The sequence below is a fragment of the Polaromonas sp. AER18D-145 genome, assembly GCF_002379095.1.
In the GTDB taxonomy this organism is placed as follows: domain Bacteria; phylum Pseudomonadota; class Gammaproteobacteria; order Burkholderiales; family Burkholderiaceae_C; genus Polaromonas.
Window position 1 is genome coordinate 1 of the sequence record NZ_NBZV01000009.1, and the last position, 112,967, is coordinate 112,967.

At 62.8% G+C, this 112,967-nt stretch carries 103 protein-coding genes (1 of these 103 running past the window's edge); 47 read left to right on the plus strand and 56 right to left on the minus strand.

The features are described 5' to 3' along the window. The first annotated feature begins 61 nt into the window (after positions 1–61). The 3 genes from B7G52_RS06800 to rsmA all read left to right on the plus strand — a co-directional run bounded on the left by B7G52_RS06800 (position 62) and on the right by rsmA (position 4,914). Positions 62–2,539: an LPS-assembly protein LptD gene (locus B7G52_RS06800; protein WP_096696870.1), complete on the plus strand. Its 2,478-nt coding sequence runs from the start codon at positions 62–64 to the stop codon at positions 2,537–2,539. Then, entirely contained in the window at positions 2,532–3,926 is a 1,395-nt protein-coding gene (locus B7G52_RS06805; protein WP_096696871.1) for a peptidylprolyl isomerase, read from the plus strand. Before B7G52_RS06800 ends, B7G52_RS06805 begins: the two co-directional genes overlap by 8 nt. 160 nt (positions 3,927–4,086) lie before the next feature. Further along, complete coding sequence (gene rsmA, locus B7G52_RS06810; protein WP_096696872.1) at positions 4,087–4,914, plus strand: 16S rRNA (adenine(1518)-N(6)/adenine(1519)-N(6))-dimethyltransferase RsmA; 828 nt, start codon at positions 4,087–4,089, stop codon at positions 4,912–4,914. Positions 4,915–5,250: 336 nt separating this feature from the next. On the opposite strand, the gene B7G52_RS06815 is transcribed toward rsmA, so the two are convergent. The 9 genes from B7G52_RS06815 to B7G52_RS06855 all read right to left on the minus strand — a co-directional run bounded on the left by B7G52_RS06815 (position 5,251) and on the right by B7G52_RS06855 (position 15,691). After that, positions 5,251–5,652, minus strand: coding sequence for a barstar family protein (locus B7G52_RS06815; RefSeq protein WP_096696873.1), 402 nt, complete (start codon positions 5,650–5,652; stop codon positions 5,251–5,253). Positions 5,653–5,706: 54 nt separating this feature from the next. After that, positions 5,707–6,114, minus strand: coding sequence for a ribonuclease domain-containing protein (locus tag B7G52_RS06820; protein WP_096696874.1), 408 nt, complete (start codon positions 6,112–6,114; stop codon positions 5,707–5,709). 186 nt (positions 6,115–6,300) lie between these two features. Then, positions 6,301–8,613, minus strand: a complete 2,313-nt coding sequence (locus B7G52_RS06825) for an NADP-dependent malic enzyme (RefSeq protein WP_096696875.1) — start codon at positions 8,611–8,613, stop codon at positions 6,301–6,303. A gap of 201 nt (positions 8,614–8,814) precedes the next feature. Further along, positions 8,815–9,159: a DUF2061 domain-containing protein gene (locus tag B7G52_RS06830; protein ID WP_096696876.1), complete on the minus strand. Its 345-nt coding sequence runs from the start codon at positions 9,157–9,159 to the stop codon at positions 8,815–8,817. Between the two features lie 615 nt (positions 9,160–9,774). Beyond that, positions 9,775–11,061: an FAD-dependent oxidoreductase gene (locus B7G52_RS06835; protein ID WP_096696877.1), complete on the minus strand. Its 1,287-nt coding sequence runs from the start codon at positions 11,059–11,061 to the stop codon at positions 9,775–9,777. After that, positions 11,058–12,239, minus strand: a complete 1,182-nt coding sequence (locus B7G52_RS06840; RefSeq protein WP_096696878.1) for an acyl-CoA dehydrogenase family protein — start codon at positions 12,237–12,239, stop codon at positions 11,058–11,060. The genes B7G52_RS06835 and B7G52_RS06840 overlap by 4 nt, the downstream gene beginning before the upstream one ends. Positions 12,240–12,285: 46 nt before the next feature. Continuing rightward, a complete protein-coding gene (locus tag B7G52_RS06845) occupies positions 12,286–12,852 on the minus strand; it encodes an OsmC family protein (protein ID WP_096696879.1) in 567 nt (188 codons plus the stop codon). A 71-nt stretch (positions 12,853–12,923) separates the two neighbouring features. After that, positions 12,924–13,826: a sulfurtransferase gene (locus B7G52_RS06850; RefSeq protein WP_170954698.1), complete on the minus strand. Its 903-nt coding sequence runs from the start codon at positions 13,824–13,826 to the stop codon at positions 12,924–12,926. 194 nt (positions 13,827–14,020) lie between these two features. Continuing rightward, complete coding sequence (locus tag B7G52_RS06855; RefSeq protein WP_096696881.1) at positions 14,021–15,691, minus strand: sigma-54-dependent Fis family transcriptional regulator; 1,671 nt, start codon at positions 15,689–15,691, stop codon at positions 14,021–14,023. 91 nt (positions 15,692–15,782) lie between these two features. Between B7G52_RS06855 and B7G52_RS06860 the strand changes: the two genes are divergently transcribed. Both B7G52_RS06860 and B7G52_RS06865 read left to right on the plus strand, forming a co-directional pair. Further along, on the plus strand, positions 15,783–16,106 hold the full coding sequence (locus B7G52_RS06860) for a hypothetical protein (protein WP_096696882.1): 324 nt from the start codon (positions 15,783–15,785) through the stop codon (positions 16,104–16,106). A 4-nt stretch (positions 16,107–16,110) separates the two neighbouring features. Further along, positions 16,111–16,713 (plus strand): zeta toxin family protein, encoded by a 603-nt coding sequence (locus tag B7G52_RS06865; RefSeq protein ID WP_096696883.1) that lies wholly within the window; start codon positions 16,111–16,113, stop codon positions 16,711–16,713. Between the two features lie 15 nt (positions 16,714–16,728). Here the strand turns inward: B7G52_RS06865 and B7G52_RS06870 are convergent, their stop codons facing one another. Further along, entirely contained in the window at positions 16,729–18,114 is a 1,386-nt protein-coding gene (locus B7G52_RS06870; protein ID WP_096696884.1) for an aminopeptidase P N-terminal domain-containing protein, read from the minus strand. A 16-nt stretch (positions 18,115–18,130) separates the two neighbouring features. After that, on the minus strand, positions 18,131–18,823 hold the full coding sequence (gene murU / locus B7G52_RS06875; protein WP_096696885.1) for an N-acetylmuramate alpha-1-phosphate uridylyltransferase MurU: 693 nt from the start codon (positions 18,821–18,823) through the stop codon (positions 18,131–18,133). A 221-nt stretch (positions 18,824–19,044) separates the two neighbouring features. Here murU and tkt point away from each other — a divergent pair, with 221 nt between their 5' ends. Both tkt and gap read left to right on the plus strand, forming a co-directional pair. Further along, on the plus strand, positions 19,045–21,096 hold the full coding sequence (tkt, locus tag B7G52_RS06880; protein WP_096696886.1) for a transketolase: 2,052 nt from the start codon (positions 19,045–19,047) through the stop codon (positions 21,094–21,096). A 63-nt stretch (positions 21,097–21,159) separates the two neighbouring features. Further along, positions 21,160–22,158, plus strand: a complete 999-nt coding sequence (gap, locus tag B7G52_RS06885; protein ID WP_096696887.1) for a type I glyceraldehyde-3-phosphate dehydrogenase — start codon at positions 21,160–21,162, stop codon at positions 22,156–22,158. A gap of 63 nt (positions 22,159–22,221) precedes the next feature. Here gap and B7G52_RS06890 read toward each other — a convergent pair whose 3' ends face one another. Further along, positions 22,222–23,289 carry a pirin family protein gene (locus tag B7G52_RS06890; protein ID WP_096696888.1) on the minus strand — a complete coding sequence of 356 codons (1,068 nt, stop codon included), beginning with the start codon at positions 23,287–23,289 and terminating at the stop codon, positions 22,222–22,224. Between B7G52_RS06890 and B7G52_RS23240 the strand changes: the two genes are divergently transcribed. Together B7G52_RS23240 and B7G52_RS06895 are read left to right on the plus strand one after the other, a co-directional pair. Continuing rightward, positions 23,288–23,578, plus strand: coding sequence for a hypothetical protein (locus tag B7G52_RS23240; protein ID WP_141397395.1), 291 nt, complete (start codon positions 23,288–23,290; stop codon positions 23,576–23,578). The two genes, B7G52_RS06890 and B7G52_RS23240, sit on opposite strands and share 2 nt — an antisense overlap. After that, the gene (locus tag B7G52_RS06895) at positions 23,575–23,910 is read left to right on the plus strand and encodes a collagen-like protein (RefSeq protein WP_096696889.1); all 336 of its coding nucleotides are present in this window, start codon (positions 23,575–23,577) and stop codon (positions 23,908–23,910) included. Before B7G52_RS23240 ends, B7G52_RS06895 begins: the two co-directional genes overlap by 4 nt. A gap of 163 nt (positions 23,911–24,073) precedes the next feature. Here the strand turns inward: B7G52_RS06895 and B7G52_RS06900 are convergent, their stop codons facing one another. The 7 genes from B7G52_RS06900 to B7G52_RS06930 form a co-directional block, all read right to left on the minus strand. After that, positions 24,074–24,835 (minus strand): ABC transporter permease, encoded by a 762-nt coding sequence (locus B7G52_RS06900; protein ID WP_096696890.1) that lies wholly within the window; start codon positions 24,833–24,835, stop codon positions 24,074–24,076. Beyond that, positions 24,832–25,782: an ABC transporter ATP-binding protein gene (locus B7G52_RS06905; RefSeq protein ID WP_096696891.1), complete on the minus strand. Its 951-nt coding sequence runs from the start codon at positions 25,780–25,782 to the stop codon at positions 24,832–24,834. The genes B7G52_RS06900 and B7G52_RS06905 overlap by 4 nt, the downstream gene beginning before the upstream one ends. Positions 25,783–25,875: 93 nt before the next feature. Beyond that, complete coding sequence (locus B7G52_RS06910) at positions 25,876–26,289, minus strand: GFA family protein (protein WP_371328998.1); 414 nt, start codon at positions 26,287–26,289, stop codon at positions 25,876–25,878. Positions 26,290–26,400: 111 nt separating this feature from the next. Then, on the minus strand, positions 26,401–26,910 hold the full coding sequence (locus tag B7G52_RS06915; protein ID WP_096696892.1) for a DUF1579 domain-containing protein: 510 nt from the start codon (positions 26,908–26,910) through the stop codon (positions 26,401–26,403). Between the two features lie 13 nt (positions 26,911–26,923). Beyond that, positions 26,924–27,349 (minus strand): VOC family protein, encoded by a 426-nt coding sequence (locus B7G52_RS06920; protein WP_096696893.1) that lies wholly within the window; start codon positions 27,347–27,349, stop codon positions 26,924–26,926. Positions 27,350–27,428: 79 nt separating this feature from the next. Further along, positions 27,429–27,776, minus strand: a complete 348-nt coding sequence (locus B7G52_RS06925; RefSeq protein ID WP_096696894.1) for a GFA family protein — start codon at positions 27,774–27,776, stop codon at positions 27,429–27,431. Between the two features lie 3 nt (positions 27,777–27,779). After that, a complete protein-coding gene (locus tag B7G52_RS06930; protein WP_096696895.1) occupies positions 27,780–28,253 on the minus strand; it encodes a VOC family protein in 474 nt (157 codons plus the stop codon). A 134-nt stretch (positions 28,254–28,387) separates the two neighbouring features. Between B7G52_RS06930 and B7G52_RS06935 the strand changes: the two genes are divergently transcribed. Both B7G52_RS06935 and B7G52_RS06940 read left to right on the plus strand, forming a co-directional pair. Next, entirely contained in the window at positions 28,388–29,050 is a 663-nt protein-coding gene (locus B7G52_RS06935) for a TetR/AcrR family transcriptional regulator (protein ID WP_096696896.1), read from the plus strand. 72 nt (positions 29,051–29,122) lie between these two features. Then, positions 29,123–29,821, plus strand: coding sequence for an aspartate/glutamate racemase family protein (locus tag B7G52_RS06940; protein ID WP_096696963.1), 699 nt, complete (start codon positions 29,123–29,125; stop codon positions 29,819–29,821). A 103-nt stretch (positions 29,822–29,924) separates the two neighbouring features. Here the strand turns inward: B7G52_RS06940 and B7G52_RS06945 are convergent, their stop codons facing one another. After that, positions 29,925–30,494 (minus strand): DUF1439 domain-containing protein, encoded by a 570-nt coding sequence (locus B7G52_RS06945; protein ID WP_096696897.1) that lies wholly within the window; start codon positions 30,492–30,494, stop codon positions 29,925–29,927. Between the two features lie 213 nt (positions 30,495–30,707). On the opposite strand from B7G52_RS06945, the gene B7G52_RS06950 reads away from it, so the two are divergent. Next, positions 30,708–31,085 (plus strand): hypothetical protein, encoded by a 378-nt coding sequence (locus B7G52_RS06950; RefSeq protein ID WP_141397396.1) that lies wholly within the window; start codon positions 30,708–30,710, stop codon positions 31,083–31,085. Positions 31,086–31,092: 7 nt separating this feature from the next. Here the strand turns inward: B7G52_RS06950 and B7G52_RS06955 are convergent, their stop codons facing one another. Beyond that, complete coding sequence (locus B7G52_RS06955) at positions 31,093–31,872, minus strand: N-acetylmuramidase domain-containing protein (RefSeq protein WP_170954699.1); 780 nt, start codon at positions 31,870–31,872, stop codon at positions 31,093–31,095. A 348-nt stretch (positions 31,873–32,220) separates the two neighbouring features. On the opposite strand from B7G52_RS06955, the gene B7G52_RS06960 reads away from it, so the two are divergent. Both B7G52_RS06960 and B7G52_RS06965 read left to right on the plus strand, forming a co-directional pair. Beyond that, entirely contained in the window at positions 32,221–32,934 is a 714-nt protein-coding gene (locus B7G52_RS06960; protein WP_096696900.1) for a B3/4 domain-containing protein, read from the plus strand. A 179-nt stretch (positions 32,935–33,113) separates the two neighbouring features. Then, complete coding sequence (locus tag B7G52_RS06965) at positions 33,114–33,611, plus strand: hypothetical protein (RefSeq protein ID WP_096696901.1); 498 nt, start codon at positions 33,114–33,116, stop codon at positions 33,609–33,611. A gap of 315 nt (positions 33,612–33,926) precedes the next feature. Here B7G52_RS06965 and B7G52_RS06970 read toward each other — a convergent pair whose 3' ends face one another. From B7G52_RS06970 to B7G52_RS06980, 3 genes are all read right to left on the minus strand, one after another. Beyond that, the gene (locus B7G52_RS06970) at positions 33,927–34,178 is read right to left on the minus strand and encodes a hypothetical protein (RefSeq protein WP_096671011.1); all 252 of its coding nucleotides are present in this window, start codon (positions 34,176–34,178) and stop codon (positions 33,927–33,929) included. Between the two features lie 253 nt (positions 34,179–34,431). Further along, entirely contained in the window at positions 34,432–35,673 is a 1,242-nt protein-coding gene (locus B7G52_RS06975) for a Fic family protein (RefSeq protein WP_096696964.1), read from the minus strand. 57 nt (positions 35,674–35,730) lie between these two features. Next, positions 35,731–36,492, minus strand: a complete 762-nt coding sequence (locus tag B7G52_RS06980) for a tRNA-uridine aminocarboxypropyltransferase (RefSeq protein WP_096696902.1) — start codon at positions 36,490–36,492, stop codon at positions 35,731–35,733. Between the two features lie 178 nt (positions 36,493–36,670). Here B7G52_RS06980 and B7G52_RS06985 point away from each other — a divergent pair, with 178 nt between their 5' ends. Continuing rightward, the gene (locus B7G52_RS06985) at positions 36,671–37,723 is read left to right on the plus strand and encodes a nucleotidyltransferase domain-containing protein (protein ID WP_096696903.1); all 1,053 of its coding nucleotides are present in this window, start codon (positions 36,671–36,673) and stop codon (positions 37,721–37,723) included. Positions 37,724–37,736: 13 nt separating this feature from the next. Here the strand turns inward: B7G52_RS06985 and B7G52_RS06990 are convergent, their stop codons facing one another. Continuing rightward, on the minus strand, positions 37,737–38,114 hold the full coding sequence (locus tag B7G52_RS06990; protein WP_096696904.1) for a VOC family protein: 378 nt from the start codon (positions 38,112–38,114) through the stop codon (positions 37,737–37,739). A 111-nt stretch (positions 38,115–38,225) separates the two neighbouring features. After that, positions 38,226–38,834, minus strand: coding sequence for a class I SAM-dependent methyltransferase (locus B7G52_RS06995; protein WP_096696905.1), 609 nt, complete (start codon positions 38,832–38,834; stop codon positions 38,226–38,228). 530 nt (positions 38,835–39,364) lie between these two features. Between B7G52_RS06995 and B7G52_RS24415 the strand changes: the two genes are divergently transcribed. Continuing rightward, positions 39,365–39,466: a YegP family protein gene (locus tag B7G52_RS24415; protein WP_371328999.1), complete on the plus strand. Its 102-nt coding sequence runs from the start codon at positions 39,365–39,367 to the stop codon at positions 39,464–39,466. Between the two features lie 272 nt (positions 39,467–39,738). Here the strand turns inward: B7G52_RS24415 and B7G52_RS23245 are convergent, their stop codons facing one another. From B7G52_RS23245 to B7G52_RS07010, 3 genes are all read right to left on the minus strand, one after another. After that, positions 39,739–41,214 (minus strand): hypothetical protein, encoded by a 1,476-nt coding sequence (locus tag B7G52_RS23245; protein WP_141397397.1) that lies wholly within the window; start codon positions 41,212–41,214, stop codon positions 39,739–39,741. Continuing rightward, positions 41,211–44,681, minus strand: a complete 3,471-nt coding sequence (locus B7G52_RS07005; RefSeq protein ID WP_096696907.1) for a serine/threonine-protein kinase — start codon at positions 44,679–44,681, stop codon at positions 41,211–41,213. The genes B7G52_RS23245 and B7G52_RS07005 overlap by 4 nt, the downstream gene beginning before the upstream one ends. 85 nt (positions 44,682–44,766) lie before the next feature. Continuing rightward, positions 44,767–46,590: a DEAD/DEAH box helicase gene (locus B7G52_RS07010; RefSeq protein ID WP_170954700.1), complete on the minus strand. Its 1,824-nt coding sequence runs from the start codon at positions 46,588–46,590 to the stop codon at positions 44,767–44,769. Between the two features lie 206 nt (positions 46,591–46,796). Here B7G52_RS07010 and B7G52_RS07015 point away from each other — a divergent pair, with 206 nt between their 5' ends. Continuing rightward, positions 46,797–47,417: a flavin reductase family protein gene (locus B7G52_RS07015; RefSeq protein ID WP_096696909.1), complete on the plus strand. Its 621-nt coding sequence runs from the start codon at positions 46,797–46,799 to the stop codon at positions 47,415–47,417. A 171-nt stretch (positions 47,418–47,588) separates the two neighbouring features. Here the strand turns inward: B7G52_RS07015 and B7G52_RS07020 are convergent, their stop codons facing one another. Then, positions 47,589–48,539, minus strand: a complete 951-nt coding sequence (locus B7G52_RS07020; protein WP_096696910.1) for a tripartite tricarboxylate transporter substrate binding protein — start codon at positions 48,537–48,539, stop codon at positions 47,589–47,591. Between the two features lie 205 nt (positions 48,540–48,744). On the opposite strand from B7G52_RS07020, the gene B7G52_RS07025 reads away from it, so the two are divergent. Continuing rightward, a complete protein-coding gene (locus tag B7G52_RS07025) occupies positions 48,745–50,520 on the plus strand; it encodes an IlvD/Edd family dehydratase (RefSeq protein WP_096696911.1) in 1,776 nt (591 codons plus the stop codon). A 54-nt stretch (positions 50,521–50,574) separates the two neighbouring features. Here the strand turns inward: B7G52_RS07025 and B7G52_RS07030 are convergent, their stop codons facing one another. Next, on the minus strand, positions 50,575–51,573 hold the full coding sequence (locus B7G52_RS07030; protein ID WP_096696912.1) for a 3-hydroxyacyl-CoA dehydrogenase family protein: 999 nt from the start codon (positions 51,571–51,573) through the stop codon (positions 50,575–50,577). 90 nt (positions 51,574–51,663) lie between these two features. Continuing rightward, positions 51,664–52,437: an SDR family oxidoreductase gene (locus tag B7G52_RS07035; RefSeq protein WP_096696913.1), complete on the minus strand. Its 774-nt coding sequence runs from the start codon at positions 52,435–52,437 to the stop codon at positions 51,664–51,666. Positions 52,438–52,718: 281 nt separating this feature from the next. Here B7G52_RS07035 and B7G52_RS07040 point away from each other — a divergent pair, with 281 nt between their 5' ends. Together B7G52_RS07040 and B7G52_RS07045 are read left to right on the plus strand one after the other, a co-directional pair. Then, positions 52,719–53,717 (plus strand): tripartite tricarboxylate transporter substrate binding protein, encoded by a 999-nt coding sequence (locus B7G52_RS07040; protein WP_240523352.1) that lies wholly within the window; start codon positions 52,719–52,721, stop codon positions 53,715–53,717. A 42-nt stretch (positions 53,718–53,759) separates the two neighbouring features. Beyond that, positions 53,760–54,524: a class II aldolase/adducin family protein gene (locus B7G52_RS07045; RefSeq protein WP_096696915.1), complete on the plus strand. Its 765-nt coding sequence runs from the start codon at positions 53,760–53,762 to the stop codon at positions 54,522–54,524. A gap of 164 nt (positions 54,525–54,688) precedes the next feature. Here B7G52_RS07045 and B7G52_RS07050 read toward each other — a convergent pair whose 3' ends face one another. From B7G52_RS07050 to B7G52_RS07085, 8 genes are all read right to left on the minus strand, one after another. Continuing rightward, on the minus strand, positions 54,689–55,492 hold the full coding sequence (locus B7G52_RS07050; protein WP_096696916.1) for a transglutaminase family protein: 804 nt from the start codon (positions 55,490–55,492) through the stop codon (positions 54,689–54,691). A gap of 6 nt (positions 55,493–55,498) precedes the next feature. Next, positions 55,499–56,782: an MFS transporter gene (locus B7G52_RS07055; protein WP_170954701.1), complete on the minus strand. Its 1,284-nt coding sequence runs from the start codon at positions 56,780–56,782 to the stop codon at positions 55,499–55,501. A gap of 116 nt (positions 56,783–56,898) precedes the next feature. Then, positions 56,899–57,318, minus strand: coding sequence for a response regulator (locus tag B7G52_RS07060; RefSeq protein WP_096696917.1), 420 nt, complete (start codon positions 57,316–57,318; stop codon positions 56,899–56,901). A 188-nt stretch (positions 57,319–57,506) separates the two neighbouring features. Next, positions 57,507–58,829 (minus strand): TRAP transporter large permease subunit, encoded by a 1,323-nt coding sequence (locus B7G52_RS07065; RefSeq protein ID WP_096696918.1) that lies wholly within the window; start codon positions 58,827–58,829, stop codon positions 57,507–57,509. Between the two features lie 73 nt (positions 58,830–58,902). Beyond that, entirely contained in the window at positions 58,903–59,433 is a 531-nt protein-coding gene (locus tag B7G52_RS07070; protein WP_240523353.1) for a TRAP transporter small permease, read from the minus strand. Between the two features lie 66 nt (positions 59,434–59,499). Beyond that, positions 59,500–60,477, minus strand: a complete 978-nt coding sequence (gene dctP, locus B7G52_RS07075; RefSeq protein WP_096696919.1) for a TRAP transporter substrate-binding protein DctP — start codon at positions 60,475–60,477, stop codon at positions 59,500–59,502. Positions 60,478–60,706: 229 nt separating this feature from the next. Continuing rightward, on the minus strand, positions 60,707–62,362 hold the full coding sequence (locus B7G52_RS07080; protein ID WP_096696920.1) for an indolepyruvate oxidoreductase subunit beta family protein: 1,656 nt from the start codon (positions 62,360–62,362) through the stop codon (positions 60,707–60,709). Beyond that, positions 62,359–64,545 (minus strand): indolepyruvate ferredoxin oxidoreductase subunit alpha, encoded by a 2,187-nt coding sequence (locus B7G52_RS07085; protein WP_096696921.1) that lies wholly within the window; start codon positions 64,543–64,545, stop codon positions 62,359–62,361. The genes B7G52_RS07080 and B7G52_RS07085 overlap by 4 nt, the downstream gene beginning before the upstream one ends. Positions 64,546–64,746: 201 nt before the next feature. Here B7G52_RS07085 and B7G52_RS07090 point away from each other — a divergent pair, with 201 nt between their 5' ends. Further along, a complete protein-coding gene (locus B7G52_RS07090) occupies positions 64,747–65,679 on the plus strand; it encodes a LysR family transcriptional regulator (RefSeq protein ID WP_096696922.1) in 933 nt (310 codons plus the stop codon). Between the two features lie 92 nt (positions 65,680–65,771). On the opposite strand, the gene B7G52_RS07095 is transcribed toward B7G52_RS07090, so the two are convergent. From B7G52_RS07095 to B7G52_RS07105, 3 genes are read right to left on the minus strand one after another with little or no spacing between them, the layout of a single operon-like run. After that, positions 65,772–66,461, minus strand: a complete 690-nt coding sequence (locus B7G52_RS07095; protein WP_096696923.1) for a hypothetical protein — start codon at positions 66,459–66,461, stop codon at positions 65,772–65,774. Continuing rightward, positions 66,455–67,321: a biotin--[acetyl-CoA-carboxylase] ligase gene (locus B7G52_RS07100; RefSeq protein WP_096696924.1), complete on the minus strand. Its 867-nt coding sequence runs from the start codon at positions 67,319–67,321 to the stop codon at positions 66,455–66,457. Before B7G52_RS07100 ends, B7G52_RS07095 begins: the two co-directional genes overlap by 7 nt. A 12-nt stretch (positions 67,322–67,333) precedes the next feature. Then, the gene (locus B7G52_RS07105) at positions 67,334–68,056 is read right to left on the minus strand and encodes an SET domain-containing protein (protein WP_096696967.1); all 723 of its coding nucleotides are present in this window, start codon (positions 68,054–68,056) and stop codon (positions 67,334–67,336) included. A 74-nt stretch (positions 68,057–68,130) separates the two neighbouring features. Here B7G52_RS07105 and B7G52_RS07110 point away from each other — a divergent pair, with 74 nt between their 5' ends. Next, positions 68,131–68,649: a TlpA disulfide reductase family protein gene (locus B7G52_RS07110; protein WP_096696925.1), complete on the plus strand. Its 519-nt coding sequence runs from the start codon at positions 68,131–68,133 to the stop codon at positions 68,647–68,649. Continuing rightward, positions 68,646–71,600, plus strand: a complete 2,955-nt coding sequence (locus tag B7G52_RS07115) for a DNA topoisomerase III (protein ID WP_096696926.1) — start codon at positions 68,646–68,648, stop codon at positions 71,598–71,600. Before B7G52_RS07110 ends, B7G52_RS07115 begins: the two co-directional genes overlap by 4 nt. A gap of 72 nt (positions 71,601–71,672) precedes the next feature. Here the strand turns inward: B7G52_RS07115 and B7G52_RS07120 are convergent, their stop codons facing one another. After that, complete coding sequence (locus tag B7G52_RS07120) at positions 71,673–72,665, minus strand: ABC transporter substrate-binding protein (protein ID WP_170954702.1); 993 nt, start codon at positions 72,663–72,665, stop codon at positions 71,673–71,675. 78 nt (positions 72,666–72,743) lie between these two features. On the opposite strand from B7G52_RS07120, the gene B7G52_RS07125 reads away from it, so the two are divergent. The 7 genes from B7G52_RS07125 (at position 72,744) to B7G52_RS07155 (ending at position 79,531) form a co-directional block, all read left to right on the plus strand. Continuing rightward, entirely contained in the window at positions 72,744–73,400 is a 657-nt protein-coding gene (locus tag B7G52_RS07125; protein WP_096696927.1) for a TetR family transcriptional regulator, read from the plus strand. 46 nt (positions 73,401–73,446) lie between these two features. Continuing rightward, a complete protein-coding gene (locus tag B7G52_RS07130; protein ID WP_096696928.1) occupies positions 73,447–74,814 on the plus strand; it encodes an L-serine ammonia-lyase in 1,368 nt (455 codons plus the stop codon). A gap of 123 nt (positions 74,815–74,937) precedes the next feature. After that, positions 74,938–75,750: an ABC transporter permease gene (locus tag B7G52_RS07135; RefSeq protein WP_096696969.1), complete on the plus strand. Its 813-nt coding sequence runs from the start codon at positions 74,938–74,940 to the stop codon at positions 75,748–75,750. After that, entirely contained in the window at positions 75,747–76,811 is a 1,065-nt protein-coding gene (locus tag B7G52_RS07140) for an NAD(P)-dependent oxidoreductase (protein ID WP_096696929.1), read from the plus strand. The genes B7G52_RS07135 and B7G52_RS07140 overlap by 4 nt, the downstream gene beginning before the upstream one ends. Next, positions 76,798–77,643, plus strand: a complete 846-nt coding sequence (locus tag B7G52_RS07145) for a GNAT family N-acetyltransferase (RefSeq protein ID WP_096696930.1) — start codon at positions 76,798–76,800, stop codon at positions 77,641–77,643. The genes B7G52_RS07140 and B7G52_RS07145 overlap by 14 nt, the downstream gene beginning before the upstream one ends. A gap of 29 nt (positions 77,644–77,672) precedes the next feature. Further along, positions 77,673–78,740 (plus strand): dihydrodipicolinate synthase family protein, encoded by a 1,068-nt coding sequence (locus tag B7G52_RS07150; RefSeq protein WP_096696931.1) that lies wholly within the window; start codon positions 77,673–77,675, stop codon positions 78,738–78,740. Further along, on the plus strand, positions 78,737–79,531 hold the full coding sequence (locus B7G52_RS07155; RefSeq protein WP_096696932.1) for an ABC transporter ATP-binding protein: 795 nt from the start codon (positions 78,737–78,739) through the stop codon (positions 79,529–79,531). The genes B7G52_RS07150 and B7G52_RS07155 overlap by 4 nt, the downstream gene beginning before the upstream one ends. A 139-nt stretch (positions 79,532–79,670) precedes the next feature. Here B7G52_RS07155 and B7G52_RS07160 read toward each other — a convergent pair whose 3' ends face one another. The 4 genes from B7G52_RS07160 to B7G52_RS07175 form a co-directional block, all read right to left on the minus strand. Next, entirely contained in the window at positions 79,671–80,504 is an 834-nt protein-coding gene (locus B7G52_RS07160) for a gamma-glutamyl-gamma-aminobutyrate hydrolase family protein (protein ID WP_240523354.1), read from the minus strand. A gap of 62 nt (positions 80,505–80,566) precedes the next feature. Beyond that, positions 80,567–82,003, minus strand: a complete 1,437-nt coding sequence (locus B7G52_RS07165; RefSeq protein ID WP_170954703.1) for a sensor histidine kinase — start codon at positions 82,001–82,003, stop codon at positions 80,567–80,569. A 139-nt stretch (positions 82,004–82,142) separates the two neighbouring features. After that, on the minus strand, positions 82,143–82,817 hold the full coding sequence (locus B7G52_RS07170) for a response regulator transcription factor (RefSeq protein WP_096666079.1): 675 nt from the start codon (positions 82,815–82,817) through the stop codon (positions 82,143–82,145). Between the two features lie 214 nt (positions 82,818–83,031). After that, positions 83,032–83,532 carry a MarR family winged helix-turn-helix transcriptional regulator gene (locus B7G52_RS07175; RefSeq protein ID WP_096696934.1) on the minus strand — a complete coding sequence of 167 codons (501 nt, stop codon included), beginning with the start codon at positions 83,530–83,532 and terminating at the stop codon, positions 83,032–83,034. 166 nt (positions 83,533–83,698) lie between these two features. On the opposite strand from B7G52_RS07175, the gene recA reads away from it, so the two are divergent. Together recA and recX are read left to right on the plus strand one after the other, a co-directional pair. Continuing rightward, positions 83,699–84,814 (plus strand): recombinase RecA, encoded by a 1,116-nt coding sequence (gene recA, locus B7G52_RS07180; RefSeq protein WP_096696935.1) that lies wholly within the window; start codon positions 83,699–83,701, stop codon positions 84,812–84,814. Positions 84,815–84,921: 107 nt separating this feature from the next. Then, positions 84,922–85,395, plus strand: coding sequence for a recombination regulator RecX (gene recX / locus B7G52_RS07185; RefSeq protein ID WP_096696936.1), 474 nt, complete (start codon positions 84,922–84,924; stop codon positions 85,393–85,395). Between the two features lie 85 nt (positions 85,396–85,480). Here recX and argC read toward each other — a convergent pair whose 3' ends face one another. Continuing rightward, positions 85,481–86,404 carry an N-acetyl-gamma-glutamyl-phosphate reductase gene (argC, locus tag B7G52_RS07190; protein ID WP_096696937.1) on the minus strand — a complete coding sequence of 308 codons (924 nt, stop codon included), beginning with the start codon at positions 86,402–86,404 and terminating at the stop codon, positions 85,481–85,483. A 196-nt stretch (positions 86,405–86,600) separates the two neighbouring features. Between argC and sucC the strand changes: the two genes are divergently transcribed. From sucC to B7G52_RS07245, 11 genes are all read left to right on the plus strand, one after another. Next, positions 86,601–87,761: an ADP-forming succinate--CoA ligase subunit beta gene (sucC, locus tag B7G52_RS07195; RefSeq protein WP_096696938.1), complete on the plus strand. Its 1,161-nt coding sequence runs from the start codon at positions 86,601–86,603 to the stop codon at positions 87,759–87,761. 15 nt (positions 87,762–87,776) lie between these two features. Further along, positions 87,777–88,670, plus strand: coding sequence for a succinate--CoA ligase subunit alpha (gene sucD, locus B7G52_RS07200; protein WP_096666096.1), 894 nt, complete (start codon positions 87,777–87,779; stop codon positions 88,668–88,670). Positions 88,671–88,757: 87 nt separating this feature from the next. After that, positions 88,758–89,459, plus strand: a complete 702-nt coding sequence (locus tag B7G52_RS07205; RefSeq protein WP_096696939.1) for a TerC family protein — start codon at positions 88,758–88,760, stop codon at positions 89,457–89,459. A 400-nt stretch (positions 89,460–89,859) separates the two neighbouring features. After that, complete coding sequence (locus B7G52_RS07210; RefSeq protein ID WP_240523355.1) at positions 89,860–92,565, plus strand: CHASE2 domain-containing serine/threonine-protein kinase; 2,706 nt, start codon at positions 89,860–89,862, stop codon at positions 92,563–92,565. Between the two features lie 10 nt (positions 92,566–92,575). Next, the gene (locus B7G52_RS07215) at positions 92,576–93,361 is read left to right on the plus strand and encodes a Stp1/IreP family PP2C-type Ser/Thr phosphatase (RefSeq protein ID WP_096696940.1); all 786 of its coding nucleotides are present in this window, start codon (positions 92,576–92,578) and stop codon (positions 93,359–93,361) included. Between the two features lie 41 nt (positions 93,362–93,402). Further along, on the plus strand, positions 93,403–94,065 hold the full coding sequence (locus tag B7G52_RS07220; protein WP_096696941.1) for an FHA domain-containing protein: 663 nt from the start codon (positions 93,403–93,405) through the stop codon (positions 94,063–94,065). Positions 94,066–94,128: 63 nt separating this feature from the next. Then, positions 94,129–96,378: a CHASE2 domain-containing protein gene (locus B7G52_RS07225; protein WP_096696942.1), complete on the plus strand. Its 2,250-nt coding sequence runs from the start codon at positions 94,129–94,131 to the stop codon at positions 96,376–96,378. 34 nt (positions 96,379–96,412) lie between these two features. Further along, positions 96,413–97,204: an MBL fold metallo-hydrolase gene (locus B7G52_RS07230; RefSeq protein WP_096696943.1), complete on the plus strand. Its 792-nt coding sequence runs from the start codon at positions 96,413–96,415 to the stop codon at positions 97,202–97,204. Next, on the plus strand, positions 97,201–99,606 hold the full coding sequence (locus tag B7G52_RS07235; RefSeq protein ID WP_096696944.1) for a GspE/PulE family protein: 2,406 nt from the start codon (positions 97,201–97,203) through the stop codon (positions 99,604–99,606). Before B7G52_RS07230 ends, B7G52_RS07235 begins: the two co-directional genes overlap by 4 nt. A gap of 148 nt (positions 99,607–99,754) precedes the next feature. Further along, a complete protein-coding gene (locus B7G52_RS07240; RefSeq protein ID WP_096696945.1) occupies positions 99,755–100,255 on the plus strand; it encodes a pilin in 501 nt (166 codons plus the stop codon). 77 nt (positions 100,256–100,332) lie between these two features. Next, positions 100,333–102,021 carry a PglL family O-oligosaccharyltransferase gene (locus tag B7G52_RS07245; protein WP_141397398.1) on the plus strand — a complete coding sequence of 563 codons (1,689 nt, stop codon included), beginning with the start codon at positions 100,333–100,335 and terminating at the stop codon, positions 102,019–102,021. Here the strand turns inward: B7G52_RS07245 and B7G52_RS07250 are convergent. Genes B7G52_RS07250 through B7G52_RS07260 form a run of 3 tightly spaced genes read right to left on the minus strand, consistent with a single transcriptional unit; the run spans position 101,994 to position 105,225 of the window. Beyond that, positions 101,994–103,226, minus strand: coding sequence for a hypothetical protein (locus tag B7G52_RS07250; RefSeq protein ID WP_205853034.1), 1,233 nt, complete (start codon positions 103,224–103,226; stop codon positions 101,994–101,996). The genes B7G52_RS07245 and B7G52_RS07250 overlap by 28 nt on opposite strands. Then, entirely contained in the window at positions 103,223–104,110 is an 888-nt protein-coding gene (locus B7G52_RS07255) for a glycosyltransferase (protein WP_240523356.1), read from the minus strand. The genes B7G52_RS07250 and B7G52_RS07255 overlap by 4 nt, the downstream gene beginning before the upstream one ends. Positions 104,111–104,139: 29 nt before the next feature. Next, positions 104,140–105,225, minus strand: coding sequence for a glycosyltransferase (locus B7G52_RS07260; protein WP_096696948.1), 1,086 nt, complete (start codon positions 105,223–105,225; stop codon positions 104,140–104,142). On the opposite strand from B7G52_RS07260, the gene B7G52_RS07265 reads away from it, so the two are divergent. After that, a complete protein-coding gene (locus tag B7G52_RS07265) occupies positions 105,193–105,903 on the plus strand; it encodes a bifunctional 2-polyprenyl-6-hydroxyphenol methylase/3-demethylubiquinol 3-O-methyltransferase UbiG (protein WP_096696949.1) in 711 nt (236 codons plus the stop codon). The genes B7G52_RS07260 and B7G52_RS07265 overlap by 33 nt on opposite strands. Before the next feature lie 11 nt (positions 105,904–105,914). Here B7G52_RS07265 and B7G52_RS07270 read toward each other — a convergent pair whose 3' ends face one another. From B7G52_RS07270 to galE, 3 genes are read right to left on the minus strand one after another with little or no spacing between them, the layout of a single operon-like run. After that, entirely contained in the window at positions 105,915–107,252 is a 1,338-nt protein-coding gene (locus B7G52_RS07270) for a sugar transferase (RefSeq protein WP_096696950.1), read from the minus strand. After that, positions 107,206–108,348, minus strand: coding sequence for a glycosyltransferase family 4 protein (locus B7G52_RS07275; RefSeq protein ID WP_240523357.1), 1,143 nt, complete (start codon positions 108,346–108,348; stop codon positions 107,206–107,208). The genes B7G52_RS07270 and B7G52_RS07275 overlap by 47 nt, the downstream gene beginning before the upstream one ends. After that, a complete protein-coding gene (gene galE, locus B7G52_RS07280; RefSeq protein ID WP_096696952.1) occupies positions 108,349–109,368 on the minus strand; it encodes a UDP-glucose 4-epimerase GalE in 1,020 nt (339 codons plus the stop codon). Positions 109,369–109,593: 225 nt separating this feature from the next. On the opposite strand from galE, the gene B7G52_RS07285 reads away from it, so the two are divergent. Then, positions 109,594–111,090, plus strand: coding sequence for a PglL family O-oligosaccharyltransferase (locus B7G52_RS07285; RefSeq protein ID WP_096696953.1), 1,497 nt, complete (start codon positions 109,594–109,596; stop codon positions 111,088–111,090). 177 nt (positions 111,091–111,267) lie between these two features. Here B7G52_RS07285 and moaC read toward each other — a convergent pair whose 3' ends face one another. Beyond that, positions 111,268–111,756, minus strand: a complete 489-nt coding sequence (moaC, locus tag B7G52_RS07290; RefSeq protein WP_096696954.1) for a cyclic pyranopterin monophosphate synthase MoaC — start codon at positions 111,754–111,756, stop codon at positions 111,268–111,270. Positions 111,757–111,797: 41 nt separating this feature from the next. Here moaC and tfpZ point away from each other — a divergent pair, with 41 nt between their 5' ends. Together tfpZ and B7G52_RS07300 are read left to right on the plus strand one after the other, a co-directional pair. Then, the gene (tfpZ, locus tag B7G52_RS07295) at positions 111,798–112,577 is read left to right on the plus strand and encodes a TfpX/TfpZ family type IV pilin accessory protein (RefSeq protein ID WP_096696955.1); all 780 of its coding nucleotides are present in this window, start codon (positions 111,798–111,800) and stop codon (positions 112,575–112,577) included. A gap of 52 nt (positions 112,578–112,629) precedes the next feature. Next, positions 112,630–112,967, plus strand: the start of a protein-coding gene (locus tag B7G52_RS07300) for a M48 family metalloprotease (protein WP_096696956.1). The gene runs 1,201 nt beyond the window's last position; only the first 338 of its 1,539 coding nucleotides appear in the window; it begins with the start codon at positions 112,630–112,632; its stop codon lies off the right edge, out of view.

A 112,967-nucleotide genomic window follows, 5' to 3' on the forward strand; every position in this document is an offset into this window, starting at 1 on the left:
GGTCGGGTGGGCATAGGATAATCGGGCCAGCTTTCACAAACGGGTTTATCTCATACTTCCGATGCATCGCGCATCCCGCTCGCGTTTTATTCATTCTCCGGTCGCCCATGCCGTCTTCAGCCTTGTGTCCTGCACCATGCTGGGCTTGGGGCATGGCGGACCGGCTTACGCCCAAAGCCCTGCGACTTCCGGGCAGGCGCAGGAACTGCCGGGTGTAAAAACCAGTGATGGCGCACCGGTGCTGCTCAGGAGCTCGTCCATGCTGGCCGAGCAGCCGCCGGGCGGCCCGGGCATCGAACTACCGACCTTTGTTTTTGGCAACCGCGTGTCGGGCCGCCCGGATCTCGAAACCGTGGTTGACGGGGAGGCTGAGCTACGCCGCGGCGGCTCCGCGATACGCGCCGACCGGATCGAGTACGACCAGCCGACCGATGTCGTCAAGGCCCGGGGTAATGTGCGCGTCAACAGCTCGGGCAACCTGTACAACGGGCCGGAGCTGGAAATCAAGCTCGACACCTTCGAGGGCTTTTTCCTGACGCCGGACTACCGGTTTTTGCAGAACGACGGTTATGGCGCAGCCGACCGCATCGACTTTCTGGACGACAAGCGCCTGGTGGCGCACAACGCCACCTTCACCACCTGCCAGCGCGGTGAGGGTCCGAGCTGGATGCCGGCGTGGATTGTCAACGCGACCACACTCAAGCTCGACAGGGAAGCGGATGTCGGCGAGGCTTCGGGCGGTGTCCTGCGCTTCATGAATGTGCCGATTCTGGCGGCGCCCACCTTCAGCTTTCCGCTCAGCGACAAGCGCAAGTCGGGCGTGTTGCCGCCAACACTGGCGATCGACAGTCTCAGTGGCACGGCCGTGACCGTACCCTATTATTTTGATATTGCGCCGAATCGCGATGCCACCTTCTCGCCGACCTTGATGAGCAAACGCGGCGTGGACCTGGCTGGTGAGTTTCGTTATCTGGAGCGCGGCTACAAGGGTGAATTGCGCGCCAGCTTGCTGGCGAATGACCAATTGCGCAACGCAAACCGGTGGTCTTACAACTACCTGCATAGTGGTAGCTACAGCACCGGACTGAAGTCCGTGGGCAGTGTGGGCTACAACCTCAATTTGAACCGGGTCAGTGACAACAACTACTGGCGTGATTTTCCGGGAACAGGCATTGGTGGGGCCAGTGCCTTGTTAACGCAGCGGCTGCTGACCAATGATGCCAACTTGAACTGGGGCAAGGGATATTTTTCGGCCACGCTGCGCGCCCTCAAATACCAGACGCTGCAGGATGTGAATTCACCTATCGTGCCGCCGTATGACCGCATGCCTCAACTGACCGCCGCCTACAACCGCGTCAATGTGCCTGTGGGCGGGCTGGCGGGGCTTGATTATTCAATCAGCACAGACTTCACGCGTTTCGAATCGGACCGGCGGTTGACCGGGCAGCCCAATGCCAGCCGTGCATTTGCACTTGCACAGATCAGCCGGCCCTGGATCCGGCCGGAGGGATACATCACGCCCAAGCTGATGCTCAATACCACCTCTTACCAGTTTGATGGTCCGCTGGCCAATGGTTCACGCACAGCCTCCCGGACGGTGCCTACCTTCAGTTTGGACAGCGGCCTTACGTTTGAGCGCGAGTCCAGTTATTTCGGGCAGGCCTACACCCAGACGCTGGAGCCGCGTGCGTTTTATGTGAACACACCCTATCGTGACCAGCGTTTTCTGCCCAACTACGACTCGGGTGCCAACGACTTCAATTTCGCGACGGTGTTCACTGAAAATGCGTTTGTTGGCAACGACCGCATCTCGGATTCCAACCTGCTGACGCTGGGCCTGACCTCGCGCCTGCTGGACCCAGACACCGGTGCCGAGGCCTTGCGTGTGGGCGTGGCCCAGCGCCTGCGATTCAAGGACCAGCTTGTCACCTTGCCCGGTGGCGTACCAGTGACGGATCGCTTCAGCGACCTGTTGTTCGGTGGCTCTGTGAACTTGACAAAAGCCTGGTCGCTGGACAGCACGGTCCAGTACAACCCGAAGACCAGTATTTCCCAGCGTTCGACGGTGGGTGCCCGCTACAACCCGGGCAATTACCGCGTGATCAGTGCGGCCTACCGTCGCCAGCGCAATGTCAGTGAGCAGTTCGATGTAGGCTGGCAATGGCCGATCAATGATCTGTGGGGCGACAAGGGCAAGGACCTGGGTGCCGGGCGCGGCCAGGGTGCCGGCCGTTGGTACAGCGTCGGCCGCCTGAACTACAGCGTGCCCGACAAAAAATTTGTGGACATGGTGCTGGGCATTGAATACGACGGCTGCTGCTGGATCGGCCGCGTTGTGCTGGAGCGGACGCAGCTTGGTACCGCTCTGGCGGCTTCTTCATCCAAGGCCAACAACACGCGTATCCTGTTCCAGCTGGAGTTCGTCGGTTTCTCGCGCATTGGTGCCAATCCCCTGAAAACCCTCAAAGCCAACATCCCGCGTTACCAGTACCTGCGAGAGCAGGGCACGACACCCAGCCGCTTTACCAACTATGACTAAATCCAGTTTTCTCCCCCGTCCTGGCTTTTGCGGCGCCGCCGCGCTGGCGCTGGTGTTTGGCTTGCCTGCCTTTTCCGCGCAGGCCCAGGCCTTGCGGCCGCCCGGCCAGTTGCGGGTGCCGGGTCTGGGAACCCTGGGTACGGGAGCGGGTGTGCAACGGCAGGCCGACTACATCGTGGCCGTGGTCAACTCCGAGCCCATTACCAACAACGAGGTGCGCGCGCGCATGCTGCGCACCGAGCAGCAGATGGCGCAGCAAGGCACGCCGCTGCCGCCCAAAAACGAGCTGGCACGGCTGCTGCTCGAACGCATCATCGTGGAGCGCACACAACTGCAGCTGGCCAAGGAGCTGGGGGTGCAGGTCAGCGACGCCATGGTGGACGAGGCGGTGCTCAATGTTGCCCGGCAAAACCAGGTGTCCGTCGAGGAGCTGCGCCAGCGCGTGACCGCCCAGGGGCTGGTTTTTGCCCAGTTCCGCGCCGACCTTCGCAATGAAATCCTGCTGACCCGGATCCGGGAGCGCGAACTCGAGTCCCAGGCCAAGGTCAGTGACCAGGAAGTGGAGCAGTTCATTCGCGAGCAGGCCACCGGGGCTGACCCCGCCGCGCAGGAGATCAACCTCGCGCAGATCCTGGTGACCGTTCCCGAAAACGCCACCCCGGCCCAGGTCGCCAGTCTGCAGGCCAGGGCACAGCTGGCGGCAGAGCGTGCGCGCAGCGGGACGGACTTCACCGCGCTGGTGAGCGAGTTTTCCACTGCGCCGGGGCGCAGCGCCGACGGTCAGATGGGCTTGCGTCCTGCCGATCGCTACCCGGAGCTTTTTGTCGACACCACGAAAAATGTACCGGTTGGGGGTATCGCCGGCCCGGTGCGCAGCGGTGCCGGTTTTCACGTACTCAAGGTGCTGGAGCGAAAACGCGCCGGCATGCCGGCAACCACGGTGGTGGAAACCCGCGCCCGTCATATCCTGCTGCGCCCCACGGCCCAGCTTGGCGAGGCGGCCGCCCTCGCGCGGCTGGCCGATTTCCGGAAACGCATTGCTGCCGGACAGGGCGACTTTGCCGCGCTGGCCCGCGAGCACAGCCAGGACGCCTCGGCCAAGGACGGCGGTGACCTCGGCTGGGCCGGCCCCGGCCAGTTTGTGCCCGAGTTCGAGGAGCACATGAACAGCCTCGCGCCCGGCCAGGTCGGGGATCCCGTCGTGTCGCGTTTCGGCGTTCACCTGATCCAGGTGCTGGAGCGGCGCAACACCAAGCTGTCCCCGCGCGAGCAGCGTGAAATTGTGCGTGCCTCGCTGCGTGAGAAAAAGTTCGAAGAGGCCTACAGTGCCTGGGCGCAGGAAGTGCGTGGCCGCGCCTATGTGGAATACCGGGACCCGCCGCAGTAGATGTTGCCCCCACGGTCGCTCACTGCGTGTAGCTCCCTGCCCCCCGAGGGGGCCGCTGCGCCTGCGGCCCGGCGAAGCCGGTTCCGCGGCCCCTGCTTGACGGGACCGTTCATGCGCTCGTCGGTTCGCTTGCCGCGCTGACCTATTGCTTCGGCCCTCTGTGAAACACATCCCCCGCAAACGATTCGGCCAGCATTTCCTGACCGACCGCGCCATCATCGACGACATCGTGCAGGCGATTGCCCCCCGGCCTGGCCAGGCCATGGTGGAAATCGGCCCCGGTCTGGCGGCCCTGACCCAACCACTGGCCGAACGCCTCGGCCACTTGACGGTGATCGAGCTGGACCGCGATCTGGCCCGGCAACTGCGCGCGCATCCACAACTGACGGTGGTTGAATCCGATGTGCTCAGGGTGGATTTCACGCAGCTGGCCCGGCAGGTGCAGACCGACGCCTCTTCCCGGGGCGGCGCCGCAACCGAGGCGGCAGGGGAAGAAACCGGCAAGCTCAGGGTGGTGGGCAACCTGCCTTACAACATTTCTACGCCCATCCTGTTCCACCTGCTCGACGCGGTGGAGGTCATTGAAGACCAGCATTTCATGCTGCAAAAAGAAGTGATCGACCGCATGGTGGCCCGCCCCGCGACCAGCGACTACGGCCGGCTCAGCGTGATGCTGCAGTGGCGTTATGCGATGGAGAACGTGCTGTTTGTGCCACCGCAGAGTTTTGACCCACCGCCGCGGGTGGACAGCGCGGTGGTCCGCATGGTGCCCCGGGCTGCGCCGGAGAAGGTGGAGATCAAGCTGCTGAGCGAGGTGGTGCGTGTGGCGTTCAGCCAGCGCCGCAAGCTGTTGCGCCACTCCCTGGGCCAATGGCTGGAGCAGCGGCCGCACAGCCCGCCTTTCAATGTGCAGCGCCGCGCCGAGGAAGTGCCGGTGGCCGAATATGTGGCGCTGGCGCAGGCGCTGGAAAGCGGGCCGGGCGTCTGAGCCGCTGGTCGGCCGCCATCGTTGCTTCTGAATTGATAGCGGCTTGGGCCCATCCGGCGGGCGCTGCCTACCGTTTTTTCCTCATTCCGGTGGTGATCGACGAGGCGACGGTTCGCCATGAAAAAAGCCCGTCGAACAACGGGCTTTTTCTGCAGCTTGTTTGCAAGCGTCAGGCTGCGGCCAACCAGTATCCCGCGTTGAACGGGCTGCTCATGCGCAGCGCCAGCGGCGACACGTCGAGCAGTTTGTCGGTTGGCATCGGCTCTTCGCCGTCTGCGCTGTTTGCTTGCTGGGCCTCATTCGCCCGATCCCCTTGGCCAATGTCTGGGGAGCGGGCTACAGAAAAGAATAGAAACATCTGAACGGGATTTTTCGATCCGCCCAGTAGTCCGCAGCATCCCTGAAGATGTCCAGCAGCTGTTCGCGTGCTTCCTTGTCGAATTTTGCATTCGCAGGGATCTGTTCCAGCAGGACGATAAAGCCGGGCTGCGGGCCGGACTTGTGAACCAGATCCGTCATGCAGTCGTACAGCGCGTCAAAGTTTTTGCCAAAATGCGCCGGGAAGGTGTACTGTGCCGCGATCATGTCCAGCACGTCCTGCTTGCTCTGGGCGTTGCCCAGGTTGGCATAGAGGAAGTGGTGGCCAAGCTGGGTGGCGGCATCCTGCAAGTCCTGCACGCGGAAGGCGCGTATGGACTGCACGATATTGGGTCTAACAGTACGAAGTGGTGTTTCCATCTCCGCGTCTCTTTCTTAAGTCAATAATTCAAAGTTGACGATCACTGTTGAACCTTATTGAGCGATTCTGCGAAAACTCGCGTAGTGATCATCGGTGTAATAACAAGCATCGGGCGTGGTGGGTACAAAACCACCACAAACGATGCGCCGGGCGCCCCGACTGCGCTCCCCTGGGGTTCTGACGGTGTATTCACGGTAGTAACCGCGATTTTTGGCGGGAAGTATTCTTTCCCGATTGCCAAACACCGAACCGTCCTTGTCGTACCTGAACGGGCCCCCTTGGTAAATCAACCGGACCATGTGGCGTCCCTGCTCCGGCAGGGACGCAACTGAAATCGGGCTGACTTCGGCCGCGGGGACTGGCCCTTTGGCCTCTATGCCGGACGGGCTGAACCCCGTGCTCAAAGCAGCCAGAACGACTGCTGCGGCTAGCCGCCAACCGGCCCCACTTTTTCGCAACATGGAAAATTCGTCTTTCTTGAACCAGAGCCAATCGCCAATCGTTGAGCAGTTGCCGGGTTAACCCTTAAATTTCAAGAGGTAGAGTTTGACGCATCCCGCAGAAAAACGCAAGGGCCTGCCCGAAATTCAGGCAGTCAGCTCCCCACTCGGGACAATGATAAGTTAGTGCTAGCTGTCTAAAAAAGCCTATCGGGATGCGTTGGCATCTGCCACGGTCAAGGCTGTCATGTTGACAATCCGGCGCACTGTGGTGCTGGCGGTCAGGATGTGCATGGGTTTGGCGGCACCCAGCAGTACCGGGCCGATGGCGATGTTGCCACCCGCTGCCGTCTTGAGCAGGTTGTAGGCAATGTTGGCCGCATCGATGTTGGGCAGGACCAGCAAATTGGCCTCGCCGGACAGTGTGCTGTTGGGCATGACCGCTGTGCGCGCCGCAGGGTCCAGTGCCACATCGCCGTGCATTTCACCGTCGACTTCCAGCCACGGGGCTTCGTCGCGCAGCAATTGCAAGGTGTGGCGCATTTTCAGGGCGCTCGGAAGATTGGATGAGCCAAAGTTCGAGTGTGACAGCAGCGCAGCCTTGGGCTTGATGCCAAAACGCATCATTTCCTCTGCCGCCAGAGTCGTGATCTCGGCCAACTGCTCGGCCGTGGGGTCGTAGTTCACGTGGGTGTCGACCAGAAACACCTGGCGGTCCGGCAGCATCAGGCCGTTCATGCAGGCGTAGGTACAGACGCCCGGGCGCTTGCCGATCACCTGGTCCAGGTAGTTCAGATGGTGAGCGGTGGTGCCCCAGGTGCCGCAGATCAGGCCGTCCACATCACCTTTGTGAAGCAGCATGCCGGCGATCAGCGTCAGGCGGCGGCGCATCTCAATCTTGGCCATTTGCACGGTCACGCCCTGGCGCTCCATGAGGCGATGGTAGGTTTGCCAGAAGTCGCGGTAACGGTGATCCTGCTCGACGTTGACGATGTCGTAGTCCAGCTCTTCCTTGAGCCGCAGCCCGAATTTCTCGATGCGCTGGGCGATGATCGCCGGCCTGCCGATCAGCGTGGGTCGTGCCAGGCCTTCGTCGACGACGATCTGGCAGGCGCGCAGTACACGTTCTTCTTCACCTTCGGCGTAAGCCACGCGTTTCTTGACGGCTTTTTTGGCAGCCGCAAAAATCGGCTTCATGGTCGTGCCCGAGGCGTAGACAAAGCTCTGGAGTTTCTCGCGGTAAGCGTCCATGTCGGTGATGGGACGCAGCGCCACACCGCTGTCGGCGGCCGCCTGCGCCACGGCTGGCGCGATCTTCATCATCAGGCGCGGGTCAAACGGCTTAGGAATCAGGTATTCCGGCCCGAACGCCAACTGCTCGCCAGTGTAGGCGGCTGCCACCACCTCGCTTTGCTCAGCCTGCGCCAGCTCGGCAATGGCATGCACCGCGGCAATTTCCATCTCGACCGTGATGGTGGAAGCGCCTGCGTCCAGCGCACCGCGGAAGATGTAGGGGAAACACAGGACGTTGTTGACCTGGTTCGGGTAGTCGGTGCGGCCGGTGGCCATGATGGCGTCATCGCGTACCGACTTGACGTCTTCAGGCGTGATTTCGGGATTGGGGTTGGCCAGCGCAAAGATGATGGGCCGGGCGGCCATCTTCATGACCATGTCTTTCTTCAGCACGCCGCCCGCCGACAGGCCCAGAAAGATGTCTGCACCTTCAATGATTTCGCCCAGGGTTCGCGCCGTGGTCTTCTGCGCAAACTGGATCTTGTCTTCGTCCATCAGCTCGGTGCGTCCTTCGTAGACCACACCGGCCAGGTCCGTCACAAAAATGTTGCTGCGCGGAATACCCAGCTTGAGCAGCAGTCCCAGACAGGCCAGCGCCGCGGCACCCGCGCCCGAGGTCACCAGCTTGACCTGCGTCGGGAGCTTGCCGACCACCTTCAGGGCGTTCAGGATGGCGGCGCCGACCGTGATGGCCGTGCCATGCTGGTCATCGTGAAATACCGGGATTTTCATGCGCTTGCGCAGCTCGCGCTCGATGTAAAAACAGTCCGGCGCCTTGATGTCCTCGAGGTTGATGGCGCCGAAGGTGGGCTCCAAAGAGGCGATGATGTCGACCAGCTTCGCCGGGTCCTTCTCGTCGATCTCGATGTCGAAGACGTCAATGCCGGCGAACTTCTTGAACAGCACGCCCTTGCCTTCCATGACCGGCTTGGAGGCCAGCGGACCGATGTCGCCGAGGCCCAGCACGGCTGTGCCGTTGGTCACCACCGCCACCAGGTTGCCGCGGCTGGTGTATTTGAAGGCCGCATTCGGGTCCTTGACGATTTCCTCGCAGGGGGCTGCGACGCCGGGCGAGTAGGCCAGCGCCAGATCGCGCTGGTTGACCAGCTGCTTGGTGGCCGCGATTGCGATCTTGCCGGGGGTCGGAAACTCGTGGTATTCCAGTGCGGCACGGCGCAGCTCGTCGCGTTTTTCCTGGCTGTCTGGGGTGGCTGGCACGGCGGGCATGAGTTTGTCTCCTGAGCGGCGGCCCTGGCAGGGCCGTCAATTTTTTGTAAGGTCTGCGATTGTAGGGCGTTCAAGGGGAAAACCCTAGTACGTGGATCTACGCAAAACGGTGCAGCGCTTTTGACTTTTTCACATAGATCACGGGGCACTTCATCGGGGGCAGCGCCTGTTGCCGGCTGTTGCCCGTTGCATGACGGGCGATCACCGATGTAAGCCGCTTTTTGCGGCAATACCCGCCGCGACCGCTGGCGTCCGGGTAGCGCAGTTGGTATGCAGGTCAGACCCGCGCCGATAAAGCGGATGTCGCGGGTTCAGGCGTTGGCGCCCACCGCTGCCGGTCGTGCGGCGGCCCCAGCGTTGCCAGGCCTTTTCGTGGAAGAAAAAGGCAATCGCCTGAATCGCTGGCTCGAGCAGGCTCAGCGTGAGGGACAGCAGCAGGTTGCCGGTCACGGCATAGGCCACCCCCGCTGCAACCGTGACGTGAACCACGTAGTAGCTGGCGGTCTTTTTCAGTGTGGGCAAATTGGCACGTACAAGCTTGGCCATGTTCAGACTCCTTGGGGCTGAGGCGGGGGAAGCGCCAGTTTTTCATTCCTGACCTTTCAATAGCTAAAAATTATTGAAGATGTGCCAACTATATAAATTAACTATTTAATTGGCCAATTGAAATTGGCTACCGTATGGATAGAAGTTGTCGCCAGCGTGGTTTTTGCATGTTCGGCCACGTTGTTTTCTGCGCATGGTCTTGTGAAAACCCTTGTGCAACTGGCGATTCGGCGGTGCTGGTGCAAACCTTGCGCGAAACGGCTGACCAGCGCCCCGGCATTGTTTCTGTGAGTGTTAGCCGCGAGCGGGTGGCTGCCAGCACGGCTTTCCGGTTGCCTTGCCCAAGGGCCTGATGGCCCTGGCTGGTGAGGCGCCGGTGGAAGCCACGACGCTTTCCGGCAAGCCGCTTCCGGTCTGGTTGCGGGTTGATGCGGCCTCGGGTGGGTTCACCGCAGCGGGGAAGCCTTCGCGCGCGTTGCCGTAGCAGCTTCGTATCGGCCTGGGGTCGCTCTCCGTGGTGTTGACGGTGTCCGAAACGGCTGTTGCGCCAACGGCGCTGCGCAATGCCGCGGCACAGACCCGGTAGCAGGGCGGCTAGCCGGCCTTGATAAATTCTCAAAGCGTAAACGGCAGGGACGTTGTTTTCACCCGCAGCGGCACGCGCACCGGATGGTAGGACGTGACAGCCTGGCCCAGAATGCCGGCCGCCAGCGTTTGCGCCTGCCGGCCGATGGGCTCGATAAAACGGCTGACCTGTCCGTTGACGGAAATGCAATCGCCCAGGGCGTGAATGCCTTCCACGCTGGTGGCCAGCGAGTCCGGCTGGACATCAATGCCCTGGTTCCACGCCAGGCCGGCGCTGCGCGCCAGCCGGCTCGGTGTCTGCAGTCCGGCGGCCACGACGATGTGGTCGACCATGAAGGTCTGGCCAGATTGCGTGCTGAGCTGTTTGTCCCCCTGGCCTGACGCTGCCAGCGACGTCACCCCGCTGACCTGCACCCCGCCGACAAACCGCAGCGGCAGGTCGCGCCAGGCCGCCAGCAGTTGCTGCGATTGTGCTTCCGACAGGCAGGTCGCGAGCGGCCGCGTCTGCACATCAAGCAAGGTGACCTGGTGGCCCGCCAGCGCCAGGTCGTTGGCGAGTTCGGAGCCAATCAGGCCGGCGCCCACGATGGCGATGCGCTGGACGGAGTGACCGAGGGCCTCGCGGAATCTGGCGTAGGCCTGCAAATGGTTGATGCGCCAGCACAGGGCGGCAGGCAGTTGCGGCAGGGAGCGCGCCTGGGCCCCATGCGCCAGCACCAGGTGCCGGTAGCGCAGCGTGCCGCGGGTGGTGCGCAGCTGGCGGCTGCCCGGCGTGATGCTGACGGCCTGCGTGTGGGCCAGCAAGCGCACACCGAGGCGTTGCGCCGCCTGGTCGCCGCTTTCGCGCGCCAGTTTGTCGACGGCCATGCCGCGCGCGATGGCCACCGACAGCATGGGTTTGTCGTAGAGGTCGCCACTGCAGGTGGTCACCAGGGTGATGGGCATGTCGGCGTCGCGTTCGCGCAGGGCTTGCGCCATCTGCCAGCCGGCGCGCCCTGCCCCGACGATGACTGTGCCCGCGTTGTGCCGCGCGGTTGCGGGTTGCGGCAGACGGGTGGCCGGGCTGGCGGCCCGCCGCTGCGGTTGCTCGGCCACCACATGGGGTTCAAAGTCGGCCTTGCCCACACCGCACAGCGGGCAGGCCCAGTCGTCGGGGATGTCGGCAAAACGCGTGCCCGGCGCCAGCCCGCTGTCGGCATCACCCTTGGCTTCGTCATAAATCAGTCCGCAGGCCTTGCAGATAAAAAGTGCCCAGGGCAAGCCGGACGCATCGGTGGTGACGGCTTCGGCAGGCCGTGCTTGCGGCGGCAGGATCATGCCGGCTGCTCCTCGGCGCTCAGCCGTGCGATTTCCTTGCGCAGGTGCTTGATGGCCGGCGTGACGATGGCGACAAAATGCGACTCGCGCACGCGCCGCTGAACTTCGGACGACATCAGGTAGCCGCGCGCCCCCTGGTGCATCAGCGCCGACTGGGCGGCGCGCAGGCACAGCTCGGCGCCGTGGGCGCGGGCATCGAGCACGTCGATGAAAAATTCGGCTGATGGTTCAAACGGCGTTTCGGCGAGTTGCATCACGCGCCGGGTCAGCGCATCCAGTTCGGCCTGCAGGGTGTCGGGCCGGTCTTCCAGGAACTGGTTGACATGGCCGAGTTGCGGCTCCACGGCCCACATCGAGTCAATCGCACCCTGGGTGATGCCCACCGCCATGCCACACTGCAGCATCACAAAAGCCGCGCGGATGCGCGCAATGTAGGGCTTGGCCGGATCGGCCATGATCTCGTTCGCGCCAATGAAATGGTCCTTCAGGCGCACGCCGTAGGTGCCGGTGCCTTCCATGGCCGAAAAGCTCGGGCACTCGCGCAGCTCCACGCTGGGGGCGTCGCAGCGCAGCAGGAACATCACCTCCCGCGACGCGGCGGCGGCGCCTCCTGTTGCAGCGGTCGGCGCGTCCCCTGCGATCACCGCGGCAATCGCGCCGAAGTAGTGGTCCGGCCCCAGGTTGCTGACCCAGGGCAAGGTGCCGTTGACGAGGTAGCCGCCATCGACGGGGGTGGCCTTGAGCAGCAGGCTTTCGATCTGCGCGTAACTTTTCATCGGGTTGGACAGCGCCGTGCCACCCAGGCCGGCACCGCTGGCGTGCCGCAGCAACAGGTCGCCCAGCAGGGCCGGGTTGCCCGACTGCTGCATATACAGGCCGCACACGGCCTGGCACCACATCATGAAGCCGGTGGCGCCGCAGACGCGCGAGACGTCGGCCATGGCCTGGATCGCCAGCGCGTAACTGCCCGCGCCGGCGGGCGCGTCCAGGTGCGCACTCATCGCGCCCAGCTTCGCCAGTTCCTGCAGCACAGCCCGCGGGTAGTGGCCCTGCCGGTCGATCGCTTCCACCTGCTGCTGCAGCGGCCCCTGCGCCACCGCGCGCACGGCGGCCAGCAGGGCGTCGGTCGCCGGCGGCGGCACGCAGGTCAGTTCACGGGGCAGATCAGCGGGATTCATGAGCAAGTCCTTGCGGTGGTGGAGCGGTCGTGCAGGTTGATTCCGATCAGTCGGCCAGGGCAATTTCGAAGGGGATGGGGTTGCGCATGCTGTTGGCCACCGGCGAATAGAAGTTCGCATGCTGGACAATTTCGTCGAGCATCTCCCGCGGCGCATCGCCCTCGATCACGATCTTCACGCGGATCGCCTGGAAGCCCATGTCGGGCGCTTCCTTGGTGGCGCCGCCGGCACCCCAGGCCGCCGGGTTGCCGATGTCGCCTTCCATGAAGACCTCCAGCCTGGACAGTTTGACCTTCTTCCAGGTCGCCACGGCGGTGATGCCGACGGCCAGGCAGCCGCCCAGGCCCGACAGCACGATTTCGCCGGGTGCCGGCGCGGTGTTCTCGCCGAACAGGTGCAGGGGCTCGTCCACCACCACCGGCGTGTGCTCGCCCACGTAGCTGAGCGAGCGGTACATGCCCTGCATCACGGTGTGGACCTTGTTGGTGCCGCGCGAGGCCGGGTTGGCACGCCCCTTGGCGGCAAAGGCAGCCAGGCCCTCGCTGTCGATGGGTTGGAGGTAAGCCTTCATGGTGTTCGGTGCGGCGGGGGCGATGGCAGTGTCCACGGACATAGGGAAGTCTCCTGATCAGGTTGTCAACAAAAGAAGGGAAAGCGAAAGAGGGGAAAGTGGCAGGGCCTCGTTCAGGCGGCCAGGGCCAGCGACGGTGGTTTGGCCTTCATCACCGGCGCGTCGGTTTCAATCGGCAGCGAGTCGTCGCGCGACCACTCGTTCCACGAACCGAAGTACATGCGCACGTCGCTGAAGCCGGCCTGCTTGAGCGCCAGGAAGGTGTTCGACGCGCGGGCGCCCTTGAAGCAATACAGGTAAACCGTGTCGTCTGTGCCGATGCCAGCGGTGGCGCATTCGGCCTGCACTTCCAGTGGCGACTTGAACACCGGGCCCTGCGCCGAGGGCTTCATGAAGCGGTACCACTCGATCCACTTGGCGCCCGGCAGGCGGCCCTTGCGCGGCGCGAAGTCCTTGCCATAAGGCGACGAGCTTTCGCCGGTCCATTCGTCGATGTCGCGCACGTCCAGCAGCGCGATATCGGTGTACAGCGCTGCGGCCACATCCTCCTTGGTCAGCATCACGTCGGTCATCGCGAGGTCGGACGGGAAGGTGGCGGGTGTGGGCGTTGCCGCCTCGGTGCTGACCGGCAGGCCCTGCGCTTTCCAGGCCGAGAAACCACCGTTGAGCACCTTGACCTTGGGGTAACCCAGCCAGGTCAGCAGGTAGTAGCCGCGGCAGGACTGGCCGTAGCCGCTGTTCAGCGCATCCTCGTAAAACACGGCGGTTTCGGCGCCCGACAGGCCGACCAGCCCGAAGTGTTCGGCAAAGGTGGACTTGAGCGCGGTCAGGCCTTCGGCCGTGGACGTGGCCAGGAAAGTGAAGATCTCGCGCATGTTGACGGCGCCGGGCAAATGGCCGGCGGCATAGGTGTCGGCGTCCCGCGTGTCGATGATGACCACGGGCTCGGCCGCCATCATGGTGGACAGTTGTTCGGGAGAAACGAGAACGCTGGTCGTCGAAGAAGGGGTCGTCATGGCAATCTCCAGAGGAAGTCACGGCACATGCCGTCCCTCCCCTCATTGCAACCCGCGTGCCATCTCGTTCCGTTTTGAAGATCAATGATAAAAAAGGCTGTCAGCCCTTATCCAGTGGGCGCAGACAGCTATTAATTCAGTAGCAAACAAGCGTTCCCCCGGAAACCCCGGCGCCTGCCCGGCCGACACAATGTCTACACATTGTCGACATTGTGCAGACCCAGTTTGCGCAACCGGTAGCTGAACTGCCGCACCGTCAGCCCCAGCGCCTGGGCGGCGCGTGACTGGTTGCCACCATGCTCGCGCAAGGCCTGCTGCAGCTGCGCCGCCGGGTGCGATTGCGCGGCCAGGTAGTCACGGACCACGGGCGCCGAAGCCGCAGCCGCAGCTTGCTGTGGGGCCACCGGCTGGCCTGGCGTTCGGCCGTCCTGCTCGTGCGGCAAAAACCGCGCTAGCTCTTCGACGGAGACCATGGCGCTGTCGGTCAGCAGCACCAGGCGCTCGATCACATTGCCCAGTTCTCGGATGTTGCCGGGCCAGGGGTGTTGTTCGAGACGGGCCAGCGCCGCCGCGGACAGGCTCACATTGCGCTGGTTGGCCTGGTTGATGCGGCTTAAAAAATGGACGGCCAGCGCGCGGATGTCCTGCCGGCGTTCGCGCAGCGAGGGCAGGCGGATCGGGATCACGTTGAGCCGGTAAAACAGGTCGCGCCGGAAGCTGCCGCGCTGCACCTCCTGCGCCAGGTCGCGGTTGGTCGCGGCCACCACGCGCACCGTCACCTTGATCTCGCGTTTGCCGCCCAGCCGCACGATGGTGCCTTCCTGCAGCGTGCGCAGCAGCTTGGTCTGCAGGGCCAGCGGCATCTCGCCGATCTCGTCGAGAAAAATCGTGCCGCGGTCGGCCTGCTCGAACCAGCCGGCGCGGGCGTTTTGCGCGCCGGTGAAGGCGCCGCGCTCATAACCGAACAGCTCGGACTCGAACAGCGTGTCGGGAATCGCCGCGCAGTTGACCTTGATGAAGGGCTGGTCGCGCCGCTGGCTGGACAGATGCACCGCGCGCGCAAACAGCTCCTTGCCGGTGCCCGACTCACCGAGCAGCAGCACGCTGGCCGTGGCCTCGGAGACGCGTTCCAGCTCGCCAAGCGCCTGCAGCAGCGCCGGCGAGGTGCCGATGATGCCGTAGCGCGCGGCAGCCGTTTCCAGCGCGCGGGTGAGCAACTGGTTTTTGGCCTGCAGCGCCCGCGTTTTCTCGGCCACCAGTGCCTGCAGCTGCAGCAGCTGGCCGGCCAGCGTGGCCAGGATCTTCAGCACGGCCACATCGTCCGCCAGTTGCCGGTCGCGGCTGCGGATGCGGTGGCAGGCCAGCACGCCGATGACCTCTCGGTTGACCTCGATCGGCAGCGCAATGAAGGCGACGGTGTCGGGCGGCAGCTGCGCCCGTGCGACGGAGCGCGCCAGGAACTGCGGCTCGGCGTCGATATCCTGCACGATGATGGGCTGCGCCGTGGCCAGCACGCGGCCGGTGATGCCTTCGCCCGGGCCGTAACGCCCGCGCGCCATTTCGGTTTTTGTCAGGCCGTAGGCATAACGGATGGCCGAGGCCGGTGCGGGTGCACCGGCGGGGCGGTCTGCCGGCTTGCGGTCCGCCAGCCCCTGCAGGGCAATGTCGCCCACGAAATCGGCCAGCACGATGCGGCCGCGGTTCAGGCCCAGCAACTCCGACATCAGGTGCAGCATCTCGCGCATCACCACTTCGGGCGCCAGGCTTTTGCCAACCAGTCGCATGACCTCGCTCATGAGCAGCAGCTCCTGGGCACGCCACTGCGGGTCGGCGGCGGGTTTGGCGGGGAAGGTGGACTGGGCCATGTTCCCGACAAGCAATAACCCAGCCATCCTCCACGCCGCCTGTTGCAACTTTATCCTGAATGGCGCAAAATGCGCCATAAAGGAGTTAATCATGGCCACACCCAGCAACTTTGCCTCTGTCAAACTTCCCACGGCCCTGGTCGAGCAGGCGCGCGAGGCAGCGCAGCCCCTACGGCGCTCGGCCGCGGGTCAGATCGAATACTGGGCCACTTTAGGCCGCGTGGTCGAGCATTCGGGCTTGACGGTTCAAGAGGCGCGCGCAGCGATTGAGGGCTATGAAGCCGCAGCGCGCCAGGCACAACAAACGCGCACCGTGGCAGACCTGACCAGCCGCTTGCTGGCGGCAGAAGTAAGCGGCTCGCTGGCACAACGGGTACGGGAAGTGGTGGAAGAAAACCGCAAACTCGCCAGCTAGCTGCATGCCGGTTTTCCATCTGCTGGCGGGTCCCAATGGCGCGGGCAAGTCCACCCTTTACCGCGCCTTGGTGCGCGATGGCATCTTCAGCGCCGACTTGGCATTTATTAACGCTGATCTTTTTGAGCGTGAGCACCTGCAACACATCATCGATCCTGTGCGGCGTTCACAAGCCGCCAGAGACTGGGCCGACGCGCAACGCGCGATCAAACTTGCCGGTGACGAGTCATTCGTCAGCGAAACGGTTTTTTCCCATGAGTCCAAGCTGGCCCTGATTGACGAGGCGCTTGCGCAAGGCTACGTGGTGGCTTTGTATGTCGTGGCACTGGACGACCCCCAGCGCCTGCTGGCGCGGGTGCAAGGCCGTGTGCAGGAAGGCGGGCATTTTGTGCCACCTGACAAAATACTCGCGCGCTATCCCCGCACCTTGAGTCATCTGTCCCACGCAGTCAGCCTGGCGACGGTGGCGTATCTCTATGAAGGGCGGGATCTGGAGGACGGCGGACCATACATGGTCGCGATGTGCGAGGGAGCCAAGGTGACCATCTTCGCCGATCAGCTGCCGCGCTGGGCCCAAACGGTGTTGGGCGTTGCGGAGGTCGGCTGATGCCTGGCAGCGGGCCTACCCCCGCATCAACGCTTCAATCTCATCGGCCTCCACCGGCACACCACGCGTCAGCAGTTCGCAGCCTTTGGCCGTGACCAGCGCATCGTCCTCGATGCGGATGCCGATGTTCCAGAACTCCTTGGGCACACCCTTGGCGGGCCGCACGTAAATGCCGGGCTCGACGGTGGTCACCATGCCGGGGCGCAGGATGCGCGAGGGCTTGCGCATCACGGTCTGGCCCAGCGCGTCTTTTTCTTCGCGCGGCTTGCTGCCCGGTTCGGTGTAGTCGCCGCAGTCGTGCACGTCCATGCCCATCCAGTGGCCGGTGCGGTGCATGTAGAACTGGCGGTAGGCGCCCGAGGCCAGCACGTCGTCGACCTTGCCGTGTTTGGCCTTGGACAGCAGGCCGGTGTCGAGCATGCCCTGGGCCAGCACACGCGTGGCCGCGTCGTGCGGGTCCGTGAAACGCTTGCCGGGTTTGGTCACCTTCACCGCGGCGTATTGCGCTTCCAGAACGATTTCGTACAGCACGCGCTGGGCCGGCGTGAACTTGCCGCCGGCCGGAAAGGTGCGGGTGATGTCGCTGGCATAGCCGTCGAGCTCGCAGCCCGCGTCGATCAGGCACAGCTCGCCCGGCTTGAGCTCGGCGTTGCCCGCCCTGTAATGCAGCACGCAGGCATTGGCGCCGGCAGCGACGATGCTGGTGTAGGCCGGAAACTGCGAGCCGTGGCGGCGGAACTCGTGCAGCAACTCGGCTTCAAGGTGGTACTCGCGCAGCCCGCCCGGGATGCCCTGGCGCAGCATGGCCGCCGAAGTCTGCATCGCGCGCACATGGGCGCCGGCCGAGATGGCGCCGGCACGCCGCAGGATGGCCACCTCGTGCGCATCCTTGGTCAGGCGCATCTCGTCGAGCAGCTTGCACAGGTCATGCTGGCTTTGCGGGCATTCGGCGCCGAAGCGGATGCGCGCGCGCACCTTGGCCAGCCAGCCGTCGACCTGGGTTTCCAGGCCCTTGTGCGTGGCAAATGGAAACCACACGGCCTGCTGGTTGGTCAGCAACCCGGGCATCTTGTCTTCGAGGGTGTCGACACTGAAAGCAGCATTCACGCCGAGTGCGGCCGGGGCGGCCTTGGGGCCGAGCCGGATGCCGTCCCAGATCTCACGCTCCATGTCCTTGGGCTGGCAAAACAGCGTGCTGTGGCCGTTAGCCTCGATGGCCAGCCAGGCGCCCGGCTCGTCAAAACCGGTCAGGTAATAAAAGTAGCTGTCGTGCCGGTAAGGAAAGCCGCTGTCGCGGTTGCGCGCCACTTCGGGGGCGGTGGGCAGCAGGGCGATGCCGCCACCGGCCGCCTTGAGGGCGCGTGCCACGGCGGCGCGGCGTTTTTCGTAGATGGTGGTCATGGGTAAAAGCGTTTTCCTAACGGGGGATGTTCAGTTCGGCCAGGCGTTCGGGGGTTCCCACGTCGGTCCATGCGCCTGAATATAGCGCCGCGGTGACATCGCCGCTTTGCATGGCCTGGCGGAGCAGCGGCGCCAGTGCGGCTTTCTGGCCGGCCGGCGTGTCGCTAAACAGGGCCGGGCGGTACAGGCCCACGGTGCTGTAGGTGAACTGTTGATCGGCACGCGTCAGCGCCAGGCCGTCGGCAGCGATGCCAAAGTCGCCCCTGGGGTTGTGCGGCGGGTTGGGCACCAGGTAAATGTGCGCCAGCGCGCTGGAGGCGGCAAAACGCTGCGCGTCGGCCGCCGGAAAATCAAAGCCCGGCATGAACACGTCACCGGCCACCAGCCAGAAGAGCGCGTCCTGCAGCAGCGGCAGGGCGGTGGCGATGCCGCCCGCGGTTTCCAGCGCACCGCCAAAACGTGCACCTTCGTGCGAGTAACGGATGCGCAGGCCGAAGGCGCTGCCGTCGCCCAGCGCCGCGGGAAACTGCTCCTCCAGCCAGGCGGTGTTGATCACCACGTCCGTGACACCCGCACGCGCCAGGCGCTCCAGGTGCCACACAATCAGTGGCTTGCCCTGCACGTGCAGCAGCGGTTTGGGGTGGTGGTCGGTCAGCGGACGCATGCGTTCGCCGCGACCGGCGGCCAAAATCAGGGCTTGGGTGCTCATGTGGCCTGAATTATGACGGCTTATAAGGAAAAACAGCCCTCTTCCCATGCGCATCGGGCGCTATCAGCTACCAAATCCATAGCATTCGAGGCTGGCGGCGTGCCGTCAAACCGCGCGGAGTGGCATCCCGTAAAATCAGGGGTTTTCCCGAGTGCCCGGTTTTGCCGGTGGCCGAGCCGGCACCGGGCGCTGCGACCTTCACACACCCTGGACTTCAAGCAATGGCTGACACCCCCACATCCCTCATGGCCAACTCCATCCGCGCTCTGGCCATGGATGCCGTGCAGCAGGCCAACTCCGGCCACCCCGGCGCGCCCATGGGCATGGCCGACATGGCGGTCGCACTCTGGGGCCGCCATCTGAAGCACAGCCCGCACAACCCGCACTGGTTCGACCGCGACCGTTTTGTGCTGTCCAACGGCCACGGCTCGATGCTGATTTATGCGCTGCTGCACCTGACCGGCTACGACCTGCCGATCAAGGAACTGAAAAACTTCCGCCAGCTGCACAGCAAGACGCCGGGCCATCCCGAGTTCGGCTACACCCCCGGCATTGAAACCACCACCGGCCCGCTGGGCCAGGGCCTGAGCAACGCCGTCGGCATGGCGCTGGCCGAGAAGCTGATGGCGGCGGAATTCAACCAGGCCGACCACAGCATCGTCGACCACCACACCTATGTCTTCATGGGCGACGGCTGCCTGATGGAAGGCATCAGCCACGAGGCCTGCGCCCTGGCCGGCGCCTGGAAACTCAACAAACTGATCGCGCTGTACGACGACAACGGCATCTCCATCGACGGCCAGGTCACGCCCTGGTTTGTCGACAACACCCCGCTGCGTTTTGCCGCCTACGGCTGGAACGTGATCGGCCCGATCGACGGGCACGACGTGGAGGCCGTCACGCGCGCCCTCACCGACGCCAAGAACAGCGCCGACAAACCCACGCTGATCGTCTGCAAGACCCATATCGGCAAGGGCTCCCCGAACCGCGCCAACACCGCCAAGGCCCACGGCGAGCCGTTGGGCGCGGAAGAAATCAAGCTCACGCGCGAGGCGCTGGGCTGGACGCACGCCCCGTTCGAGCTGCCCAAGGAGGCCTACGACGCCTGGGACGCCAAGGCCAAAGGCCTGGCGCTGGAAGCCGCCTGGGACGCGAAATTCACCGCCTATAAGGTGGCGCACCCCGAGCTGGCGGCCGAATTCACGCGCCGCATGAAGGGCGAGCTGCCGCGCGCCTTCGCGCAGATCGCGGTGGACACCGTGGTTGGTGCCCACACCAAGGCCGAGACCGTGGCGTCGCGCAAGGCCTCCCAGCTCGCGCTGGAAGCCTTCACCGCCGGCCTGCCGGAAATGCTGGGCGGCTCGGCCGACCTGACCGGCTCCAACCTGACCAACACCAAGAGCACGCCGGCCCTGCGTTTTGACCTGGCCGGCGACGTCGTCATGACCGACGCAGCCGACGGCGGCAAGGTCATCGGCCGCCACATCAACTACGGCGTGCGCGAGTTCGGCATGGCCGCCATCATGAACGGCATCGCGCTGCATGGCGGCTACATCCCTTACGGCGGTACCTTCCTGACCTTCAGCGACTACAGCCGCAACGCCATCCGCATGGCCGCGCTGATGAAAATCCGCGTGGTGCACGTGTTCACGCACGACTCCATCGGCCTCGGTGAAGACGGCCCGACCCACCAGTCGATCGAACACGCCGCCAGCCTGCGCCTGATCCCCAACCTCGACGTCTGGCGTCCGGGCGACACGGCCGAAACCGCCGTTGCCTGGGCCGTGGCGCTGCAGAACAAGGCCAAGCCGACCGCCCTGCTGCTGAGCCGCCAGAACCTGCCCTATGCACCGAAAGACGACCTCGGGCAAATCAGCAAGGGGGCGTATGTGCTCTCCGAGCCCACCGAAGTCGGGCTGAACAAAAAAGCCCAGGCCGTGATCATTGCCACCGGCTCCGAAGTGCAACTGGCGCTGAAGGCACAGGAGCTGCTGGCCACTTACAAAATCGCCGTGCGTGTGGTCTCCATGCCCAGCACCACCACGTTTGACAAGCAAAAAGCCGCCTACAAGTCGGAAGTGCTGCCCGAAGGCATTCCGCGCATCGCGGTCGAGATGGGCGTCACCGACGGCTGGTGGAAATACGGCTGCGCCGCAGTGGTCGGCATCGACAGCTACGGCGAGTCGGCCCCGGCCCCGGTGCTGTTCAAACACTTCGGCTTCACGCCCGAGAACGTGGCCGACACCGTGCGCAAGGTATTGTCGAAAAAATAAGCATCGTGGCGGCCCGAGGGCCGCACGGAGACCCCGGTTTTTAACTTCCAGGAGCAAAAGCAGATGACCATCAAACTAGGTATCAACGGCTTCGGCCGCATCGGGCGCAACGTGTTGCGTGCCGCCGTGCAGAACTTCAGCGACATCGAGATCGTCGGCATCAACGACCTGCTCGAGCCGGACTACCTCAAGTACATGCTGCAGTACGACTCGGTGCATGGCCGCTTCAAGGGCGAGGTCTCGGTCGAAGGCAACACCCTGATCGTCAACGGCAAGAAGATCCGCCTGACGCAGGAGCGCGACCCCGCCAACCTGAAGTGGAACGAAATCGGCGCCGACATCGTGCTCGAGGCCACCGGCCTGTTCCTCGACAAGGCCTCGGGTGAAAAACACCTGGCTGCCGGCGCCAAAAAAGTCATCTTCTCGGCCCCGTCCAAAGACGACACGCCGATGTTTGTCTACGGCGTCAACGACAAGACCTACGCCGGCCAGGCCATCATCAGCAACGCCAGCTGCACCACCAACTGCCTGGCCCCCGTGGCCAAGGTGCTCAACGACAAGTGGGGCATCAAGCGCGGCCTGATGACCACCGTGCATGCAGCGACCGCCACCCAGAAAACCGTGGACGGCCCGAGCAACAAAGACTGGCGCGGCGGCCGCGGCATCCTGGAAAACATCATTCCCTCGAGCACCGGCGCAGCCAAGGCCGTCGGCGTGGTGATTCCCGAGCTGAACAAAAAGCTCACCGGCATGTCTTTCCGTGTGCCGACCTCCGACGTGTCGGTGGTGGACCTGACCTGCGAGCTGAACAAGGAAGCCACGCTGAAAGAAATCTGTGCCGAGATGAAGGCGCAAAGCGAAGGCGCGCTCAAGGGCATCCTCGGTTACACCGAAGACAAGGTGGTCGCCACCGACTTCCGCGGCGAGACCTGCACCAGCGTGTTTGACGCCGACGCCAGCATCGCGCTGGACAGCACCTTCGTCAAGATCGTCGCCTGGTACGACAACGAATGGGGCTACTCCAACAAGTGCCTGGAGATGGTGCGCGTGGTCGCGAAATAATTCGCCGCCAGCAGCAATAAAAAAACGCGCCTTGGGGCGCGTTTTTTTGTTTGCGGTATCACTTCAAGCGCCAGTGATCTCCGGCGTCCCTGACGGCCTTTCTTCACGTCCATCCGGGTGCTTCGCAAACCGCAGTGGGTCGCGCCCATGCACGGGCGCGTCGTCGGCAAACGGCCAGCCGCCGAATTGTGTGCGCTGGTAGTCCGCCAGGGTCTGGGCGATTTCGGCCTGGGTGTTCATCACGAACGGGCCGTACTGCACCACCGGCTCGGCAATCGGTTTACCCTGCAGCAGCAAAAACTCGGCCTCGTCGCTGCCGCTGTTGCGCAGTTCCACCGCCGCATCGGCGCGCAGCTCGATGGCCGCATGCGCGGTGACGGTTTGGCCGGCGATGGTGACGGCGCTGCCCTTGAAAAAATACAGCTGGCGCCGTGTGCCTTCGCCCGCGGCGGCGGGCAGCGTCCAGCGCGCGCCGGGGGCCATGCGCAGCGTCCAGATCGCCACGTCGGCGTCGTCCTGGGCGGCCCACGAGTCGGGTGGCGGAGCCAGCGGCGCAGCGGCATCAGCGAGCTGCCCCGCAATCACCGCCACCTCGGTGCGGCGGCCTTCCGCGTCGGTGGCGCTCAGGCGCGGAATGTCCTGCGACCAGAACATGGTGAAGTGCGGCTTGGCCATCTTGCTCTGCCGGGGCAGGTTCAGCCAGATCTGGAACAGCTCCAGCGGGTTGGCTGCGGTGGCGTCAAGCAGGGGAAACATTTCCGAATGCACAATGCCCTGCCCGGCCGTCAGCCACTGCACATCGCCGCGGCCGAAACGCGCGGTGGCACCCAGCGAGTCCGAATGGTCAATCAGCCCCTTGCGGACGATGGTGACGGTCTCAAAGCCGCGGTGCGGGTGGGCCGGAAAGCCCGGCACCGTGGCGCCGTGGTACATGCTCCAGTCGTCCTTGCGCGAAAAGTCTTGGCCGATGGCCCGGCCCGCCAGCGAGACCGCCGGCCCCATTTCGGCGTTGGCCTTGGGGTAGGCGTCGTCGTGGTAGGCGCAGAACAAAAACGGGTCCATCGTCTCCCACGGAAAACCGAGAGGCTTGATCTGAACAATGGGAGGGGGCGTATGGGAAGAAGAGGACATGGCGTTGCTTTCAGGAGTCAACTCAGAGCTTACCGGCATCTGTTTTCCCGTGCCGGAGCCGCTTCGCGTGCACCCACGCGAACTGGGGATTCCGGCCACACCGGCCAATTGGGGACACGCCATTGTGGGTTCGTCCTACAGGGCATGGCCCGCACCGCAGGTAGATTTACTGTTCGTCCTGTGCATCTACCCAGAAATTATTTTAGGCAGTTCAAGGCCGAGGCAGGAAAAACTGCCTGCGCACAATTTCGCGCGCATTTTTCGCTCAAATTCCGAAAGACTCCCATGAAATATTCCATTCTGCTGGCCGCCCTGGTCGCTACCCTTGGCCTGACCGCTTGTGACCGCACGGTGGTCACGCCTCCTCCTGCCGTGGTGACCGTTCCCGGTCCTGCCGGCCCTGCTGGCGAAGCTGGTTCCACCGGCGCTACGGGCTCGACCGGTTCGACGGGCTACACCGGCGCAACAGGTTCCTCCGGCTCCACCGGCGCGACTGGTTCCACCGGCCCTAGCGGTGGTGCTACCGGCGCGACTGGCGCTACGGGTGCCACGGGCGCTACCGGTTCCACCGGCGCGACTGGCGCTACCGGCGACACCGTGATTGTTGTCCCGCAAAAGTAAGCTTTCATCGCGCGGCCAGCCCTTTCGGGGCTGGCTGGCGTGATGCGGGTGCGCCACCGGTGCACCACATGAAAAAGGCCCCAGCACCGAGGTGACTGGGGCCTTTTTCATGGCCGGGCAGGCATGGCGCAGGTGCCGGGTTCACCCCTTGATCAGGCCTTCATCAGGCCTTCAATTTCCAGCCGGTGCGAAAGATCCACCAGACGGCGCCCAGGCACAGCGCCAGGAAGCCCAGGATGGCGGCGACGCTGATGCCGACGTTGACGTCCGCCACGCCGTAAAAGCTCCAGCGGAATCCGCTAATCAGGTAGACCACGGGATTGAACAAGGCGATCTTCTGCCACAGCGGCGGCAGCATGTTGATGGAGTAAAACGCGCCACCCAGAAAGGTCAGCGGCGTCACCACCATCAGCGGCACCACCTGCAGTTTCTGGAAGTTGTCGGCCCAGAGACCGATGATGAAGCCGAACAGGCTGAAGGTCAGCGCGGTCAGCAGCAAAAAGCAGAGCATCCAGAAAGGATGCGCAATCTCATACGGCACGAACAGGCGCGCGGTCGCCAGGATCAGCAGGCCCAGCATGACGGACTTGCTGGCCGCCGCGCCCACGTAGCCCATCACCACCTCCATGGACGACACCGGCGCCGACAGCAGCTCGTAGATCGTGCCCGACCATTTCGGCATGTAGATGCCGAAAGCGGAATTGGAGATGCTTTCATTGAGCAGCGACAGCATGATGAGGCCGGGAATGATGAAGGCGCCGTAGCTGATGCCGTCGATGTCGCCCATGCGCGAACCAATCGCCGCACCGAACACCACGAAGTACAGCGAGGTCGACAGCACCGGCGAGGCGATGGACTGGGTCAGCGTGCGGAAGGTCCGCGCCATCTCGAAACGATAGATGGCGCGGACCGCGTGCCAGTTCATGCGGCCTCCTTCAGGGTGGCCGGTTTGTCGGCATGCACCAGGCTCACGAAGATGTCTTCCAGCGAACTCTCGCTCGAGTGCAGGTCCTTGAAGTCGATGCCCAGTTCGGCCAGTTGTTTGAGCAGTGCCGCAATGCCGGTTTCCTCGCTCTGGGTGTCGAAGGTGTAGACCAGGGTGTGGCCCTCCCCTTCCAGCGCCAGCGGCAACCCGGCCAGCGCCTGCGGTATGTGCTGCAGCGGTGCCTGCAGCTGCAGGCGCAGCTGCTTCTTGCCGAGCTTGCGCATCAGCACGGCCTTGTCCTCCACCAGAATCAGCTCGCCCTTGCTGATCACGCCGATGCGGTCGGCCATTTCCTCGGCTTCCTCGATGTAGTGCGTGGTCAAAATGATGGTGACACCCTTGCTGCGCAGATCGCGCACCATCTGCCACATGTCGCGCCGCAGCTCCACGTCCACGCCGGCCGTGGGTTCGTCAAGGAAAAGAATGGTCGGCTCGTGCGACAGGGCCTTGGCGATCAGCACGCGGCGTTTCATGCCGCCCGACAGCGCCATGATCTTGCTGTCCTTCTTGTCCCACAGCGACAGGTCGCGCAGCACCTTCTCGATGTAGGCCGGATTCGGCGGCTTGCCAAACAGGCCCCGGCTGAAGTTCACGGTCGCCCACACGGTTTCAAAAGCGTCGGTAGACAGCTCCTGTGGCACCAGCCCGATCTTGGCGCGGGCGGCGCGGTAGTCGTGCACGATGTCATGCCCGTCGGCCGTCACCCGGCCCGAGCTGGCGCGTACGATGCCACAGACGATGTTGATCAGCGTGGTCTTGCCGGCGCCGTTGGGGCCGAGCAGGGCAAAAATTTCGCCGCGCCGAATGCGAAGGTCCACCGACTTCAGGGCTTCGAAGCCCGAGGCGTACACCTTGCTGAGTTGTTCAATGGAAATAATGTCTGGCAAATCGGGGTTCCGGTTGTTGCCGGCGCGATGAAGCTTCGCCGGCCTGCGCCACTGTAACTGGATCGCATGAAGGCTGCTCGCGCCGGGCCAGCGTCACAGGTAGCTGGTGATGGCAGGCGCCTGGGACCAGTTGTCGTGTTTGCCGTCCACATAGGTGATGGGGGCCGCGGCCAGTTCTTCGGGCGTCACGTCTTCCAGGCAGCCCAGGTTCACGCCGTAGATGCTGCGGCCATCGGGGGTTTTGCCGATGCCGAAGGGGCGCACCCCGCAGTGTTTGCAGAAAAGATGTTCGTTGCGCATCGTGTTGAACAGGTATTGGGTCAGTTCCCCCTGGCCCGACAGCAGCCGGAACTCTTCGGGCGCGACGATCGCCGGCCAGAAACGGTTGCGTGAACAGATCGAGCAGTTGCAGCGGTAGGTACTGGCGCTCAAATCAATGTCGGCCTCAAAGCGGACGGCGCCGCAGTGGCAGCTGCCATGGAAAGCTTTTTTCATCGGGATCGTCATGGTAAATATTCAGGGCTTGGGGAAGCGGACCTCGTTGCTCAAGGCCCTCTCTTTGGCCGACGTCAGGGGCTGTATGGCGTTCATGGATGCGCCTGTCATTCAATCGCTGTTTTACTTCACCCGCCGGTAGGTGGCCGTCATGAAACGCTTCCAGCTGCCGTCGGCCTGAATCACCTGCGAGGCCAGCTCGTACGTGTCGGGCCCCTGCAGGGTGATGATGTCCTGGTAACGCACCAGCGTGCCGTCGCCGCTGAACGACGGGCCTTCCGTATCCAGCGTCAGCACCTTTCCGGCCGCGTCCAGCGAGCCCGCGTAGTGCCACAGGTGCGTCATCATCGAACCGACGAAGGTTCCGACAAAGGCGCTTTTCTGCGGGTCGTACCCGAGCGTGATCAGCATGTGGGCCGGGCTGCCGTCGGGCATGCTGCCATGGCTTTCGCACAGCACCCACAACTCGCCCAGGCTGCGCCCGGTTTGTTGACCCGAGTGTTTCATGGGCGGCTGGCCCGGGCCCATGTCCGCCTGGCCCTCAAACGTCCATTCGCCTACCAGTTGCTGCAGCCAGCGGTGCTGGGCCTGCGCCGCCGCGGCGGCGCAGGGGTCTTGTTCGGTACTGGACATGACAACACTCCTTTCAGGGCGTGGGCAGCGGGTTGATGACCATCCAGCCCACGCCGAAGCGGTCGGTCACCATGCCAAAGGACGAGGCGTAAAAGGTCTTGCCTAGCGGCATCTGCACCTGCCCGCCGTCGCTCAGCGCCTTGAACAGGCGCGCCGCCTCCGCGTCGGTGGGCGCGGTGAGCGTCAGCGAAAACCCCTTGAACTCCGGCTTGCCGCCGAAAGCCATGCCGTCCGAGGCCATCACCTGCGTGTCGCCGATGCGCAGGTTGGAATGCATGATCTTGTCCTCCGAGCCCGGGGGGCACATGCCCGGCTGCTGTGGCTCGGGGTTCTCCTTGAAGCGCATCATCGCCGTCACTTCGGCGCCCAGCGCGGTCTTGTAAAACGTCAGGGCCTCTTCGCAGCGGCCGTCAAAAAACAGATAGGGTTGGACAAGCATGGTGATCTCCCGGGTTCAGTGAGTCAGTGAGTTGGTGAATCAGTGGATGAAGGGGCGTTCGTGCGTGGGTCCTGCGGCCCTACTTGGCCCGCCCGTCGAAGTGCTGGACGGGGATGGCGGCGAGATCCACCCCGTCCAGGCAGCGGACATTGACCGCGGCCATGCGGTTTCCTTTGGGGTCCACACCCTCGCCATAGGCATGAATCCCGCAGGTCCGGCAGAAGCGGTGCCCGATGACATGTTTGTTGAAGGTGTAGGTGGCCATCGCGTCTTCCGGCGTGAGGAGGCGCAGCTTCTCGCGCGGCAAAAACCACATCAGCGCGCCCTTGCGGGTGCAGATGGAGCAGTTGCATTCCATGGCCCCCGTGAGTTCGCCTTCCACTTCAAACGCGACTTTGCCGCAATGGCAGCTGCCCTGGTAGACCATGCTTCAGGCCTCCTCAAAAGCGTGCTGCAGGCGCTGCACGTCAATCTTGTGCATCTTCATCATGGCCTGCATGGCGGCCTTCGACTTGGTGCCATTTTTGTCCTGCAGCATCTCGCCCAGCGCGGAGGGGATGATCTGCCAGGACAGGCCGAACTTGTCGGTCACCCAGCCGCACTGCTGGGGCTGCCCGCCTTCGGAGAGTTTGTCCCAGAGCTCATCGACTTCTTCCTGCGTCTTGCAGTCGACAAACAGCGAGATGGCCGGCGTGAAGCTGAAGTGCGGGCCGCCGTTGAACGCGATCAGCTCCTGCCCCTCGATCTGGAAACTGGCGGACATCACCGTGCCCTTGGGTGCGGGCCCGCCTTCGGCATACCGCCTGATGTCCCCCGCCTTCGAGTTCCTGAAGATGGAGGTGTAGAAGTTCATGGCTTCCTCGGCCTGGTCGTTGAACCACAGAAAGGGCGTGATTTTTTGCATGGGAGTGCTCCTTGGAATCGCTGGCCAACCATTGCCTGCGTCGTCAAACAGGGGTAGCGAGAAGGTCTTGTGTACACCGTCCACAAAAGAATAACAAAGATAATGGACGGCGTCCACATAAAAAGTAACAAACCATGACAGCCCTGTCCATCACGTCGCCGATCACGTCGCCGGCCCGCAGCACCTACCGCCACGGCGACCTGCGCCGCGCGCTGCTGGAAGCCGGCATCGAGCTGGCGCGCGCGGGTGGGCCCGAGGCCGTGGTGCTGCGCGAGGCCACGCGCCGCGCGGGGGTGGCGCCCAACGCCGCCTACCGGCATTTCGCCAGCCGCCAGGCCCTGCTGCAGGCGGTGCGTGCGGCCGCGCTGTCGGCCGTCGCCCAGGCCATGGAGGCCGAACTGGCCGCCGTGCCCGCCGGCCTGGGGCCGGCCGACTTCGCCCGCGCCAGCGTGCGCGCCGTCGGCACCGGCTACCTGCGTTTTGCCCAGCTTGAGACCGGGCTGTTCCGCACCGCCTTTGCCGCCTCCGACGACATGAAGGGCGAAGCCCCGCGCGACCCCGACAAGGCCGGCCCGGGCGGCCTGAACCCGTTTGAACTGCTGGGCGCCGCGCTCGACAAGCTGGTTGCCGCCGGTGTGATGCCGCCGGAGCGCCGACCCGGCGCCGAGTTCCTGGCCTGGTCCGCCGTGCACGGCCTGGCCATGCTGGTCATCGACGGGCCGTTGGGCCCGGTGATCGGCCCGCAAATGCAACTGGTCGGCCAGCGCCTGCTCGACATGGTCGAAAAGGGGCTGTGAGCCGTCCCTTTCTTTCAAACCCTGTGGAAAATACGGCGACACGCGAACAGGAGTCACCCCATGCCCCAGCCCATGCCGCAACACATCGGAATCGTCGGCTGCTCCGCGGAAGGTGCGGCGCTTTGTTACCGCACCATTTGCGCCGAAGGGGCGCAGCTGCTCGGACCCCACGCGCACCCCGAAATTTCCATGCACACGCCCTCGCTCGCCGCGTACGTGGACTGCCTGGAGCGCGGTGACGTGAAAGGCGTGGGCGAGCTGATGCTGGACTCTGCCTACAAGCTCACAGCCATTGGCGCCGACTTCCTGATCTGCCCCGACAACACCATCCACCAGGCCTTTGACTATGCGGCGCCGCGCTCGCCGCTGCCCTGGCTGCACATTGCCGAGGTGGTGGCGCAAGAGGCCGTGCAGCGCGGTTTTCGCCGCATCGGCATCACCGGCACCCGCTGGTTGGTGGACAGCGCGGTCTACCCGGACAAGCTGGGCGCGCGCGGGCTGCAGTACCTGCGGCCGAACGATGCCGAGCGCGACGAGCTGGGCCGCATCATCATGGACGAACTCGTGTACGGCATTGTCCGGCCCGAGGCCGTGGCCAGTTTCCTGCGCGTGATGGAAAGAATGAAAAGCGAAGGCTGCGACGCGGTGGTGCTCGGTTGCACCGAGATCCCGCTCATCATCAACGACGGCAACTCGCCGCTGCCCACGCTGGACTCCACGCGCCTGCTGGCGCGGGCGGCGCTGCAGCGTGCGGTGCACGGCACCATTTAGGCATAAAATCGGCCCGCAGCCCAATCATTACCTACGCAAGTTGCTATCGAAAATGAAGCAACCGGTGGGCGGACTCAAGCCGCGTACGGCAGCGGCCGCCGGCTCACAGCATTTTCTTGGGCACCAGGGCAATCGTCAGCCCCTTGGCCGTGACGGTGATGCTGCCGGGCTCCAGCCCCAGGCCGTCGGTCAGCATGAGGTCTTGCGGCTTGAGCTTGTGCAGCACCACTTCTTTCAGCGCCTGGCTGGCCAGGGTCGGGGCGTACGCCTGCAGCAGCGCCGCCGGGCCGGGCGCCATGTCGTCCAGGCGCAGGGCGTTGAGCCGTATCTGGTGCGCGCGCAGCGTCTGGTCGCTGGCTTCGTAACGCAGCGCAAAGTCCACGTCGAAAGTACCGGTCGAGGTGCGTGCCAGCGCCGGGCCGGCCGCGTCCACCACCATCTCGGTGCCCAGGCGGTTCAGCTCGGGCAGCAGGCGCACGCGCGGCGCCTGCACATTCAGGTTCAGCAGGCTGCCCATTTCATAACGCCGCGGGAAGCGCTGCGCCAGGGCCTGTTGCAGCTGTTCCAGCGTCACCTTGTAGCCGGTCCCGCCGGGCGCGTCCGGCGGGGCGGCGCGCGCGACACCGGCAAAGGCAATCCAGCCGGGCAGGGTCAACAACAGTCTGCGTTTCATCGGTCCTTCATTGGGAAGCGCATGCGAGCATGCAATCGGTCATTGTGCGCCGCGACTGTGCTGTCGCAGCGCATACCCGCCCTGCTGATGCGGTTGTCGGGCACATCCCGTTACGTGCAGACATGAGCCGCCTACAAGCCAACACATGCACGACACCTGCCGCGCGCTCAATGCATCAACCCGGCTGCTTGTGGACGGGTGTCAGGACACATCATGAAAACGACTCTTCTGGTTTTGACCGTGGCCGGCCTGTCCGGCTGCGCCGTTTACCCGGTGCCGGCCTACCCGACTTACCCGACCCATGGCGGTGGCCCGCCCATGGTGGTGGAGCAGCCGGTGTACATCGAAGGCGTGTACCAGCGCCGTGGGTATGCCAACGACTACCCGCGCGGCTACAGCCGGCCTGCGCCTGTGGTGGTGGTGCCGGTTCCGGTGCCGCGCGCCTTTCCGCATAGACCGCCGCCGCACGCGTCGCACCACGACCGTGGCCATGGCGACCGGGACCGCGACGGCGCACGCGATCATGACCGTGATGGCGACGGAGCGCGCGACCGCTCAGACCGCTGGCCCAACGATCCGCGCCGCAGGTAAGCCGGTTCTACCAACCGAGGTTCGCGGACAGGCGGGCCATGGTGGCGTCGTCGGGCACGCCGGAAGCCGGCAGCCCGGCACGCTGCTGGTACCTGACCAGCGACTTCTGCGTGGCCTCTCCGTACCACCCATCCACAAACCGCGCGCCGCCATAACCCAGCAGCATCAGCGCCAGCTGGACGGTGCGCACCGCCAGGTCGGGCAAAGGCCCGAGCTGGTAGCGTTTGTGGGCCAGCGCCAGCTTCTCGTCGTAGCGGTTTTTCTGGAAATCCTGCCCGTTGTAGCTGAAGGCAAACTGCACCCAGTCGGCGTTGCGCAGATGCCGCGCAAGATCCCCCTGCTCGATGAAACCCGCCATGGCGTCGAGCTGCGCATCTTCCGACGCCAGGCTGGCGCTGACCAGTGCATCCACGCTGGCAGAGCCGACCTTGCTGGCGTTGAACCCCATCACCTGGCCCAGGCCCCATGACGTGCTTTTCAGCGCCGCCTCGCGGTCGAGCATCATGGCCCGGGTGAGCCGCTCATACTGGGAAGCGCCGCCATTCCCGTAACCCCCCGCGCTGCGGTTGCTGATGTCGGGCGCTTGTCCATCGAAGCGCCCATTCGTGAGCCGGCTGAACCAATGGCGCTCGAACAGGATTTTGGGTCGCCGATCCGGCAGGAAGCCGCAGCCACTGGTTTCAACCGTCAGCACAGCCCAGAGCGCGGGGGCGTCCACCCCTAGCCGGCCGAGCACCGTTTCGATTCCCTGTTGCGACAGCGGTGACGCTTTGCCTGTAAACACCATGAGCCAATTTCCTTTCTGCCGCCCGTGATGCAGGAGCGATGCGCTCCTGAAAGCAGGCGTGTTTTTGAGAGTTGTTATGCTCCCGGTTGTAGCGGCCTGGCGGCGATTTGGCATCCCCCAAATGGAGGATAAAAACGCGCGGTGCAGCGGCCGTAGAACCAGCGGGTGAATGATGTTTTTGCGGCACACCATCCGTTCCGCCGCGCAGCACGCGGTGGCGGGTTGAAGCATCCAATCGGCCGCCGGCCCAATGAATACGGGGGAAGGCAGCTATAACAACAGGAGCGTCAGCGCGCCGTTGCGGGAATCGGCCGGCTGGCCCATCATCAGCAGCAAAGAGGCAAGCATATGTTTTTCAGCCATTCCAACGAGATCTGGACCCAGTGCCCCGAGCTGGTACCGGGCGCCATGTTTGTCCGGGGCATCAGCAGCAAGGCGGCGGTCGGCCCGCAGGTGGCGCGCTTCAGCGGCATCGCCGCGGCGCGGCTGGCCCGCAGCGGCGAAGGCGAGCTGCCGGAGATCAAGGCCTGGCGCCAGGTGTTCTCCAAGATGGGGCTCAAGCCCACCAAGTACCGCTGTGCGGCCGAGGCGCTGCTGCGTCGCCTGCGCAAGGAAGGGGCCCTGCCGCGGCTGCACCCGCTGGTGGACTTGTGCAACGCGGTCTCGGCGGCCTTTGCCATTCCGGTGGCCGTGTTCGACCTGTCCAAAGTGGTGGGCGACCTGCAAGTGCGTTACACCACCGGCCTCGAGCATTACCAGACCTTCGCCGGCGAGGTCGAGCACCCCGATGCCCATGAAATTATTTTTGCCGACGAGGCCGACAACGCCCACGCGCGCCGCTGGACCAACCGGCAGAGCAGTCTGTCGGCCGTCAGCGCCGACACCAGCACGGTGCTGATCGTTGCCGAAGCCCTGCACGAGTCGGCCTACGAAGACATGCGCACGCTGATCGCCGCGCTCATGCACGAAGTGCCTGCGGCCTGGCCCGCCGCCACGGCCAAGGCCCGCCTGCTGACCCGGTCTGCACCGCGCTTCGAGCTGCAGGCACCGGCAGCGCGCTGACAACCCGGCCTGGGTCATGGCGGTGCAGCCATGGCCCTGTCTCCAGCAACACCATGTAAAGCGCGCGTGCTGTCTTGAAACAGCATGTGTCTTGCGTCGTCAGGACGGCCGCGCCACACGTTGTACACGGGATCATCATGACTTCATCTGGTCACAACTCGCTTACTCAAAGGACTCTCATGAACAAATTACTCGCCACCCTGATCGCTACCCTGGTGACCGGCGCTGCATTTGCGCAAGCCGCCGCGCCCGCTACCCCAGCCGTGCCTGCGACGCCTGCGGTGGTCAAGGCAGAAGCCAAGGCCGACAAGTCCGTGGCAGCTGCTGTGAAAAGCGAAGCCAAGGTTGACGCCAAGGCCGACACCAAGGTTGAAAAGGCAGAAGTCAACGCTGCTGAAAAGAAAACCAAGGCCGTGACCAAGTCCGCCACGACCAAAGCCAAGGCACAAGCCAAAGCCGCCAAGGCCGACGCAGATGACAAAGCCAAGGCCACTGCCAAAGCTGAAAAAACCAGCGTGAATGCCGACGCCAAAGCCGACAAGACCATCATCAAGGCCGACGCCAAAGTGGAAACCGTCAAGGCCAACGCCACCGCTGACAAGGCCACCGCCAAGGTCGAAACCGGCGCTGTCAAGGCAGAAGCCAAGGCCGACGTGAAAGCCGCTGGCAGCAAGTAAACAGCGACGCAGCGGCTGCCAGCAGCCGCGCAAGCCAAAACAAAAAAGACAGGCCTGGCCTGTCTTTTTTTATGGGCGCCTGAAGGTTTTCAAGCTATGTCCGATGCTGTTCATTGAAGCGCCGCCATCCCCGTTCGGGCTGAGCCTGTCGAAGCCGGCCCTGAGTTTGACGACGAGTCCTTCGACCCTTCGACAGGCTCAGGACAGGCCGAGCTCAGGGTGAACGGTTCAAGTCAGCGGCATTCAAGCAAAATCGGCCGCCAGCCCTTGTTCTACCTGCGCAAGCAGCTATCAAAACAGGAGTATGCAGCGTGCCTAGCGCCCCACCACCGACCAGCCCGCCTTCAGGTTGGCCTTGTCGTTCTCGTACTCCCATGCCGTGCCGCAGCGGTCACAGCGGTACTTGGTGACGGTGACCAGCGCGCCGCCGCGCCTTTCCTGGCGGTTGGCGCCCTGCACCAGCTCCGGGTGCCCGGGGGCCTTGCGCCAGTTGCGCTGGATGCCGGCGCACGAGTCGCACAACTCCATTTTTTTCAGTTCGGTCTTTCGGTTCAGGTCGTCGGTCATGGTGGGGCTCTTGAGGTGGGGGTGACGCCTGGCCGGTGCGGGCACAAGGCTGGGCGTGGTGGGCTCCATTGTCGCGCCTTCTGCCTGCCGGTCATGGCGCTTTCTCGCCGCAACCCGTGCCCCCGCTTGTTCGGCAGGTGCATGTCGCCTCGCGGCAAGTCTTCGTAGTGCAGAGTCTGCGCAGGCGTTGGCTGGTGTCTTGCGGTGCCTTGCCAGGCGCTGACATCCCCACCACCGATCAACCGCACGCAGGTTAATTTGACGTTTCAGCGGGCTGCTGCCAACCGGGCACATTGACCGCATATCGCGTGGCCTTGCCCGCGCCTTGCCCGCGCAGCAGCCCCTTGGCCAGCAAGTCGGTCAGATCCCGCGTGGCGGTGGCCTTGGATGTCCCGGTGATCTTGGCGTACTTCTCGGGAGTCATGCCGCCCAAAAAGCCGCCGCCCAGCTCCGCGTTGCCGGCTTCCAGCAAGCGGTCCAGCACCCAGTGTTGCCGCGCATTCAGACCACATTGCGCGGCCTGCAGGCGGAAGGCGGACTTGTCCACTGCTTGCCGTACCACCGTCTGGCAGGTTCTGCAGCCCTGGACAAATGCCTGTATAAACCAGCGCACCCAGGTCGTCACGTCGATCGTTTCGCCCTGCGGCTTCGGCCGCCGGATGCACTGCGCCGTGTTCAGCCCGTCGTAATAGGCGGCGCGGGTCTTCAGCATCTGACGGGCCATGCCAAACACGCGCACCTGGGACACATCAGCGCCGTGGTCGTGCGCGTGCATGTCTTGCGCCAAAGCCATGTCCACCAGCGCGCGACCGATCCGGCCGTTGCCGTCTTCAAATGGGTGAATGGTCTCAAACCACAGGTGCGCAAGTGCCGCGCGGGCAACACCATGCAGATTCGGTGCGGCGCCTTGTGTGGGCCGGGTGGCCTCAAACCACGCCAGAAACTGTTCCATCTGGCCGGTCACCTGACTCGAAGGCGGGGCCTCATAGTGAACCACCTCCCGCCCAAGCGGCCCGCTGACGATTTGCATGGCGTCCGCATGGCTGCGTAGGCGCCCCACGGCAATGCGCGTGATGCCGGAGGTGCCCCCGGGAAACAAGGCTGATTGCCAGCGGCACAGGCGGTCCAGGTCCAGCGCGCTCTGGTGGTTTTCTATGGCGTCTTGCATAACCAACACCAGACCGTCCACATGCCGGTCATGGCTGGGCGCATCCGTCAAGCCCAGCCGGTGTGCCACTGATGATCGCACCGATTCCAGATTCAACTGCTCGCCCTCAATGGCTGCGGTGGCGATGGCCTCCTGCACCCACAGCTCACGTCGCACCTCTTGTGCCTGTCCCAGGCCAATGGCCTCCAGCAGGCCCAACAATTTGCCTTGTTCCATCCGCGCCAGGTCCAGCTCAGGCGCCATGGCAACAGCGTCAAACACCAGCGCGGGCCAGGCCGGGTGCTGCCAGATGTAGCGGGGCTGGGGGGCGAGGGTGTTGGTGGCCATGAGCCGCATTTTAAACAATACGGCTCAAAAAATGAGCCGCATTTCCCAAATTGCGGCTCAAAAACCGGGTAACAGGGCCAGCAGCCGCTGGTGCGCCGCATCTTCCAGGTCCACCGGCAACTGCTGCTTGGCGCGCAGGTAGTGGTTGGTGAACACGTCCAGGTAAGCCTCCAGCGTCTGCGCCGCCTGGGTGTCGCCGGCCAGCTCCAGGCACAGCGCGCCCACCTCCGAGGTGCAGAAGTGCGCATCGCGCTGCGAGCGGCGCAGGCGGTAGCGGGACAACTGCTCGCTCTGCAGGCTCAGCACCGGCAGCTTGTCGAGGTAAGGGCTTTTGCGAAACATCTTGCGCGCCTCGGGCCAGGTGGCGTCGAGCAGCACAAACAGCGGGCGCCTGGCCGGCGTGCCGCCCAAAGCCTCGGCGGGCAGCAGCGCCGTCACCACCCGCTCCTGCGCCACAAACTCCCCCGGAAACACCAGATAAGGCTGCCACTGCGGATCGGCCAGCAGGGCCAGTAGCGCCGGATCAACCTCGGTGCGCGCCCAGCCAAAGGCAAAGGTGTCGGCCACCACATCGGCAATCAGCCAGCCGGTGTTGCTGGGCTTGAGCGGCTCGATGTCGGCCATAACCAGGCACACGCCCGCCCGCACAGCCACGGCCGGACGCAAGGCGCATAGGCAGTGGCTGGGAACCAGCCGGCAACCAGCGCAGCGCTCCCCGCGCGGGCCGCCGCGCGCCAGAAACGGTTTGGAGCTGCGCGCCAGGCGCGCGCTGCGCAGGCGGCTGACCGCATGAGGGAGGACGTGGGGGGCTTGGGGCATGCGAAGGTTGGGGCAAGCGAAGGTTGGGGCAAGCTTGGTCGAGTAGGGGCGCACTGCAGCAATGGGGTATCACTGCACGCGCAATGACCGGTGCTCAACCCGGTGCTGTCTGAAACAGTGTCTCCAAGTGCCGCTACGGATTTTACACACTATACTACCAAAACTATAAAGGTAGTATATGCCGCTTTATGAAGAGCTTTCCGCTGCTGCCCAGACCGCTTTTGCCGGAGTGGACGATGCCGCGCGGCAGGCGGATTTAAAGCGCAGCATTGCTGATCTGCCAGGCGGATTTGCCAAAAAGAATGTTTCTGGCCGCGCCTACTGGTACTACCAGGTCAAAATGCCGGACGGCGAATTGCGCCAGTCCTATGTGGGCCCGGACGACGCCGCAACCCGTGCCCTGATCCAGCGCCATGCCGACCCGGCGGCAAAGCTTGCCAAACAGCAGATGGTGCGCATGACCAGAGCCGCGATTGAGCTGGGCTGTGCCGACATTCCACCCAAACATGCACGTGTGATCGAGCGCCTTGCAGACGGTGGCCTGTTTTCTGCCGGTGCCATTCTTGTCGGCACCCATGCTTTTCTGGCCTACCAGAACATTCTGGGTGTGCGCTGGAGTGCGGGTACCGCCACGCTGGACCTCGACTTCGCCCACGCCGGACGCAATGTCTCGTTGGCGCTGCCTGAAAACCTGAAGCTGGACACGACAGCAACCATAGAGTCGCTGGAAATGGGGTTTATACCCAACCAGAAGCACACGTCCTTCAAAAAGGCGGATGAACCGGATTTCGACCTCGATTTTTTAACCTCACGCGGCAGGGCTGGAGATGCACCGGTCACCGTGCCACGCCTGAACCTGACCATGCAGCCTTTGCGCTTCATGGAGCTGTCGCTGCAAGATCCGGTGCGAAGCACGCTCATCGCCCGCAATGGCCCGATTGTTGTCAATCTTCCACGCCCGCAGCGTTATGCGCTGCACAAGTTGCTGGTGTACGGTGAGCGGCCGCAAATCCAGCGAACCAAGGCGCGCAAGGACGTGGCGCAGGCCGCCGCGTTGATGGACTATTTGCTGGTTCACGACGCCACTGAAGTTGCCGCCCTGTGGCTCGACGTGACCGCCCGAGGACCCGGCTGGCGGCGGCGCTTGAAAGAGGGCTTCCAGGCGATGACCGATTTGTACCCGGACCGCGATTTTCAGGGACGGCTTGACCGGGCAGTTGCCGGAGTCTAATGACGTTGCCGGGTCAAGCCGGCCGGTGAATCACGCACAGCTTGTTGCCGTCCGGGTCGCGCAGGTAAGCCAGGTAGGGCTTGCCCGGGTGAGTTTCGCGAACGCCCGGTGGGTCTTCACACGTCGTGCCGCCGTTCGCCACCCCAGCCGCATGGAAGGCGTCGCCCTGTTCTGCAGACTCCAGCTTGAAACCGATGGTGCTGCCGTTGCCATGGCAGGCCGGCTCGCCGTTGATGGGTGTGGTGATGCCGAAAGTGCCGCCCGGGCTGCGGTAGAAATAGCGGTTCTTGTTGGCAACGCCCGGGGCGATGCCCAAGGTGCCCAGCACCGCGTCATAAAACTTCTTCGAGGCTTCCAGGTCACTGACGCCGACCATGACATGACTGAACATTGATTTTGTCTCCGTGGGGAACCCGCAAGCGGGCAAAAAAAGGCTGTGCGTATGGTACTTGAGCGGACTTGCGGTGGCGGTCGGGATTTGAGCCTGGCTACCTGGACGCTCTCAACGGCTGTCCGCGCATTCAAGTTCAAACAGCGGCACATCGAGCTTGCGGCTCAGCCACACGCCGCCGCCCAATTCGGTCAGGCCCTCCCGCAGGCCGCGCCGGTACAGCTCCGCCCGATGGCGATACAGGCGCGGGTCGGCAAGTTCATCGTCGATGATGTCGCGCTCGTAGTCCTCGCGCGTCGCGGCCTCTACATACAGCGCGCCCCGGCACAAGCGGCCCAGGTTGTGCAGGGCCAGCTTCAGGTCCGCCGGGCTCAGGTAGGACAGCACGGCCTGGCAGATCACCAGGTCGAACGGCTCGGCAGAAGCGTAGTCCACCACGGACCCACGCTCCCAGCCAAACCGTTCGCACAGGTACGCGCTGTACTCCACGCCCTGGTAACTCGCATCAGGAAAGTGCTTGGCCACAATCTCGCGCCACACGCCAATGCCGCAGCCCATGTCCAGCACCCGCTTCACGGGCACGCGCAGGTACTTGAGGTAGCTGCACACAAAGGTGCCCAGGCGCGCTGCATGCGCCGGGTCCACCACGCCGGTCTTCTCGTCAAAGTAATAGCGCTGGTAATACGCTTCGTCGAACCATTGATCACTTGCAGATTTCACGCGCTTTGCTTTCTTTCTTTTTTCAGGCCGTCGGCATGCTGCGCGACGGCAACAGCGCACGAGGCGTTCGGCAGCGTGTAAGGGAAATGGGGCAAGGCCCCGGGTCAATGCGCATGGTACTTGAGTCGATTTTCGGCCCTATGCGCCGCACATGATGCGGCGAATACAGCGGATGCGACCGCCCCGATCTGTCATTGCGGGCAGAGCCTGCCCCGGACCCCGGATCAAGTCCGGGGCAGGCCCGATCCGGGGACCCGCAATCCATGCCCCCGCCTTCGGTGCTGGCGCCGCTCGAAGCACCACCCATGCGGTCAGCCAGCCAATCGAAATAGAGAGGGCGCGGCGGCTTCGGCGCAGGATGGACGCCGTCACGGTAATAAACGGAGTATTCATTCATGGGACTTCTTTCTTCACCTCAAAACAGTCTGGCTGCCATGGCGGTGGGCGACCAGTGCGTGTTCAAAATCAGGCGCTCGTCGAACAATCAGTTCTACTGGACGTTTCATAACGTTCGGGGAAACACTGAACCCATGGCGCAAAGTGAAACGTATACAAGCAAACAGAGCTGCGAACACAGCATTGACCAGCTCAAGCGGTTTGCCGCTAACGCCGCAATAGACGACTTGTCTTGAAGCTTCAACATTAAAAAAAACTGGCTCACTTGGCCGGTTTGGTTTTTTCAGGTGTTGGTTTGGTCTTTGGCTCAGGCGCGAGACGGCGTGGGTCATGCGGAGAGTGGGGAAGCGGCTTGGGTGGGCGTGGCACGCACTGTAGCAGTGGGACGCATTGCACACGCGGCAAGCCAGGATCCTCAAGCGCGTGCAGCAAACGCTTTGCGATGACCTGCACCAAGGTTTGTCATTGCGGGCTTGACCCGCAATCCATGAACCCATTTGGGGTAAGCCTATAGCCTGGAGCGACTTATTTCTAGGCCGCTTCTTCCTGGGGACGGGTGGTCATAACCTTGATTCAGCAGCTCGATGCCGTCGTTGAATAGGCTTGCTACGTCGTCAGGTTCGGTCACTAAAAAGCCGAGCTCGTCGCGAGCTTTTTGCTTCGGATCTCCACGAAATGAGAGCCAATTAAAGCTTGAGACCACTGCGAATTTATCATCACAAACTAAGTGCTTTCTGTGAGTGTTTCCCACAAATCTCAGAGAAAAATTGGAGAAGCGCCGTTGCAAATCCTCTAACCCTTGCTGCGCAGCAGGTGAAATTGTTGGCTTCTGACGAGCCTTGTCTTTACCTTGAGCATCAACTTTATCCGCAAGGCCGTAGCCGATGTGTACATCAACGCCATTTCTCAACAATGTCTCAAGCGACGTGTAGAACGCACGGTCAACGACTTGATGAGTGATCCAAGGTGAGATAACGAGTAGCCGCTTAACGCTCGTGGTCAGTGCTTTTGTTAGCAGGCCAGGGTGTTCATGGCAACGAACCAGCCTCTGTGTCATGGCCCGTAACTTCGGCGGCGGCTTGCCAATTGGCTTTGCAGTTTTCCAAGATTGCTCCGCGGTGTCAGCAGCCAACTCGCCTATTTCATTTAAATCAAATAGCGCAGCCTTCAAGTCGGTGTTCTCAAGTACAGAAGAAACGTCTGGAACCTCAGCCGGAGCAAGAACATTTTTTGCCCCAACTTGGGCTGGCCCATCTAGCTCTCTAAAAGCATTCTCGTGCTCAACAGAAAAGTCATCGTCTTGATAAAAAGCAATCTGCACCTCATTGCCTTGCATCGCTTTATAGAATAGAAGCAAGCAGGGGGAAAATACCAATTCCCTGCGCTCAATGCGCCGCAGGGCAAGAAGCTCACTTTTCTCTTCATCATGTGGGCGTATGCGCGCAATGACTCTGTCCAGCTCGGGCAACGCTATGTCCTCTACCTCAGGACGGTTTGAACCGCAAAGAGGAATTTCTAGCCAACCGATCTCCTTGACTTCGCGCGGTTTGAAAAGCGACCCTGGCGGCACATGCACGAGGCGTTTCAAGAAAGGGTCAAAAACCAACTTTACTATGCGCTCCTGTGGAACGATAATTTTTGCATCACTTAGAGCCCCAAGGCCCTTAGCCGTTATCGCTACTTTGGCCGAAAAATCCCCAGTGGCTCGGATATAGCTAATGCACTCGCGTGCATTCAATGCAGCAAGAACACTCGTGAGAACCGTCTTTGGCAAACCTAAGAATGAACAAATCTCTTCAGGTGAAGTTAACCCTGAATCAGCAGCTCGCAAACAGCCTTCCTCTATAGGGCTTAGCGCTTTTTTTTCAAGAGTTAGCACCCGAGCCGTGAGTAAAAAAAATGGGAGTGCCGCCTCCTTAAATGTGGCAAGTGCATATCCGGGACGGGCATGCGCCGCTTGCTCAAGAATTAGGTCGAGACTCATTCCATCACCTCTTCCAGAGCACAAGTTTCCGGGTTGCCTTTGATATAGTCCAATACTTCTTTAAGTGGATTAGATTTGTCTTCCGCCTCTTGACAAAACTGATGGTCCCCTACAATGGCCAGCAGCTCCTTACCGCGAGAAAGCGCAACATTTATTCGCTCCATCTCTCTTAAGAACCCTAAGCCGGCGGGGTCTGAGCGTGTAACCGAAAAAATCACCATGTCTGCTTCCCTGCCTTGAAATGCGTCTATAACATTGACGTAAATATCTGAGAAGCTGGCCCATTCGTGCAGCTTTGTGTCGATCGCCGAGCGTAGGCGCTTTTTCTGTTCTCCATATCCGGTAAGAACGGCAACTGAAATCTTCTTTCCCTTTCCCTTTCCGTGTTTCATAACAAAGTCGGCTTTGGCTAACATCCGAATAATTAGCTGCACTTCAAGGTCGTTCGAGTGAGATGTACCTGCTGGTCGCGAACCTTTGTTATGTCGTGTGCTGGTAGAAAACCACGTAACCGGCCGCGGTAGGACTCCTTGAAGGTGTACGACTGGAGGGCGCTCGACACTTTTCAATTCTTTTTTGTAAAAGCATGACGAAATCAAGTCGCCAATCGCCGGAAGCATGCGGTGCTGAGTTGTTAGCGTTTTACGTAACTCAACCGGTAGTCCGTCGCTAAGCAGATTGAATAAAGTCGCTTTTTGATCCTCCACCCTTAATTGAAAGCGCTCAAGCAGGCCGGAGGTACGTAGCGCGGGATCTTGGAACGGAGACAGTTGTTTTCGATCCCCAACGAGCACTGTTCTTCGGGCGCGAGACATTGGCACCAGAACTTCTGTGGGTGTCGCGATAGAAGCCTCATCGACAATGCATAAGTCGTAAGTTATTTCATTTCTTCCGGGTATACCCATTACGCCTAAACAAGTTCCTGCGACTACTTGCGATGAGGCAATTAGAGCCGCGCGAAATTCTTGGCTACGTCCAAATCGAGCCTCCCAGTCTGCGTGTGCCACGAGGAGTTTTCGCAGTTGTCTGCCCTGCTCCGTATTCGGTGCATACACATCCGCCCAACTTCTAAGCTCAGCCGCAGAAGACTCCGCGAGATGTTTTAATGTTTCTTTGTCTTGCTCATATTTCCGTAGCTCGGAGAGTGACTCCTTCAGGTCGCGACTAAGTTCTTCCTTTTCCCTAATGAACCTATTTAATTGATCATCAAGATCGGCAAGCTCTTCGGCTTCAATGGACTTTCTTTTTTCCTCCAACAGCATGGGACGCAACTCCGCCACACGCGCCTCCACATACTCAACTCGTTCTGTCAGCCCAGCATGCCTCTCTAAAGCCATTGCCATGCGGGTATATCCAAGTTCAACTGATCTGTCGGTCGCCCATTTTTCAATGAATTCCTTGCCTTGAGAAAGTGCCGACCGTCGAAGCAACGGCAGTTTGTTATCGACCAGTAGTGCTTTGGTGCTAGCCGCGATTCTTTCGTCGTCTTCGTGCCCAATCCGAACGGCGCGAACTAGGCCATTGCTTTCCTTTGTGATGCGTTCAAGAGAATTGTCTAGGGCCACGTGGGTCTGGGATGTCAGCAATATTCTTGCTTCGCTGTTTTCGCGGAGAGTTTGAAGTACTAGCTCGGTTATGAATGTCGTTTTCCCCGTCCCCGGCGGACCCTGCACAACCATCACTGCCGGGCCCGCCATGGCTATGCGAACAGCGTCTTTCTTATCTTCGTCTATTTGTTGTTGTAAGAAATCCAGATCTTGTATCTGAGGGACCACGACATTTTCTGGATTGATAATGTGATCTCCAAGCAGTGGATCAACAGAGCGACCATAACGCACCGCATCTAGTGCAGATTTTTGCTTGTCTAGGGCTGCATCTGCCTTAGTTGTGTCGACCTCAAACTTTCCCGATTCGGGTATTGCATCTGCCTCAACGCGATTTCGTTGATTAGCCTGAATTAGTGCGACATCGTCGACGACGGATATGGCGGTGCCTAGATAAAAGTCACCATTAGGGAGTTCAACTCGAATATCTTGCTCTTCTAGAACGGTCACTGGTTGTCCAGGAGTCAGCTTAAATCTCACGGTTGAACCAGAAGCCTCAAATCTTTCATATCTAAATCGCAATTTTCGGCCGCGTTCCAATTCAGTTTTAGCACTTAACAGGTCCAGCCACGTCCTGTAAATAGCCTGCTCTCGTTGCTTTAAGAGCTGCACTTTATGATCAGCCCCAAATTGCAGGAGAAGCTCGTTGAGATCTGCAACGTTACGAGAAGACTCATCATTGGATATGCCAGAGAATGCGAGTCTGTAACCGGTTCTGCAGCTATGGTCTCGCCTTCTCTCCATATCTGAAGGTGGAATATCTAATGCAGAAACCAATAGCAGGCGTTGACCGTCTGGTGGCGTCATCACGGCAACATAGCCGTAACGACTTCCGTAAATGCGTACAGCTTTACCAAGGGACGCCGTACCATCAGGATGGGGCTTTGGTTCCCCCTTCTCATGCTCGCAGATTGCATCTGCCAAATCCGTTTCAATAAACTTCTGAATCGCATCTTCGGAAGTTAAGCCAAGATCGAATTCCACTATGCTCCGCACTTTGGTGGTCACACTGACCAAAATGGTGCCTTTGAATTCGTTAGCTTCTTTGGGTTGAAGGCGCTCAAACTCGCTCAGTAATTGAGCAGCGTTCTGCGGTCTATCCTTGGGACTTTCAATGCTCAGGCACCGGCGAAGTAGTCGTTTGACAGACTCATCAATGCTGAGGTTTTCAAGTGCTTCGAGTAGGTTCCGGTGGTTCTGAGGAGGGAGATCGACTAGCGTGGCGATGGCCAACGCGGCGAACCCAAAAACATCGCGGCTATAGCTGTAGGTTCCGTCATCCTGTTCAGGCGGGGCGTACGGAATCGATGCATACTGAGCCAGCGTAACACCTGGCTCAAGAAAATTCCGTATTTTTGATATTCCGAAGTCGCAGACTTTTACGATGCCGTCTGACGTGAGTAATACATTGCTAGGCTTAATGTCCCTATGAACGGTTGCATGAGTATGAGCGAATGCCAGTGCTTCTAGAATTTGGCGCCCGGAGGAGTTAAAAAAATCCCCCCAGTTACCAAATGGTTTGAGTTGACAGATGCTGGCCAAATCCTTTTCAATCCACTCCATAACTATGTAGTACTCGCCCGATTCGTCGTCAAATCCAGAGTCCAAGATCTGCACTATGTTTCTATGTTTTAGATCAGATAGCGCCTGCGTTTCTCGTCTAAACGATTCTTCGACAACATCATCTGTACCAGAGACAGGACGAAAAACTTTGAGTGCTACGTAAATTTCGTTTTGAGTGTCAAGCGCACGGTACACGCAGGCAATTCCTCCTCGGCGAGGTTCGCCGCTTGTCATGTAACGCCCGCCAGCAATAAATCGCTTGGTGCCGGGACGTAACGTTAACGTTTTTCCATTGCTCATAGATCGCTCTCTAAGAATTACAAATTTCTATGCTCGCCTGGGCTTTTTTACGTAGTTACATCAGGAAAACACTGCTTTTTTACAGCTAACCCAACTTTCCAAGATCAAGTTTGCGCGCAAATCCCGCTTCTCCGCTAATGGTGACTAATAAGCGGTGGGTCGCGCGAGTCGCACCGACGTAAAACAGCCGCGCCTCCTCATGCTCATCGTCTCCGTCCCCAGGCATCTGCCCAATGCCCGGCAACGCGACAACAGGAAACTCCAGCCCTTTACTGGCGTGCATGGTCAGCACCTTGATGGTGTCCGCACCCGGCTTGAAATCACCCGATGACTTGCGAACCTGATGCGGCAGCTTCTTGCGAGCCAGCGCGTTCGCGCATTCCTCCATCACCGAGTAATGCCGGCAGATGATCGCCATGTCGCCCCAGGCATGGCCTTCCTGGTGCGCATCGCTTAACAGCTCGGCAATCTTGTTGGCTTCATCACGCAAGGTCGGCAAACGAATGATCAGCGGCGCCTGGCCGTCGCGGCCAGAGCTGATCGGCTTGAGCAGCGGAATGCCGTCGTCGTCCTTGTCGTCTGCTGTCAGCAGGTCGGCCGCGATCAGGCTGGCCGTTTGCAGGATCTGCTTGGTGTTGCGGTAGTTGATCTTCAGGATGGTCGTGCGGCCTTGGGCCTGCACGCCCACGCTCTTGAAGCTGAACTGCTTGCTGCGGCTGCGCTCGTAAATGCTTTGCGCATCGTCGTAGAGCAGTAAAAGGCTGTTGGTGGCCGGGTCCACCATTTGCGTGACAAGCTTGAGCCATTCGGGCGCGAAGTCGTGGCCCTCGTCGATCAGCACGGCCTGGTACTGGCCTGAAGGAATCTGCTTGCGGTCCACGGCGCGGATCACGTTGTTCACCATCTCGTCGAACATGTTGGCGCCTTGTGCCGGAATCGCTTGCCCATAGGTCACGAGCTGCTGCCGGCACCAGCGGTGAAAGTTGCGCACATGCACCTTGCCGGCCAGCCCTTTGGCTTCCATCACTGATTCAAGTTTCACGGCCAGCGGCTCGTTGTAGCAAAGAATCAATATGGGTTTGGACGCTGGCGTGTTGGCCTTGGCCAGGTACTCGGCGCGGTAGCCGAGGATCATGGTCTTGCCCGAACCCGCCACGCCGTGAATCACCCGGTGGCCGTCGCCCAGGCTGCGGGCGAGCTGTTCCTGCTGGATGTCCATCACGCGCATGATGCTGGGCAGTTCCGCCTCGGCATCGCTGTCGTCAAACAACGTGCCCGGTGGTTGCACGCGTACTTCGGGGAACATGATCCAGCGCACCCGGTCCAGCTGAGGCAGCGACATGACGCCGCGCATCATGTGCGGAAACATGTCCCACAGCCGGCTCTGGAAGTCTTCGGCGTCCACGGACTCCAGCATTTCGTCCTGGCAGATTACGCGGTGCGGCTCAATCGCATGGTGCAACTCGGCGCTTTCAAACTGCTTGCGCGTGATGTTGCTGAACACCACGCCATAGCTCCACGGAAAAGCCAGCTTGCCTTGGTACTTGCCGTCGGGCTGAACCAGCTGCTTGTCGCGCTGCAAGGCGTCGATGACCTGGTGCGCGTATTGCCGCGCCTGCTCGAGGGGATTGGGAACGGTTTTGGGAATGCCGTCGGGAAGGATCTCCCAGGTCGTCTTGTCGGCGGTTCTGATCGTGCTGAGCCGCCAGTCCTTGACCTCCAGCACCAGCAGCCCGCGCCGGGGATGCATCACGACAAAGTCAGGGTGCGAATACTTGGGACCCACCGGTACGTCGTACCAGAGCAGGTAGTCATCGTCGAGCTTTTTCTCCAGCCGCTCGGCCAGACGTTTCTCGCCACCAGTCATGCGGGAAACGCAGCTGCTGATTGCCGGAATAAGAGTCGCCATTGAAGATTGCCGCCGTTCGATAACACCTGGTTACGAACATCATGCCTGTGATCGTGCGCAGGAGTGCCGGTTTTCTCGGTGATTTTTTTCCCCTTTCGCCGCGCGGACTCTGGGTATTCCCTTGTGGCCGCGGTATGGCCCGCGGGCTTTGAGGGCGAGTGGCTTCGGGTATCGTCGTCCCATCTTTCCAACCTTCAGAGGCTCCCTTGCCAGACGCCATCCACTTCTACGAACCCCGCCACGGCCACGGCTTGCCGCATGACCCTTTCAACGCCATCGTCGGGCCACGGCCGATTGGCTGGATCTCGTCGCAAAACGCGGCCGGGGCGCTGAACCTGGCGCCCTACAGCTTTTTCAACGCCTTCAACTACGTGCCGCCCATCGTGGGTTTTGCCAGCATTGGCTACAAGGACACGGTGCGCAACATCGAGGCCACCGGCGAGTTTGTGTGGAACCTCACCACGCGGGCGCTGGCCGAGCAGATGAACCAGACCTGCGCCGCGGTGCCGCCCGAGGTCAATGAGTTCGAGTTGGCCGGCCTCACGCCCGCGCCCTCGCGCGTGGTGGCGGTGCCGCGTGTGCGGGAGAGCCCGGTGGCGTTCGAGTGCCGGCGCACGCAGGTGCTGCAGCTCGAAGGGGTGGATGGCAGCAAGATTGACACCTGGCTGGTGCTGGGCGAGGTGGTGGCGGTGCACATTGCCAGGGCGCTGCTGAAAGACGGCGTGTACGACACGGCCAACGCCGGCCATGTGCTGCGCGGCGGCGGGCCGGGCGACTACTTCACCGTGGGGCCCGAGCAGTTGTTCCGCATGTACCGGCCGCGCTAGGCGCAATACCGTTCAGTTAAGCCGTTCGCCCTGAGCCTGTCGAAGGGTCGGGTCGCAGACCAACAAGGCTTCGACAAGCTCAGCCCGAACGGGTTTCGTGCTTAACTGAACCGTATTGGCGCTAGGCGCGTCTGGCCAGGCGTTCACCGTTCGGGCGCACCGGCACAGCGCCTAATCCGGTTTGATGTTCCCGTCCCGGATCACCTTGGTCCACTTGGCGCTTTCGTTGCGCAGTGCCACGGCGGCTTCCTGCGGCGTGCTGTAGGTTGCGATCACGCCCTGGGCCAGCAGCGATTCCTTCACGTCTGGCAGGGTCAGGATGGATTTCAGCGCGTCGTTGAGCCTGGTGACGATGGCGGCAGGGGTGCCGGCCGGCGCGGCAATGCCGAACATCGAGCTGACCTCAAAACCTTTCAGACCGGCTTCGGTGGCAGTCGGCACCTCCGGCAGGGTGGCTATGCGCTGGGCGGATGCGGCGGCAATCGCGCGCAGCTTACCGGCCTTGATGTGGCTTTGCGCGGCAGGCGCGGTCTCGATCATGCTGTCAACCTGGCCGCCCATGAGGTCGGTCATGGCGGGGCCGCTTCCCTTGTAGGGCACGTGCAGCATCTGCACGCCGGCGGCGCGCTGGAACATTTCGCCGGCCAGGTGCTGCGGCGAGCCATTGCCGGCGGACGCAAAGCTCAGCGGCGTGGGCCGGGATTTGGCCAAGGCAATGAATTCAGCCAGGGTATTGGCCTTGATCGATGGGTTGACCACAAACACCAGCGGCACGGTGCCGACGATGGCGACGGGCGCGAAACTCTTGTCCATGTCAAAGGTGGCTACCTTCGGGTTCAGCGCCGCGCTGATCGAGTGGCTGGTCATGGCGCCCATGAGCAGGGTGTAGCCGTCGGCCGGTGCCGCTGCCACGGCCGCAGCGCCTATGCTGCCGGCCGCGCCGGCGCGGTTGTCCACAACGACCTGTTGCCCCAGGGCGACTGACAGCTTTTGCGCCATCACCCGTCCAATCACGTCGGTTGCGCCGCCGGGCGGATAGGGCACCACCAGCTTGATCACCTTGTTCGGGTAGTCCTGGGCCAGGACCGGGCCGGTCATGCCAAGCACGGCAGCGGCTGCCATGCCGGCCAGCAGGGCGCGCCGGACAAGGGATTTTTCAAGAGGAAGAGGGCGCAATTTCAAGGGTGTCTCCTGGTGGTTTCAAACCGGTGCGTCGTGAAAAAAAGCCGCCTGATTTTTTTGATTTTTGATCAGGTACGCTTATCGACGCTTGCATCTTATGATCTGTCACTTTACCGCACTGCCTGTCGCGGGCCACTGAATCAACATGACCACCCCTACCTCTTCCAACAGCGCTGCGTCTCATTCCACCACGCCTGAGGATGCCGAATTCGGCATATCGCGGGGCTTGACCAATTACGGCGACAAGGGTTTCTCGCTGTTTCTGCGCAAGGCCTTCATCAAGGGCGCGGGGTATACCGACAGCGCGCTCGAGCGCCCGGTGATCGGCATCGCCAACACCGGCAGCGCCTACAACCCGTGCCACGGCAATGCGCCGCAACTGATCGAGGCGGTCAAGCGCGGCATCATGCTGGCCGGCGGATTGCCGATGGATTTCCCGACGATCTCGGTGCATGAAAGCTTTTCGCAGCCCACCAGCATGTACCTGCGCAACCTCATGTCGATGGACACCGAGGAAATGATTCGCGCGCAGCCGATGGATGCGGTGGTGCTGATCGGCGGCTGCGACAAGACGGTGCCGGCGCAGCTGATGGGCGCGGCCTCGGCGGGCATTCCCGCGATCCAGCTGGTGACCGGCTCCATGCTGACCGGCTCGCACCGCTCCGAACGCGTTGGCGCCTGCACCGATTGCCGCCGCTACTGGGGCAAGTTCCGCGCGGACGAAATCGACGCCGAGGAAATTGGCGCGGTCAACAACCAGCTGGTGGCCAGCGTGGGCACCTGCTCGGTCATGGGAACCGCCAGCACCATGGCATGCATTGCGGAAGCCCTGGGCATCATGGTGCCGGGCGGCGCGTCGGCCCCGGCCGTGACCGCCGACCGGATCCGCATTGCCGAGGAAACCGGCACGCTGGCGGTGCAGATGGCCAAAACCGGCATGACGATTGACCGCATCCTGACGGCCAAGGCATTTGAAAACGCGATGCGCGTGCTGCTGGCGATTGGCGGATCGACCAACGGCATTGTTCACCTGACGGCGATTGCCGGCCGCCTCGGCTTTGAGGTGGACCTGAAGGCGCTGGATCAAATGAGCCGGGAAACGCCGGTGCTGGTCGACCTGAAGCCCTCGGGCCAGCATTACATGGAGGATTTCCACAAGGCCGGCGGCATGGCGTCGCTGCTGCGCGAACTCAAGCCGCTGCTGCACCTCGATGCCCTGACCGTGACCGGCCGAACGCTGGGTGAAGAGCTTGAGCGCGCCGGCCCCGGCTTTGCGCAGGACGTGGTGCGGCCTTTCTCCAACCCGATCTACCCGCAGGGCGGCATCGCGGTGCTGCAGGGCAACCTCGCGCCCGGCGGCGCCATCATCAAGCAGTCGGCGGCGGCGCCGGCGCTGATGGAGCATGAGGGCCGCGTGGTGGTGTTCGAGAACGCGCACGACATGGCGCAGCGCATTGACGCGCCCGACCTCGACGTCAACGCGGACGATATTCTGGTGCTGAAAAACATCGGCCCGACCGGCGCGCCGGGCATGCCCGAAGCCGGTTACCTGCCGATTCCCATGAAGCTGGCGCGCGCGGGCGTCAAGGACATGGTGCGCATTTCCGATGGCCGCATGAGCGGTACCGCGGCCGGCACCATCGTGCTGCACGTCACGCCCGAAGCCGCCATCGGCGGACCGCTGGCGCATGTGCGCAGCGGTGACCGCATCCGCCTCAGCGTGGCCAGGCGCGAACTGAGTCTGCTGGTATCGGACGAGGAGCTGGCCGCGCGCGCGGCGGCCTGCCCGGTCACGCGGCCGAGCGCCGAACGCGGCTACCGCAAGCTTTTCCTCCAGACCGTGACGCAGGCCGACCAGGGCGTGGATTTCGACTTTCTGCGTGCAACGACCATTCGCCAGACCATCCCCGGGGCCAAGTAGGCCGCCGGGCGAGCGCGTGCCATCGCCCGCTGCTTGTTTTACTGGCGCTCGTCTTCAGTCTTCAATCTGCGGCAGTTCCGCCTTCAGCAGGCGCAGGCCCGCCCTCAGCAGATCGTCATAACGCTTGCGTTCGGCGGCGATGGCCTCTGGGGTCCACGGGAAAAAACCTTCGCCGGTTTTCATGCCCAGCCTGCCGCTGGCCACGCGCTCGGACAAGGCTCGGGCCGGCTCGGTAGTGGCGGCAAGCGACGGGTACATCGTTGCCGCAGCCGCGCAGTGCACGTCGATACCGGCATGGTCGCGTTGCAGCACCGGGCCGGCCGCCAGAAAGCGGAAGCCGAAGCCAAAGCGCACGGCCGCATCGACATCTTCCGGCGTGGCCACGCCGGCATCGATCATGGCAAACGCTTCGCGCGCCAGCGCATGCTGCAGCCGGTTGGCGAGAAACCCCGGCAGGTCCTTGCGCACCAGAACCGGCACCATGCCGCAGCCGCGCATGAAGGCCGACAAGGCATCGGCCAGTGGGGCGGCCGATGCCTTGCCGAGCACGACTTCCACCAGCGGCACGAGATGCGCCGGCATGAAAAAATGCAGACCGAGCATGCGCTGCGCGGTCGCCAGGCCTTCTGCAATGGCGGAGATCGGAAAGCTCGAGCTGTTGCTGCACAGCAGCGCATCCGGGCGGCTGCGCTGGACCAGCTCGGCGAACAGCGCCTGCTTGGGTGCCAGTTTCTCGGGGATGCATTCAATGACGAGATCGATCGAGGGCCAGTCCACCTCGTCCAGCGAGGCGCAGGCGGAGACCCGCTCGCGCCTGTGGCCGGCTTCCAGCGCAAGCAGTCCGTTGGTGAAATAGGCGTCGAGCCCCTGCCGGCGGGCATCACCGGGTTCCACGACGATGCAGCGGCAGCCGGCGCGCGCCAGCACCAGGGCGACGTCGGCGCCCATGGTTCCGCCGCCGACGACAAGCGCGCATGCGCGGGAAGGTTTGGGCAGGCCGTTGGACGGGGCGGCAAGCGGTGAGGCGTTGTTGTTGGCGTTGAGGGTATTCATGAGTGGCGAGGTAAAAAAGAAAAAACAGGCTGGCGAAACGGACACGACGGACAGGCGTGCCGGTCAAGCCGCATGGGCTCAAGGCATGCATTACACCGCGCTGATGCCTCCATCCACGGCGATGCTTTGACCGGTGATGTGGCGCGACGCTTCGGACGCGAGAAACACCACCACGCCCTTGAGGTCGTCGTCGCCGCCGATGCGGTGCAGGGGTGCGCGCGCAATCACCGTTTCTGCGACCTTTTCCAGCAGCCCGGCAGACATCCTGGAAGGAAAGAACCCCGGGCAAATCGCGTTCACGTTGATGTTGTACTTGCCCCATTCGGAAGCCAGCGCGCGCGTGAAATTGACGGCGGCGCCTTTGGAGGTGTGATAGGCGATGGTGCTGACGTTGGTGGCGCTGCCGCGCAGGCCGGCGACGGAGGCGATGTTGATGATCTTGCCGGCTTTGTTCGGAATCATGCAGCGGCGCGCCACTTCCCGCGACAGGAAAAAGAGGGCGTCCACATTCAGGCCCAGCACCTTGTGCCAGGCCTCGTCCGGGTAGTCTTCCGCGGGAGCGCCCCATGTGGCGCCGGCGTTGTTGACGAGAATGTCGATGGTGCCGAAGCGTTGCAGCACCTGATCGACCATGGCGGGGATCTGGTCGGTTTTTGACAGGTCATTGACAAGGGTCAGGACCTCGATGTTCATTTTTTCGAGATGTGTCTTCGCCTCGGCCAGCTCCTCGGCCTTTCGCGCCGTGATCGCCAGCCTGCAACCCATTTCACCCAAAGCCTGCGCCATCTGCAGGCCCAGCCCGCGCGAACCGCCGGTGATCAGTGCGACTTTTCCATCCAGCTTGAACAATTCTTTCACGTTCATCTTGCCGTCTCCTTATCCAAGAATGACCGAATCGCCGGCTCGCCAGTCCATGCGAACCAACCCTTTTCAAATCCTTTTGCGCCCGAGCACAGCGCACAGGACATCGGGCCAGCAGGCTCAGCCGCGCTGACTGTGGGCAGAAACGCAAAAGCGACCGCACGCCCGGGCGCGAAAAATCAGTTGGTGGATTTACAGGCCGGGCATGAAGGGCTACGATGGCCCGAGTTTTCGTGACGCACCGTATGTGTACATATTAACGACAAATACAGGAGACCTCGCCCATGCCAAGCCAGTCACTCAAGTCACTCCCGTCACTCCCGCGGATGGCCGCCCTCCTGGGCGTGCTGCTCAGCCTGCTGCTGCCCCCGGCCCAGGCCCAGACCGGCGCCTGGCCCACCATGCCCGTCAAGATTGTGGTGACCTTTCCGCCGGGCGGCGCGCCGGACACGCTGGCGCGCATACTGGCCGACAAATGGGGCCAGTCGCTGGGGCAGACCTTCACGGTGGACAACAAGCCCGGCGCGGGCGGCAACATCGGCTCTGACTTTGTGGCCAAAAGCGCCGGCGACGGCAACACCCTGCTGATTGCCACGGTGGGCACCCACGCCATCAACCCCGCGCTGTACGCCAGCATGCCGTACAACCACATCAAGGATTTCACGCCCATCAGCTTCCTGGCGGCCACGCCCAATCTGCTGGTGGTCAACAACGCGGTGCCGGCCAAAAACGTCAAGGAGCTGATCGCGCTGGCCGGCAAGACGCCGCTGACCTTTGGTTCCTCGGGCAGCGGCACCTCGATCCACCTCTCGGGCGAGCTGTTCAACACGCTGGCCGGCGTCAAGATGCAGCACATCCCCTACAAGGGCCGCGCGCAGGCCGTGCCCGACCTGCTGGGCGGGCGCATCACCATGATTTTCGACAACATGCCTTCGGCCCTGCCGCTGGTCAAGTCGGGCGATGTGCGCGCCCTGGCCGTGACCAGCGCCACCCGCTCGGCGGCCGCGCCGAACATCCCCACGATGGCCGAGGCCGGCCTGCCGGGCTTTGAAGCCTCGTCCTGGTTCGCGCTGATGGCGCCGGCCGGTCTGCCCAAAAATGTGCTGGCCCGCATCAACGCGGAGACCCTGCGGGTGATGGCCATGCCCGATGTGAAGGAAAAACTCGCGCTGCTGGGCCTGGACCTGGCCCCGGGCAGCCCGGAGGCGCTGGCCAGCCACATCCAGAGCGAAACCATCAAGTGGGCCAAGGTGGTCAAGGACTCCGGCGCCAAGCTCGATTAAAGTCACCTCACAGTCACCTCACCCACTTTTTGAACCCGCCCCATGAACATGAACATTGCCTCCCTCAAGCAAGTCGTCAGCGCCGAAGAATGGCAGCTGCGCGTGGACCTGGCCGCCTGCTACCGGCTGGTGGCGCTCTACGGCTGGAGCGACCTGGTCTTTACCCACATCAGTGCGCGGGTGCCGGGGCCGGAGCACCACTTCCTGATCAACCCCTACGGCCTGATGTTTGACGAGATCACCGCGTCGTCGCTGGTCAAGGTGGACCAGGCATGCAACAAGGTGATTGACTCGCCCTACCCGGTGAACCCGGCCGGTTTTGTGATCCACAGCGCCGTGCACGAGGCGCGGCACGACATGCAGTGTGTGCTGCACACGCACACCCGCGCGGGTGTGGCCGTCAGCGCGCAGAAGTGCGGCATCTTGCCGATCTCGCAGCAGTCGGCCTTTGTGCTGGCCTCGCTGGGTTACCACGACTACGAAGGTGTGGCCTTCCGCGACGACGAGAAGCCGCGCCTGCAGAAAGACCTGGGTAGCGCGCGGCACCTGGTGCTGCGCAACCATGGCCTGTTGACGGTGGGCGAAACGATTGCCGACGCCTTCATGAACATGTACCGCTTTGAAAGCACCTGCCAGATCCAGCTCAGCGCGCAGGCCGGTGGCGAGCTGATTCATTTCCCCGAGCAAATCTACACCGGCGACGACCGCGCGGCCACGTATGTGCGCGGCGGCGGCATGGGCGGCCCCTTTGTCTGGCCGGCGCTGCTGCGCAAGCTGGACCGCCTTGACACCAGCTACAAGGACTGAACCGCAGCCCTTTTTCTTGCCCTCTCGCCCTCCGGGAGAGGGAGTCAAACCAGCCCAGACGACCTGAGTAGTTGCGTTTGTGCGTCGAATCGGCCTCCAGCCCTTGTGGGGTAAGCGCAAGCAGCTATCAAAAGCAGAGCGAGTAGAAGGCCCGCAAGTCGCCCTCAGGCGGCCGCGGTGTTGGTCACTTCGCTGACCTGTACCTTCATGTTGCTGACTTCCAGCGGCTGCGGGCCGTAGTCGGAGATGAAGGCCACATCGGCGGCGTCGCGGCCATAGGCCAGCACGATGCGGCCGCCGCGCGGCGCTTTCTGCGTGGCGTCAAAGGTGTACCAGCGCCCGCCCACAAAGGCCTCGAACCAGGCGTGCAGGTCCATCGGGTCCAGCGCGTGCAGGTAACCCACCACCATGCGCGCGGGAATCTGCAGGCTGCGGCACAGCGCGATGCCCACATGCGCAAAGTCGCGGCACACGCCGGCGCCGTGGGCCAGCGAGTCCATGGCGTCGGTGCTGGCGTCGCTCACGCCGTATTGGTAGTCGAGGTTGGCGTTGATCCAGCCGCGGATGGTTTCTGCCTGCGCATAACCGGGCGGCGTGTCGCCGACGATCTCGCGCGCTTTTTCCGACATCTTGTCCGACGGGCAGTAGCGGCTTTGCAGCAGGTAGAGCAGCACGTCGTCGGGCAGCTCGGCCACGGGCGTGTGCGGCGCATCGGGCTGCACCGCGATCTGGTCCTCGACCTCCATCACCACTTCAACCTCGATGCGCATCTCACCGGCCGGCAGCACCAGGCGCTGGCACAGGTTGCCGTAGCTGTCCACGTACTCGGTGGTCGGCACCCAGGGCTGCAGCTCATAACGGTCGCTGACGATCCACTGCGCCTGGCCGCTGCGCGGGCGCAGCATGGCAACGATGGGACAGTCGGCGGCCGTGTTCACGGTCATGGTGCAGGTGGCTTTGAGTTTCATGGCGGCTCAGGCGTGGGTGGCCTGCGGCGCCGGCTGGGGCAACACGGTGAAGGCCAGCGCGCCCAGCGCCAGCAGCGCGGCAATGCTGGCCAACACGGCGGTGAAAGGCTCCACGCCGTGGGCCGAGGCCACGGAGGCCACCACGCCGGTGAACCACTGCATGGTGGCCACGCCCAGAAACATCGCCATGGTGAAGACCGACAGGGCGCGGCCGGTCATGGCCGCGGGGTAGGCGGCGCGCACGTCGGCGTATTGAAGAATCATGTAACCCGACAGCAGGCCGATGACGATGGGCGCCGCCACGTCGATGAGCGCGTTGTGCGTGAAGGAAAACGCGGCAAACAGGCCGGCCACCCCCAGCGTGAAGCCGGTGATCCAGCGGCGCCGCGTGGCCGGCCCGGGGTCGAACCGGCCGAACAGCGGCGGGCCGGCCAGCGACACCAGCGACATCACCAGCGCCACGTTGCCGCTTTGCACCAGTGAAAAGCCGTGCCGCTCGATCAGCAGCGGCCCCAGCCACAGGCCGCGCAGCGAGACGAAGGACGCATAGCCCACACTGGCCAGCAACAAAATGCCCCAGGTGTGCGGCAGCGTGAACAGCGCGCCAAAGCCGGCCAGGGCCTGGCCCACGGACTCTTTCTTTTTCAGCGCGTCCATGGGGTGGGCCGGTTCGTGCACCAGCGCCCAGATCAGCCCCCAGGCCAGCACGCCCCAGCCGCCCAGCACCCAGAAACCCATGCGCCACGAGCTGGCCTCGATCAGCCAGGCCAGCGGCGTGCCGGTCAGCAGCAGGCCGATGCCGCCCACACTCATGGCCAGGCCCGAGATGGCGGCAAAGCGGTGCGCCGGCATGTGCCGCGCGATGAACACCGTGCACACCAGAAAGGCCGGCGCACAGCCGATGCCGATCAGCACCTGGCCGGCCACCAGCATGCCGAAACTGGTGGACAGCGCCGACACGGCCGCGCCGGCAATCGCCACCGGAAACGCGGTGAGCACGGTGCGCCGCACGCCGTGCAGGTCAATGCCTATGCCCATGAACAGCTGCATGGCGCCAAAGGCAAAGTGAAAGGCGCCGGCAAACAGGCCCAGCGATTGGGCGCTCAGGCCAAAGTCAGCCTGCAGCGGCGTGGCCATGATGGCGGCCACGGTGCGGCAGGCCTGGCTCAGCGCAAACGCGGTGATCAGCGCAAACAGCATGACCCAGATGGCGCGCGGGGGAATGGCGCGGGGGTCAGGCAAGGCGGGCGACGCGTGTGCGGCGTGGGGTGGCGAGGGGGCGGCGGTCATGCCGGTGAGGTTACACGACCTGCCTGGCGCGCGGAACGACCTGCAGGGTCATGGTTTCCGGATCGGGTCCGGCGTGACAGCCGGGTGCGGGATAAAAACGGGAAGGAGCTTCAGCCTCAGTGCATCAGGCCGGTCTGGCTGGGCGGCAACGCCAGGCCGTCGAGGCTGTCGGCATGGGCCCTGCAATAGGCCACCAGTTCTTCCAGGTCGGCGGATTTGTCGAACACCCGGTCGGCGCCCAGCTGCAGGCAGCGGTCCGTGATGTTCTTGTGGCAATAACTGGTGAGCACCACCACCTTCTGGTTCGGCTTGCGGCCCTGGCAGTCGCGCAACACGCCAAAGCCGGAACCCTCGCTGAGGAAAAGGTCAACAATGGCCAGCTGCCAGTCGTCGTTGAAGGTGCGCAGCCATTGGCAGGCTGCGGCCTCGCTGGCGGCATGACCGACGAATTTGAGCGGCGCCACTTCTTCCATGGCTTCGACCACGGTGTCGCGTATCTCGGGCTTGTCTTCGACAAGGAAAGTGCTGAGCAACATGGCTCCCCTTTTAATGAAGGGGTAACCGTACGCCGCTGCGGCGGCTGCACCTGTGGGCCAGGGGCGCCTTGGCCTGTAGGCGTTATCCCACGTGTCGCGCAGGGCCTGCGTTTATAGCAAAACAGGGCTCTAGCCCATGTCAGACGGGCGCGGACAGCTATGAAAAAAGTAGCGATCCCGGAGGCGAGCTATCCAATCAGCTTGGGCAGCCAGGTCGCAATCGCCGGCATCCAGAACACCGCCGCGAGCAGGATCAGGCTCATGACCACATAAGGCACGACCGCGATGAAGATGTGTCCCATGGTGACCGACGGCGGCGCCACGCCGCGCATGGTCATCAGGAGCAGGCCGTGCGGCGGCAGCAGCAGGCCCAACTGCATGCAGATCAGGAACATCACCCCGAACCAGATCGGGTCGATGCCGAGTGCCTGCACGATGGGCATGAAGATGGGCAGCGTGATCATCATCATGCTGACCTGGTCGACAAAGATACCCAGGAAAATCAGCATCAGCATCATGCCGACCACAATCATGTTGGTCGACAGGCCCTGGCCGGTGATGAACTGCACCAGGCCGCTGCTGGCGCCCGAGAACGACAGAATCTGCGCAAAGGTCGTGGCGCCCAGGATGATGAACAGAATCATGCCCGAGATGCCGGCCGTGCCCTTGAGCGCCTTGATCACCGCGTCCCAGGTCAGCACGCGGTAACACAGGGCCAGCAGCATGGTGGCAAAGGCGCCAAGGGCGGCGCATTCGGTCGGGGTGGCCCAGCCAGCGGCCAGCGCGCCCACCACCACGCCGAAGATCGACAGCGTAGGCAGCACATAGGCAAAAAACAGGCTCCAGCGTGCCCAGCCGCGGTGTTGCACCACGTCGTCCCTGTCGGCCGGCGCGAGCTTGGGGCTGATGCTGACGCGGATGATGATCCACAGCACAAAGGCCACCGAAAGAATCACGCCCGGAATCACGCCGCCGATGAGCAGCTTGGAAATCGAGATGCCCGACAGCGAACCCAGCAGCACCGTCAGTGCCGAGGGCGGAATCAGCATGTCCACCGCACCGATGGCCATGATGGGGCCGGTGGCAATCGTCGGGTGGTAGCCGCGCGCCAGCATGATGGGCAGCATCAGCGAGCCCAGCATGGCGGTGGTGGCAATCGTCGAGCCCGAGATCGCCGAGAACACCGTGCCGGCCACCACGGCCACCACGGCCAACCGGCCAGGAACACGTTTGATCAGGCGCTCCACGCCTTCAATGACCTTGAGCGCCAGGCCGGTGTGGAACAGGATCTCGCCCATCAGCACAAACAGCGGAATCGGCGTCAGTGAAAAAGCCGTGACCGAAGTCACGCTGCTGCGTGCCAGCTGCATCAACCCGGGTTCGCCGCCCATGTAAAGCCAGGCGCCGATGATGTTGATGGTGATGAAGGTCAGCGCCACCGGCATGCCGATGAACAGCAGCACGGTGGAGCCACCCAGCATCAGCCAGGCGGCCAGGCCCCAGCCGCTCATGACAGCACCCTGGCGCTACGCGCCTTCCCGCCAAGCGGGAGCGATCCATTCTTCGGGCGGCCGTGCGAATGGATCATGCCGAACCCACGGCGTCGTGGCGCGGAGCGCGCGGGCCGCGTTGCAGCCGGATCATGCGAAAAATCATTTCAATTCCAAGAAGAACAAAGACCAGTGGCAGCGGCGCCAGTGCCCACCATTCGGGGGTGACCAGGGTCTTGATGTTGACGGCGCCCGAGGTATAGCTTGACCAGGCGGCCTGCGTGCCATACCAGGCGATCACCACGCAGCAGGCGAAGCCGATCAGGTCGCCGACCCATTCGAGCGTCCAGGCCAGCCGGGGCGGCAGCGCCTGCAGCATGATGTCGACCCGGATGTGCTGGCCCTGGCGCAGCAGCCAGGGCGCCACACACATGGTGATTAGGTAGAGCATGAGTTCGGAGATTTCATTGCTCCAGGCCAGGCCTTGCGGCAAGCCGGGAATGGGCAGGTTGCGCAGTGCCACATCGGCCACGATGATCAGCATCATGGCCATCAGGATGGCGCAGCCGAGCATGGCCAGCGCGCTGAGCGCCCTGCCGTAGTGGGTCGACAGGCGGTCAATCATGAGTCAAGCCACCGCAGCCAGAACACAGGCGGGTGAGGCGGCCATGCGCCGGCTGCGGCTTCCTCTTCATTTGGAAAACAGCGCCTTGAAGCGGGCGGCGATGTCCGGGCTCTGCTTGGTCGCACCGGCCCAGCCGATGTCGTAAGCCTTGTCGCGGAAGGCCTTGGACGTGGCGGCATCAAACTGGATGGTCTGGATGCCGGCGGCCTGCTGGCGTGCGGTTTCCGTGGTGGTGTACTTGGCCCAGAAGGTGTTTTCGGCTTCGAGCGCGAGCAGCTGTTTTTGCAGGTAGTTGCGCTGCGTGTCGGTGAGCTTTTTGTACGCCGGCAGGTTCATGATCAGCGAGACTTCGGCGTCGTAGAAACCGGGGTCAATGCGGAACTTGGTTTTTTCGTGCCAGTTCAAGTCGAAAATGCCGCCGATCGGCCAGCCGTAACCGTCGACCACACCGCGCTCGAGCGCGGTGTAGACCTCGCCCGGTGGCGTGGTGATGACGTTGGCATTGAGCGACTGGAAGAAGTCGCGGTACACCGGGGTGATGCGGATCTTCTGGCCAGTCAGGTCGGGTTTGTCGACTTTCTTGTTGGTGTAGATGTGGAAGGGCTGGTTCTCGACCATGCGGGCCAGGTACTGCATGTTGCCCTTCTCGTTCCAGACCTTGTTGATCGCGTTGAAGGCGCCGTTCTTGCGCTGCTCGGCCACGGGGATCTGGGTGAGCTTGAGGAAGTCGGCCTCGGGCATGACGTTGGTGTAGAACGCGCCGGTGTTCAGCGCCATGTCGACCACGCCGGTTTTCACCGCGTTGCCGGCTTCAAAGGTTGGGATGGCTTTCGGGCCGCCGAGGAAATTGATCTGCAGCACGCCCTTGCCTTCGGCGTTGACCTTGGCGATCCAGGGCTGCAGGCGCTGCACGTAAATGCCGTTTTCGGCAAACGCACTGACGAGGCGCAGCGTGACTTCCTGCGCGGCGACGCCGCCCGAAAAACTGGCGGCGACCAGCACGGCCGAAACCGTCCTGACGGTGTTTAAAAAGCTGACTTTCATGGGGTCTGTCTCCTGTTGGTTTGTTATCGATGATCCGCTCTGCACAAACACCCGTCAATGCGGGCGACTACCACTGAGGTTGTTTTTGGCAAACATAACACCTTGCCGTTCGGGCTGAGCCTGTCGAAGCCTGTCCCGAGCAGGACGAAGGGCCCTTCGACAGGCTCAGGGCGAACGGTAGTGAAGTAACTGTCATTCATGGATGGCCTCCCATACGCGCGGCGCTGGCCTACACCGTGGCCAGCATCTGGTCCAGCGCCTTGCCGCTGTCGTCGGCCAGCGCGGCCTGGCTCAGGGCCTGCAATGTCTGGGCGCCCTGCGGCAGGGTCTGGAGTTGCGGCAGCTTGGCCATCACGCGCTGGTAGCTGCGCCAGCCGCGTTCATGGGTGTCGCCGTAACCCTTGACCAGCCGCTGCGAGCGCGCCACTTCCAGCGCCAGCGCCGGATGGGTGGTCGCCAGGTTTTCGATGCTGGCCAGCCAGCCGCTGATGCGCTGCTGCTCCACCTGGAAACGCAGCGAGCGCGGGCGCAGTGGGCGCAACGCGGCAATGGCGTACAGCAGCAGGTAGCCGCGTATCGAGCTGGTCTGCACGATGCGGCCCTTGCGCGTGAAGGGCTCGATGCAGGCACGCGCCCAGGGCGTGGCCAGCAGCCAGCGCCCAAGGCCGGCCGGCAGCGTGTCGGCAATTTCCTCGACGCGCGGATGCAGAAACTCGTTGATGCCCAGGTGCTGCGCGTTGCTCAATTTGACTTCGCCGCCGACGCGCGCAAAACGCGAGCGCCGGGTTTTCAGGTCGGCCACACGCACGGTGTCTTCGTACGACATCCACAGCGCCAGGTGGCGCGCGGTTTCGTCCAGCAGCTCGGCGGCCAGCGCAGGGTCGGCCGGCAGGCGGGCCAGCAGCGGCTGCAGGCGGTCCAGGTAGGCCGCGGCGTAGGCCACATCCTGGTAGTCGGCCGCACGCACAATGCCAGCGGCCAGCGTCGCATGGCTGGTGGCCGGAAAGTCCTGTTCAATGCGCTGCGCCAGTGCCGCGAGCCGCGCGCCGACCGGCGGCATGGGCGTGGCGGCTGGCAGGGCCGCTGCGGGGGCAGGCGGTGCCAGCGTTTGCTGCGCCACGGCAAAACCCGCGGCAAAGGCCTGGAGGCTGGATTTCACGCCGACGCCGCCGCGCGTGATCGTCGCTTCGAACTGCGCGCGGGTAAAGGGCAGGCGGCCGGTGGCGGCCAGCGCGCCATACAGCGTGGGGCTGATCAGGCTGCCGGTGTCTTCGGCCAGCCGGGCAAAGTCGGCGCTGATGAAATGCCGGGCCGCGGCGCGCCCGCCTTCGAGCAGCTTGTCGGAGCTGACCCGGCCATCGCCCATGGCGGTGCGTTCGGTCATGGAATACACGCGGTGCGTGGAGGCCACAAAGGTGGTGCGGTTGGCCGTGACCAGGCCGCGCTGCAGTGCGCGGCCGGCTTCCATCAGTTCCGAGGCAATCACGATGTCGACCTCGCCGGGCACCGGGCTCAGCGCCATGACCGGCATGCGGCCCGCGGGCACGGCGGCTTCGGGGAACATCTCGAGGTAATACACGGTGGCGCCGGTGCGCTGCGCCACGCCGGGCACCGAGGTGGTCTGCGCGAAGTAGCCGTTCTGCTCGGCCAGGTCCACCAGCCAGTCGGCCAGCACGCCGCCGCCTTCGCCGCCCATGGCGAGAATCGCGATCGTGATGCTGCGCACGGGCGTCCGTTCGCCCTGAGCTTGTCGAAGGGTGCCGCCCGAGGTGGCCTCCGTTCGTCCTGAGCTTGCCTGTCCTGAGCTTGTCGAAGGGGTCGAAGGATGGGGCGGCCCGGCGGCGCTCAGTGCGGGACGGCCCGATGTCAGCAGTGTTTCAGTCATGCCGCAATCCCTTCCAGCCGGCGCTCGATGCGATTTTGCAGCCAGCCGATCACCGCGGTGCGCAGCTTCAGCTTGAAGCCGTCCCAGGCGGTCGGGTTGTTGATGATTTCGGCGCGGTAAAAAGACGGGCACAACACCGCGGCGTGCGCCACTTCGCCGCACAGGCCGCAGCCGACGCAGCTGTCGATCACGGTGGCAATCGGGTCGCGCCGCAGCGGGTCGGGGTTGGGCTTGATGGTCAGCGAGGGGCAGCCCGAGAGCCGGATGCACGAGTGGTCGCCGGTGCAGGTGTCGGGGTCGATGCCGAAACGTTCGCGCACCACACGCTCGCCGCCGGCGATCATCTTGCGGATCTGCGGCTTGACGCGGCGCTGGCGGTTCAGCATGCATTCGCTTTGCGCAATGATGACCTTGGGGCCTTTTTCTTTCGTGGTCAGCGCTTCGCGCAGGGTGTCGCGCATCTGCGCCAGGCTGTAGGTGTTGGTCACCGTTTTGGCCCATTTCACGCCGACGCCGCGCACGGCTTTCTCGATCGGGTTGTTGGTGCTGCGCAGCGGGTTGACGGCCTTGGACGACAGCACGTCCTGCCCGCCGGTGGCGGCCGAATAACCGTTGTCCACCACCAGCAACACATTGTCGGTCTGGTTGAACACGGCGTTGCCGACGCCGCTGGTCAGCCCGTTGTGCCAGAAGCCGCCGTCGCCCATCATGGCGATCGTGCGCTTGGAGGTTTCGCTGGTGTTGAAGGCCGAGGCCCCGGCCCAGCCCAGGCCGTAACCCATGGTGGTGGCGCCGATGTTGAAAGGCGGCAGGATGGAAAACAGGTGGCAGCCGATGTCGCAGCTCACATGGTGCTGGCCGAGCTCGCGCTCGAGCAGCTTCATCGCGGTGAAGATCGGACGCTCGGGGCAGCCGGTGCAAAACGAGGGCGGCCGGGCCTGCACTTCGGCGGCGGCCGCCTGGATCGCAAAGGCCTTGGGGTTGCCGCTAAGGACCGCCAGGCCGGTGGCCGCGGGCCGCGCCGCCAGCGGCAGCTCGCGGCCTTCCAGCAGCTCGGGCGCGTAGAGGGTGATGAAGCGGGCCAGGCCCTTGAGCACCACGCCGCCGGTGTATTCGCCGGCCATGGGCAACACGTCCTTGCCGTGTACGCGGGTCTGCAGGTCGGCCCGGCGCAGGATGGTGTTGACGTTTTGCTCGATGAAGTCGGGCTGGCCTTCCTCGACCAGCAAAATGCCGCGCTTGCCGGCGCAGAAGCGCTTGAACTCGTCGTCGATCAGCGGGTAGGTCAGGTTCAGCACATACAGCGGCACCTGCGACTGCCCGAACGCATCGGCCAGGCCCAGCAGCTCGAGCGAGCGCAGCACGCTGTTGTACAGCCCGCCTTGCATGACGATGCCGAAGTCTTTCGCATCTTCGGCAAAAAACTCGTTGAGCTGGTGCTGCTGGATGAACTTCACCGCAGCCGGCCAGCGTTCGGTGATTTTTTCCTGTTCCTGCGCATAGCTGGCCGGCGGCAGCACGATGCGGCTGGCGTCGCGCTGCGGGTTTTCCATCGCGTCCTTCAGCGTGAAGGCCGAGCGCTTGTTGTCCTTGGTCGGGAAACGCCCGTGCACATGGCAGGCACGTATACGCAGCTCCAGCATCACCGGCGTGCGGCTGGCCTCGGAGAGTTCAAAGCCCATTTCCACGGCCTGCACAATGCTTTCCAGGTTGGGGCGCGGGTCCATCAGCCAGACTTGCGACTTCATGGCAAAGGCGTGCGAGCGCTCCTGCATGATGCTCGAGCCCTCGCCGTAGTCCTCGCCGACGATCAGCAGCGCGCCGCCGGTCACGCCGCCCGAGGCCAGGTTGGCCAGCGCGTCGGAGGCGACGTTGGTGCCGACGGTGGACTTGAAGGTCACGGCGCCGCGCAGCGGGTAGTTGACGGACGCGGCCAGTGTGGCGGTGGCGGTGGCTTCGGAGGCGCTGTGCTCGAAACGCACGCCGAGCTCCTGCAGGATGTCGTTGGCGTCGGTCAGCACGTCCATCAGGTGCGAAATCGGTGCGCCCTGGTAGCCGGCGACATACGCCACGCCCGACTGCAGCAGCGCCTTGGTGACGGCCAGGATGCCTTCGCCGCGAAACTCTTCCCCCGCGCCCAGACGCAGTTTTTCCACCTCGGCGGCAAACGAACGTTCAGCCATGCGCCGTCCCGTTGGCCGCAACGGCGTCCAGGGTCTGAAAAATAGGTGCTTGCTGCATCAATGGCCTTCCGTTTGCAGCGCAATTTACGCAGCTTGAAGGCATCATGCAAATGGATTGTATGAATGAAGCACATTCGTTTGATCAATAATTCGGGACAACCCTGAGAACCCTTCCCAGAATTTTTTGCGAAAGGCGCGGCGATGAATTTCCGCCAACTCGACCTCAACCTGCTGCGCGTGCTGGCGGCCATTCACCGCACCGGCTCGGTGACGCTGGCCGGCAAGACCCTGGCGCTGTCGCAGCCGGCCACCAGCAATGCGCTGGCCCGGCTGCGCGACTTTTTCGAAGACGAGCTGTTTGTGCGCGCGCCGTCCGGCCTGAAGCCGACGCGCCTGTGCGAGCAGCTGGCGCCCGCGGTGCTGGCGCAGCTGCTGGCGCTGGAGACGCTGGTCACCGGCCACGAGGAGTTCGACCCGGCCAGCAGCGACATGCACTGGCGGCTGTCGCTGTCTGATCTGGGCGAAATGCTGTTCCTGCCGGAACTGGCCGGCGCCATGCGCAGCCAGGCGCCCGGGGCGCGGCTGTCCAACATCTCGGTGGCCTCCAGCGACGTGGCGGCCGCGCTGGAGGCGCGCGAGATCGACCTGGCCATCGGCATCCTGCAACCGCGCCACCGCGGCATACGCACCGAGCTGCTGTTTCGCGAGCGTTATGTGGCGATCGCCGCGCCGCAGTGGCGGCCCGCCTCCGGCCGCAGCGGCCGCGCCCTGACTCCGCAGCAGCTGGCCGAGGCCTCGTTTGTAGTGGCCGCGCCGACGGCGACTTTTCACGGCAGTGTCGAGCAGATGCTGGCGCGCATGAAGCTGGAAGACCGCATCGTGCTGCGGGCCCGCCATTTTGGCGCGCTGCCCGAGCTCGCGCTGAGCTCGGACCTGCTGTCCATCGTGCCGGAAATGTATGCGCGCAACCTGCGCCAGCGTTACGACTGCCGGGTCTGGGGCATCCCCGGCGTGCCGGCTTATGAGGTCCGCCTGGTCTGGCACAGCAGCACCGACAAGGACCCGGCGCACCAGTGGATGCGCGCGCTGGTGCACAAGCTGTTCAAACGGCCGGTGCGTACGGAGGCCGGCTGAGCCGGCGGGTTTTGAGGCCGGATGGGCCACCAGCCCATGTAAACCGGGCGTGAGCAGCTATGGAATGTGTAGCGAACCGGACGTGCGGCGCTTCAAAGACAGGGCCGCAGCGGCTTGCCTTCGAGCTGCGGCTTGAGCGTGTCGAGCTGTGCGCGCAGCGCGGCATCCACCGCCGCGAGTTTGAGGAGCTGGCCGCGTGCCTCGGCGCGCTCCTGCACCACGCGGGCGGTGCGCACGCCCTTGCTGGCCACCCGCGCGAGCTCCTTGTCGGCGTCGGCCTGCAGCGCAAAGCTGGCCAGGGCCAGCCCGGGGGCCAGCGCCTCGTTGTTGACCGCGCGGAAGGCCACGCCGCGCTGGCGCAACTCGTTGCGTTTTTTGGCCAGCGCTTCCTCGCTGGAGTATTTGCCCATGTAGACAATCCAGCGCGCCGGCTCGGCGCTGCTTTCGAATTGCCAGCTGCCGGCGGGCAGCACTTTCTCCAGTCTGGCCCGCAGCGCCGTGGTCTGTTGCTCGTTGAACAGGCCAGCCTGCAGGCATTCGGCGGTGGCTTCGGCCGTGGCGCTGGCGCCATTGGCCGGTCGGGCGGCGCTGCCGCTGGTCTCCAGTTGCCGGGCTTCGTCGGCCGTCAGCAGGCGGATCGCTTCGGGCCGGATCTGCGTGGCCAGGCGCTGGGGCTCGGTCTGCACGCTGGGCGCCATGCCCAGCGGTGCCAGCGCACCCTGCGACCAGGCGAAATAGACCACGTTGGCCAGCGCCAGCAGCAACACCAGCAGCCTCAGCATGGGCGCGCGCTGCCTGCGGTGGGGGTCGTCACGGGCCGGACGCTGACTTCGGAACTGGTGATTTCTTTCATGCCAGCCGCAGTATGCACCAGCAGCGCGCCGTGTTCACCGACCCCGTGGGCCACGCCCTGGGTGCCGTCGGACAGCTGCACGGCGCGCCCGGCCAGCGCGTCGCGCGCCGCAAACCGGGCCTGAAACGGCGCAAAACCAAACAGGCCGAAGGCCTGCACCGCCTGCACCAGCGGGGCCGCCACGCGCAGCAGCGTTTGCGCCACGTCGATGCCGGGCAGCAGCGTCTGCAGGGCGCCGGGCGCCAGCGCGGCCGGCTGGCCGGCGCCCGCAGGGGCCAGCGGCTGCGCCATCGGTCGGACATTGATGCCGACGCCGATGACCACATAACGCTGCTCGCCCCAGCTGGCGGTTTCGACCAGGATACCGGCCAGTTTGGAGTCGCCGCCGGCATCGCCCAGCCACAGGTCGTTGGGCCACTTGAGGCGGATGGCGGGTGCGGCGGGGTTGCCGGGCTCCAGGCTTTCGGCAATGCTGATGCCGACCGCCAGCGACAGGCCCGACCAGTCGGCCGGCTGCAGCGGTAGGCCCAGTGAAAAGGTCAGGCTGTCGCCGACGCTGCTTTGCCAGCTGCGGCCCATGCGGCCGCGGCCGGCAGTCTGCTGCTCCGCCACCAGCAGCACCGGTCCGCACGCGTCCGGCCCGGCGGACCGAAAGCGCCGCATCAGCTCGGTGTTGGTGGAGTCGATCTGCGCCAGCACCTCGACCGTGAAACCGGGCAGCACGGGCGCCACGGCTTCCCAGAGGGCCTCGGCGGGCCATCGGATGGGGGCAGCAGGAGCGGGATGCACGGCAGGGACCGCTCAGTCCTTTTTGCCTTTGCCTGGTTTGTCGGCCTTCCCGGCTTTTCCGGTCTTGCCGGCCTTCTTCAGGACTTTCTTGAGTTCCTTGTTGAGCGCTTTCTTGAGCTGCTTGCCCTTCACGGGCTGGTCGGCGCCGGAGGCTTTTTCCAGCTTGTTCTTCTTTTTTTCCTTCTTGCCCGGCTTGTCGTCTTTGGGGGCCAGCAGCGTGCCGCGGCAGTTTTTGGCGCCGCACCAGCAGGGGTACTCGGCCAGCAGCTTCTTGGTGTAGGGCGCGTCGATGATCAGGCCGTAGTCGTAAAACAGCTCGTCGCCGGCCTTGATGTTGCGCAGCGCCTTGATGAAGACCCGGCCGTCCTGCTCGTCAGCCTCGCAGTTGGGGTTGCAGCTGTGGTTGATCCAGCGCGAGGAGTTGCCGCCGTACTTGGCGTCGATCACATGTTTTTCATCGATGTGAAAGTAGAAGGTGTGGTTCGGGTCCTTCGGGTCGTGTGGGTGGCGGCGCAGGGCTTCTTTCCAGGTGACCACTTCGCCCACGTATTCGATCAGCGTCTCGCCTTCGGCGAGGTCCTGCACGGCAAACACCCCCTTGCCATGGACGTTGGAAACGCGGGTTTGAATCCGGCGGCCGGTGTCAGGCGCGGGCCTGGCGGGCGGGCTGGAAAGGGGGGCAGAGACCTGAGTTTTTGACACGGCGTATTTTTTTGGTATGGTTAATTCATGCATGTGCGCGCACATGCGGGTGCGCGCGTGCGTACGCGCGAAGCAGCTATTGTAGTGAAGCACGCAAGGAACAAGCCATGTTGAACCGCCGCAAGGCCCTCGGATCCGTCGCCGCGCTGGCCGCTGCGGGCTGGGGGCTGCCCGCGTGGGCCAGGGGCTCGGACAGCCCCCTGCCCGAGGTCGGCAGTACCCTGGCCTTGCCGGCCCTGAGCCTGCTGGACGGACGCCCCTGGACGCCCGAGCAGGTGCAGGGAAAGGTGCTTGTGGTGTACTGGTGGGCCAGCTGGTGCCCTTTTTGTGCGGTTCAGTCGCCCCACATCGAGGCTTTATGGCGGGCGCAGAAGGCGCGGGGCCTGGAGGTTCTGGCGCTGTCGATTGATAAGGATGCCGCTGCGGCGGTCAACTATATGAAGGCCCGGGGCTACAGCTTTCCCGCCGGGATGCTGACCCCCGACCTGGCCAAAGTGCTGCCCAAACCGGACGGTCTGCCGGTGGTGGTGGTTGTGAAAGTCAGTGGCAAGCGCGGAAAAGTGCTGTTTGCCGAAGCCGGGGAAATGTTCCCCGCAGATGTAGAAGGTTTGAAGAAGTACTTATGAAAACGCTGGTGATTGCAGAAAAACCCTCGGTCGCACAGGACATTGTGCGGGCCATGACGCCGACCGTGGGCAAGTTTGAAAAGCACGACGAGTACTTTGAGAGCGACGACTGGCTGGTCACCTCGGCCGTCGGCCACCTGGTGGAAATCCAGGCGCCGGAGGAGTTTGACGTCAAGCGCGGCAAGTGGAGTTTTGCCAACCTGCCGGTGATCCCGCCCTACTTCGACCTGAAGCCGATGGACAAGACCAAGACGCGGCTCAATGCCATCGTCAAGCTGACCAAGCGCAAGGACGTGGGCGCCCTCGTCAACGCCTGCGACGCGGGCCGCGAGGGCGAGCTGATCTTCCGCCTGATCCAGCAGTACGCCAAGAGCGCGCACCCGGTCAAGCGGCTGTGGCTGCAGTCCATGACGCCGGCCGCAATCCGCGAAGGTTTTGACAGCCTGCGCAGCGATGCGCAGATGCTGCCGCTGGCCGATGCGGCGCGCTGCCGCTCGGAGGCCGACTGGATGGTCGGCATCAACGGCACGCGCGCCATGACGGCCTTCAATTCGCGCGACGGCGGCTTCTTTCTGACGACCGTGGGGCGTGTCCAGACGCCGACCTTGTCGGTGGTGGTCGAGCGCGAGGAAAAAATCCGCAAGTTCGTCTCCCGGGACTACTGGGAAATCCACGCGAGTTTTCTGGCCGAAGCCGGCGAGTACCCGGCCAAGTGGTTTGACCCGAAGTGGAAGAAGGCCGCCGCGAATGCCGACAACGCCGAGCCCGATGCCGAGCTGAAAGCCGACCGCGTCTGGTCCGAACGCGAGGCGCTGGCGATTGCCGACGCCGTGCGCGGCAAGGCGGCGACGGTTACTGAGGAAAGCAAACCGACCACACAGGCATCGGGCCTGCTGTTTGACTTGACCTCGCTGCAGCGCGAGGCCAACGGCAAGTTCGGCTTTTCCGCCAAGACCACGCTGTCGATTGCGCAAAGCCTTTATGAGCGCCACAAGGCCCTGACCTACCCGCGTACCGACTCTCGCGCGCTGCCGGAAGACTATGTGCCGGTGGTCAAACAGACCTTTGAAATGCTGGCGGCCAGCCCCATGAAACACCTGGCGCCGCATGCCGCCACCGCGCTCAAGGGCAATTACATCAAGCCCAGTAAACGCATTTTTGACAACAGCAAGGTGAGTGATCACTTTGCGATTATCCCAACGTTGCAGGCGCCCAGCGGCTTGAGCGACGCTGAGCAAAAGCTGTATGACCTGGTGGTGCGCCGCTTCCTGGCGGTGTTTTTCCCGAGTGCTGAATATCTGGTGACGACGCGCATTTCGCAGTCGGTCGGCCACAGCTTCAAGACTGAAGGCAAGGTGCTGGTCAAGCCGGGCTGGCTGGCGATTTACGGCAAGGAAGCCGAAGACGAAAATACAGACGAGAAAGACAGCAAGACCCTGGTGGCGGTCAAACCGGGCGAGATGGTGCGCGCTGAAGTGGTGGAGGCCAAGGGCCTGAAAACCCGGCCACCGGCCCGCTATTCCGAGGCGACGCTGTTGGGCGCCATGGAAGGCGCAGGCAAGACGATTGACGACGACGAGTTGCGCGAAGCCATGCAGGAAAAAGGCCTGGGCACGCCAGCCACCCGCGCCGCCACCATCGAGGGACTGATCAACGAGAAGTACATGCTGCGCGAAGGCCGCGAGCTGATCCCGACGGCCAAGGCCTTTCAGCTCATGACCCTGCTGCGCGGCCTGGGCGTGGAAGAGCTCTCACGCGCCGACCTGACTGGCGACTGGGAGCACAAGCTCGCGCAAATGGAAAAAGGCAAGCTCAGCCGCGAGACCTTCATGGCCGAGATTGCCGACATGACCAAAAACCTGGTCGCCAAGGCCAAGGGTTACGACAAGGACACCATCCCCGGTGACTACGCCACCCTGAGCGCGCCCTGCCCCAATTGCGGCGGCGTCATCAAGGAAAACTACCGCCGCTACACCTGCACCGGCAAAAGCGGCGAAGGCTGCGGCTTTTCATTCGGCAAGACGCCGGCCGGGCGCACCTTCGAGGTGGCCGAGGTCGAGCAGTTCCTGCGCGACAAGCGGATCGGGCCGCTGGACGGCTTCCGCTCCAAGGCCGGCTGGCCATTCACGGCCGAGATGGTCATCAAGTTCGACGAAGAGACGAAGAACTACAAGCTCGAGTTTGATTTCGGCGACGACAAGGCCGGCGAAACCGGCGAGATCGTCGATTTTTCAGGCCAGCAGTCGCTGGGCGCCTGCCCCAAGTGCGGCGCCGGCGTGTTTGAACACGGCAAGAATTACGTCTGCGAAAAGTCGGTGCCGACCAACGCGCAGCCAACGCCGAGCTGCGACTTCAAGACCGGCCAGATGATCCTGCAGCAGCCGGTCGAGCGCGAGCAGATGGTCAAGCTGCTCACGACCGGCAAGACCGACCTGCTCGACAAGTTCGTCTCCATGCGCACGCGCCGGCCCTTCAAGGCCATGCTGGCCTGGGATGCCGAAGCCGGCAAGGTGAACTTCGAGTTTGCGCCGTCCAAGTTCCCGCCGCGCAAAACCGCTGGCCCGCCGCGGACCGGCACGGTGAAAACGCCGTTCGGGAAAACCGTGGCAGCCAAAAAAGCGGCCGGGCCCGCCACCAAAAAGGTGGCCGCCAAGAAAGTCGCGGCGAAAAAAGCGCCGGCTGCCAAAACCGCCAAGCCGAAAGTGGCGCGCGTGGCCAAGCCAGGCAGCGGCCTGAAACCCAGCGACGCATTGGCCGCGGTGATAGGCGCCGAGCCGGTGGCCCGCACCCAGGTCATCAAGAAGCTGTGGGATTACATCAAGGCCGAAGGCCTGCAGGACGCGGCGAACAAACGCGCCATCAACGCCGATGCCAAGCTGCTGGCCGTGTTCGGCAAGCCGCAGGTGACGATGTTTGAGTTGGCGGGAATTGTCGGTAAGCACCTGAGCTGACGCGCAGGTTCTCCGCTGCCCGAGGGCCGACCGTGGATGGCCGGTGGGCAGCGGAAAGGTGTCAGAGGGCCATCAGTTTGCGGTCATGCGCAGTTTCTGGTCGAGGAACTCGTTGGTGAACATGGCTGCCGGCTCGAACGGCTTGTCGATGCCAATCAGGTCTTTCACCAAGTCATAGTCGGCCTTCACGCGAGCGTTGTCAAAGCTGCCCAGGGCAACCTTGGTCGTGGCGTCGTCCCGCATCAGTTGCTTGATGCGTTCCCACTGGTCGCGCTGGTTGTCCGGGCTCAAGCCGCTGACATCGGCGGTCAGCGCCTGCAGGCAGGGGGAAAAATCCTTGACGCATTCCGCATAAGCGCGTTGCGTCACGGCGACAAATTTCCTGATGCGTTCCGTATTGGCGGCCAGATAGGCGCCGTTGACCACAAACGCATTGCCATACACATTGACGCCGATCGAGCGCCAAGCCACAAAGCCCAGGTCGGCGCCGAATTCGCGAACCTTCAGGTCATGTTCGTTGTAGAAGTCGCTGATGATGTCGACCGACTTGCTTTTCAGCGCGGCGACCTTGGCCGGAGGGCTGATATTCACAAAGGTCACGGCGGTCGGCGCCAAGCCGATTTTTTTGGCGAAGGCGGGCCACATCAGGCGCGAGGCATCGCCGGGTGGGTTGCCGATCTTGCGTCCGGCAAAGTCCTTGGGGCCATTGATTCCGGACGATTTGAGCCAGTAAAAGCCTTGCGGGGAATTGGCGTAAATCACCATGACTGCCTTGAGGTCTGCGCCTTTGCCTTTGGCCTGCATGGCTGTGGGAAGGTCGGCAATACCGACGTCGGCGCCGCCCGAGCCCACGCGTTGCGCTGCCACGCCAGAGCCCCTGCCGGCCTCGATCTTGAGGTCGATCCCTGCGTCGCTGTACCAGCCTTTGGATTTTGCGTAGTAGATCGGCGAATGATCAGCCGTAGGGGTCCAGTTCAACATCAGGCTCATGGGGTCTGCCGCCATGGCAAAGGAGGCGCTTGTCGCCAACAATACGGTGGCGGCGGATTTCACTAGACTTCGCATGGGTTCAACTCCAGAAATGATTGATCGGATTGGGCGCTTTCCAGTTTATATTACCAACTGTTTGGTTGAGAAGCAAATATGGCCACTTTATTGAAAACTCCTGAGCCTGCACTGCAGACGCCCAGGCGCGATGCCTCGGTCGCCAGGGCAGCCCTCATCGCGGCTGCCGTGGCGGAGTTCTCGCGCAAGGGCTTTGCCGGAGCGCGTGTGGACGAGATCGCGGCGGCGGCGGGTGTCAACAAGCAGCTGGTCTACCACTATTTCGACAGTAAGCAGGGGCTTTACCTTGTGGCGCTGGAGTCGGTTTACGCCGAAATACGGGAAAAGGAGCAGAAGCTGTCACTGGGGGCGCTGGAGCCCATGGAGGCCATGGCCCAGCTCGTGGGATTCTCATTTGACTACCTCGCTGAGCATCCGGAATTCATCGCGCTGCTGACCGACGAGAACCGCAACCAGGGCAGTCACATCCTGGCATCCGAGCGCCTGCAGAAGATGCACTCGCCCTTCATCGAGATGCTGGAAGCCACGCTCAAGCGTGGCGTGGCCGCGGGGGTATTCCGTTCTGACTTTGACGCGATCAACCTCTATATCTCCGTCGCCGGCATTTCGTATTTCTTCTTTTCGAACAACCATACGCTTTCGGCCATCTTCGGCAAGCCGCTGGGCTCGCGCGGTGCCCTGGTGCAACGCCGTCGCCATGTGATCGACTTTGCGCTCAACGCCCTGAGGCCCTGAGGCCCTGACGCCCCATGCACCCTTGTACCGTGGATCCGGCCCGGCGATGACCCTCAGTGTCCTGGATGTCTTCAAGATTGGTATCGGCCCGTCGAGTTCGCACACGGTAGGCCCCATGCGCGCTGCTGCCCGTTTTGTGCGCTGCCTGGAGCAGGGCGGGCTGCTCGAGCAAACCGCCGCAGTGCGAACCGAGCTTTATGGCTCGCTGGGCGCTACCGGCAAGGGCCATGGCAGTGGAAAAGCCGTGATTCTGGGGCTGCTGGGCGAGGAGCCGGACCGCGTGGACACGTCAACGATGGATGCCCGGCTGGCGCAGATTCGCAGCGACCAGAGCCTGCGCCTGCAGGGCACCCACACCGTGCGTTTTGTCGAAGCTGAACACCTGCTGTACTACCGCAAAAGCCTGCCGTTTCATCCTAACGGCATGCGTTTTGCCGCCCTGTCTGCCGACGGTGCCGTGCTGTGCACGCGTGACTATTACTCGGTGGGCGGCGGCTTTGTGGTGGATGACGGCGACCAGGCGCTGGTGGAGCTTGGCGCGCCTGTGCCTTACCTTTTCACCACAGGTGACCAGCTTCTGGGCCTGTGCCATGCGCAGGGCCTGTCCGTCAGCGCGCTGATGCGCGCCAATGAAGCGGCGTTGCGGCCGGATAGCGATACCTCGGCTGGTCTGGCGCGTATCTGGACCGTGATGCAGGAATGTGTGCGCAGCGGGTGCGCCCAGGAGGGTGTGTTGCCCGGGCCCATGCGTCTCAAGCGCCGGGCCCCCGACCTGCTGCGTCAGCTGCACAGCCAGCCCCAGGCCGGGCTGACCGATCCCTTGGTGGTGCTTGACTGGGTGAGCCTTTATGCCTTGGCCGTCAACGAGGAAAACGCCGGCGGCGGGCGCGTCGTGACGGCGCCGACCAACGGCGCGGCCGGCATCATCCCGGCGGTGCTGCATTACTACACCCGCTTCATCCATGGGGCGAATGCCGAAGGCGTGGAGCGCTTTTTGCTGACGGCTGCAGCGATTGCCCTCCTGTATAAGGAAAACGCTTCGCTCTCAGGCGCCGAAGTGGGCTGCCAGGGCGAGGTTGGCGTGGCTTCTTCGATGGCTGCGGGTGCGCTGGCCGAGGTGCTGGGCGGCACACCGGCACAGGTGGAGAACGCCGCGGAGATCGGCATGGAGCACAACCTGGGCCTGACCTGCGATCCGGTGGGTGGCCTGGTGCAGGTGCCCTGCATAGAGCGCAACGCCATGGGAGCGACCAAAGCCATCAATGCCGCGCGCATGGCGCTGCGCGGTGACGGCAGCCATTCGGTGTCGCTGGACCAGGTCATCAAGACCATGCGTGAGACAGGCGCCGACATGAAGACCAAGTACAAGGAGACTTCGCGCGGCGGCCTGGCGGTCAACGTTATCGAGTGTTAGTCCCGCGCGTCCCGCGCGCTGCCGGCTGCGCATGTTGAGCTGAAATTAATTCAACTAGTTGGTTGACAACAAGTCGAGGCAAATCTATTATTCGCGAATGACTGTTTGCGCGAAGGAATTCACATGAAGGCTCTCCTCGATGGTGTGGCGTTGGCTGTTGCACCGGAGTCGGACGGCAGCGGGCCACCCTGGCGGCGCTGGGGAATCATTGTGGGCATCCATCTGGCCGGCGTGTTGCTCTGGGAAGCCGTGGTGCGCATTTTCGCCATCCAGTCCTTCATCCTTCCGGCGCCCTCGCGCGTGCTGGCGACCCTTGCCAACACCAATCTGAGCTGGCTCAGCAACACCACGGTCACGGCGATCGAGATTTTCGGCGGCTATGCCTTGGGGCTGGTGCTGGGCATCCTGTGCGCCTTGCTGTTCATCACCAGCCGCCGGCTCACGCTGCTGGTGTTTCCGGTGCTGGTCACGCTGAACATGATTCCCAAGGTGGCGCTCGGGCCGCTGGTCATCGTCTGGTTCAGCTACGGCATAGGCACCAATATCCTGATCACCTTCAGCCTTTGCTTCTTCCCGATCCTGCTGACCACCATTCGTGGCCTCAATGAGACCGAGCCCGAGCTGCTCGACCTGGTGCGCGCGCTTAAGGGCTCACGCTGGCAGCTGTTTCGCTACATCCAGCTGCCGGGCTCCCTGCCTTACGTGTTTTCCGGGATGAAAGTCGCCACCATCCTGGCGGTCGCAGGCGCTGTTGTCGGGGAGTTCATCGCTTCCGACAAGGGCCTGGGTTACCTGATGATCCAGCTGCAGGCCTCGCTCGACACCCCCGCCGTCTTCATGGCCGTGTTGCTCATCACCGGGCTGGGCGTGCTGCTTTACCTGCTGGTCCTCCTGCTGGAGCGGCTCTTCATCACTCAAGACGCAAGAATTCAATGACTCACCTGTCAAATACCTCCCCTACCGTGCTGGAGGACCTGCCCTTTCCCGAAAGTTTTGCCGACGAGCAGGCCCTGGAGGACTACCTAGCCACGCCCTCGCTTGATCTGGTCCGTGATCTGGTGCGCCTCGATGGCGACCTGATGATTCTGGGTGTGGGCGGAAAAATGGGACCCACCCTGGCGCGCCTGGCGCGTAATGCCATGCCCGGGCGCCGTGTGATCGCCGTGGCCCGCTTCAGCGAACCCGGTGTGCGGGAGATGCTGGAAAAACACGGCATCGAAACCATCAGCTGCGACCTGCTGGACCGCGCTGCCGTGGCCGCCTTGCCGCAGTGCGCCAATGTGGTGTTCATGGCCGGACGCAAGTTCGGCGCCGACGCCAACAACCCGCTGACCTGGGCCATGAACGCCCATGTGCCGGCTCTGGTCGCCGAGACCTTCAAAACGGCGCGCATCGTGGCTTTTTCCACCGCCTGTGTCTATCCCTTTGTGCCGGTCATCAGCCAAGGCTCCGCCGAAGACTCGTCCCTGAGCCCCCCCGGCGAATACGCCAACTCCTGTGTCGGGCGTGAGCGCATGTTCGAATATTTCTCGCAGGTTCATGGCACGCCGGGCCGCCTGTTCCGCCTGAGCTACGCGATTGACCTGCGTTATGGCGTGCTGGCCGATGTGGCCACCAAGGTGTGGCACGGCGAGCAGATTGACGTAACCATGGGGCACGTCAACGTGATCTGGCAAGGCGACGCCAACGCGCAGGCCCTGCGCTGCCTGGCCGTCGCGACCGTGCCGACCTCGCCCCTGAACGTGAGCGGGCCCGAGACCACCTCCATCCGCTGGCTGGCCCAGGAGTTTGCGCGCCGCTTCGGCAAGCCCGCCCACATCGTCGGCGAGGAAGCGCCCACCGCCTGGCTCATGAACACCGGCGAGGCCGAGCGCCTGTTCGGCTACCCGCGTGTATCGCTGTCGCGCCAGATCGGCTGGGTGGCGGACTGGATTTCCCGCGAGCAGCGCCTCTACGGCAAGCCGACCAAGTTCGAATCACGCGATGGCAAATACTGAAGCGGCCGTCGTCGTCGAAACGCTGGGGCCGCTGACACCCGTCGTGCAGGCCGGGCTGGACGCCCTGGTGCTGCAAAGTGGCTGGAACCAGACGCCGCAGGACTGGGCGATTTTTTCGCGCGAAGGCACGGTCTGCGTCGTGCGTGATGCGCAGGGCCGCATCGTTGCCAGCGGCGCGGTGTTGCCCCATGGCCCGCAAGTCGTCTGGATCAGCATGATCCTGGTGGCGAGCGATCTTCGCGGCCGGGGCCTGGGCCGCGCGGTGTTTTTGCACTGCCTGGCCCTGGTGAAAGCCGCCGGGCGCACCGCCTGCCTGGACGCCACACCCGACGGCCAGCGCCTCTACAGCCAGTTCGGTTTTGCGCCGGTGTACGGGTTGACACGCTGGCAACGCGCTGCCCGGCCGCAGGCCGTGCCGGCCGCGCGCAGCCAGCAGCTTCCCGACGCGGAAGCGTTGGCCGCGCTGGATGCGCAGGCGCTGGGTGCGCCACGCCATGCACTACTGGCGGATTTGCTGGCGCGGCCGGACGCTGCCTGTGTGCGCAGCAGCGAGGGTTTTGCCATCGTGCGCCGCGGGCGCATCGCGCACCAGATCGGCCCTTTGCTGGCGCTCAATAAAGCCAGCGCCGCCGAACTGATGACACGCGCCGTGCAGGGCTTGGCGGGCCCGGTTTTCATCGATGTACCCGATGAACGCGCCTTGCTGGCCCGCCAGCTTCACGACGCCGGCTTCACGCCGCAGCGCAGTTTCATGCGCATGGTGCTGGGCGACCAGCCATTGCAGGGACAGACCCATTTCATTCACGCGATTGCGGGCCCGGAATTCGGATAAGCCGCTGCACCACAGACACAGGAGTTCCCATGCCCTTGAAACGATCCGACCTGCCTGAAGACGTGCTGGCACTGCTGGCGCAAGGCACGGTGATTCCCGCGCACCCGCTGGCACTCGATGCCGGGCGCCAGTTCGATCGCCAGCGCCAGCGCGCGCTGACGCGTTATTACGTGGATGCCGGCGCCGGCGGCCTCGCCGTGGGCGTCCACACCACCCAGTTCAGCATCCGCGAGCGTGGCCTGTACGAACCGGTGTTGCGCGCCGCCATGGAAGACCGGCTGGCCTGGTCCAGCCGTCCCATGGTCATGATTGCCGGCCTGTGCGGCAGTACGGCCCAGGCGCGCACCGAGGCGCAAACCGCGGTGGGGCTGGGTTACCACGCCGGGCTGCTGAGCCTGGCGGCGCTGGCCCATTCTTCCGAGGAAGAGTTGATTGCGCACTGCGAAGCCGTGGCGCAGGAGATCCCGCTGATTGGTTTTTACCTGCAGACGGTGGTGGGCGGGCCGGTGTTGTCCAGTGATTTCTGGCGCCGTTTCGCCCTGATCCCGAACGCCCTGGCCATCAAGGTCGCTCCCTTCAATCGCTACCGCAGCATCGACGTGGTGCGCGGCTTGGTCGATGCACGTGCCGAGGAGCGCGTTTTCCTCTACACCGGCAACGATGACCATATCGTGCTCGACCTGGCCCTGCCGTTTGCCGTCATGCGCGACGGCCAGCCCGTGACCGTGCGTTTTCGCGGCGGCTTGCTGGGCCACTGGTCGGTGTGGACGGCCAGCGCCGTCAGCCAGCTGGCACAGATCAAGGCCGAACTGGCGGCCAACGGCGGCGTGTTGAGTCCGCAGCTGCTGGCGCTCGATTCGCGGGTGACCGACTGCAACAGCGCCTTCTTCGACGTGGCCAACAACTTCCATGGCTGTATTGCCGGGTGCCACGAGGTGTTGCGGCGCCAGGGCCTGCTTGAAGGCATCTGGTGCCTGGACCCGGCCGAAGGCCTGGGCCCCGGCCAGACCGGTGAGATCGATCGCGTCTACCAGGCCCACGGCGACCTTGGCGACGACGCCTTTGTGCGCAGGAACCTGCAGCGGTGGTTGGCATGAGCGCGGCTTTCAGCCTTCCTGTGCGGGGCGAGGCTCTGATCAGCATAAACCAGTTGCGTAAGGTCTACCGCAAGGGCGCACAGGAGTTCCTCGCGATCTCCGACGTCACCCTGGACATCCACGAGGGCGACATGGTGTCGCTGGTCGGGCCCTCGGGCTGCGGCAAGTCCACGCTGCTGAAGATACTCGCCGGCCTGCATGGCCACGACGGTGGCACCCTGCAGATAGGCGGCCCCGGCGGCGCGGCCTTCAACCCGGGGCGCGACGTAGGCATGGTGTTCCAGCAGCCGCTGCTGCTGAAGTGGCGCAACATCCTGGACAACGTGTTGCTGCCCGCCGACATCCTCGGGCTGCCGCGCAAGGCGGCAGTGGAACGCGCACATGGGCTGCTTGAGATGGTGGGCCTGACCGGTTTTGCCGACAAGCACCCGTACGAGCTGTCGGGTGGCATGCAGCAGCGCGCCTCCATTGCCAGGGCCCTGATTCACGACCCCAAGCTGGTGCTGATGGACGAGCCCTTCGGCGCACTGGATGCGCTGACGCGCGAAAAAATGAATCTGGAGATGCTGCGCATCTGGGAGCAAAGCCGCAAGACCTTTGTGGTGGTGACCCACAGCATCCAGGAGGCGGTGTTTCTCGGTTCGCACTGCGCGGTGTTGACCGCCGGACCGGCGCGCATGGCCGACTTTTTTGCCATCGACCTGCCCGAGCCGCGCAAGCTGCACCTCAAAACGACGCCCGCCTTTGGCGCCTACGTGACGCGGATTTACGACCTGCTGGGTGTGGAGTAAACCGGCACCGCGGCCACCCGGCCGCCGGTGCGGATGTCAATCGCTACTGAATCAATAGCTTGGTGCGCAAGTCTCCCAAGGACTGCAGCCCAGTTTTGTCTGAATTTCTGGCCTCAACCCTGCCGCACGGGCCGGTTCATCATGCGGGCGCCGTGGGCCTTGCTTTCGCCGCCGCCACCGCGGAAAGAAAATCTTCCAGCACCGCCGCATCGTCAATCGTGTCCGACCCCGGCTGGTGAAACTCGGGGTGCCACTGCAGCGCCGCAATGTAGCTTTTCGACCGGTCCTTGCGGCGTATGGCTTCCACCATGCCGTCGGGCACGCTGAAGGCCTCGGCCTCGAACTCGGGCGCCAGGTCCTTGATGCCCTGATGGTGAATGCTGTTGACGCGCACGCGTTCAACGCCGGGGTACAACTTCGACAACTGCGTGCCCTGCACAATCTCCACGCTGTGGAAGTTCTGGTCGTAGATCACCGCGTCGCGATGCAGGAAGGATTCGGGCACCTGGGTGGCGATGTCCTGGTACAGCGTGCCGCCGAAGGCCACGTTGAGCAGCTGCAGGCCGCGGCAGATGCCGAACACCGGCTTGCCGGCTTTTTCGAAGGAGGCGACCATGGCCTTGTCGTAGTCGTCGCGCACGCGGTCGCCGGACCAGCGTTCTTCGAGCGGCTCTTCGCCGTAGCTGCCGGGCCAGACATCGGCGCCGCCGTGCAGCACCAGGCCGTCGAGCCACTGGGCGTAGTCGTCAAACCCCACATCGCCGCGCTGCGTGGCGCCGGTCGGGCAGGGCACCATCACCACCATCGCGCCCGAGGACATGATCCAGTGGGCGACTGTCTGCTCGACGTACTGCAGGGTTTTGCCGGTGAACAGCGAACGCGTCGGGTCGGCGTGTGAAAAGCAGGCCGAGAGGCCGATCTTGAGCCGGGTGCGCATGTGGCGCTGGCTGTTCATGGCTGTCGTTTTGCGCATCGCGGATCCAGTGGCAGGTCGTCGGTTCGGGGGCAGTGCCCAGTGTAGTGACGCGCCGGCTTTTATTCCTGCGGCAGGTCGGCAAACCCCATGAACCGGACGGTGATGCGTGTTCCCGGAGGCGTGTGTCCGGGCATGGCGTCATCGACCGCGACAGTGGCGCCATGCTGTTTGGCGATTTCCTCCACGATGGCCAGCCCCAGTCCCGAGCCGTCGACATTGGTGCCGAGTGCGCGGTAAAACGGCTGCAGCACCAGCTCGCGTTCGACGGCCGGGATGCCCGGGCCCGAGTCCTCGACCTGCAGCACCACCACGCCGCTGAAGCGGTCGGTCAGCAGCCGCACCGTGACCTGCCCGCCCTCGGGTGTGTAGTTGAGCGCGTTGTCGAGCAGGTTGCGCGCCAGCTCCTTGAGCAGGGTGGGGTTGGCTTCCAGCATGTTGGCGGCCTCGCCGGCCGGCGGGCCTTCGTAGCCGAGGTCGATGCGTTTTTCCAGTGCCCGCGGCACCGAGTCCTGGATGGCCTCGGCCAGGATGTGCACCAGGTCCAGCCGCTGCTTGGCCAGGCTGCGGCCGGTGGTTTCGGCGCGGGCCAGGGCCAGCAACTGGTTCACGGTGTGGGTGGCGCGGATGCTGGCGCGGCCGATCTGTTTGAGGGATTTTTTCAGTTCGTCGGCGTCGGTTTCGCGCTGCGCCAGGTCGGCCTGCATGCGCAGTCCGGCCAGCGGGGTCTTGAGCTGGTGGGCGGCGTCGGCGAGAAAGCGCTTCTGCGTGGTCAGCAGCACCTTGAGCCGGCCCAGCAGGTCGTTGATGGACGACACCAATGGGGCGACCTCTTCGGGCACGATGCTTTCGTCGAGCGGGCTCATGTCGTCGGACTTGCGTGCGCGTATGCGTTTTTCCAGCTGGTCCAGCGGCTTGATGCCGCGCACCAGCGCCAGCCAGACCAGCAGCACGGCCAACGGCAGCGTGACAAACTGCGGCACCATCACGCCCTTGACGATCTCGGTGGCCAGCGTCTTGCGCTTTTCCAGTGTCTCGGCCACCTGCACCAGGACCGGGTGGCCGCCCGGTACGTCGGTCTTGATCCAGGTGTAGGCCACACGCACGTCCTGCCCCTGCATGATGTCCTCGCGCAGCCGCACTTCGCCGTCAAAGGTCATTTCCTCGTCCGTCGGCAGGGGCAGATCGTGTTCGCCGCTGATGTATTCACCGCGCGCGCCCAGCACCTGGTAGAACACCAGGTCGGTGTCATCGGCACGCAGGATTTCGCGCGCCGGCGCGGTCAGGTTGAACTGCACCTGCCGGTTCTTGACCACGATCAGCTTGGCCAGCGCCTGCACGTTGTACTCGAGCGCGCGGTCAAACGGCTTGCCGGCAATGTTCTGCGCCACCAGCCAGGTCAGCGCCAGGCTGATCGGCCACAGCAGCAGCAGCGGCGTGAGCATCCAGTCGAGGATCTCGCCGAACAGGCTGCGCCGTTCGCGCTGGAAAAGCCTCAAGGCCACTGATCGGGAAACGCGTATGCGTTGTCTTCACGCCAGCCGGGGCCGCGGAACCGGCTTTGCCGGGCCGCAGGCGCAGCGGCCCCCTCGGGGGGCAGAGAGCTACGCGTAGCGAGCGAACGTGGGGGCCACATACCTAGCCTGGTATCTTTTCCAGGCAATAACCAAGTCCGCGGACCGTCGCAATCCGCACCGGGCCCTTTTCGATCTTCTTGCGCAGCCGGTGGATGTAGACCTCGATCGCGTTGTTGCTGACTTCCTCGCCCCACTCGCACAGGCGCTCGACCAGCTGGTCCTTGCTCACCAGGCGGCCGGCGCGCTGCAGCAGCACCTCCAGCAGGCCGAGTTCGCGTGCCGACAGCTCCAGCATCTGCCCGTCAATCGTCGCCACGCGTCCGGCCTGGTCGTACACCAGCGGTCCATGCTTGATGGTGCTGCTGGCGCCGCCCATGCCGCGCCGGATCAGCGCGCGCACGCGGGCTTCGAGTTCCTGCAGGGAAAAAGGCTTGGCCATGTAATCGTCGGCGCCGTAGTCCAGGCCCTTGACGCGCTCCTCGACGCTGTCGGCGGCGGTGAGGATCAGCACCGGCATGGCCGAGCCGCGTGCGCGTAGGCGCTTGAGCACTTCCAGTCCGTGCATGCGCGGCAGGCCCAGGTCCAGGATCAAGAGGTCGAACTCGGTGTTGGTCATCAGCGCGGCATCGGCTTCGGTGCCGCTGGCCACGTGGTCGGCCGCCGCGCCAGAGGCTCGCAGCGTACGCAGCAAGCCATCGGCCAGGACCTGGTCATCTTCTGCAATCAATATGCGCATGTTTGTCTCCTGACGGGGGTGCCCCCCGCGCGGTCCGGCGGAACGCTCAGGGCGAAATGGCTCTGTGGCCTGTTTTTCAAATTTTAGGCTTTTATCCCCTCTGGTTTGCTGACTGGCTGAGCCCTCACGCTTTTCACGTGTAATGCGCTGTGCCAATGCCTGCCCTGTCTTGCCGCGCAGGAGTTGTGCATAGTGAGCGACCGTGGGGGCTCTTCTACCCGGCATAGGCTTCCAGCCCCAGCGCCACCACGGTGGCGACGTCGGTGCCTACGGCCTGGCGGAACTCGGTTTCCGCTTGCGCGACTGCCGTGCGAAATGCCTGCAGCCAGAGCAGGCCCGATTCGGTGAACATCACGATGCGTGCACGTTTGTCGTAGGGGTCGGGCTCGCGCGTGACCAGGCCCCAGGCTTCGCACTGGTCTACCAGGTCGCCCATGGCCTGCTTGCTCATGCCGGCGCTCTGCGCCAGGTCGGTCAGGCGCGAACCACTGACCGCCAGGTGCCGCGTGATGTGGACGTGCGCCGCACCCACCTGGGCACGGGCCGCCAGGTTGGACAGCGCCAGCGGCACATCCACATTGCGCGCCATCAGCACCAGCACCCGCTCGTCAAAACGCCGCAGGGCGTGGCCGAGCAGGCGGCCCAGGTGGGTGAGACGCCAGTTTTCCTCGTCAGCGCGGGCGCTGAGGGGTGCGGGAACGGGGCTGGAATCCATGCAGAAATGATAAACCCAATTGGTCAGGCAAACTGACTAAAAACAGGGTTTACTTATTTATATGACGGTCATAAAGTACTGGTCATGCATCCAGCGCTGTGATTAAAAGCAGAGCCGGAATTCGAAGCCAAAGTTTTCCCTCACCTGACCCTCAAGGAGTTTTTCCATGGACCTGCCGAACAAGACCAACCCCGCCCTGAACACCGAAAAAGCCAAGGCCCTGCAAGCCGCGCTGGCCCAGATCGAGAAGCAGTTCGGCAAAGGCACCATCATGAAACTGGGCGCCGGCGAGGTGATCGAGGACATCCAGGTGGTCTCCACCGGCTCGCTGGGCCTGGACATCGCGCTCGGCGTCGGCGGCCTGCCGCGCGGCCGTGTCGTTGAAATCTACGGCCCGGAGTCGTCCGGCAAAACCACGCTGACCCTGCAGGTGATTGCCGAAATGCAAAAACTCGGCGGCACCTGCGCCTTTGTCGATGCCGAACACGCGCTGGACATCCAGTACGCGCAAAAACTCGGCGTCAACCTGCAGGAGCTGCTGATTTCCCAGCCCGACACCGGCGAGCAGGCCCTGGAAATTGTCGATTCCCTGACCCGCTCCGGCGCGGTGGACCTGATCGTGGTCGACTCGGTGGCGGCGCTGACGCCCAAGGCCGAGCTCGAGGGCGAAATGGGCGACTCCCTGCCCGGCCTGCAGGCCCGGCTGATGAGCCAGGCGCTGCGCAAGCTGACGGCCCACATCAAGAAGGCCAACTGCATGGTCATCTTCATCAACCAGATCCGCATGAAGATCGGCGTGATGTTCGGCAGCCCCGAAACCACCACCGGCGGCAATGCGCTGAAGTTCTACGCCTCGGTGCGCCTGGACATCCGCCGCATTGGCTCGATCAAGAAGGGCGAGGAAGTCGTTGGCAACGAAACCCGCGTCAAGGTGGTCAAGAACAAGGTCGCCTCGCCCTTCAAGATGGCGGAGTTCGACATCCTCTACGGTGAAGGCATCAGCCGCTTGGGCGAGGTGCTGGACCTCGGCGTGGCTGGCCACATCGTCGAGAAAGCCGGTGCCTGGTATGCCTTCAACGGCGAAAAAATCGGCCAGGGCCGCGACAACTCGCGCGAGTTCCTGAAAGAAAACCCGGAACTGGCGATGGAAATCGAAAACAAGGTGCGCGAGTCGCTGGGCATTCCCTTGATCCAGGAGGCGGTCGGCAACAAGCCGGAAAAGGCGGAGAAGGCCGAAAAAGCAGACAAGGCTGAAAAAGCACCCAAAGTCGCGGCCGCCTGAGCAGACGGGGCTGGCAGGTTAGGTTTGATGCCAAATCAGGCCCCAGCCCTTGTCTGTAAAGCGAAGGCGGCTATCAAAACAGTAGTGATTGACGGCGGAATATCGGCATGACACCGGACAAAACTCCCGCGGCGCCGGGTTTCGGCCTGTCCCTCAAAGGCCGGGCCCTGCGCTGTCTCGCACAACGCGAGCACTCGCGCACCGAGTTGGAGCGCAAGCTGGCTGCCCATGCCGAATCGCCCGAGCAGCTGGCCCAGGTGCTGGACGACCTGCAGGCCAAGGACTTCATCAGCGAGGCGCGGGTGGTGGAATCGGTCATCAACCGGCGCGCCGCGCGTTTTGGCGCTGCGCGCATCCGCCATGAGTTGCAGGGCAAGGGGCTGGCGGCCGGGGCGGTGGCCGAGGCGGTCAGCAGCCTGAAAGCCAGCGAGGTCGAACGCGCCCGCGAGGTCTGGCGCAGAAAGTTCGGCGAGCCGGCGGCAGACGCCGCGGCGCGCGGCAAACAGATGCGATTTCTGGCGGCACGCGGTTTTGGTGCAGAGGCGATTCTCCGTGTGGTGTCGCAAGCCGAGGACGACTGACGGCGCTCACCCCTGAAGGTTGCGAGCAAAATCGGCGTCCAGCCCAATAAACACGGGCGCCAATAGCTACAAAATCTGTAGCGTTTTACAGACCCAGCATCAGCTCGAGGTTTTGCACGGCAGCACCGGAAGCGCCTTTGCCCAGGTTGTCCAGCCGCGCAATCAGCACGGCATGGCGAAACTCTTCGTTGCCGAACACCCGCAATTCCATCTTGTTGGTGTCGTTCAGCGCGAGCGCGTCTATTGACGTGCTGTCACCCACCGGCTCGACCGTGACCCATTGGCTGCCCGCGTAGTGGCGCGCCAGCGCGTCCTGCAGTTGCGCTGCCGTCGGCTGGCCAGGCAGCAGGTCCAGGTGCAGCGGCAGCTGCACCAACATGCCCTGCTTGAAGTTGCCGACCGAAGGTGTGAACACCGGGCGCCGGCTCAAGCCGGTGTATTTCATGATTTCCGGCAGGTGTTTGTGCTTGAGGTTCAGGCCGTAGATCTGGTACGGGGGTGCCTTACCCGCCTCATAGTCTTCAATCATGGCGCGGCCACCGCCGGAGTAACCACTGACTGCGGGCAATGCCAGCGGGTAGTCCCGGGGCAGCAGGCCGGCATCAACCAGCGGACGAATCAGGGCGATCGCGCCGGTGGAATAACAGCCGGGGTTGGCCACGCGGTCGGCGTTGGCCACGGCTTCGCGCTGGCCGGCGGCGAGTTCCGGAAAACCAAAAACCCAGCCTGGTGCCGTGCGGTGCGCGGTGGAGGCGTCGATGATCTTCGGCCCTTTTTTGCCGCTGACTCGTGCCAGGTCGTCGATCATGGCCATCGATTCACGTGCCGCGTCATCATGCAGGCACAGCACCACCAGGTCGACCGTGCCCATCAGCGCGCGCTTGGCGGCGGCATCCTTGCGCAACTCGGGCGCGATGCTGACCAGCTCGATGGCGGGCATGGCCTGCAGGCGTTCCCGGATCTGCAAACCCGTGGTTCCTGCTTCGCCGTCGATAAAGACCTTGGCCATGTGGCTTTTCCTGTGGAAAGTGCGGATAAGAGCGGTGTAAGTCGCGCACAAGAATTGTGCATCGCAACATGATACAGTTCTGCGCTGCTGCGTGCAGTGACCGAAGGCGTTACATTTTGCTGAATTCTGCAGAAATGTGGCAGATTGACATCACTTCGGCGAACGCCCCTTTTTACCGACTCCTGGAAGTAATTTCATGAAAATTCACGAGTACCAAGGCAAGGAAATCTTGCGCAACTTTGGTGTCCCCACTCCACGCGGCATTCCTGCGTTCACCGTGCAAGAGGCCGTCGAAGCCGCCCAGAAACTGGGCGGACCGGTCTGGGTGGTGAAAGCCCAGATCCACGCCGGCGGACGTGGCAAGGGCGGCGGCGTCAAGCTGGCGCGCAGCATCGAAGACGTGAAAAAACTCGCCGGCGAGATCCTCGGCATGCAGCTGGTCACGCACCAGACTGGACCGGAAGGCCAGAAGGTTCGCCGTCTGTACATCGAAGACGGCGCCGACATCCAGAAGGAATACTACGTCTCCATCGTGACCGACCGCGCCACCCAGAAGGTGGCCTTCATCGCCTCGAGCGAAGGCGGCATGGACATCGAGGAAGTGGCGCACGCCACCCCCGAAAAGATCATCACCGAATACATTGACCCGCTGACCGGGCTGAGCGACGCGCAGGCCACGAAGATCGCCAACGGCATCGGGCTGCCGGCAGAGTCCACCGCCCAGGCCGTGGACGTGTTCCAGAAGCTCTACAAGTGCTACATGGACACCGACGCATCGCTGGTGGAAATCAATCCGCTGAACCGCGACAGCAAGAACAAGCTCATCGCGCTGGACGCCAAGTTCAACTTTGACCCGAACGCGCTGTTTCGCCACCCGGAAATCGTGGCCCTGCGCGATCTGGACGAAGAAGACCCGGCCGAAGTCGAGGCGTCCAAGTTCGACCTCGCCTACATCTCACTGGACGGCAACATCGGCTGCCTGGTCAACGGGGCCGGTCTGGCCATGGCGACCATGGACACCATCAAGCTGTTCGGCGGCGAGCCGGCCAACTTCCTGGACGTCGGCGGCGGCGCCACGGCCGAAAAAGTCACCGAAGCCTTCAAGATCATGCTGAAGAACCCCGATGTCAAAGGCATCCTGGTCAACATCTTCGGCGGCATCATGAAGTGCGACACGATTGCCGACGGTGTGATCACCGCCTGCAAGGTCGTGAACCTCTCGGTTCCGCTGGTGGTGCGCATGAAGGGCACCAACGAAGACCTGGGCAAGAAAATGCTGGCGGACTCCGGTCTGCCCATCATTGCCGCAGACACCATGGCTGAAGCTGCGACCAAAATCGTGGCCGCCGTCAAGTAAGCCAGGAGAACCAACATGTCGATCTACATCAACAAAAACACCAAAGTCATCACGCAGGGCATCACCGGCAAGACCGGTCAGTTCCACACGCGCATGTGCCGCGACTATGCCAATGGCAAAGAGTGCTTTGTCGCTGGCGTGAACCCGAAGAAAGCCGGCGAAGACTTCGAAGGCATCCCGATTTTTGCCAATGTGACCGAGGCCGCCAAGGCCACCGGCGCCACCGTGTCGGTGATTTATGTGCCGCCCGCCGGCGCCGCCGCGGCGATCTGGGAAGCCGTGGAAGCCAACCTCGACCTGGCGATCTGCATCACTGAAGGCATCCCCGTGCGCGACATGCTGGAAGTGCGCAACCGCATGAAAGCCAAGGAAGCGGCTGGCGGCAAGAAAACCCTGCTGCTGGGTCCCAACTGCCCGGGCCTGATCACGCCCGAAGAAATCAAGATCGGCATCATGCCCGGCCACATCCACCGCAAGGGCCGCATCGGCGTGGTCAGCCGCTCCGGCACGCTGACTTATGAAGCCGTGGCCCAGTTGACCGAAATCGGCCTGGGCCAGTCCAGCGCCGTCGGCATTGGCGGCGACCCGATCAATGGCCTGAAACACATCGACGTGATGCGTGCCTTCAACGACGACCCGGACACCGATGCCGTCATCATGATCGGCGAAATCGGCGGACCGGACGAGGCTGAAGCGGCCATCTGGTGCAAGGCCAACATGAAAAAGCCGATCGTCGGCTTCATCGCTGGCGTCACGGCGCCTGCCGGCAAGCGCATGGGCCATGCCGGCGCGCTGATCTCCGGTGGTGCTGACACGGCGGACGCCAAGCTGGCCATCATGGAAGAATGCGGCTTTACCATCACGCGTAATCCTTCGGAAATGGCCAAGCTGCTCAAGGCACTGCTCTAAATTTCCGCGTATTGCGGTTAGCCACAACAGACAGACCGGTTGTCATCGCTGACAATCGGTTTTTTTTGATTTTTCTGAGAGGTTTCCATGGAAGAGTTCATGACGGCTGGCTTCTGGCTCGCGGTTGGCCAGATCATCATGATCGACATCCTGCTGGGTGGCGACAACGCGGTGGTGATCGCCCTGGCATGCCGGAACCTGCCTCCCAAGCAGCGCACCCAGGGCATTATTTACGGCACCATGGGTGCAATTGTCCTGCGCGTGATCCTGATCGCCTTTGCGCTTGCCTTGCTGGCCGTGCCCTACCTCAAGATCGTGGGCGCGGTGCTGCTGCTCTGGATTGGCGTGAAGTTGCTGCAACCGGAAGACGACGGTGACCACAACATCAGTTCCAGCGACAAGCTCTGGGGGGCTGTCAAAACCGTGATCATTGCCGACCTGGTGATGAGCGTCGACAACGTCCTGGCCATTGCTGGCGCTGCGCAGGGTGCAGGCCAGCAGCACCAGTTGCCGCTGGTTATTTTTGGCTTGCTGGTGAGCATTCCCATCATTGTCTGGGGCAGCCAGCTGGTTCTCAAGCTGATGGGGCGCTTTCCAATCGTGATCACCCTGGGCGCCATGCTGCTGGGCTGGATTGCCGGCCAGATGGCTTACACCGACCCGGCAATCAAGGCCTACCTGCCTGACTCGGCGGTCTGGAGCTATGCGGCGGCCGCGGCCGGCGCCTTGCTGGTGCTTGCAGCAGGCAAGATCCTGCAGGCGCGTCAAAAGCCAAGCGACGCGGCCTGAGAGACTGAGAGCCTTTTGTTCACACCCGCTTATCACGCCAAAACGCACCCACTCGTCCTTGCAAATGCGCGCCATAGCCCGAGCTATGGCTGTGCTTTGCGCCTCGATTGGGCACGTTTTGACGCGCTACTCGGGCACGACCAAAAAACTCTCAGCCTCTGAGTCCCGGCCACCGCCGGGCTCTGGTACGCAGCCCCGGCGGCCAGCGGCACCAATTTGCAACATAAGCCTCTGGCCGTGTGCAAAAGTCCCTTGTCCGCGTTCTTGGCGTCTGTTAATGTCCAAAGGCGGTAAATTTGTAACCGTCTTGTAACGCCGGCCGGGTCACAAGTGAGCAAAAAATCGAAGCCGGCGCGGCTGGCGCACGGTCTGGCGAACCAGGACAAAAGGCGGGACCGACTTGGCCACATCATCAAACAAGCGCGGGCAATTCTGGCGAGCCGACTGGTTTGTGGGCGTGCTGGTGGTGCTGGCCGTGCTGGCGCTGCACAGCGCGACCGACTTTTTTGCCACGCTGGAGCGCCGGTATTACGACTTTGCCAGCACCAGCACGTCGCGCCTGCCGTCGGACCGCGTTGCCATCATTGCGATCGACGACCAGAGCATTGCCAACATCGGCCGCTGGCCGTGGCCGCGTGATGTGCATGCGCAGCTGATTGACCAGCTGGCGGCAGCCAAAGTCAAAACCATTGCGCATACCGCTTTCTTTTTTGAACCGCAGACCGACCGTGGGCTGGTGTTCATCCGCAAGATGAAAGAGGCGCTGGGCCCGGCCGTCAGCCCTGCCGATCCCGCTGTTCCCCAGGACAGCCTCAACGAGCAACTGGGCAAGGTGATTGCCGAGGCTGAGGTCGCGCTCGACACGGACGCCAAGCTGGCGGCGAGCATGGCCAGGGCTGGCAATGTGCTGGTGCCCTCGGTGTTTGTGCTGGGTGAACCCCAGGGCAAGCCCGACAGTCCGCTGCCCGCTTATGCCCTCAAAAGTGCGGTGGAGGAGTCAGGCGGGTTTTCGCTGCCAGCCATCCGGGGCCAGCAACCCATAGAGATCATTGGCAGCAGCGCGGCGGGGGTCGCCCACTTGAACCAGCTGCCCGACGTGGACGGCGCGGTCCGGCAGGAACCGCTGCTGATCAACTATTACGGCCAGGCGGTTCCGTCCATGGGCTTGCTCGCCGCAGTCAAGAGCCTGAACCTCGCCGCGACCGATATCAAGCTCAACGCCGGTGAATCGGTGCAGATCGGCAAGTTGCGCATCGGCACGGATGAGGCCGCCCTGATGTTGCCGCAGTTCTACAAGGGCCGGGACGGCAGGCCGGCTTTTGCCGTGGACTCTTTCTACGACGTGTTGTCCGGCAAGATTCCTGCGGGCAAATACACCGACAAAATTGTGATTATTGGTGCCACCGCCGCCGGCGTCGGCACGCAGTTTCCGACACCGGCCGGGCCCGGCCTGTCGCCGGCAGAGACAATTGCCCACATCACCTCCAGCATCCTCAGCGAACATTTCCTTGTCCAGCCCGCCTGGGGCATCTGGGTCACGCTGGGGGTCCTGCTGGTCGTCGCTGCCTACCTGATTGCCGGTCTGCCGCGCCTGTCGGCAGGCAAAGCGGCTGTTGTGACGCTGCTGCTGTTTGTATTGCTGCTGGTGATCGAGTTCGGTTTGCTGTCGGCGGCCGCGACCTGGCTCAAGCTGGTCTTTCCGGCCGCGCTGCTGGTGATCGGTCACCTGGCGCTGACCACCAAGCGTTTCCTGATGACCGAGGCCGGCAAACTCAAGTCCGACGAAGAGTCGGCCGAAACCAACCGCATGATGGGCCTGGCACTGCAGGGCCAGGGGCAGCTGGACATGGCCTTCGACCGTTTCCGCCGCGTGCCTTTCACCGACGCACTGATGGACAACATGAACAACCTTGCGCTTGATTTCGAGCGCAAGCGGCAATTCAACAAGGCCCAGGCGGTGTACGAATACATGGCCAGCTACAACAAGAACCACAAGGACCTGCAGTCCAAACTCAACCGGGCCAAAAACCTTTCGGAAACCGTCATTCTGGGTGGCGGCGGAGCACATCCCGGTGGCACCATGCTGCTCGACGGCGGCGGTGTCGAAAAACCCATGCTGGGCCGCTACCAGGTTGAAAAGGAACTGGGCAAGGGTGCCATGGGCGTGGTGTATCTGGGCAAGGACCCCAAGATCGGGCGTGTGGTCGCGATCAAGACCATGGCCTTGAGCCAGGAGTTTGAGGGTGACGAGTTGACGGACGCCCGTGAGCGCTTTTTCCGCGAGGCCGAAACAGCCGGCCGCCTGCAACACCAGAACATCGTGACCATTTTTGATGCCGGTGAAGAGCATGACCTCGCCTACATCGCGATGGAGTTCCTCAAGGGCAAGGACCTGCTGGATGTCACCAAGGACGGGCAGTTGCTGCCGATTGCCAAAGTGCTGTCAATTGTGGCGCGTGTTGCCGAGGCGCTGGCCTACGCCCACAAGCAGAACGTAGTGCACCGCGACATCAAGCCCGCCAACATCATGTACGACCCCGACAGTGACACCGTCAAGGTGACTGACTTCGGCATTGCGCGCATCACCGACTCCAGCAAGACAAAAACCGGTCTGGTGCTTGGCACCCCGAGTTTCATGTCGTCCGAGCAGATTGCCGGCAAGAAGGTCGATGGACGCTCAGACCTCTATTCTCTGGGCGTGATGCTGTTCCAGATGCTGGCGGGCGTCCTGCCTTTCCGCGGCGACTCCATGGCCGAGCTGATGTACAAGATTGCCAATGAGCCGGCGCCGGACATTCGCGCGATCCGCCATGAGGTGTCCGCACGGCTGGCGGATGTGGTGGCGCTGTCGCTGGGCAAAAAACCTGAAACGCGGTATCAGGATGGCGACCAGTTTGCCGCCGATCTGCGTGCCGCCATTGCCGAGTTGTCGGCTGTACCCACAGGCCTTGCGGTCCCCGCCAGTGCCATCACCACAGGTCCGGAGGGCAGTGAAAAGACGGCAGTACTCGCGGCCGGCGACAATCCTGCTTTTGCACGGACAATTGCAGCCCGCTCCCTGCCGGATCCTCCGGCCGGCATTGATGCTACCGATTTGAAGCCATAACAAAAATACGATGATCTACGAGATTTGCACCCAGACAGACCCCGGTTTAACCCGGGACAACAACGAAGACTCCGTCACGTTTGATGCCCCGACCCGCCTTTGCATTCTGGCTGACGGAATGGGTGGCTACAACGCGGGGGAAATCGCCAGCGGCATGGCGACGGCCTTTATCAAGTCCGAATTGGGGCGCTGGCTGGCGCAGGCTGGTAAGCATGCCAACGGCAAGGAGGTGCGCCGGGCGATGGAGATCTGTGTCGAAAACGCCAATCATTCGATTTTCAACGCGGCCAACTCCAACCCGCAGTACTCGGGCATGGGCACCACGCTGGTGGTCGGTGTGTTTCAGAACACCCGCCTGATGCTGGGCCACATTGGCGATTCGCGCTGTTACCGCTTGCGGGGTGGCCAGCTGGAGCAGATCACCAAGGACCACTCCCTGCTTCAGGAGCAGATCGACGCGGGGCTGATCACACCGGAGCAGGCGCTGACTTCGGTGAACAAGAATCTGGTGACGCGGGCTTTGGGTGTGGAGGACGCGGTGTTGCTGGAAGTCAACGAACACCGTGTGGAGCTGGGTGATATTTACCTGATGTGCTCCGATGGCCTGTCCGACATGATCAGTGACGAGGCGATTGCGGCTATTCTATCGGGATCGAAGTCGCTGGAGCAGAGCGCCAGGCAGCTTGTTGCTGCGGCCAACGACAGCGGCGGTCGGGATAATATTTCCGTATTGCTGGCTCAGGCCAAGGAGGTCTCGGTCAAACGCGGCCTGCTGTCCAGAATGCTGGGGAAATAGTCCGATTGAGTGACTTATTAAAAAATAGACAGGAGTCGGCCATGCCGAAAATGATCGTCTCTATTGACGGCGTTGTGATCAAAGAGGTTCAGTTGACCAAGGACCGCACGTCCCTCGGGCGCCGTCCTTACAACGACATCGTCATTGACAACCTGGCCGTCAGTGGGGAGCACGCCGTTCTGCAGATGTCCGGCAACGAGGTTTTTGTTGAGGACCTGAACAGCACCAATGGCACGTATCTCAACGGCAAGGCTGTCAAGAAGCAGCAGCTCAACAACGGCGACACCGTCGAAATCGGCAAGTACAAGATCAAGTATGTCAACGAAGCCGCGAGTGCGGGCTTTGAGAAAACGATGATCATCAAGGCCGGCTCGGCCGGGCTGGTCGCGCCAGCGGGGCCAGCGGCGGCCCCGGCGGCGTCTGCACCCGTCGATGGTGCGGGCACCAGCGCGGCCATCAAGGTCATGTCTGGCGCAGCCGCTGGCCGGGAAGTCGCCTTGGTCAAGGTGGTCACTACTATCGGCAAGCCAGGGGTGGCGGTTGCGGCCATCACCAAGCGGCCACATGGCTTTGTCGTGGCGCATGTGGAGGGGGACAACAAACCCACGCTGAACGGAACGCACATTGGCGTTGAGCCCGTGCCGCTGAAAAACGGCGATGTACTTGAGTTGGCGGGCACGCAAATGCAATTTGTCCAGCGCTGACTAGGCCGTTTCTCCGCGTTCGGCCGGAAAACCACTTCAAATCGCGGCTCTTCACGAGGCCTTATGCGACTTTTTTCCCGGCATTGGCCTCGCATTGCCGTCACGCTGATTCCGCTGGTTTTTGCCTTGCTCCATGCCAGCGGCGCATTACGCCTGGATGTCCTGCAGCGGCTTGACGACATTCTTTATGACGCCCGCCTTCGAGCCACCATGCCCAGGACGCTGGACGAGCGCATTGTCATCGTGGACATCGATGAAAAAAGCCTGGCGGAAGCTGGCCGCTGGCCATGGGGCCGCAACAAGCTGGCCACGCTCGTGGACGAGTTGCTGGGGCGGCAGCAGGCCGCACTGCTGGGATTCGATGTGGTTTTTGCGGAGGCTGACGACAGCTCCGGCCTGAAAAGGCTGCAGCAATTGGCCCGCAACGAATTGAAGGACCAGCCCGCCTTTACCGACAAGCTCGGCCAGATCCAGGCCAGCCTTGATTACGATGCTGTCTTCGCAAAATCACTGGAGAACAAACCCGTCGTGCTGGGGTATTACTTCACCAGCGACCGGGACGGCCGCGTCAACGGTGTTTTGCCCGCTCCCGTCATGGAGCGGGAGGCCCTCCAGGGGCGGCCCATCCGGTTCACCAGCTGGAACGGCTTCGGTGCCAACATCGATGCCGTCGCCAAGGCAGCGCCCCTGGCAGGGTTTTTCAACTCCATCACGGAAGGCGACGGGGTTGTTCGATCGATTCCCCTGCTGGCTGAATACAAAGGCGAGTACTACGAGTCGCTGTCCCTGGCGATGTTTCGGATGCTGGTGGGCCAGCCCGGCGTCGCGCCTGGATTTCCGCAGGAAAAACTCCTGACCCGCCACTACCAGGGGCTGGAAAGCATTTTGCTCAAGCAGGGCGATAAAACGCTCGCCATTCCGGTGGATGACCGGGTGGCGACCTTGGTGCCTTTTCGCGGGCCTGGCGGTGCGAGCGGCGGCTCTTACCGGTATGTCTCCGCGTCCGATGTGCTGGCCGGAAAGATGCCGCCGGGCCAGTTGAAGGACAAGATTGTCTTGCTCGGCACCACCGCGCCTGGCTTGCTGGACCTGAGGGTCACCCCGGTTGGGGAAACCTATCCCGGCGTCGAGACCCATGCCAATGTGATTTCGGGGTTTCTCGACGGCAAGGTCTTTGTCAAACCGGACTATGCGGTTGGGTTCGAGGTGGTGATTCTTGTGCTGTCGGGGCTGACGCTGGCCCTCGCCTTGCCGCTGCTGTCCGCTCCGCGTGCGGTGGCGACCAGTGCCGCGGTGACCGCGGCTCTGGTGGGGCTGAATTTCTGGCTCTATTCGACCTATGGCCTGGTCTTGCCTCTGGCTACCGCGCTGGTCATGGCGCTCACGGCGTTTGCACTGAACATGAGTTATGGCTATTTTGTGGAAAGCCGTTCAAAGCGGGAACTGGCCAACCTGTTTGGCACCTACGTGCCACCCGAGCTGGTCGATGAAATGGTCAAGGACCCCGACAGCTACAGCATGAAGGCATCGGCCAAGGAGCTCACGGTGATGTTCTGCGACATGCGCGGCTTCACCCGGATGTCCGAAACCATGGAGCCAACGCAGCTGCAGGCCTTGCTCAACAGTGTCTTCAGCCGGCTCACGGACCTGATCCGCAGCAACCGCGGCACCATCGACAAGTACATGGGTGACTGCGTGATGGCTTTCTGGGGTGCGCCCGTCGAGACGCCTGAGCACGCCGCGCTGGCGGTCAAGACCGCGCTGGAGATGGTGCAGGCAATGCGCCAGCTCAATGAAGAGCATCGCAGCAAGGGTTTGCCGGAAATTGGCATAGGCATCGGGCTGAACACCGGCAGCATGTGCGTGGGCGACATGGGCTCGGATATTCGCCGCAGTTACACCGTCATTGGCGACGCCGTCAACCTGGGGTCCCGCCTGGAAGGGCTGTCCAAAATCTATGGCGTCGATACCGTGGTCAGTGCGTCCACCCGCGAACTGGCCACCGGGTTTGCCTGGCAGGAACTCGACAAGGTCCGGGTCAAGGGCAAGGACCAGGCGGTGGCCATTTTCTGTCCGGTGGCGCTTCCCGGCCAACTCGACAAGCAGGTGGGCAGCGAATTGAGGGAGTGGGCGTTGGCGCTCAGGGCCTACCGCGACCAGGCCTGGGACGACTGCGATGTGCATTTGCTCAACTTACAGCGCATGAATGCGCAAAAGTACCTTTACCGCCTGTACGCAGAGCGTGTAGCCTCCATGAGGTTGCTGCCGTTCGATCCCGCGTGGGACGGGGCAACCAACTTCGAAACCAAATGACACAGCCTGCCAGCGCCTCAAGCCGGAAAAGACCATGAAAGTACGCGTACTGGGCTGCTCGGGAGCGATTGCCAAAGGCTGCCGCACCACCTCTTTCCTGCTCGATCACGACGTGCTGGTCGACGCCGGGACGGGTGTTGGCGATCTCACGCTGGATGAGATGCGCGGCGTCGACCACGTGCTGCTGACACACTCCCACCTGGACCATGTCGCGGCCCTGCCGCTGATGGTGGACGCGATTGCGGCACAGCGGACGACCCCGATACAGATTCATGCGCTGCAGGGCACGATTGACGCGCTGAAGGCCCATATTTTCAACAACACCATCTGGCCGGATTTTTCGAGAATCCCCACGCCGGAAGCACCGTTTGTCAGCTTTCATCCGCTGGCCGTCGGCCAGACGCTGTTGTTGGCAGGAAAATATGTGGAAGTGTTGCCCGCGGTTCATACCGTGCCCGCGGTGGGGTATGCGGTGGCGACCGGCGCCGGGTGCTGGGTGTTCACCGGCGACACCGAGCGCAACCCCGCGCTGTGGGCCCGGATCAACCAGCTCAATGTCGCCATGCTGGTGATCGAGACGGCCTTCAGCAACCGCGAACGCGACCTGGCCCGCCGTAGCCTGCATCTGTCGCCCCATGCGCTGGCCAGCGAGCTGGACTGCATCGACAAAGGCAGGAACTATCCGATTTACATCACCCATACCAAGCCGGCGGAGACCGAATTGATCATGGCCGAGATACAGCGTTTCGACCAGACGGCGCCGTTTGGTCCCAACGTCACCCACGACATACGCTGGTTGCGCGCGGGTCAGGAGTTTGAGTTATGAATGCCCTCGCACAGCAAGACCACGAAGACGCATTTTTTGACTCGCAAATGCTCCCACCGCAGGAGCGGGGAGTCACTTTTGAACTGCTTTATTTCCGCCAGCTGCAACTGGTCACCAACCGCATTCATGAAACCGAGAACATTGACCAGATCATGCTGGAGGCCAGCCAGGATATCTGCAAGCTGTTCAATGCCGATCGCCTGACCCTTTACGCCGTCAATGAAGACCGCACATCCATCATCTCCAAGGTCAAGACCGGGCTCAACACCAGCCGCGACCTGAAGCTGCCCATCAGCGCGCAAAGCATTGCGGGCTACGTTGCGTTGTCAAAAACCATGGTGAATATCGCCGATGTGTATGACGACGAAGCACTCAAGAAAATCCATCCCAATCTGAGTTTTCTGCAGGAAGTGGACAAACGCTCCGGCTACCGTACCAAACAGATGCTGGTTGCACCGGTGATGGATGGCACCACGCTTTATGGCGTCCTGCAGGTGATCAACAACCGCAGCGATCAGCCCTTTGCAAAGCTGGAAGAAGACGGTGCGCAGCAGCTGTGCAAGACGCTGGGCATTGCCATTCGCCAGCGCATGCAGAAGGCGGAAGACGGCCAGCGGCGCAGGGCGACCAAGTACGACGGCCTGGTGGCCGAAGGGGTGCTGAGCCAGGACGAGTTGCGCCACTGCATCCAGAAGGCCCGCGACGAGGTCCAGTCGGTCGAACATCTGCTGATGGCTGACTACCGCATTCGACCCGCGCAGATCGGCGCGTCGCTGAGCAAGTTCTTTGGTGTTCCCTACGAGGCCTACAACGCGGGGCGCCTACGTTCGGAAATGCTGCATGGCCTGCTCAAGCGGCACTTTGTCGAGCAGCAGGGCTGGATGCCGCTGGAAGAAACGCCGGACGGGCTGACCCTCATGTGTGTGGATCCTGAAGCGGTGCGAGGAGCCCGGGTGGTTCCGCAGGTATTCCCGAAAATCGGCAAGTTCGCCTACTGCGTGACCACCCAGACCGAGTTTGACGAAACCCTGAGCCAGCTTTTTGGCGCGGGCAACGAGGGGGGCTCCATTGACCAGCTTCTGGCCGACATGGACTCGCCGCTCGAAAACGATGCCAACGACGATTCGGCGCTGGAGTCGGCTGCTGCCGACAACGAACTGGTCAAGTTCGTCAACAAGGTCATCATTGATGCCTACAAGCAGAAGGCTTCCGACATTCACATCGAGCCCATGCCCGGCAAGGCCAAAACCGGTATCCGTTTTCGCATCGACGGGAGCTTGCTGCCCTATATCGAAGTTCCGGCCCAGTTTCGCCAGGCCATGGTCACGCGGCTCAAGATCATGTGTGATCTGGATATTTCCGAAAAGCGCAAGCCGCAGGACGGGAAAATCAAGTTCAAGAAATACGGACCGCTCGATATCGAGCTGCGTGTGGCCACCATACCGTCAGCGGGAGGTGTCGAGGACGTCGTCATGCGGATTCTCGCGGCGGGCGAACCCATCCCGCTTGAAAAGCTGGGGCTGACGGATCACAACCGGGAGCGGCTCGAGAAAACGGTCTCCAAACCCTATGGCCTATTTTATGTGTGCGGCCCGACCGGTTCCGGCAAAACGACCACGCTGCATTCCATCCTGAAATTCCTGAATACATCAGACAGGAAAATCTGGACGGCCGAAGACCCCGTCGAGATCACGCAAAAAGGTTTGCGCCAAGTTCAGATCAACAGAAAGGCAGGCATCGACTTTGCAACAATCATGCGCGCCTTCCTGCGGGCGGACCCGGACATCATCATGGTCGGCGAGTCGCGCGACAAGGAAACCGTCTCAATGGGCGTGGAGGCTTCGCTGACCGGCCACCTAGTGTTCTCGACGCTGCACACCAATTCTGCCCCAGAGTCCATCACCCGGCTGCTGGACATGGGCATGGACCCTTTCAATTTTGCCGATGCCCTGCTCGGCATCCTGGCCCAGCGCCTGGCCAAAAAGCTTTGTGACTGCAAGCAGGCTTCCCAGCCGAGTTCACAGGAAGTCAAGGACTTCGTCAGGGAGTACTCGGAAGAATTGCGGCCTACGCAGGCCTGGCAAGCTGACCCCGGTGGCGAAGCGCAGACCTTGCTGGACGGCTGGACGGAGCGCTACGGCCAGAATGGCCAGCTCACCATGTACCGTGCCGTCGGCTGCGACAAATGCAACCAGACCGGCTACAAGGGCCGTATCGGCCTGCATGAGCTGATGGTAGCTGATGACGCTGCGAAAAAGTTGATTCAGGAGCGCGCCCGCGTGGCAGAGCTGTTTGCGGCGGCCGTCAACAGCGGCATGCACACACTCAAAATGGACGGGATGGAGAAAGTGCTAATGGGGCTGACCGACCTCAAGCAGGTTCGGTCGGTCTGCATCAAGTGACAAAATTGTCAACAATGTCTCGATGGCTGACTAAAAGAGTAACTTCCGTTGCCAGAAGATGGTCAAAGTGGCTGATTTAGACCCGGTTTTGGTCTGGCACGGTATCTGCTGAATGGTCTCGCTAGTTTCTCAACCAAGGAGTTTTTTTATGAAGCGTTCCATGCAAAAGGGTTTTACCCTGATCGAGTTGATGATCGTTGTCGCGATCATTGGTATTTTGGCTGCGGTGGCTTTGCCTGCTTATTCGGACTACACCAAGCGCGCCAAGCTGTCCGAAGTGATTTTGGCATCTTCTGCTTGTCGCACATCGATCACCGAAGTGTACCAATCGACCAACACGCTGAGCCTGCCGACGGCCAACAACTGGGGCTGCGAAGCCTCTGTCGCTACCTCTAAATACGTCGCCAAGATTAATACCGATGCCAACGGCGGCATCATGGTGACCGCACAAGGTTTCGGTGACTCAGGCGTTGACATGATCGACACCAAGACGGTGAGCCTGGTCCCGACCGCTGCTGGCAAAGCAGCTATTACTGCTGCCGCTCCTCTTTCCGAGTGGGTTTGCGGTAATCGCACCGTACTGAATGGTGGTACTGCTGTCACGACCGTTCCCGCCAAGTTCCTGCCTGGCTCCTGCCGCGGAGTCTAATTTAGAGCGCATAGCGCAAAATAGTAAAAACGCCCCCTCTCTGGGGGCGTTTTTCTTTGCTGACCTCACATTCGTTCATGCTTGCTATCCCTCTTTTTCTCCTGAGCTGGCTGCTTCCTTTGCACTTTCCGCCCTGGGTTAGCTGGCACTTGGAGGCTGTGGCGTTTTTTGCGGTCATTCTGCTGGGCTGGGCTGGTATCGTCCGCATGCGTCGTGCTGCGGGCCCCCGGACTGCGGCCTTGCCTTTTGCGGCCTTGCCTTTTATTGCCTTGGGTGTTGTCGTTACGCTGCAGCGGGCCGCCGGACTTTTGCCCTTTTGGGGGAGCGTCTGGACGCTCTGGTTTTACATTGCGCTGTGCGTCGCTTGCCTGATGCTGGGTTTTGCCGCGGCTTCTGCGTCTGTGCAGCCTCGCCCGGCTTCTGCGGCACTCACGCCCTTCACGCTGCTGGCATTCACTCTTTCTGCAGGTGCAGCCGTATCGACCATTGTTTCCTTTGCCCAGGTGCTCAGCCTGTGGGAGCATTCAGAGTGGGTTGCGCGCATGCCGAATTTGCGTCGCCCGGGCGGCAATCTGGGGCAGCCCAATCACCTGGCCACGCTGTTGGTGATGGGCGTGGCAAGCCTGGTATTTCTGCGTCAGTCCAAAAAACTCGGCCCGGCATCTGCCGGCTTGCTGTTGTTTCTGCTGCTTATGGGTCTTGCGGTCAGCGAATCGCGCGCTGGCGCCCTGAGTTTGCTGCTCCTGTTGGGCTGGTGGTTGTTCAAGCGTCGGGTAATAGGTGAGACCACCCCTCGATGGGTCGGCATCGTGGCGGGCATTGCCTTTGTCGGAATGTTCCTGACCTGGCCGCATGTGCTTAATGCGATGGATCTGTTGCCCCACCAAGCCAACGCCCGCGTCGCCGAGGGAAGCATGCGGTTCCAGGCATGGTCCCAATTGCTTAAGGCGGTGACCATGCACCCGTGGGCGGGCTGGGGTTTCCACCAAGTGGCTGCCGCGCACAACGCGGTGGTCGACGGCTACACCGTGAGCGAACCCTATGCCTACAGCCACAACCTGGTGCTCGATCTGGTGATTTGGACAGGTGTGCCGATGGCGCTGCTGCTGGTGGTCGTGACGGCGGTATGGCTATGGCGGCGCGCGCGCGATGCCAACCAGTTGCTTCCCTGGTACGGCCTGGCGGTAGCACTGCCACTGGGCTTGCATTCGATGCTCGAGTATCCGTTTGCCTATGCCTATTTTCTGGTGCCGGTTATGCTTATGCTTGGGGCCGTGGAGGCCAGGGCGGGAAGGGGTAAAGTTCTTGCCCGCATCGGCGTCAAAGCGGTGGGAGCCGCATTGTTGGTCAGCACTGTCGTACTGGCCTGGTCGGTGGTGGAGTATTTGGCAATCGAAGAAGACTTTCGTGTGGCCAGATTTCAAGCATCGCGTATTGGTTCCCCGCCGGTCGGGCATCAGCGGCCCAAGGTCGTTTTATTTGACCAGCTGGGCGTGCTGCTTGACGTTTCCCGTATCACGCCTGCGCCCAATATGTCGGCGCAGGACATGGAGGTGGCCAAGCGTGCCGCGCTCTATTACCCGTGGACGGCCACGCAGTCTCGTTACGCTATGGCGCTTGCCCTTAACGGCAATCCAGAGGAAGCTGCGCGGCAACTTCAGGTTATCCGTCGCTTATGGGGCGAAAAGCAGTATCAAGCCATGAAAGAACACATAGCGGAAAAGGCCACACAATACCCTCAACTGCGCGAACTCAAGCTGCCTTGAGCAGGGGTGGCCAGCCGTACCAGCCACAGAACGAACCCGAACAGCCCCGCCGCCGATGCGCCAGCCAAGTACCAAACATGCTCAGCGGTGCTGAGCGTAAGTCCGAAAACCAGCGGGGCGCACAGGACCAGCAATTGCAGTGCATCAAAGCCCATGGCCATATACGAATAGGTCCTGGCTCGGCCCTGCTGGAACGGTAAATGGCTGAAGGCCGCCGTCATGCAGGCAACCCCCTGCCAAAGCGCGAGCGGCAACAAGTAGGGCAGAACGCCGGCCCAGGCGCTTGACAGCCACTGCATGCGTAGGGCGAAATTACAGGCCAGCGCCAGCGCCGCCACCAGCAGCGCACCCAGCAGGCCGGCCATCACGGCGGATTGGCGTCGCGAGCTGCCTTCGGCCAGCAGGACCTGGGCCCAGGCCGTATGAATGACAGCGGGGACAAAACCCAGCAGCCGCAGGACCACGGCCAGAAAGCCAACCTCGGCCGCGCCGTGGCTGCGCTGCCAGAGCAACAAGATCGCAGTGCCGGTCAGCGCATCGATGGCTGTATGGGCCAGGCGCAGCGTCATGCTGCGGTCGTCCGCCCTGGCCACAGCGGGCTCCAGGCTGAGGCTTGCTCCGTACCTGTCGGGCAAGGAGGCCGATCGCCGCAGGGGCAGCAGCCAGAGCGCACCGGCGGCATAACCCGCCGCAGCGGCAAGCAGCAAGCCGGTGGCGCCGGCCTGCGGCCACAGGATGCCGGCCAGGCCGGCCACCGCCAGGGCAATCAGCGGGGGCATGGCTCGTCCTACAGCGATGGATTTGACCGACGCCGTCTTCAGGGTCAGCGGCTGGGCCAGATACCATCCCAGTTGCAGCAACGCCAATAGCGCGGCCCAAGCCAGCGTCTGTCCGATCAAGGCCAGCCCGCTGAGGTGTACCCCCATCCAGGCCAGCGGCATCAAACATCCCAGTCGCAGCAGGCTGGCGCCTAGGGCGGCCCACAGGGCCTGAATGGGGTGGCGGTGCAGGTCCGCCAACAAACTTAGCGGGCTTTGCGCCAGTGCCAACGTCATCCAGAAAAACGCGACTTGGCTGATGATGGAAAACTCGCCCACAGCCTGCGGCGTAAACAGCCGCAGCATCAGCAAGCTGAACAGTACCTGAGCCGTCAAGGACACGGCGCTGGCCAGCGCAATCGGAACCGAGGCGCGCGGCAACTTCATGCCAGCATGCCAATTTGACGCCAGACCTGCATCTTTGAAAGTAAGGGTGACCAAGACAGAGAATGCACATTTGGCACCAACAGGCATTGCTGATCAAGCGCCGGCCCAAGCAGCGCCCGGTAGGTGTCGGCATCGGCGCGACAAGGAATGTAGGCAAACCGAGCGTCGTGCAACTTTTCAAACCGGCGCACCCATGCATAGTCCGTGGACGCGACAGGCAATCCGACGGCGCAATACTCCAACAGTTTGGTCGAGGTCAGGCAGGTAAAGGGGACCTGATCCGGTATCAGATTTAGGCCGTAACGGGCACGGCGAAGTTGGGTTGGTACCTGCTGGTGGGGAATACGACCGCCAAAAATCAGGTTGGCGTGATGCTGGAGTCGCGACTTTAAACTGTCTGGCACCTGCCCAACCAAAAGTACGCTTCGGCCGAGTTGAGAGAGCGCTTCAAAAACCGGCAGGAAATGGCTCAAACGCCGCATATCACCCAGGTATACAAAGTCAAATTCGGGTTCGATCCGCTTTAAAAATGGATTGAAAAACTCAGGAGCAATACCCACCATGTCACGAAACTCATACGGCACCTCATCAGCGAAGCCGAGACGTTGCAAGCCCCATTCATTTTGGTAAATACGGTAATCAGGTAGCGCCTGATGCCAGCGCTTGACGCGGTCTTTCAGCCAAGCCAATGGTGGCACCGAGGTGGAGACATGTTCGTGGATATGAAAAGCAGATGGAAAGCGCTTTGCCATTTGGTGAGTGACCAGCCCGCACATCCACCACAGAACAGAGGCATTGCTCGGAATAGTGCTGATTTGACGGTGTACTTGAGCTTGATGCCCAGCAGCGTGCACAAATGCAACATAGGCCTGCAGCTCGGGCATGTACGCATCTCCCGTGTGGACAAAATGAATCAGCATCGGCGTGCCGCCTGTTGTAATACGGTCTGCCAGTGCTGCCCAAAATCTTGCACCTGATGTCGTAACAGCACCCGCGTCATGTCTGTATTCAGCTGGTGCCGAGGCATGGACAGCACCGTCTGTACAGCATCCGCCAAGGCACGGGCCGAGTGATCACGCGCCAGCAGGTAAGGCGCATCATCGCCAACAACTTCTTGCAGGGCCGAGATCGGCAAGCCGACGCAGGGGACGCCCGCTGCAAACGATTCGAGCAGGGTCATCGGGCAACCTTCATAGCGCGACGCCAGCAGGGTCATATGCCAAGGTGCATACAGACCCGCACCGTGCGGTCGCGGTCCGGCAAGCGTCAGGCGCTGATCCGCCAGCAGGCCTGCCCCGCTTTGGCGCAGCTCGTCGCGGAGCGGCCCATCGCCAACCAAAGTCAGGCGAAAGCGGTGCGGCAACAGGCGTAACACGTCCAGCAGCATACCTGGCTGCTTTTCCGGCGATAGACGACCGATGTAGGCCAGTTGTGGATCGGCCCCAGCCGCCAGCTCCGCATGTGCCGTTTGGACCGCCTCAGTTTGCGGCACAGCGTTTGCAATGACAAAGCTGCGCTGGTGCGCCGCCAATGGTCTTTGCATAAAACGCAGAAACGAATCACGCGAAGCCCGTGACACGAACACAAAATAAGGCACACGACGGTAAAACCAGCGCAACCATAAGCGCTTCAGTGCACTGGCGTGAGCCTGCGTCAGCACCTCCTGCAAGGGACCATGCACCCACACCAGCACCGGCTTTCGCAGCAATAGGCCGATTGCCCAGGCCAGGTAGGCCGGTCGAAAATTATGGCCGGCAAGAAGCACATCACACTGCCTAGCCGCAGTCAAGCGTTTCTGCCAACCGCACTGGCTGAGCGCCAACTCGCGGATCGACCAGCCCCGTTGCCGCAGGGCTTGACAAAGGGTGTTGCTGATCGTGCGCACGCCACCGTTGGCTTGGTCTTCTTGCAGCAGCAAAATACGTGGTGTCACTGAGGGGGCGGTGTTGGTGTTGATAATGGCGGGATGAACCAGATCGAAAGCTATTTGTCGGGCCATTCATTCAGTGACGACCTGCCCTTTCGTCCCCAAATTATCAGTCATTCCCAGCCGCGGGGCGATCTTCTGACGCAATGGGTGGCGGGACGGCGCGTGTTGCATGTCGGCTTTGCCGACCATGTTCCCTTGATTGCGAGCCGGGTTGCCGACGGCAGCTGGCTGCACTCACGCCTGACCCGCAGCGCCAGTGCATGCGAGGGAATCGACATCAACCATCAGGGCGTGGCCACGGCGCGCAGTCTGGGCTTTGAGAACGTGCATGCGCTGGATATTTTTGCACCCGCTGCCACCGCTAAGCTGGCGGAGTGGCGGTTGGATTTGGTGCTGGTGCCCGATGTGATTGAGCACTTACCAGATCCTGCGGCCTTCTTGCGGCGTCTGGCGCAGTGCATGCCAGCGGCCGAGTTCGTGGTTACGGTGCCCAACGCGCTGTCGCTTCGCAACGCGGTACAGGCCGTGCGGGGCGTGGAGCGCATTAATACCGACCACCGCGCGTGGTTCTCGCCGTTCACCCTGCTCAAGGTGCTGGCGGATGCAGGACTGCAGCCAGAAAGTCTGCACGGGTGTGCGGTCTCGGCTTCAGGCTCGATCAAGGGGCGAGTGTTGCGTATCCTTATGCGGCGGCGCCCGATTTGGTCGGACGTGTTGCTAGTGCGTGCAAGGACCTGTCAAGCTTGAGTTTGGTGAGCCTAGCGCGAGCCAAAACCGCTCAGTACAATGCGTAGGGTCTTGTAAGCTATCAGTAGATCCAGTGCCATGGAGTAGTGCGCGACGTAGTAAAGGTCGTAGCTGAGCTTGACGACGGTTTGCTCCTCGCTGTCCGCATAGCCCTGCTGCACTTGAGCCCAGCCGGTGAGACCGGGGCGAACCAGATGGCGATAAGGATAGGCCGGGATCCTGGTGGAAAATTTATTGACAAACTGCGTTTGCTCCGGGCGTGGGCCGATCAGGCTCATGTGTCCTAGCACCACGTTCCACAATTGGGGAAGTTCGTCGAGTCGCCATCGGCGAATGGTGCGGCCAATGCTGGTGATGCGGGCATCCTGCTGTTGCGCGAAACGGGCGGGTTGCTGTGCTTGCTGGGGATACATGCTGCGGAACTTCCAGAGCCGGAAGTCCCGACCATCGCGCCCCACACGGCGTTGGGCGAATAGCATGGGTCCGGGCGAGTCGAGTTTGATGGCGAGGCCCACCGCCACGCAAACTGGTAGCCACAGTGGCAGGCTGAAAAGCACCAGCGCTACATCGAGCACGCGCTTGGCCACGTCATGTGCCGGGTTACCGTCGATCTGCCAGAGATCGTCCTGATCGGTAGGCAGCATCTTGCGGCCGCTGAGCAGTTCAGCCACCGCCTCCACGCTGTAGAGTCGCACATGGTTGAGTTTCAGGCGGCTGAGTAGCTGGCTGCGCACATCGCTGAGCGGCACATGCCGGTCGAGCACCACCCCGTCGCCGGCAGGTATTTGTCCTGACGCCAGTGCTTCGCTGGGCCACGGCTCCAGGCGTACGGACTGGTAGTGCAAAAGCGCGTTGCCGCCCAGCAGGCACTGAAGCCGTTCAGGCACACCGGTATCCAGGTAGAGCAGTCGCTGCGTGTGATGCCGTCGATGCAGCCAGTCGCCCAGCACAAACCAGGCGGTGGACAGGGCATAGACCAGCAGCACGGCGCCGCGTGAATAAGGTTGCTGCAGCAGCGCAAAGCCCAGTGGTGTTAGCAGAAAGGGAAGGGCCGTGGTGACCAGCAACAGGCTGCCGCGCTCGGCGGCGGGTAGCCCCGCGCCCCGGTAGAGCCAATGGGCGGCCAGCAGGTAGGGCAGGGTGCACCACAGCACGGTCTGGGGGAACTGGTAAGTGGCCAAATCCGCCTGCTGCAAGCCGAGGCCGATCAGGTAGCTCAGCAGCAACGTGAACACGCCGGCCAGCGACCAGCCAAGTTGGGCGCCTTGCCGACGTGCAGTCGACGACGCGAGGGTGCTGTGCTCAACGGGCGAGGTCGCGGGCGGACTCATGATGGATGATTTGACCATAAAGGGTTCCCACCGCGCGCGCCATGGGCGCCGGTGTGAACCGATCCTCGTAGCGCTGGCGTGCCGCTTTGCCAAGGCTAACACGTAGATCAGGGGTGGCGGCCAGGGATTGAAGGGCGTCGACCAGGGAGTCCGGGTCGTTGGAAACCAGCAGTCCGTCTGTGCCATGCGTGAGAAGCTCGCGGGTGCCGGGCAGATCGCTGGCGACAATGGCGAGGCCGGAACGCATGGCCTCGATGATGGAGACGGGCAGACCCTCATGGTCGGAAAGCAGGATAAAAACTTCATGCATTGCCAGCCGATGGGAAACATCGCTGACGTCGCCGGTAAAGGTCACCTCTTTGAGACCCAGTTGTTGGGTCAGAGCGCGATAGGCGGCGAGATCCGGACCGTCGCCGATCAGGCTGGCGGGCACTTCCCGGCCCAGCCGGTCGCGCAGCAGGGCCAACGCCTGCAACAGCAGATCGGGCCGTTTGGGCCGGGCCAGACGAGCCACCATGACGATGCGCATCGGCTGATGGTCCGGTTGGGCGCGCTCCGGTGTGTCCGCCACGGCGTTGGTAATGACTGTGAGGCGGTCGGGCGCGATTGGCAGCCGAGTGGCCAGCTGACGCTCATGCTCGGAGACGCAAATCATGTGGCTGGTGAGCGGAGCCAGTGTCGATTCCGCCAGCCAGGCGACCAAGCGCTGCAGCAAGGGGGCTTCGGGCTTGAAGCCAAAGCCGTGCACAGTGTAGATCACCGGTGTGTTGGTAATCCGACCAGCGATGCGCGCGACCACGCCAGCGGCTGCGCTGTGGGCGTGGAGAATGGCTGGCCGGTGCGCCCTAAGCAGGCGCAGCAAGGCGCGCACGGCCGCCAGCACCCGCAGTGGCGAGAGCGAATTGCCGAGCTGTGGCAGCGGACATACCGCAATGCCCAGCGCCTGCAATTCATCGCCTAAGACGGAGCGGGGTGACGGTCCGCCAATGACCGCTACAAAGCGGACGCGCGGTGCGAGCGCTTGGCAGAGCGCTAGCACCTGTGTTTGCGCGCCGCCGGACTCGCCTTTGGTGATGACCTGCATTACCTTGACCGTGGGACTATCGGTTTTCAATTAGCTTGCATAGCCGGTCGGGTTCATCGATTGCCAACGCCAGGCGTCCTCGCACATGCGGGCGATATCGTGCTCGGCTTGCCAGCCGAGAGTTGTGAGCGCTAAGGTGGTGTCGGCGTAGCAGGCCGCCACATCACCTTGGCGACGGGCGGTCTGTCGATAGGCGATGGGACGCCCGGTCACCCGGACAAAGGTATCGACGAGTTGCTGGACGCTAACGCCATGCCCGGTGCCTAGGTTCACGGTGATCGATGACTGCTGTTTGGTCAAATGTTCCAGCGCAGCAACGTGGCCACGGGCCAGATCCATCACGTGGATGTAGTCGCGTACGCCAGTGCCGTCAGGTGTTGGGTAGTCGTTGCCGAAGATGCTCAGATAGTCGCGCTGGCCCACCGCGACCTGGGTAATGTAGGGCATCAGGTTGTTGGGAATACCGCTTGGCGCTTCACCGATGATTCCGCTTGGGTGCGCACCGACAGGATTGAAGTAGCGCAGGATCGCGACTTGCCAGCGCGGGTCGGCATCTTGCAGATCCCGCAGCATGTCTTCGCATATGAGCTTGGTGCGGGCGTAGGGATTGGTGGCTTTTAGATGCGCAGCTTCAGAAATCGGCACCTGCTGCGGGTCGCCGTACACCGTGGCTGACGAACTGAAAACCATACGGCGCACGTCTGCCCTGTCCATTGCCTGCAGCAGGCTGACGGTGCTGCCGACATTGTTGTCGAAGTAGCGCAGTGGCTGCGTCACCGACTCTCCCACAGCCTTGAGGCCTGCAAAATGGATGACGCTCTCCACTGGGTACTGTGCGAAGACGCTATCAAGCGCGGCACCGTCACGCACATCGGCCTGCACGAATTCGAATTGATCGCCGCACAGCTGGCGTAGCCGGTCCAGCACGCGCGGGCTGCTGTTGCACAAATTGTCGATGATGATGACTCTGTACCCCGCGTCCATGAGTATGACCGCGGTGTGCGATCCTATGTAGCCGGCTCCGCCGGTGATGAGTGTGCAGGGTGTCATGGGCTCATTTTCTCAGGGCGAATTATCGCAAATGAACAATCTGGACCAAATTCCCTGCGTAAGGACGCATAAGATATCTGAAATATACAGATAGGGGCTTAGGAAGCAAGTCTGATAGAAAGAGTCGCTTCCTGGGATTCCCCTGAAATAACGGACACCTCCTCATTGTGAGGCTGACCTGCAGCCCATGGCCGTGGCGCCTTTCGCGCTTGCATACTCAAGTTGATGTTGTCCATTGCCACTTTCTTATTCATAACACTCCCCTGGCTCAATCCCTTTGCCCCGGGTCCAGCCCCTGCCGTCGTGCCGCTGTTGTTGTCGTGGGCTTGTGCCACAGCATTGCTCGGGTCCTGCACGCATGCGTCGGCCCGCTTCCGGCCCCAGTGCCTGGCGACGGCCACAACAAGGGCGTGGCTGATTGCAGGACTGCTCAGCAGCGCTATCGGCTTGCTGCAATATTTCGGTGCAGCGGCCGCGCTTGCTCCATGGGTCAACCAGGCCCCGTTGGGTGAGGCCTTTGCCAATCTGCGCCAACGCAACCAGTTCGCGAGTTTGACCAACATCGCTTTGGTCGCGCTGGTATGGCTGGTTATGAAACACGGTTTTTCCCGTCACCGGGAGAGGTTGGTGTGGATGGTGGCTGGCCTGCTGGCGGCGGGGAACGCCGCATCCTCATCGCGGACAGGGTTGTTGCAACTGGTTTTGCTGTGCGTGCTGTGCATGTTCTGGACCGGCTGGCGCCAATCACCGGTTCGCCGCGTGTTGCTGGGGGCTGTGCTGGCCTATGGGGTGGCCACGCTGGCACTGCCCTGGTTGGCCGGGCTGGACCTGCTGGGCCATGGCATGGTCGCTCGGCTGCGTGCGGGAGACCCCGTTTGTGCCGGCCGCCTGACGCTCTGGTCCAACGTACTGCATCTGATCGCGCAAAAGCCCTGGTTCGGATGGGGCTGGGGCGAACTGGATTATGCGCACTACATGACGCTTTACCCCGGAGCGCGTTTCTGCGACATCCTGGACAATGCCCACAACCTGCCGCTGCACCTGGCCGTGGAATTGGGCATTCCGTTGGCCCTGGCTGTGTGTGGTGGTGCGGGCTGGGTCGTCTGGCGTGCCAAGCCCTGGCGAGAAACGGACCCGACCCGGCAGATGGCATGGGCTGTGCTGGCCGTCATCATGTTGCACAGCATGCTGGAGTATCCGCTGTGGTACGGCCCCTTCCAGATGGCATTTGGGCTGTGCGTGTGGATGCTGTGGCCGGCGCCGCGAGAGCCGGTGGCGGGCTCACGTTCCTACGCGCGCGCGGGAGCGGCAATTCGGCTTGTCGTGGCGACAGCATTGTTGGCAGCGGTGGCTTATGCCGCATGGGATTACCACCGTGTCAGCCAGATTTACCTGGCGCCACAGGCACGCGACCTGGCCTACCGTGACGATACGCTGGACAAGGTTCGCGGATCCCGGCTTTTCCGGAACCAGGTGCGGTTTGCGGAACTGACGACCACCTCGCTCAAGCTCGGCAACGCGCAGTGGACTTTCGACACCGCTACGGCCTTGCTGCATTACTCGCCCGAGCCACGGGTGATTGAAAAGGTGGTTGAAAGCGCCGTCATGCTTGGGCGCGACGATGAAGCCTTGCTGCATCTGGCTCGTTACCGAGCGGCTTTCCCCGACGAATATACAAAGTGGCGCCATGCCAACGGCCTGACTGGCGGGCCTGCAGACTGACCCTGGACGCGGCTAGGAGCCTGTCGGGCTTGGGGCGTCGAAAGCGAAAATCGGCCCCAGCGAGGACAGTTTTTGCCGGATTTGCAGGCCTATAGCCCAGCTATGGGACAAAAAGACGGTGAAAAATGGACCGCTGCGGTCGATTTGCAGCCGACGATTCCCAAGTCCGACAGGCTCCTAGGGAGTCGCGATAAAACTTCCCGATTTGCCACCATGTTTTTCCAGCAGCTTGATATCCGTCATGGTCATTCCCCGGTCGGCGGCCTTGCACATGTCATAAATCGTCAGCAGTGCCACTTGCACCGCAGTCAGGGCCTCCATCTCCACGCCGGTCGGTCCGACCGTTTCCACCGTCGCCTGGCAAACAATGCTGGCGCTGCCTGTGTCGGGGCTGAAATCCATCGCCACACGGGTCAGCGCCAGCGGGTGACACAGGGGAATCAGGTCGCTGGTTTTTTTGGCCGCCATGATGCCGGCAATCCGGGCAATGCCGAGTACGTCGCCTTTTTTGGCCGTGCCTTCCAGGATGATGGCCAGTGTGGCAGGATTCATGGTGATGCGGCCTTGCGCCACAGCCACCCGGTGGGTGGCCGGTTTGGCGGCCACATCAACCATGTGCGCCTGCCCCTGGCCGTCAAAATGTGTCAGCGGTGAAGTCGTGGTCATACTGTTACGAAACCTTTACATGCAACCCTCATCATAAGAGCATGCCCGCAGTGTCTCCTTCCCTGAAAAGCCGCTCGTCGGCGGCCGCCATTCATCTCACACTGAGCCTGGCGGTGGCGGCCCTGGCGGCCTGGCTGGTGTTTGCCCTCTGGTATCCCTATCCCTACCGGGAAATCTCCGGCGGGCGTCACCTGTTTTTGATTGTGATGGCGGTCGATGTCATCATGGGGCCGCTGCTGACCCTGGCGGTGTTTAACCGCAGCAAGCCGGCGGCCGAGTTGCGCCGCGATCTGACGGTGATCGGTATGTTGCAGGTGGCGGCGCTGGCGTATGGTCTGTGGACAGTGTCTGTTGCGCGTCCGGTCCACCTGGTGTTTGAGATCGACCGGTTTCGGGTGGTGCATGCCATTGATATTCCCGAAGAAGAAATGGACCTGGCGCCGCTGGAGTTACGGCGACTGCCTTGGACCGGCCCGACGCTGCTGTCGGTCCGTAACTTCAGGAGCCAGCAGGAAGGCTTGGACGCTACCCTAGCTGCCGTGCAGGGCTTTCCCCTGGGCGCCAGACCCTTCCTGTGGCAACGTTATGACGAGGCCAGGCCGCAGATTCTCAAAGTCGCTAGACCGCTGGACGATTTGAAAAACCGTTTTCCTGACCAGGTGGGCACCATCGATGCCGCCTTGCGGTCCGGACCGGATCGCAGCAGGGCCAGCGAGTCCGTGGCTTACGTTCCCCTGGCAGGACGCGACAAATTCTGGACGGTCCTGCTCGATCTTCGAACTACCGAGGTGATTGCTTTTGTCCCCATTGACTCTTTCTGATTCGTTCCTGCAAAGAAGGCTTTTTGCCCTGAGCCCTCTGGCGCTGGCGGCCATGATTTTCATGGCGCCCGTGAGCTTGGCGCAGGCCCAGACGCCAGCCCGGCCCAGCGGCGCGTTGCCGGCGCTGGGCGACACCTCGGAGTTGTCCGCCAGTGCCGAACGGCGGCTCGGCGACCGGATTGCCGCCAGCATTTATCGCGACCCGGATTACCTGGACGATCCGGTGCTGGGCGACTACCTGCAGGGCATCTGGCAGCCCCTGATGACGGCTGCACGCGCCCGGGGCGAGCTGGGCCCCGAACTGGACGAGCGGTTTGCCTGGGACGTCATGCAGATCCGTGACCGCAGCATCAACGCCTTCGCCTTGCCGGGGGGTTATCTGGGTGTGCA

Bases quoted from the DNA above. Each gene is read 5' to 3' on its own strand.
- B7G52_RS06800 (WP_096696870.1), top strand. From the start codon at position 62: ATGCATCGCGCATCCCGCTCGCGTTTTATTCATTCTCCGGTCGCCCAT.
- B7G52_RS06805 (WP_096696871.1), top strand. From the start codon at position 2,532: ATGACTAAATCCAGTTTTCTCCCCCGTCCTGGCTTTTGCGGCGCCGCC.
- B7G52_RS06815 (WP_096696873.1), bottom strand. From the start codon at position 5,652: ATGGAAACACCACTTCGTACTGTTAGACCCAATATCGTGCAGTCCATA.
- B7G52_RS06820 (WP_096696874.1), bottom strand. From the start codon at position 6,114: ATGTTGCGAAAAAGTGGGGCCGGTTGGCGGCTAGCCGCAGCAGTCGTT.
- B7G52_RS06825 (WP_096696875.1), bottom strand. From the start codon at position 8,613: ATGCCCGCCGTGCCAGCCACCCCAGACAGCCAGGAAAAACGCGACGAG.
- B7G52_RS06830 (WP_096696876.1), bottom strand. From the start codon at position 9,159: ATGGCCAAGCTTGTACGTGCCAATTTGCCCACACTGAAAAAGACCGCC.
- B7G52_RS06835 (WP_096696877.1), bottom strand. From the start codon at position 11,061: ATGATCCTGCCGCCGCAAGCACGGCCTGCCGAAGCCGTCACCACCGAT.
- B7G52_RS06840 (WP_096696878.1), bottom strand. From the start codon at position 12,239: ATGAATCCCGCTGATCTGCCCCGTGAACTGACCTGCGTGCCGCCGCCG.
- B7G52_RS06845 (WP_096696879.1), bottom strand. From the start codon at position 12,852: ATGTCCGTGGACACTGCCATCGCCCCCGCCGCACCGAACACCATGAAG.
- B7G52_RS06850 (WP_170954698.1), bottom strand. From the start codon at position 13,826: ATGACGACCCCTTCTTCGACGACCAGCGTTCTCGTTTCTCCCGAACAA.
- B7G52_RS06855 (WP_096696881.1), bottom strand. From the start codon at position 15,691: ATGGCCCAGTCCACCTTCCCCGCCAAACCCGCCGCCGACCCGCAGTGG.
- B7G52_RS06860 (WP_096696882.1), top strand. From the start codon at position 15,783: ATGGCCACACCCAGCAACTTTGCCTCTGTCAAACTTCCCACGGCCCTG.
- B7G52_RS06865 (WP_096696883.1), top strand. From the start codon at position 16,111: ATGCCGGTTTTCCATCTGCTGGCGGGTCCCAATGGCGCGGGCAAGTCC.
- B7G52_RS06870 (WP_096696884.1), bottom strand. From the start codon at position 18,114: ATGACCACCATCTACGAAAAACGCCGCGCCGCCGTGGCACGCGCCCTC.
- murU (WP_096696885.1), bottom strand. From the start codon at position 18,823: ATGAGCACCCAAGCCCTGATTTTGGCCGCCGGTCGCGGCGAACGCATG.
- tkt (WP_096696886.1), top strand. From the start codon at position 19,045: ATGGCTGACACCCCCACATCCCTCATGGCCAACTCCATCCGCGCTCTG.
- gap (WP_096696887.1), top strand. From the start codon at position 21,160: ATGACCATCAAACTAGGTATCAACGGCTTCGGCCGCATCGGGCGCAAC.
- B7G52_RS23240 (WP_141397395.1), top strand. From the start codon at position 23,288: ATGGCGTTGCTTTCAGGAGTCAACTCAGAGCTTACCGGCATCTGTTTT.
- B7G52_RS06890 (WP_096696888.1), bottom strand. From the start codon at position 23,289: ATGTCCTCTTCTTCCCATACGCCCCCTCCCATTGTTCAGATCAAGCCT.
- B7G52_RS06895 (WP_096696889.1), top strand. From the start codon at position 23,575: ATGAAATATTCCATTCTGCTGGCCGCCCTGGTCGCTACCCTTGGCCTG.
- B7G52_RS06900 (WP_096696890.1), bottom strand. From the start codon at position 24,835: ATGAACTGGCACGCGGTCCGCGCCATCTATCGTTTCGAGATGGCGCGG.
- B7G52_RS06910 (WP_371328998.1), bottom strand. From the start codon at position 26,289: ATGACGATCCCGATGAAAAAAGCTTTCCATGGCAGCTGCCACTGCGGC.
- B7G52_RS06915 (WP_096696892.1), bottom strand. From the start codon at position 26,910: ATGTCCAGTACCGAACAAGACCCCTGCGCCGCCGCGGCGGCGCAGGCC.
- B7G52_RS06920 (WP_096696893.1), bottom strand. From the start codon at position 27,349: ATGCTTGTCCAACCCTATCTGTTTTTTGACGGCCGCTGCGAAGAGGCC.
- B7G52_RS06925 (WP_096696894.1), bottom strand. From the start codon at position 27,776: ATGGTCTACCAGGGCAGCTGCCATTGCGGCAAAGTCGCGTTTGAAGTG.
- B7G52_RS06930 (WP_096696895.1), bottom strand. From the start codon at position 28,253: ATGCAAAAAATCACGCCCTTTCTGTGGTTCAACGACCAGGCCGAGGAA.
- B7G52_RS06935 (WP_096696896.1), top strand. From the start codon at position 28,388: ATGACAGCCCTGTCCATCACGTCGCCGATCACGTCGCCGGCCCGCAGC.
- B7G52_RS06940 (WP_096696963.1), top strand. From the start codon at position 29,123: ATGCCGCAACACATCGGAATCGTCGGCTGCTCCGCGGAAGGTGCGGCG.
- B7G52_RS06945 (WP_096696897.1), bottom strand. From the start codon at position 30,494: ATGAAACGCAGACTGTTGTTGACCCTGCCCGGCTGGATTGCCTTTGCC.
- B7G52_RS06950 (WP_141397396.1), top strand. From the start codon at position 30,708: ATGAAAACGACTCTTCTGGTTTTGACCGTGGCCGGCCTGTCCGGCTGC.
- B7G52_RS06955 (WP_170954699.1), bottom strand. From the start codon at position 31,872: ATGGTGTTTACAGGCAAAGCGTCACCGCTGTCGCAACAGGGAATCGAA.
- B7G52_RS06960 (WP_096696900.1), top strand. From the start codon at position 32,221: ATGTTTTTCAGCCATTCCAACGAGATCTGGACCCAGTGCCCCGAGCTG.
- B7G52_RS06965 (WP_096696901.1), top strand. From the start codon at position 33,114: ATGAACAAATTACTCGCCACCCTGATCGCTACCCTGGTGACCGGCGCT.
- B7G52_RS06970 (WP_096671011.1), bottom strand. From the start codon at position 34,178: ATGACCGACGACCTGAACCGAAAGACCGAACTGAAAAAAATGGAGTTG.
- B7G52_RS06975 (WP_096696964.1), bottom strand. From the start codon at position 35,673: ATGGCCACCAACACCCTCGCCCCCCAGCCCCGCTACATCTGGCAGCAC.
- B7G52_RS06980 (WP_096696902.1), bottom strand. From the start codon at position 36,492: ATGCCCCAAGCCCCCCACGTCCTCCCTCATGCGGTCAGCCGCCTGCGC.
- B7G52_RS06985 (WP_096696903.1), top strand. From the start codon at position 36,671: ATGCCGCTTTATGAAGAGCTTTCCGCTGCTGCCCAGACCGCTTTTGCC.
- B7G52_RS06990 (WP_096696904.1), bottom strand. From the start codon at position 38,114: ATGTTCAGTCATGTCATGGTCGGCGTCAGTGACCTGGAAGCCTCGAAG.
- B7G52_RS24415 (WP_371328999.1), top strand. From the start codon at position 39,365: ATGGCGCAAAGTGAAACGTATACAAGCAAACAGAGCTGCGAACACAGC.
- B7G52_RS23245 (WP_141397397.1), bottom strand. From the start codon at position 41,214: ATGAGTCTCGACCTAATTCTTGAGCAAGCGGCGCATGCCCGTCCCGGA.
- B7G52_RS07005 (WP_096696907.1), bottom strand. From the start codon at position 44,681: ATGAGCAATGGAAAAACGTTAACGTTACGTCCCGGCACCAAGCGATTT.
- B7G52_RS07010 (WP_170954700.1), bottom strand. From the start codon at position 46,590: ATGGCGACTCTTATTCCGGCAATCAGCAGCTGCGTTTCCCGCATGACT.
- B7G52_RS07020 (WP_096696910.1), bottom strand. From the start codon at position 48,539: ATGGCAGCCGCTGCCGTGCTTGGCATGACCGGCCCGGTCCTGGCCCAG.
- B7G52_RS07025 (WP_096696911.1), top strand. From the start codon at position 48,745: ATGACCACCCCTACCTCTTCCAACAGCGCTGCGTCTCATTCCACCACG.
- B7G52_RS07030 (WP_096696912.1), bottom strand. From the start codon at position 51,573: ATGAATACCCTCAACGCCAACAACAACGCCTCACCGCTTGCCGCCCCG.
- B7G52_RS07035 (WP_096696913.1), bottom strand. From the start codon at position 52,437: ATGAACGTGAAAGAATTGTTCAAGCTGGATGGAAAAGTCGCACTGATC.
- B7G52_RS07040 (WP_240523352.1), top strand. From the start codon at position 52,719: ATGCCAAGCCAGTCACTCAAGTCACTCCCGTCACTCCCGCGGATGGCC.
- B7G52_RS07045 (WP_096696915.1), top strand. From the start codon at position 53,760: ATGAACATGAACATTGCCTCCCTCAAGCAAGTCGTCAGCGCCGAAGAA.
- B7G52_RS07050 (WP_096696916.1), bottom strand. From the start codon at position 55,492: ATGAAACTCAAAGCCACCTGCACCATGACCGTGAACACGGCCGCCGAC.
- B7G52_RS07055 (WP_170954701.1), bottom strand. From the start codon at position 56,782: ATGACCGCCGCCCCCTCGCCACCCCACGCCGCACACGCGTCGCCCGCC.
- B7G52_RS07060 (WP_096696917.1), bottom strand. From the start codon at position 57,318: ATGTTGCTCAGCACTTTCCTTGTCGAAGACAAGCCCGAGATACGCGAC.
- B7G52_RS07065 (WP_096696918.1), bottom strand. From the start codon at position 58,829: ATGAGCGGCTGGGGCCTGGCCGCCTGGCTGATGCTGGGTGGCTCCACC.
- B7G52_RS07070 (WP_240523353.1), bottom strand. From the start codon at position 59,433: ATGATTGACCGCCTGTCGACCCACTACGGCAGGGCGCTCAGCGCGCTG.
- dctP (WP_096696919.1), bottom strand. From the start codon at position 60,477: ATGAAAGTCAGCTTTTTAAACACCGTCAGGACGGTTTCGGCCGTGCTG.
- B7G52_RS07080 (WP_096696920.1), bottom strand. From the start codon at position 62,362: ATGACTGAAACACTGCTGACATCGGGCCGTCCCGCACTGAGCGCCGCC.
- B7G52_RS07085 (WP_096696921.1), bottom strand. From the start codon at position 64,545: ATGGCTGAACGTTCGTTTGCCGCCGAGGTGGAAAAACTGCGTCTGGGC.
- B7G52_RS07090 (WP_096696922.1), top strand. From the start codon at position 64,747: ATGAATTTCCGCCAACTCGACCTCAACCTGCTGCGCGTGCTGGCGGCC.
- B7G52_RS07095 (WP_096696923.1), bottom strand. From the start codon at position 66,461: ATGCTGAGGCTGCTGGTGTTGCTGCTGGCGCTGGCCAACGTGGTCTAT.
- B7G52_RS07105 (WP_096696967.1), bottom strand. From the start codon at position 68,056: ATGCATGAATTAACCATACCAAAAAAATACGCCGTGTCAAAAACTCAG.
- B7G52_RS07110 (WP_096696925.1), top strand. From the start codon at position 68,131: ATGTTGAACCGCCGCAAGGCCCTCGGATCCGTCGCCGCGCTGGCCGCT.
- B7G52_RS07115 (WP_096696926.1), top strand. From the start codon at position 68,646: ATGAAAACGCTGGTGATTGCAGAAAAACCCTCGGTCGCACAGGACATT.
- B7G52_RS07120 (WP_170954702.1), bottom strand. From the start codon at position 72,665: ATGCGAAGTCTAGTGAAATCCGCCGCCACCGTATTGTTGGCGACAAGC.
- B7G52_RS07125 (WP_096696927.1), top strand. From the start codon at position 72,744: ATGGCCACTTTATTGAAAACTCCTGAGCCTGCACTGCAGACGCCCAGG.
- B7G52_RS07130 (WP_096696928.1), top strand. From the start codon at position 73,447: ATGACCCTCAGTGTCCTGGATGTCTTCAAGATTGGTATCGGCCCGTCG.
- B7G52_RS07135 (WP_096696969.1), top strand. From the start codon at position 74,938: ATGAAGGCTCTCCTCGATGGTGTGGCGTTGGCTGTTGCACCGGAGTCG.
- B7G52_RS07140 (WP_096696929.1), top strand. From the start codon at position 75,747: ATGACTCACCTGTCAAATACCTCCCCTACCGTGCTGGAGGACCTGCCC.
- B7G52_RS07145 (WP_096696930.1), top strand. From the start codon at position 76,798: ATGGCAAATACTGAAGCGGCCGTCGTCGTCGAAACGCTGGGGCCGCTG.
- B7G52_RS07150 (WP_096696931.1), top strand. From the start codon at position 77,673: ATGCCCTTGAAACGATCCGACCTGCCTGAAGACGTGCTGGCACTGCTG.
- B7G52_RS07155 (WP_096696932.1), top strand. From the start codon at position 78,737: ATGAGCGCGGCTTTCAGCCTTCCTGTGCGGGGCGAGGCTCTGATCAGC.
- B7G52_RS07160 (WP_240523354.1), bottom strand. From the start codon at position 80,504: ATGCGCAAAACGACAGCCATGAACAGCCAGCGCCACATGCGCACCCGG.
- B7G52_RS07170 (WP_096666079.1), bottom strand. From the start codon at position 82,817: ATGCGCATATTGATTGCAGAAGATGACCAGGTCCTGGCCGATGGCTTG.
- B7G52_RS07175 (WP_096696934.1), bottom strand. From the start codon at position 83,532: ATGGATTCCAGCCCCGTTCCCGCACCCCTCAGCGCCCGCGCTGACGAG.
- recA (WP_096696935.1), top strand. From the start codon at position 83,699: ATGGACCTGCCGAACAAGACCAACCCCGCCCTGAACACCGAAAAAGCC.
- recX (WP_096696936.1), top strand. From the start codon at position 84,922: ATGACACCGGACAAAACTCCCGCGGCGCCGGGTTTCGGCCTGTCCCTC.
- argC (WP_096696937.1), bottom strand. From the start codon at position 86,404: ATGGCCAAGGTCTTTATCGACGGCGAAGCAGGAACCACGGGTTTGCAG.
- sucC (WP_096696938.1), top strand. From the start codon at position 86,601: ATGAAAATTCACGAGTACCAAGGCAAGGAAATCTTGCGCAACTTTGGT.
- sucD (WP_096666096.1), top strand. From the start codon at position 87,777: ATGTCGATCTACATCAACAAAAACACCAAAGTCATCACGCAGGGCATC.
- B7G52_RS07205 (WP_096696939.1), top strand. From the start codon at position 88,758: ATGGAAGAGTTCATGACGGCTGGCTTCTGGCTCGCGGTTGGCCAGATC.
- B7G52_RS07215 (WP_096696940.1), top strand. From the start codon at position 92,576: ATGATCTACGAGATTTGCACCCAGACAGACCCCGGTTTAACCCGGGAC.
- B7G52_RS07220 (WP_096696941.1), top strand. From the start codon at position 93,403: ATGCCGAAAATGATCGTCTCTATTGACGGCGTTGTGATCAAAGAGGTT.
- B7G52_RS07225 (WP_096696942.1), top strand. From the start codon at position 94,129: ATGCGACTTTTTTCCCGGCATTGGCCTCGCATTGCCGTCACGCTGATT.
- B7G52_RS07230 (WP_096696943.1), top strand. From the start codon at position 96,413: ATGAAAGTACGCGTACTGGGCTGCTCGGGAGCGATTGCCAAAGGCTGC.
- B7G52_RS07235 (WP_096696944.1), top strand. From the start codon at position 97,201: ATGAATGCCCTCGCACAGCAAGACCACGAAGACGCATTTTTTGACTCG.
- B7G52_RS07240 (WP_096696945.1), top strand. From the start codon at position 99,755: ATGAAGCGTTCCATGCAAAAGGGTTTTACCCTGATCGAGTTGATGATC.
- B7G52_RS07245 (WP_141397398.1), top strand. From the start codon at position 100,333: ATGCTTGCTATCCCTCTTTTTCTCCTGAGCTGGCTGCTTCCTTTGCAC.
- B7G52_RS07250 (WP_205853034.1), bottom strand. From the start codon at position 103,226: ATGAAGTTGCCGCGCGCCTCGGTTCCGATTGCGCTGGCCAGCGCCGTG.
- B7G52_RS07255 (WP_240523356.1), bottom strand. From the start codon at position 104,110: ATGCCCGAGCTGCAGGCCTATGTTGCATTTGTGCACGCTGCTGGGCAT.
- B7G52_RS07265 (WP_096696949.1), top strand. From the start codon at position 105,193: ATGAACCAGATCGAAAGCTATTTGTCGGGCCATTCATTCAGTGACGAC.
- B7G52_RS07260 (WP_096696948.1), bottom strand. From the start codon at position 105,225: ATGGCCCGACAAATAGCTTTCGATCTGGTTCATCCCGCCATTATCAAC.
- B7G52_RS07270 (WP_096696950.1), bottom strand. From the start codon at position 107,252: ATGGTCAAATCATCCATCATGAGTCCGCCCGCGACCTCGCCCGTTGAG.
- galE (WP_096696952.1), bottom strand. From the start codon at position 109,368: ATGACACCCTGCACACTCATCACCGGCGGAGCCGGCTACATAGGATCG.
- B7G52_RS07285 (WP_096696953.1), top strand. From the start codon at position 109,594: ATGTTGTCCATTGCCACTTTCTTATTCATAACACTCCCCTGGCTCAAT.
- moaC (WP_096696954.1), bottom strand. From the start codon at position 111,756: ATGACCACGACTTCACCGCTGACACATTTTGACGGCCAGGGGCAGGCG.
- tfpZ (WP_096696955.1), top strand. From the start codon at position 111,798: ATGCCCGCAGTGTCTCCTTCCCTGAAAAGCCGCTCGTCGGCGGCCGCC.